This is a genomic window from Agrobacterium albertimagni AOL15, from assembly GCF_000300855.1.
GTDB classification, from domain to species: domain Bacteria; phylum Pseudomonadota; class Alphaproteobacteria; order Rhizobiales; family Rhizobiaceae; genus Allorhizobium; species Allorhizobium albertimagni.
Genome location: NZ_ALJF01000004.1, coordinates 56432 through 165558 on the forward strand (window position 1 = coordinate 56432; position 109127 = coordinate 165558).

General features: G+C 62.3%; 122 protein-coding genes and 1 tRNA gene (1 of these 123 cut by a window edge). 67 read left to right on the forward strand and 56 right to left on the reverse strand.

The genetic code is table 11. From position 1 onward, the window contains the following. Nucleotides 1–46 precede the first annotated feature (46 nt). Together QWE_RS04990 and QWE_RS04995 are read left to right on the forward strand one after the other, a co-directional pair. Nucleotides 47–949 carry a DMT family transporter gene (locus tag QWE_RS04990; protein ID WP_006724999.1) on the forward strand — a complete coding sequence of 301 codons (903 nt, stop codon included), beginning with the start codon at nucleotides 47–49 and terminating at the stop codon, nucleotides 947–949. A 1-nt stretch (nucleotide 950) separates the two neighbouring features. Beyond that, entirely contained in the window at nucleotides 951–1253 is a 303-nt protein-coding gene (locus tag QWE_RS04995) for an NIPSNAP family protein (RefSeq protein WP_006725000.1), read from the forward strand. 3 nt (nucleotides 1254–1256) lie between these two features. On the opposite strand, the gene QWE_RS05000 is transcribed toward QWE_RS04995, so the two are convergent. Continuing rightward, the gene (locus QWE_RS05000; protein WP_006725001.1) at nucleotides 1257–1889 is read right to left on the reverse strand and encodes a LysE family translocator; all 633 of its coding nucleotides are present in this window, start codon (nucleotides 1887–1889) and stop codon (nucleotides 1257–1259) included. A 269-nt stretch (nucleotides 1890–2158) separates the two neighbouring features. Between QWE_RS05000 and QWE_RS05005 the strand changes: the two genes are divergently transcribed. The 3 genes from QWE_RS05005 (at nucleotide 2159) to QWE_RS05015 (ending at nucleotide 5076) form a co-directional block, all read left to right on the forward strand. Further along, nucleotides 2159–2776 (forward strand): LysE family translocator, encoded by a 618-nt coding sequence (locus QWE_RS05005; protein WP_006725002.1) that lies wholly within the window; start codon nucleotides 2159–2161, stop codon nucleotides 2774–2776. 175 nt (nucleotides 2777–2951) lie between these two features. Then, nucleotides 2952–3920 (forward strand): cysteine synthase A, encoded by a 969-nt coding sequence (gene cysK / locus QWE_RS05010; RefSeq protein WP_006725003.1) that lies wholly within the window; start codon nucleotides 2952–2954, stop codon nucleotides 3918–3920. Between the two features lie 112 nt (nucleotides 3921–4032). Continuing rightward, complete coding sequence (locus tag QWE_RS05015; protein ID WP_006725004.1) at nucleotides 4033–5076, forward strand: HWE histidine kinase domain-containing protein; 1044 nt, start codon at nucleotides 4033–4035, stop codon at nucleotides 5074–5076. Between the two features lie 58 nt (nucleotides 5077–5134). On the opposite strand, the gene QWE_RS05020 is transcribed toward QWE_RS05015, so the two are convergent. The 8 genes from QWE_RS05020 to rsmI all read right to left on the reverse strand — a co-directional run bounded on the left by QWE_RS05020 (nucleotide 5135) and on the right by rsmI (nucleotide 13553). Beyond that, complete coding sequence (locus QWE_RS05020) at nucleotides 5135–6664, reverse strand: YifB family Mg chelatase-like AAA ATPase (RefSeq protein ID WP_006725005.1); 1530 nt, start codon at nucleotides 6662–6664, stop codon at nucleotides 5135–5137. A gap of 193 nt (nucleotides 6665–6857) precedes the next feature. After that, complete coding sequence (gshB, locus tag QWE_RS05025) at nucleotides 6858–7805, reverse strand: glutathione synthase (RefSeq protein ID WP_006725006.1); 948 nt, start codon at nucleotides 7803–7805, stop codon at nucleotides 6858–6860. Nucleotides 7806–7907: 102 nt separating this feature from the next. Next, complete coding sequence (locus tag QWE_RS05030; RefSeq protein ID WP_006725007.1) at nucleotides 7908–9020, reverse strand: sn-glycerol-3-phosphate import ATP-binding protein UgpC; 1113 nt, start codon at nucleotides 9018–9020, stop codon at nucleotides 7908–7910. Nucleotides 9021–9035: 15 nt separating this feature from the next. Further along, the gene (ugpE, locus tag QWE_RS05035; RefSeq protein WP_006725008.1) at nucleotides 9036–9878 is read right to left on the reverse strand and encodes a sn-glycerol-3-phosphate ABC transporter permease UgpE; all 843 of its coding nucleotides are present in this window, start codon (nucleotides 9876–9878) and stop codon (nucleotides 9036–9038) included. A 10-nt stretch (nucleotides 9879–9888) separates the two neighbouring features. Continuing rightward, nucleotides 9889–10770 carry an ABC transporter permease subunit gene (locus QWE_RS05040; protein WP_006725009.1) on the reverse strand — a complete coding sequence of 294 codons (882 nt, stop codon included), beginning with the start codon at nucleotides 10768–10770 and terminating at the stop codon, nucleotides 9889–9891. Between the two features lie 66 nt (nucleotides 10771–10836). Then, on the reverse strand, nucleotides 10837–12135 hold the full coding sequence (locus tag QWE_RS05045; RefSeq protein ID WP_006725010.1) for an extracellular solute-binding protein: 1299 nt from the start codon (nucleotides 12133–12135) through the stop codon (nucleotides 10837–10839). A 135-nt stretch (nucleotides 12136–12270) separates the two neighbouring features. Beyond that, on the reverse strand, nucleotides 12271–12639 hold the full coding sequence (locus tag QWE_RS05050) for a YraN family protein (protein WP_006725011.1): 369 nt from the start codon (nucleotides 12637–12639) through the stop codon (nucleotides 12271–12273). Beyond that, on the reverse strand, nucleotides 12636–13553 hold the full coding sequence (gene rsmI, locus QWE_RS05055; RefSeq protein ID WP_006725012.1) for a 16S rRNA (cytidine(1402)-2'-O)-methyltransferase: 918 nt from the start codon (nucleotides 13551–13553) through the stop codon (nucleotides 12636–12638). Before rsmI ends, QWE_RS05050 begins: the two co-directional genes overlap by 4 nt. Before the next feature lie 225 nt (nucleotides 13554–13778). Here rsmI and dnaN point away from each other — a divergent pair, with 225 nt between their 5' ends. From dnaN to QWE_RS25450, 6 genes are all read left to right on the forward strand, one after another. After that, nucleotides 13779–14897 (forward strand): DNA polymerase III subunit beta, encoded by a 1119-nt coding sequence (gene dnaN / locus QWE_RS05060; RefSeq protein WP_006725013.1) that lies wholly within the window; start codon nucleotides 13779–13781, stop codon nucleotides 14895–14897. A gap of 126 nt (nucleotides 14898–15023) precedes the next feature. After that, entirely contained in the window at nucleotides 15024–15617 is a 594-nt protein-coding gene (gene pmtA, locus QWE_RS05065; RefSeq protein WP_006725014.1) for a phospholipid N-methyltransferase PmtA, read from the forward strand. Nucleotides 15618–15733: 116 nt separating this feature from the next. Continuing rightward, nucleotides 15734–16438, forward strand: a complete 705-nt coding sequence (gene pyrF, locus QWE_RS05070; protein WP_006725015.1) for an orotidine-5'-phosphate decarboxylase — start codon at nucleotides 15734–15736, stop codon at nucleotides 16436–16438. A 24-nt stretch (nucleotides 16439–16462) separates the two neighbouring features. Next, entirely contained in the window at nucleotides 16463–16750 is a 288-nt protein-coding gene (locus tag QWE_RS05075) for a DUF1330 domain-containing protein (protein WP_006725016.1), read from the forward strand. 132 nt (nucleotides 16751–16882) lie between these two features. Continuing rightward, nucleotides 16883–17863, forward strand: a complete 981-nt coding sequence (locus QWE_RS05080; RefSeq protein ID WP_006725017.1) for a complex I NDUFA9 subunit family protein — start codon at nucleotides 16883–16885, stop codon at nucleotides 17861–17863. Between the two features lie 202 nt (nucleotides 17864–18065). Continuing rightward, on the forward strand, nucleotides 18066–18224 hold the full coding sequence (locus QWE_RS25450) for a hypothetical protein (protein ID WP_006725018.1): 159 nt from the start codon (nucleotides 18066–18068) through the stop codon (nucleotides 18222–18224). Nucleotides 18225–18287: 63 nt separating this feature from the next. On the opposite strand, the gene QWE_RS05090 is transcribed toward QWE_RS25450, so the two are convergent. Then, nucleotides 18288–19094, reverse strand: coding sequence for an undecaprenyl-diphosphate phosphatase (locus tag QWE_RS05090; protein ID WP_006725019.1), 807 nt, complete (start codon nucleotides 19092–19094; stop codon nucleotides 18288–18290). Between the two features lie 142 nt (nucleotides 19095–19236). On the opposite strand from QWE_RS05090, the gene QWE_RS05095 reads away from it, so the two are divergent. From QWE_RS05095 to guaA, 15 genes are all read left to right on the forward strand, one after another. After that, entirely contained in the window at nucleotides 19237–19929 is a 693-nt protein-coding gene (locus tag QWE_RS05095) for a glutathione S-transferase family protein (RefSeq protein ID WP_006725020.1), read from the forward strand. Nucleotides 19930–19940: 11 nt separating this feature from the next. Next, nucleotides 19941–21095: a tRNA epoxyqueuosine(34) reductase QueG gene (gene queG / locus QWE_RS05100; RefSeq protein WP_006725021.1), complete on the forward strand. Its 1155-nt coding sequence runs from the start codon at nucleotides 19941–19943 to the stop codon at nucleotides 21093–21095. Between the two features lie 3 nt (nucleotides 21096–21098). After that, entirely contained in the window at nucleotides 21099–21980 is an 882-nt protein-coding gene (locus tag QWE_RS05105) for an SDR family oxidoreductase (RefSeq protein WP_006725022.1), read from the forward strand. Next, nucleotides 21981–22220 (forward strand): hypothetical protein, encoded by a 240-nt coding sequence (locus QWE_RS25210; RefSeq protein WP_157790672.1) that lies wholly within the window; start codon nucleotides 21981–21983, stop codon nucleotides 22218–22220. It begins immediately after the preceding gene. A gap of 129 nt (nucleotides 22221–22349) precedes the next feature. Then, nucleotides 22350–22712, forward strand: a complete 363-nt coding sequence (locus QWE_RS05110; protein WP_006725023.1) for a septal ring lytic transglycosylase RlpA family protein — start codon at nucleotides 22350–22352, stop codon at nucleotides 22710–22712. A gap of 103 nt (nucleotides 22713–22815) precedes the next feature. Then, nucleotides 22816–24108 (forward strand): RsmB/NOP family class I SAM-dependent RNA methyltransferase, encoded by a 1293-nt coding sequence (locus QWE_RS05115; RefSeq protein ID WP_006725024.1) that lies wholly within the window; start codon nucleotides 22816–22818, stop codon nucleotides 24106–24108. A 125-nt stretch (nucleotides 24109–24233) separates the two neighbouring features. Next, on the forward strand, nucleotides 24234–25514 hold the full coding sequence (locus QWE_RS05120) for an imelysin family protein (protein WP_006725025.1): 1281 nt from the start codon (nucleotides 24234–24236) through the stop codon (nucleotides 25512–25514). A gap of 46 nt (nucleotides 25515–25560) precedes the next feature. Next, nucleotides 25561–27087, forward strand: coding sequence for a di-heme oxidoreductase family protein (locus QWE_RS05125; protein WP_006725026.1), 1527 nt, complete (start codon nucleotides 25561–25563; stop codon nucleotides 27085–27087). Next, nucleotides 27087–28193 (forward strand): imelysin family protein, encoded by a 1107-nt coding sequence (locus tag QWE_RS05130; protein WP_006725027.1) that lies wholly within the window; start codon nucleotides 27087–27089, stop codon nucleotides 28191–28193. Before QWE_RS05125 ends, QWE_RS05130 begins: the two co-directional genes overlap by 1 nt. A 1-nt stretch (nucleotide 28194) precedes the next feature. After that, entirely contained in the window at nucleotides 28195–29271 is a 1077-nt protein-coding gene (locus QWE_RS05135; protein WP_040299560.1) for a DUF1513 domain-containing protein, read from the forward strand. A gap of 39 nt (nucleotides 29272–29310) precedes the next feature. Then, complete coding sequence (locus QWE_RS05140; RefSeq protein WP_040299616.1) at nucleotides 29311–29763, forward strand: TspO/MBR family protein; 453 nt, start codon at nucleotides 29311–29313, stop codon at nucleotides 29761–29763. Between the two features lie 67 nt (nucleotides 29764–29830). Then, nucleotides 29831–30280 carry a PaaI family thioesterase gene (locus QWE_RS05145; protein ID WP_006725030.1) on the forward strand — a complete coding sequence of 150 codons (450 nt, stop codon included), beginning with the start codon at nucleotides 29831–29833 and terminating at the stop codon, nucleotides 30278–30280. After that, nucleotides 30277–30915 carry a 5'-methylthioadenosine/S-adenosylhomocysteine nucleosidase gene (locus QWE_RS05150; RefSeq protein ID WP_006725031.1) on the forward strand — a complete coding sequence of 213 codons (639 nt, stop codon included), beginning with the start codon at nucleotides 30277–30279 and terminating at the stop codon, nucleotides 30913–30915. The genes QWE_RS05145 and QWE_RS05150 overlap by 4 nt, the downstream gene beginning before the upstream one ends. A 150-nt stretch (nucleotides 30916–31065) precedes the next feature. Beyond that, the gene (locus QWE_RS05155) at nucleotides 31066–31449 is read left to right on the forward strand and encodes a hypothetical protein (RefSeq protein ID WP_157790673.1); all 384 of its coding nucleotides are present in this window, start codon (nucleotides 31066–31068) and stop codon (nucleotides 31447–31449) included. A gap of 108 nt (nucleotides 31450–31557) precedes the next feature. Further along, the gene (guaA, locus tag QWE_RS05160) at nucleotides 31558–33120 is read left to right on the forward strand and encodes a glutamine-hydrolyzing GMP synthase (RefSeq protein WP_006725033.1); all 1563 of its coding nucleotides are present in this window, start codon (nucleotides 31558–31560) and stop codon (nucleotides 33118–33120) included. A 70-nt stretch (nucleotides 33121–33190) separates the two neighbouring features. On the opposite strand, the gene QWE_RS05165 is transcribed toward guaA, so the two are convergent. Then, nucleotides 33191–33751: a methylated-DNA--[protein]-cysteine S-methyltransferase gene (locus QWE_RS05165; RefSeq protein WP_006725034.1), complete on the reverse strand. Its 561-nt coding sequence runs from the start codon at nucleotides 33749–33751 to the stop codon at nucleotides 33191–33193. Nucleotides 33752–33907: 156 nt separating this feature from the next. On the opposite strand from QWE_RS05165, the gene QWE_RS05170 reads away from it, so the two are divergent. From QWE_RS05170 to QWE_RS05180, 3 genes are all read left to right on the forward strand, one after another. Beyond that, nucleotides 33908–34258, forward strand: coding sequence for an ArsC family reductase (locus QWE_RS05170; protein ID WP_006725035.1), 351 nt, complete (start codon nucleotides 33908–33910; stop codon nucleotides 34256–34258). A 4-nt stretch (nucleotides 34259–34262) separates the two neighbouring features. After that, nucleotides 34263–34736 (forward strand): Cys-tRNA(Pro) deacylase, encoded by a 474-nt coding sequence (gene ybaK, locus QWE_RS05175; RefSeq protein WP_006725036.1) that lies wholly within the window; start codon nucleotides 34263–34265, stop codon nucleotides 34734–34736. Nucleotides 34737–34808: 72 nt separating this feature from the next. Next, nucleotides 34809–36059, forward strand: coding sequence for an aminopeptidase (locus tag QWE_RS05180; RefSeq protein WP_006725037.1), 1251 nt, complete (start codon nucleotides 34809–34811; stop codon nucleotides 36057–36059). A gap of 10 nt (nucleotides 36060–36069) precedes the next feature. Here QWE_RS05180 and QWE_RS05185 read toward each other — a convergent pair whose 3' ends face one another. From QWE_RS05185 to QWE_RS05220, 8 genes are all read right to left on the reverse strand, one after another. Then, on the reverse strand, nucleotides 36070–37188 hold the full coding sequence (locus tag QWE_RS05185) for an endonuclease/exonuclease/phosphatase family protein (RefSeq protein WP_006725038.1): 1119 nt from the start codon (nucleotides 37186–37188) through the stop codon (nucleotides 36070–36072). Nucleotides 37189–37299: 111 nt separating this feature from the next. Continuing rightward, the gene (locus tag QWE_RS05190; RefSeq protein WP_157790674.1) at nucleotides 37300–37650 is read right to left on the reverse strand and encodes a hypothetical protein; all 351 of its coding nucleotides are present in this window, start codon (nucleotides 37648–37650) and stop codon (nucleotides 37300–37302) included. A 197-nt stretch (nucleotides 37651–37847) separates the two neighbouring features. Further along, nucleotides 37848–38228 (reverse strand): DUF6481 family protein, encoded by a 381-nt coding sequence (locus QWE_RS05195; protein ID WP_006725040.1) that lies wholly within the window; start codon nucleotides 38226–38228, stop codon nucleotides 37848–37850. Between the two features lie 27 nt (nucleotides 38229–38255). Beyond that, a complete protein-coding gene (locus QWE_RS05200) occupies nucleotides 38256–38477 on the reverse strand; it encodes a hypothetical protein (RefSeq protein WP_006725041.1) in 222 nt (73 codons plus the stop codon). A gap of 134 nt (nucleotides 38478–38611) precedes the next feature. Then, entirely contained in the window at nucleotides 38612–38821 is a 210-nt protein-coding gene (locus QWE_RS05205) for a cold-shock protein (protein WP_006725042.1), read from the reverse strand. 240 nt (nucleotides 38822–39061) lie between these two features. Further along, nucleotides 39062–39664: an NAD(P)H-dependent oxidoreductase gene (locus QWE_RS05210; protein WP_006725043.1), complete on the reverse strand. Its 603-nt coding sequence runs from the start codon at nucleotides 39662–39664 to the stop codon at nucleotides 39062–39064. Next, a complete protein-coding gene (gene xseA, locus QWE_RS05215; protein WP_006725044.1) occupies nucleotides 39664–41274 on the reverse strand; it encodes an exodeoxyribonuclease VII large subunit in 1611 nt (536 codons plus the stop codon). Before xseA ends, QWE_RS05210 begins: the two co-directional genes overlap by 1 nt. Nucleotides 41275–41340: 66 nt before the next feature. Next, nucleotides 41341–43173, reverse strand: a complete 1833-nt coding sequence (locus QWE_RS05220) for a hypothetical protein (protein WP_006725045.1) — start codon at nucleotides 43171–43173, stop codon at nucleotides 41341–41343. A gap of 171 nt (nucleotides 43174–43344) precedes the next feature. Between QWE_RS05220 and QWE_RS05225 the strand changes: the two genes are divergently transcribed. Both QWE_RS05225 and QWE_RS05230 read left to right on the forward strand, forming a co-directional pair. Next, nucleotides 43345–44379, forward strand: coding sequence for a glycosyltransferase (locus tag QWE_RS05225; protein WP_006725046.1), 1035 nt, complete (start codon nucleotides 43345–43347; stop codon nucleotides 44377–44379). Beyond that, complete coding sequence (locus QWE_RS05230) at nucleotides 44376–44750, forward strand: GtrA family protein (RefSeq protein WP_006725047.1); 375 nt, start codon at nucleotides 44376–44378, stop codon at nucleotides 44748–44750. Before QWE_RS05225 ends, QWE_RS05230 begins: the two co-directional genes overlap by 4 nt. Nucleotides 44751–44765: 15 nt before the next feature. Here QWE_RS05230 and QWE_RS05235 read toward each other — a convergent pair whose 3' ends face one another. Continuing rightward, nucleotides 44766–45752: a Gfo/Idh/MocA family protein gene (locus QWE_RS05235; RefSeq protein WP_006725048.1), complete on the reverse strand. Its 987-nt coding sequence runs from the start codon at nucleotides 45750–45752 to the stop codon at nucleotides 44766–44768. Nucleotides 45753–45945: 193 nt separating this feature from the next. Between QWE_RS05235 and QWE_RS05240 the strand changes: the two genes are divergently transcribed. From QWE_RS05240 to QWE_RS05255, 4 genes are all read left to right on the forward strand, one after another. Continuing rightward, nucleotides 45946–46506, forward strand: a complete 561-nt coding sequence (locus tag QWE_RS05240; protein WP_006725049.1) for a cysteine hydrolase family protein — start codon at nucleotides 45946–45948, stop codon at nucleotides 46504–46506. An 11-nt stretch (nucleotides 46507–46517) separates the two neighbouring features. Next, nucleotides 46518–47486, forward strand: coding sequence for a GlxA family transcriptional regulator (locus QWE_RS05245; RefSeq protein WP_006725050.1), 969 nt, complete (start codon nucleotides 46518–46520; stop codon nucleotides 47484–47486). A 164-nt stretch (nucleotides 47487–47650) separates the two neighbouring features. Further along, nucleotides 47651–48601 (forward strand): aldo/keto reductase, encoded by a 951-nt coding sequence (locus QWE_RS05250; RefSeq protein ID WP_006725051.1) that lies wholly within the window; start codon nucleotides 47651–47653, stop codon nucleotides 48599–48601. A 2-nt stretch (nucleotides 48602–48603) separates the two neighbouring features. Further along, nucleotides 48604–49599, forward strand: a complete 996-nt coding sequence (locus tag QWE_RS05255) for an aldo/keto reductase (RefSeq protein ID WP_006725052.1) — start codon at nucleotides 48604–48606, stop codon at nucleotides 49597–49599. A 64-nt stretch (nucleotides 49600–49663) separates the two neighbouring features. Here the strand turns inward: QWE_RS05255 and QWE_RS05260 are convergent, their stop codons facing one another. Beyond that, nucleotides 49664–50524 carry a DMT family transporter gene (locus tag QWE_RS05260; RefSeq protein ID WP_006725053.1) on the reverse strand — a complete coding sequence of 287 codons (861 nt, stop codon included), beginning with the start codon at nucleotides 50522–50524 and terminating at the stop codon, nucleotides 49664–49666. A 161-nt stretch (nucleotides 50525–50685) separates the two neighbouring features. Here QWE_RS05260 and QWE_RS05265 point away from each other — a divergent pair, with 161 nt between their 5' ends. The 4 genes from QWE_RS05265 (at nucleotide 50686) to QWE_RS05280 (ending at nucleotide 54979) form a co-directional block, all read left to right on the forward strand. Next, on the forward strand, nucleotides 50686–52089 hold the full coding sequence (locus tag QWE_RS05265; RefSeq protein ID WP_006725054.1) for an aminotransferase-like domain-containing protein: 1404 nt from the start codon (nucleotides 50686–50688) through the stop codon (nucleotides 52087–52089). A gap of 69 nt (nucleotides 52090–52158) precedes the next feature. Next, nucleotides 52159–53178, forward strand: coding sequence for an ABC transporter substrate-binding protein (locus QWE_RS05270; RefSeq protein ID WP_006725055.1), 1020 nt, complete (start codon nucleotides 52159–52161; stop codon nucleotides 53176–53178). A gap of 23 nt (nucleotides 53179–53201) precedes the next feature. Then, nucleotides 53202–54212: a FecCD family ABC transporter permease gene (locus QWE_RS05275; RefSeq protein ID WP_040299563.1), complete on the forward strand. Its 1011-nt coding sequence runs from the start codon at nucleotides 53202–53204 to the stop codon at nucleotides 54210–54212. Continuing rightward, nucleotides 54209–54979, forward strand: a complete 771-nt coding sequence (locus QWE_RS05280; protein ID WP_006725057.1) for an ABC transporter ATP-binding protein — start codon at nucleotides 54209–54211, stop codon at nucleotides 54977–54979. Before QWE_RS05275 ends, QWE_RS05280 begins: the two co-directional genes overlap by 4 nt. Nucleotides 54980–55005: 26 nt before the next feature. On the opposite strand, the gene QWE_RS05285 is transcribed toward QWE_RS05280, so the two are convergent. Then, entirely contained in the window at nucleotides 55006–55869 is an 864-nt protein-coding gene (locus QWE_RS05285; RefSeq protein ID WP_006725058.1) for a helix-turn-helix domain-containing protein, read from the reverse strand. A gap of 160 nt (nucleotides 55870–56029) precedes the next feature. Here QWE_RS05285 and QWE_RS05290 point away from each other — a divergent pair, with 160 nt between their 5' ends. The 3 genes from QWE_RS05290 (at nucleotide 56030) to QWE_RS25455 (ending at nucleotide 58428) form a co-directional block, all read left to right on the forward strand. After that, on the forward strand, nucleotides 56030–56944 hold the full coding sequence (locus QWE_RS05290) for a DMT family transporter (RefSeq protein ID WP_006725059.1): 915 nt from the start codon (nucleotides 56030–56032) through the stop codon (nucleotides 56942–56944). 140 nt (nucleotides 56945–57084) lie between these two features. Further along, nucleotides 57085–58107 carry a ribosome small subunit-dependent GTPase A gene (gene rsgA, locus QWE_RS05295; RefSeq protein WP_006725060.1) on the forward strand — a complete coding sequence of 341 codons (1023 nt, stop codon included), beginning with the start codon at nucleotides 57085–57087 and terminating at the stop codon, nucleotides 58105–58107. 153 nt (nucleotides 58108–58260) lie between these two features. Beyond that, complete coding sequence (locus tag QWE_RS25455) at nucleotides 58261–58428, forward strand: hypothetical protein (RefSeq protein WP_006725061.1); 168 nt, start codon at nucleotides 58261–58263, stop codon at nucleotides 58426–58428. 140 nt (nucleotides 58429–58568) lie between these two features. Here QWE_RS25455 and pheT read toward each other — a convergent pair whose 3' ends face one another. From pheT to infC, 11 genes are all read right to left on the reverse strand, one after another. After that, nucleotides 58569–60992, reverse strand: coding sequence for a phenylalanine--tRNA ligase subunit beta (gene pheT, locus QWE_RS05300; protein WP_006725062.1), 2424 nt, complete (start codon nucleotides 60990–60992; stop codon nucleotides 58569–58571). Continuing rightward, nucleotides 60989–61279 carry a DUF2442 domain-containing protein gene (locus QWE_RS05305; RefSeq protein ID WP_006725063.1) on the reverse strand — a complete coding sequence of 97 codons (291 nt, stop codon included), beginning with the start codon at nucleotides 61277–61279 and terminating at the stop codon, nucleotides 60989–60991. The genes pheT and QWE_RS05305 overlap by 4 nt, the downstream gene beginning before the upstream one ends. An 84-nt stretch (nucleotides 61280–61363) precedes the next feature. Further along, nucleotides 61364–62449, reverse strand: a complete 1086-nt coding sequence (gene pheS, locus QWE_RS05310) for a phenylalanine--tRNA ligase subunit alpha (RefSeq protein WP_006725064.1) — start codon at nucleotides 62447–62449, stop codon at nucleotides 61364–61366. Beyond that, on the reverse strand, nucleotides 62442–63314 hold the full coding sequence (locus tag QWE_RS05315) for a BUD32 family EKC/KEOPS complex subunit (protein WP_006725065.1): 873 nt from the start codon (nucleotides 63312–63314) through the stop codon (nucleotides 62442–62444). The genes pheS and QWE_RS05315 overlap by 8 nt, the downstream gene beginning before the upstream one ends. Nucleotides 63315–63412: 98 nt before the next feature. Beyond that, nucleotides 63413–63817, reverse strand: a complete 405-nt coding sequence (gene rplT, locus QWE_RS05320) for a 50S ribosomal protein L20 (RefSeq protein ID WP_006725066.1) — start codon at nucleotides 63815–63817, stop codon at nucleotides 63413–63415. A gap of 37 nt (nucleotides 63818–63854) precedes the next feature. Continuing rightward, a complete protein-coding gene (rpmI, locus tag QWE_RS05325; RefSeq protein ID WP_006725067.1) occupies nucleotides 63855–64058 on the reverse strand; it encodes a 50S ribosomal protein L35 in 204 nt (67 codons plus the stop codon). A 154-nt stretch (nucleotides 64059–64212) separates the two neighbouring features. Further along, entirely contained in the window at nucleotides 64213–65535 is a 1323-nt protein-coding gene (locus QWE_RS05330; protein ID WP_006725068.1) for a sensor histidine kinase, read from the reverse strand. Then, nucleotides 65532–66197 (reverse strand): response regulator transcription factor, encoded by a 666-nt coding sequence (locus tag QWE_RS05335; RefSeq protein ID WP_006725069.1) that lies wholly within the window; start codon nucleotides 66195–66197, stop codon nucleotides 65532–65534. Before QWE_RS05335 ends, QWE_RS05330 begins: the two co-directional genes overlap by 4 nt. 3 nt (nucleotides 66198–66200) lie before the next feature. Next, nucleotides 66201–66719: a PepSY domain-containing protein gene (locus tag QWE_RS25560; protein ID WP_006725070.1), complete on the reverse strand. Its 519-nt coding sequence runs from the start codon at nucleotides 66717–66719 to the stop codon at nucleotides 66201–66203. A gap of 147 nt (nucleotides 66720–66866) precedes the next feature. After that, entirely contained in the window at nucleotides 66867–67430 is a 564-nt protein-coding gene (locus tag QWE_RS05345; RefSeq protein WP_157790675.1) for a hypothetical protein, read from the reverse strand. Between the two features lie 176 nt (nucleotides 67431–67606). Further along, the gene (infC, locus tag QWE_RS05350) at nucleotides 67607–68143 is read right to left on the reverse strand and encodes a translation initiation factor IF-3 (protein WP_040299623.1); all 537 of its coding nucleotides are present in this window, start codon (nucleotides 68141–68143) and stop codon (nucleotides 67607–67609) included. Nucleotides 68144–68320: 177 nt separating this feature from the next. Here infC and QWE_RS05355 point away from each other — a divergent pair, with 177 nt between their 5' ends. Together QWE_RS05355 and QWE_RS05360 are read left to right on the forward strand one after the other, a co-directional pair. Beyond that, nucleotides 68321–69115, forward strand: coding sequence for an alpha/beta hydrolase (locus QWE_RS05355; protein ID WP_006725073.1), 795 nt, complete (start codon nucleotides 68321–68323; stop codon nucleotides 69113–69115). A gap of 175 nt (nucleotides 69116–69290) precedes the next feature. Next, the gene (locus tag QWE_RS05360) at nucleotides 69291–69908 is read left to right on the forward strand and encodes a transglutaminase-like cysteine peptidase (RefSeq protein WP_040299624.1); all 618 of its coding nucleotides are present in this window, start codon (nucleotides 69291–69293) and stop codon (nucleotides 69906–69908) included. Between the two features lie 6 nt (nucleotides 69909–69914). Here the strand turns inward: QWE_RS05360 and QWE_RS05365 are convergent, their stop codons facing one another. Further along, on the reverse strand, nucleotides 69915–71096 hold the full coding sequence (locus QWE_RS05365; protein ID WP_006725075.1) for an MFS transporter: 1182 nt from the start codon (nucleotides 71094–71096) through the stop codon (nucleotides 69915–69917). An 83-nt stretch (nucleotides 71097–71179) separates the two neighbouring features. Continuing rightward, the gene (gene mbfA / locus QWE_RS05370) at nucleotides 71180–72163 is read right to left on the reverse strand and encodes an iron exporter MbfA (RefSeq protein WP_006725076.1); all 984 of its coding nucleotides are present in this window, start codon (nucleotides 72161–72163) and stop codon (nucleotides 71180–71182) included. Nucleotides 72164–72292: 129 nt separating this feature from the next. Here mbfA and QWE_RS05375 point away from each other — a divergent pair, with 129 nt between their 5' ends. The 3 genes from QWE_RS05375 (at nucleotide 72293) to QWE_RS05385 (ending at nucleotide 75836) form a co-directional block, all read left to right on the forward strand. Further along, nucleotides 72293–72763: a group III truncated hemoglobin gene (locus QWE_RS05375; protein ID WP_006725077.1), complete on the forward strand. Its 471-nt coding sequence runs from the start codon at nucleotides 72293–72295 to the stop codon at nucleotides 72761–72763. Between the two features lie 157 nt (nucleotides 72764–72920). Further along, nucleotides 72921–74018 (forward strand): TRAP transporter substrate-binding protein, encoded by a 1098-nt coding sequence (locus QWE_RS05380; protein ID WP_006725078.1) that lies wholly within the window; start codon nucleotides 72921–72923, stop codon nucleotides 74016–74018. Nucleotides 74019–74093: 75 nt separating this feature from the next. After that, entirely contained in the window at nucleotides 74094–75836 is a 1743-nt protein-coding gene (locus tag QWE_RS05385) for an alpha/beta hydrolase (protein ID WP_006725079.1), read from the forward strand. A 7-nt stretch (nucleotides 75837–75843) separates the two neighbouring features. Here the strand turns inward: QWE_RS05385 and QWE_RS05390 are convergent, their stop codons facing one another. The 4 genes from QWE_RS05390 to QWE_RS05405 all read right to left on the reverse strand — a co-directional run bounded on the left by QWE_RS05390 (nucleotide 75844) and on the right by QWE_RS05405 (nucleotide 78638). Beyond that, on the reverse strand, nucleotides 75844–76872 hold the full coding sequence (locus tag QWE_RS05390) for a histone deacetylase family protein (protein ID WP_006725080.1): 1029 nt from the start codon (nucleotides 76870–76872) through the stop codon (nucleotides 75844–75846). Nucleotides 76873–77010: 138 nt separating this feature from the next. Next, nucleotides 77011–77352 (reverse strand): hypothetical protein, encoded by a 342-nt coding sequence (locus QWE_RS05395; RefSeq protein ID WP_006725081.1) that lies wholly within the window; start codon nucleotides 77350–77352, stop codon nucleotides 77011–77013. A gap of 148 nt (nucleotides 77353–77500) precedes the next feature. Continuing rightward, complete coding sequence (locus QWE_RS05400; protein ID WP_006725082.1) at nucleotides 77501–78031, reverse strand: GNAT family N-acetyltransferase; 531 nt, start codon at nucleotides 78029–78031, stop codon at nucleotides 77501–77503. 34 nt (nucleotides 78032–78065) lie between these two features. After that, a complete protein-coding gene (locus QWE_RS05405) occupies nucleotides 78066–78638 on the reverse strand; it encodes a helix-turn-helix domain-containing protein (protein ID WP_006725083.1) in 573 nt (190 codons plus the stop codon). A 123-nt stretch (nucleotides 78639–78761) separates the two neighbouring features. Here QWE_RS05405 and QWE_RS05410 point away from each other — a divergent pair, with 123 nt between their 5' ends. The 4 genes from QWE_RS05410 to QWE_RS05425 all read left to right on the forward strand — a co-directional run bounded on the left by QWE_RS05410 (nucleotide 78762) and on the right by QWE_RS05425 (nucleotide 82462). Then, on the forward strand, nucleotides 78762–79328 hold the full coding sequence (locus tag QWE_RS05410; RefSeq protein WP_006725084.1) for an XRE family transcriptional regulator: 567 nt from the start codon (nucleotides 78762–78764) through the stop codon (nucleotides 79326–79328). Between the two features lie 82 nt (nucleotides 79329–79410). Next, nucleotides 79411–80613 carry a glycine C-acetyltransferase gene (locus tag QWE_RS05415; protein WP_006725085.1) on the forward strand — a complete coding sequence of 401 codons (1203 nt, stop codon included), beginning with the start codon at nucleotides 79411–79413 and terminating at the stop codon, nucleotides 80611–80613. 2 nt (nucleotides 80614–80615) lie between these two features. Continuing rightward, on the forward strand, nucleotides 80616–81641 hold the full coding sequence (gene tdh, locus QWE_RS05420; protein ID WP_006725086.1) for an L-threonine 3-dehydrogenase: 1026 nt from the start codon (nucleotides 80616–80618) through the stop codon (nucleotides 81639–81641). A 92-nt stretch (nucleotides 81642–81733) separates the two neighbouring features. Next, nucleotides 81734–82462: an MOSC domain-containing protein gene (locus QWE_RS05425; RefSeq protein ID WP_006725087.1), complete on the forward strand. Its 729-nt coding sequence runs from the start codon at nucleotides 81734–81736 to the stop codon at nucleotides 82460–82462. Here the strand turns inward: QWE_RS05425 and QWE_RS05430 are convergent. Further along, nucleotides 82447–84138, reverse strand: coding sequence for an FAD/NAD(P)-binding protein (locus QWE_RS05430; RefSeq protein WP_006725088.1), 1692 nt, complete (start codon nucleotides 84136–84138; stop codon nucleotides 82447–82449). The genes QWE_RS05425 and QWE_RS05430 overlap by 16 nt on opposite strands. Before the next feature lie 163 nt (nucleotides 84139–84301). On the opposite strand from QWE_RS05430, the gene QWE_RS05435 reads away from it, so the two are divergent. After that, a complete protein-coding gene (locus QWE_RS05435) occupies nucleotides 84302–84535 on the forward strand; it encodes a DUF2171 domain-containing protein (protein WP_006725089.1) in 234 nt (77 codons plus the stop codon). Nucleotides 84536–84619: 84 nt separating this feature from the next. Then, entirely contained in the window at nucleotides 84620–85300 is a 681-nt protein-coding gene (locus QWE_RS05440; RefSeq protein ID WP_006725090.1) for a hypothetical protein, read from the forward strand. 76 nt (nucleotides 85301–85376) lie between these two features. Here QWE_RS05440 and QWE_RS24625 read toward each other — a convergent pair whose 3' ends face one another. The 4 genes from QWE_RS24625 to QWE_RS05460 form a co-directional block, all read right to left on the reverse strand. Continuing rightward, a complete protein-coding gene (locus QWE_RS24625) occupies nucleotides 85377–85757 on the reverse strand; it encodes a hypothetical protein (protein ID WP_083872840.1) in 381 nt (126 codons plus the stop codon). A gap of 182 nt (nucleotides 85758–85939) precedes the next feature. Next, a complete protein-coding gene (locus QWE_RS05450) occupies nucleotides 85940–86656 on the reverse strand; it encodes a DUF6065 family protein (RefSeq protein ID WP_006725092.1) in 717 nt (238 codons plus the stop codon). Between the two features lie 79 nt (nucleotides 86657–86735). Further along, the gene (locus tag QWE_RS05455) at nucleotides 86736–87542 is read right to left on the reverse strand and encodes an anti-sigma factor family protein (RefSeq protein ID WP_006725093.1); all 807 of its coding nucleotides are present in this window, start codon (nucleotides 87540–87542) and stop codon (nucleotides 86736–86738) included. 16 nt (nucleotides 87543–87558) lie between these two features. Then, nucleotides 87559–88083, reverse strand: a complete 525-nt coding sequence (locus tag QWE_RS05460; RefSeq protein WP_006725094.1) for an RNA polymerase sigma factor — start codon at nucleotides 88081–88083, stop codon at nucleotides 87559–87561. Between the two features lie 110 nt (nucleotides 88084–88193). Here QWE_RS05460 and QWE_RS05465 point away from each other — a divergent pair, with 110 nt between their 5' ends. Continuing rightward, nucleotides 88194–89651: a S8 family serine peptidase gene (locus QWE_RS05465; RefSeq protein WP_006725095.1), complete on the forward strand. Its 1458-nt coding sequence runs from the start codon at nucleotides 88194–88196 to the stop codon at nucleotides 89649–89651. 19 nt (nucleotides 89652–89670) lie between these two features. Here the strand turns inward: QWE_RS05465 and QWE_RS05470 are convergent, their stop codons facing one another. After that, nucleotides 89671–90072 (reverse strand): ketosteroid isomerase-related protein, encoded by a 402-nt coding sequence (locus tag QWE_RS05470; RefSeq protein ID WP_006725096.1) that lies wholly within the window; start codon nucleotides 90070–90072, stop codon nucleotides 89671–89673. Between the two features lie 81 nt (nucleotides 90073–90153). Between QWE_RS05470 and QWE_RS05475 the strand changes: the two genes are divergently transcribed. The 10 genes from QWE_RS05475 to QWE_RS26015 all read left to right on the forward strand — a co-directional run bounded on the left by QWE_RS05475 (nucleotide 90154) and on the right by QWE_RS26015 (nucleotide 96483). After that, nucleotides 90154–90747 (forward strand): GNAT family N-acetyltransferase, encoded by a 594-nt coding sequence (locus tag QWE_RS05475; RefSeq protein ID WP_006725097.1) that lies wholly within the window; start codon nucleotides 90154–90156, stop codon nucleotides 90745–90747. Further along, on the forward strand, nucleotides 90744–91619 hold the full coding sequence (locus QWE_RS05480) for a carbon-nitrogen hydrolase family protein (RefSeq protein WP_006725098.1): 876 nt from the start codon (nucleotides 90744–90746) through the stop codon (nucleotides 91617–91619). The genes QWE_RS05475 and QWE_RS05480 overlap by 4 nt, the downstream gene beginning before the upstream one ends. 74 nt (nucleotides 91620–91693) lie before the next feature. Further along, nucleotides 91694–91963, forward strand: a complete 270-nt coding sequence (locus tag QWE_RS05485; protein WP_006725099.1) for a CopG family ribbon-helix-helix protein — start codon at nucleotides 91694–91696, stop codon at nucleotides 91961–91963. After that, complete coding sequence (locus QWE_RS05490) at nucleotides 91960–92274, forward strand: type II toxin-antitoxin system RelE/ParE family toxin (protein WP_006725100.1); 315 nt, start codon at nucleotides 91960–91962, stop codon at nucleotides 92272–92274. The genes QWE_RS05485 and QWE_RS05490 overlap by 4 nt, the downstream gene beginning before the upstream one ends. A 123-nt stretch (nucleotides 92275–92397) precedes the next feature. Further along, on the forward strand, nucleotides 92398–94218 hold the full coding sequence (lepA, locus tag QWE_RS05495) for a translation elongation factor 4 (RefSeq protein WP_006725101.1): 1821 nt from the start codon (nucleotides 92398–92400) through the stop codon (nucleotides 94216–94218). A 711-nt stretch (nucleotides 94219–94929) separates the two neighbouring features. Continuing rightward, on the forward strand, nucleotides 94930–95127 hold the full coding sequence (locus tag QWE_RS05500; protein ID WP_237369955.1) for a hypothetical protein: 198 nt from the start codon (nucleotides 94930–94932) through the stop codon (nucleotides 95125–95127). Nucleotides 95128–95189: 62 nt separating this feature from the next. Next, nucleotides 95190–95414, forward strand: a complete 225-nt coding sequence (locus QWE_RS05505) for a DUF2188 domain-containing protein (RefSeq protein ID WP_006725103.1) — start codon at nucleotides 95190–95192, stop codon at nucleotides 95412–95414. Nucleotides 95415–95504: 90 nt separating this feature from the next. Beyond that, the gene (locus QWE_RS05510; protein WP_006725104.1) at nucleotides 95505–95735 is read left to right on the forward strand and encodes a type II toxin-antitoxin system CcdA family antitoxin; all 231 of its coding nucleotides are present in this window, start codon (nucleotides 95505–95507) and stop codon (nucleotides 95733–95735) included. Nucleotides 95736–95737: 2 nt separating this feature from the next. Beyond that, entirely contained in the window at nucleotides 95738–96037 is a 300-nt protein-coding gene (locus tag QWE_RS05515; protein ID WP_006725105.1) for a CcdB family protein, read from the forward strand. Between the two features lie 80 nt (nucleotides 96038–96117). Beyond that, on the forward strand, nucleotides 96118–96483 hold the full coding sequence (locus QWE_RS26015; RefSeq protein ID WP_006725106.1) for a YegP family protein: 366 nt from the start codon (nucleotides 96118–96120) through the stop codon (nucleotides 96481–96483). 1375 nt (nucleotides 96484–97858) lie between these two features. Here the strand turns inward: QWE_RS26015 and QWE_RS05525 are convergent. The 5 genes from QWE_RS05525 to QWE_RS05545 form a co-directional block, all read right to left on the reverse strand. Continuing rightward, entirely contained in the window at nucleotides 97859–99496 is a 1638-nt protein-coding gene (locus tag QWE_RS05525) for a CRTAC1 family protein (protein ID WP_006725107.1), read from the reverse strand. Beyond that, nucleotides 99493–100806 (reverse strand): vanadium-dependent haloperoxidase, encoded by a 1314-nt coding sequence (locus tag QWE_RS05530; protein WP_100220849.1) that lies wholly within the window; start codon nucleotides 100804–100806, stop codon nucleotides 99493–99495. The genes QWE_RS05525 and QWE_RS05530 overlap by 4 nt, the downstream gene beginning before the upstream one ends. A 98-nt stretch (nucleotides 100807–100904) precedes the next feature. After that, nucleotides 100905–101498, reverse strand: coding sequence for a LysE family translocator (locus QWE_RS05535; protein ID WP_006725109.1), 594 nt, complete (start codon nucleotides 101496–101498; stop codon nucleotides 100905–100907). A 110-nt stretch (nucleotides 101499–101608) separates the two neighbouring features. Continuing rightward, nucleotides 101609–102313 (reverse strand): type 1 glutamine amidotransferase, encoded by a 705-nt coding sequence (locus tag QWE_RS05540; RefSeq protein ID WP_006725110.1) that lies wholly within the window; start codon nucleotides 102311–102313, stop codon nucleotides 101609–101611. A gap of 98 nt (nucleotides 102314–102411) precedes the next feature. Further along, the gene (locus QWE_RS05545; RefSeq protein WP_006725111.1) at nucleotides 102412–102852 is read right to left on the reverse strand and encodes a DoxX family protein; all 441 of its coding nucleotides are present in this window, start codon (nucleotides 102850–102852) and stop codon (nucleotides 102412–102414) included. Nucleotides 102853–102976: 124 nt separating this feature from the next. Between QWE_RS05545 and QWE_RS05550 the strand changes: the two genes are divergently transcribed. Further along, entirely contained in the window at nucleotides 102977–103279 is a 303-nt protein-coding gene (locus QWE_RS05550; protein WP_006725112.1) for an Rdx family protein, read from the forward strand. A gap of 46 nt (nucleotides 103280–103325) precedes the next feature. On the opposite strand, the gene QWE_RS05555 is transcribed toward QWE_RS05550, so the two are convergent. Further along, nucleotides 103326–103790 (reverse strand): BA14K family protein, encoded by a 465-nt coding sequence (locus QWE_RS05555; RefSeq protein WP_006725113.1) that lies wholly within the window; start codon nucleotides 103788–103790, stop codon nucleotides 103326–103328. Nucleotides 103791–104043: 253 nt separating this feature from the next. Between QWE_RS05555 and QWE_RS05560 the strand changes: the two genes are divergently transcribed. Continuing rightward, nucleotides 104044–104130: transfer RNA gene (locus QWE_RS05560), tRNA-Leu, on the forward strand. A 171-nt stretch (nucleotides 104131–104301) separates the two neighbouring features. Next, nucleotides 104302–104523 (forward strand): hypothetical protein, encoded by a 222-nt coding sequence (locus tag QWE_RS05565; RefSeq protein WP_006725114.1) that lies wholly within the window; start codon nucleotides 104302–104304, stop codon nucleotides 104521–104523. Nucleotides 104524–104577: 54 nt separating this feature from the next. Here the strand turns inward: QWE_RS05565 and QWE_RS05570 are convergent, their stop codons facing one another. From QWE_RS05570 to QWE_RS05590, 5 genes are all read right to left on the reverse strand, one after another. After that, nucleotides 104578–105804 (reverse strand): TadE/TadG family type IV pilus assembly protein, encoded by a 1227-nt coding sequence (locus tag QWE_RS05570; RefSeq protein ID WP_006725115.1) that lies wholly within the window; start codon nucleotides 105802–105804, stop codon nucleotides 104578–104580. 193 nt (nucleotides 105805–105997) lie between these two features. Next, on the reverse strand, nucleotides 105998–106381 hold the full coding sequence (locus tag QWE_RS05575) for a hypothetical protein (RefSeq protein WP_006725116.1): 384 nt from the start codon (nucleotides 106379–106381) through the stop codon (nucleotides 105998–106000). A 71-nt stretch (nucleotides 106382–106452) separates the two neighbouring features. Further along, a complete protein-coding gene (locus QWE_RS05580) occupies nucleotides 106453–107307 on the reverse strand; it encodes a C40 family peptidase (RefSeq protein ID WP_006725117.1) in 855 nt (284 codons plus the stop codon). A gap of 14 nt (nucleotides 107308–107321) precedes the next feature. Further along, nucleotides 107322–107669, reverse strand: a complete 348-nt coding sequence (locus tag QWE_RS05585) for a MarR family transcriptional regulator (RefSeq protein ID WP_006725118.1) — start codon at nucleotides 107667–107669, stop codon at nucleotides 107322–107324. Between the two features lie 91 nt (nucleotides 107670–107760). Further along, nucleotides 107761–109127 carry the 3' portion of a leucyl aminopeptidase family protein gene (locus QWE_RS05590; protein ID WP_006725119.1) on the reverse strand. 25 nt of this gene lie beyond the right edge of the window, so only the last 1367 of its 1392 coding nucleotides appear in the window; the start codon falls outside the window, past its right edge — the gene reads right to left on this strand; it ends in the stop codon at nucleotides 107761–107763.

The following is a 109127-nucleotide window of genomic DNA, read 5'->3' on the forward strand; positions in this document are numbered from 1 at the left end:
ATCCCGTTGTCGCAGGCATAGAGTGCGGAAAACTCGGAGATCGACGATGAACCCTGTCACCAAGCGCGGAATTTTCGACATGACCCTCGCCATGGTGATGTCCGGCACGATCGGCTGGTTCGTGCTGCAATCCGGCCAAAGCCCCTATAACGTCGTCTTCTTCCGCTGCCTGATCGGCGCTCCGATTCTCGCCTTGCTCTGCTTTCACCTGAAGGCCTTTTCCGGGTCTAGCCTGGATGCGAAACGGGTGATGATCGCGGCCGGTGGCGGTGTGGCGCTGGTGATGAACTGGCTGCTGCTGTTTTCGGCCTATCCGCTGGCGTCGATCTCGGTGACCACGATCGTCTATAATTTTCAGCCCTTCATGCTCGTCGGTCTCGGAGCGCTCTTCCTCGGGGAGCGCGTGGGCGCTGCCAAACTCGGCTGGATGGGCCTGGCCTTTGCCGGAATGCTGGCGATGACATTGAGCGGAACATCTCTCAGCGCTCATGCGGGCCAGGGATATCTCACAGGCATCCTGCTCGCGCTTGGGGCAGCCTTCTGCTATGCGGTGGCTGCGTTTGTCACCCGGCGGCTGCGCGGCACGTCACCCTATGTCATCGCCCTCATCCAGGTCCTGACCGGTATCGTCATCCTCGCGCCCCTTGCCGATTTCAACGCTCTGCCGAGCTCCCCGCAAAGCTGGGCCATGGTGGCGACCATCGGCGTGGTGCACACCGGGGTGATGTATGCCTTTCTCTATTCGGCGATCCAGAAGCTCCCGGTCGTGCTGACGGGCACCTTGTCCTTCCTCTACCCTGTCGTCGCCATCCTGGTGGATATTCTAGCCTATGGCCATGTGCTGATGCCCGGACAGGCGCTGGGCGGCGCGGCGATCCTTCTTGCCGCCGTGGGCACGACCCTCAACATCACTCCACGACATCTTCTGCCCGGAACCCGAAGGGCCTGACATGATTACCTGCAGCCTGCGTTATGAGATCGATCCCTACAAGCTCAAGGAGTTCGAGCATTATGCGGCCCTCTGGATCCCGCTGGTCAACAGGCTCGGCGGCACCCATCACGGCTATTTCCTGCCGCATGAAGGGGCCAACGACATCGCGCTCGCGCTGTTCAGCTTTCCGTCGCTCGCAGCCTACGAGGCCTACCGCGAAGCGATCGCGGCAGATGCCGAGTGCCAGGCAGCATTCGCTTATGCCGAGGAGACCCGTTGCATCCTGCGCTATGAGCGTAGCTTCATGCGGCCGATGTTCTGATCGTCAACGCTGCGCTTCCGTCACCATTCGGACCGCCAGGCCGGCCAGCACCGTGCCCATCAGCCAGCGCTGGACGACAAGCCACACTGGACGGCCAGCGAGGAAATGGGCGATCGAGCCAGCAGAGAGCGCGATCAAGCCATTGACCGTGACGCTGATGGCAATTTGCATGAAGCCGAGCACAAGCAACTGCAGCAGTACGCTGCCACCCGCGGGGTCGACGAACTGCGGCAGGAGCGAGAGATAGAGGACGGCAATCTTTGGATTGAGCAGGCTGGTGACGAAGCCCACCAGACAGAGCTTGCGATTGCTGTCTTGGGGCAGATCGCGCACCTGAAAGGGCGACCGCCCGCCGGGCCTCACGGCTTGCCATGCCAGCCAGGCGAGATAGACCGCGCCCGCGACTTTCAGCAGATCATAGGCAAAGGGTATGGCGAAGAGCAGGACCGTGATCCCAAAAGCCGTCAGCAAGACGTAGACGAGGAAACCGAGGGCGACGCCGCCGAGCGAGACGATGCCGGCCATCGGCCCCTGACAGATCGAGCGGGAGACGAGATAGATCATGTTCGGCCCCGGTGTCAGCACCATGCCGAGACAGATCAGGGCGAAGGCAAGCAGCAGGGTGGTGCTGGGCAAAGAGGTGTTCTCCGGGACTTCGACCATGTCTATCCATGTCCTTGAGCCACCGCAAACGACATCGTGTCATCGAGACAAGTCCGTATGATGCAGGTGATCGCGGCGATGGCGGCTGTCGGGGGTCAGACCACGCCAACGACCTTGCGCACTGCATCCGGTGTCAGATTTTGCGCGTCGTGCATCGCCCTCAATCTTTGCGATGCGGCTGATCCAGGTGCTTTCCCATTCCTCGTAAATTCAATAGAAGGAATTGTGGGCGGAGGACCTCCATGACAATGACGACAATCATCGCTTATTGCGGCGCGCTGTTCATCGCGGCCGCCATTCCGGGACCGGGTATGACCGCGATCGTGGCGCGGGCGCTGGGCTCCGGCTTCCGGCCGACCTTCTTCATGGGGCTCGGCCTCATCCTCGGCGATCTCGTCTATCTGACTGCCGTCATCCTCGGGCTTTCGGTGCTGGCGAAAACCTTCGTGACGCCCTTCCTGGTTCTGAAATTCCTCGGTGCCGCCTACCTCGTCTATGTCGCCTGGAAGCTCTGGACATCAGGGCTCCTGCCGCAAGACATCAAGGCGGAGCGCGCCATGCGCCCGTCCATGTCCTTCCTCTCCGGTCTTCTGGTGACGCTCGGCAATCCGAAGACCATGCTGTTCTACGTCGCTCTTGTCCCGACGCTGATCCCGCTCGAGGCGATCGGACTTGCCGATTACATCCTGCTCGTGGGCCTGACCTTCGTCGTGCTGATGGCGGTGCTTCTGCCCTATATCCTGCTTGCGGCTCAGGCGCGCGGACTCTTGAAGCGGCCGGAGGCGCTGAAAGTCTTGAACCGCAGCGCTGCCGGCATCCTCGCCGGCACGGCCGCCTATATCGCCGCGCGGGCGGCCTGATTGGCACGCGGCATGAAACAAACAGGCCGCAGGCGCTTTTCTAATGCGAAGGCGAATGCGACCGGCCCACGGAGCAGATTTTTCCACGGATCAAGCCCGCTGCGGCATGGCTATGCTGGCAAGGACGGGTCGGCAGGCGTAAGCTCGCGCCAACCAAATCACCAGGGAGAAACCCATGACTGAGCAGAAGAAACCCGGCCGCGGACGCGTCTATGGCTCGATCACCGAAACGATCGGCGATACCCCGATCGTGCGCCTCGACAAGATGGCCAAGGAGAAGGGCGTGAAGGCGCATCTGCTCGCCAAGCTCGAATTCTTCAACCCGATCGCCTCGGTCAAGGATCGTATCGGCGTGGCCATGATCGAGAGCCTCGAAGCCCAGGGCAAAATCGTGCCCGGCAAGACCGTTCTCATCGAGCCGACATCCGGGAATACCGGCATTGCGCTTGCCTTTGCGGCGGCGGCCAAGGGTTATCGCCTGATCCTCACCATGCCGGAGACCATGTCGATCGAACGCCGCAAGATGTTGGCCCTGCTCGGCGCCGAGCTCGTGCTGACCGAGGGCGCAAAGGGCATGAAGGGTGCCATCGCCAAGGCGCAGGAACTGGCCGAGACGACGCCGGATGCAATCATTCCGCAGCAGTTCGAGAACTCCGCCAATCCGGAAATTCACCGCAAGACGACAGCCGAGGAAATCTGGAACGACACCGACGGCCAGGTCGATATATTTGTCTCCGGCATCGGCACGGGCGGCACCATCACCGGCACCGGCCAGGTGCTCAAGAGCCGCAAGCCCGAGATCAAGGTCGTCGCCGTCGAGCCGGCCGACAGCCCGGTTCTCTCCGGTGGCAATCCCGGCCCGCACAAGATCCAGGGAATCGGCGCGGGCTTTGCGCCTGCCATTCTCGACACCCATGTCTATGACGAGGTCGTCACCGTCACCAACGACGAAGCCTTCGAAAATGCGCGACTCGTTGCCCGCCTCGAAGGCGTGCCGGTCGGCATCTCCTCGGGGGCGGCGCTGTCGGCGGCGATCAAGCTTGGCCAGCGTGAAGAAAATGCCGGCAAGACGATCGTCGTCATCATTCCGTCCTTTGCCGAGCGCTATCTGTCAACGGCGCTCTTTGCCGGTCTCGGCGAATAAGTTTCGAAGGGGCGCCGCGCAACAGCCGGCGCCCCTCACCCCTCGATTGCAGCCGTCCACTTCCCCGGCTAGAGTATCACCCACAGGTCGACTGCAGTCCTCAAGGGGCCCCATGCGCGCATTACTTCATCGCCTGCCTGCGTTTGCCTCCGTTCAAGAGCGACTGTCGACGAGCGGCCTGGTCGCGACCTATGTCGCAAGCCTCATCGTTTTTGCCATAGCACTGGCGATCCGCGCCTGGTTCGATCCCGTGCTGCCGGCTGGTTTCCCTTTTCTCACCTTCTTTCCGGCCGTCATCATCTGCGGATTTGTCTTCGGCGTCCGTCAGGGCCTGATGGTCGCCGCACTCTCCGGTCTCGCAGCCTGGTACTTCTTCATTAGCCCTGGCCGCTTCGACTTCTCGCTCGGCACGCTGCTCGCCATGGGGCTCTACCTCTTTGTCGTCGCCACCGATCTGACGCTGATCTACATGATGAAACAGGCCTATCGCCAGGAGATCAGCACCCGCGAGGAGGTTCAGCGACTGGCCGAACAGCAGGAGGTCATGGCCCAGGAACTGGACCATCGCCTGAAGAACATCTTCGCCACCATCAATGCGATCATCAGCCTCTCTCTCAAGAATGCCTCCAGCGCCGATGAGCTGGCAGCCCGGCTGCGCGATCGGCTGACGGCACTCGGCCGCTCCAACCTGCTGCTGCGCGGCCTTCGCGAGGGCGAGGACGCGTCGCTGCAAAGCGTCATCTTCCAGGCGCTCGAACCCTTTGCCATCGTCGGCACCCCGCGCTTCATGGCGCATGGTCCACGCGTCCCGGTCGGTGGTCAGACCGTCGTCGTGCTCAGCCTGATCTTGCACGAGCTCGGTACCAATGCCGCAAAATACGGCGCTCTCAGCGTCGGCCATGGCCAAGTCTCCCTGACCTGGGACATCGAGACGGCCCAGGATGGAACCGAGCAACTCGTCATGCGCTGGAGCGAAAGCGGCGGTCCGCCACCGCTTGCGCCACAGCCGGGATCGGGTGGCTTCGGCTCGACCCTGATGAAGCGCGTGATCGCTGGCGTGCGCGGCCAGACAGAGATCACCTATCCGGAGACCGGAGCCGAGGTGCGCCTCACGCTTCCGGTCGACATGCTTCGCCCGGCGGCGTTGCCAGGCTAATTCTCGCCTTCTCCTATCCCGACCCGTGCTTTCGACCCCTCCTCCTCAAGATCGCCGGTCACGCCGCCGCTGCCAGCCGTTCGGAGGCGATGCGGTAAGAGATCGCCTCGGCCAGATGGATACGCCCGAGGGTTTCCACCCCATCGAGATCGGCAAGCGTCCGCGCCACCTTCAGCACCCGGTGATAGCCGCGCGCCGAAAACCGGAATTTCTCTGCCGCATCGCGTAAGAGCTGCAGCCCGGATGCATCCGGTTCCGCCAGGGTCTCGATCAGCGCCGTCGAGCAACGGGCATTAGTGCTGAAGGGCAAACCGAGACGTTCGAAACGATCCCGCTGACGGGCGCGGGCCGAGGCCACGCGTTTGGCCACCTCCGCACTGCTTTCAGCCGCGCGAGGCCGGATGAGATCCGTGGCCGAGACGGCGGGCACATCGATGCGGATGTCGATACGGTCCATCAGGGGTCCCGAAATGCGGCCCTGATATTCGGTCTGGCAGCGGATGCCACGCGCACAGACATGCCCGGGCTCGCCCGCCATGCCACAACGGCAGGGGTTCATGGCTGCCACCAGCTGAAAGTCGGAGGGGTAGGAGACCCGGTGGTTGGCGCGGGCGATGATACATTCGCCGGTTTCGAGCGGCTGGCGGAGTGCATCGAGCACGGGCGGCGCGAATTCCGGCAGTTCGTCGAGGAAGAGAATGCCATGATGGGCAAGCGACGCCTCGCCGGGTTTGGCCTTCAACCCGCCGCCGACGAGAGCTGCCATGGTGGCCGAGTGATGCGGCGTGCGGAAGGGCCGGCGATCGGAGAGCTTGCCGCCGGATAGCTGCCCCGCGATCGAATGGATCATCGAGACTTCGAGCAGTTCTGCCGCAGAGAGCGGCGGCAGGATCGACGGCAGGCGGGCAGCCAGCATCGACTTGCCTGAGCCGGGCGGGCCGACGAAAAGCAGATTGTGTCCGCCGGCGGCTGCGACCTCCAGCGCCCGCTTGGCGCTTTCCTGACCCTTGATGTCGGCGAGATCCGGCAGGTTGGCAGCAGGCACCCGGATCGAAGGTTCCGGCCGGGAAAGCACCTGCGTGCCCCTGAAGTGATTGGCAAGCGCGATCAGGCTGCGCGGGGCGAGGATGTCAATCTCGCTGCCGGCCCAGGCGGCCTCGGCGCCGCTGTCGGCCGGGCAGATCAGGCCCTTGTCCATGGCGTTGGCGCTGATCGCAGCCGGCAAAGCCCCTGCGATCGATGCGATCGTGCCGTCGAGATTGAGTTCGCCGATCACAAGAAAGCCCTGCAGCGCATCGCCCGGGATGGCGCCGAGGGCCGCCATCAGGCCGAGGGCAATTGGCAAATCGAAGTGCGATCCTTCCTTGGGCAGATCCGCTGGCGCGAGATTGACCGTCACCCGCTTGGCAGGAAGCGCCAGACCCGAGGCATGCAGCGCCGCCTGGACCCGTTCGCGGCTCTCGGCCACGGCCTTGTCCGGCAGACCGACGATCTGCATGCCCGTCTTGCCGGGCGCCACCATAACCTGAACCTCGACGGGCACGCCTTCTATGCCCTGGAATGCAACCGTACTGACACGCGCTACCATTGCCCGCCCTCGCCGATCGATCTGAAGCCATCACCGCAACTTCATATTGCGTGTGGCGACGGGAACAATCTCGCATAAGAAGCAATCGAGCGCAAGAACATTTGCGGAACATCTGCACCTGCAGATAGGCGCAGGGTTGCATCCGGTTGAACGACCGGAACGGCAACCGAACTTCCGAAAAGGATTCAGCGGGTTAGGCGCGCTTGCGTTCGATCGCATCCCAGAGGAGGGCTGCGATATCCGCACCGCCGAACTTCTTCACCTCACGAAGTCCGGTGGGCGACGTCACGTTGATTTCGGTCATGTAGTCGCCGATCACGTCGATGCCGACGAGCAGAAAGCCGCGCTCGCGGAGAGCAAGACCGATGCGGGCGCAGATTTCCCGCTCGCGCGCGGTAAGCTCGGTCGGTTCCGGTCTGCCGCCGGCATGCATGTTGGAGCGCGCATCGTGTTCGGCAGGAACGCGGTTGATCGCGCCGACAGGCTCGCCATCGACGAGGATGATACGCTTGTCGCCCTTGCGCACGGCCGGCAGGTAGCCTTGCGCGATGAAGGGTTCGCGAAACATCTGGCCGAACATTTCCATCAGCGAGGAGAAGTTGCGGTCGTCGCGGGTCGAGTGGAAGACGCCCGCGCCGCCATTGCCGTAAAGCGGCTTCAGAATGATGTCGCCCTGCTCCTCCCGGAACCGGGCGATCTCGGCGGGATCCTTGGTGATGAGCGTTGGCGGCATCAGGTCGGCGAATTCGGTAACGAAGATCTTCTCCGGCGAATTGCGCACCCAGGCCGGATCGTTGACGACAAGCGTCTTCGGATGGATGCGCTCGAGCAGATGCGTCGAAGTGATGTAGGCCATGTCGAAAGGCGGATCCTGACGCAGGAGGATGACATCCATGGTCGAAAGGTCGACGCGCTCCGGCGCGCCGAGGGTGTAGTGGTCACCCTTGACGTCGCGCAGCTCCATGGGCTCGACGGTTGCGAAGACCTTGCCGTCGCGCATGGAAAGCCGGTCGGGCGTGTAGTGGAAGAGCTTGTAGCCGCGGTTCTGCGCCTCGATGCTCATGGCGAAGGTGCTATCACCCGCGATGTTGATCGTGGATACGTGATCCATTTGGACGGCGACGTTTCTGATATTGGCCATGAGCTATCCCCTGCGATTGCCCAGCAGATTTAGGCGGCGCGCCGCGCGAAGGCAACGCCGCCGACCTTGAATTTTGCTGAAGCGACGGTGAAGCCCGGACGCTCAGGCGAAGACCCGCTCGGTCTCCTGCGCGACAGGCTGCTCGTCTTCAACTGTACGGCCCGCATCCAGCCGGCGCCCGGTATCGGCGGAGAAGACATGCAGCTTGGACGGGGAGATGCGCAGCGAAAGACGTTCGCTCAACTCGACATGCGAGGCGACGACTGCAGTGAGCGGCTGGCCCTCGACCAGACCATGCACCAGACGCTGGGCACCGAGTTCCTCGACATAGTCGATGGTGAGTGAAAACTGGGCATCGTCATCATGGGTCAGAACGAGATCCTCGGCGCGCATTCCGAGACTGACCGGACCGTCCGACCAGGCGCCGTCGATCGGGAGCGCGGCATCCGCGAAGAACAGCTGTCCGCCTTCGACGCGGGCATCCACGAGGTTCATGGCCGGGGAGCCGATAAAGCTCGCGACGAAGGTGGAGGCAGGACGGTTGTAGACCTCGAGCGGCGTGCCGATCTGTTCGATGCGGCCACCGTTCAGGACCACCAAGCGGTCGGCAAGCGTCATCGCTTCCAGCTGGTCATGGGTGACGTAGATCGCGGTCGTCTTCAGCCGCTTCTGCAGCTTGCGGATCTCGCCGCGCATCGTCACGCGCAGCTTGGCGTCGAGGTTGGAGAGCGGCTCGTCGAAGAGGAAGACGGCGGGCTTGCGGACGATCGCGCGGCCCATGGCAACGCGCTGCCGCTGGCCGCCTGAAAGCGCGCGGGGCTTGCGGTCGAGGTATTTCTCGATCTCCAGCATTTTCGCGGCTTCCGCGACGCGCTCGGCAATTTCCGTTTTCGGTGTGCCCCGGTTCTTCAGGCCGTAAGCGAGATTGTCGTAGACGGTCATGTGCGGATAGAGCGCATAGTTCTGGAAGACCATGGCGATGTCGCGATCGGCCGGCTCGACTTCGTTGACGACACGGTCGCCGATCGAGATCGTGCCTTGGGAGATCTCCTCCAGCCCTGCCACCATGCGCAGCAGCGTGGACTTGCCGCAGCCGGAGGGACCGACGAGCACGATGAACTCACCGTCCTCGATCTGGATGTCGACGGTGTCGACGGCCTTGGCGCCGCCCTTGTCGTAGATCTTGCAGACCTCGTTGATATCGATGGAAGCCATAGGGCGCTCCTCTCTTTACTTGTCGGTTTCGGTGAGGCCCTTGATGAACCAGCTCTGGAACACCACCACCACAATGACGGGTGGCAGCAGTGCGAGCACGGCCATGGCAAAGGCTTCGTTGTAATCGGGGATCTGCGATCCGACCCAGACCTGCAGGATCTGCTTGATGCCGCGCATCAGGGTGTAAAAGCGCTCGTCGGTGGTCATGAGCATGGGCCAGAGATACTGGTTCCAGCCATAGACGAACATGATGATGAAGACGGCGGCGATCATGGTGCGCGACAGCGGCACCAGCACGTCGATGAAGAATTTGAATGGACCGGCGCCGTCGATGCGTGCTGCCTCCAGAAGTTCGTCCGGCACCGACTTGAAGAACTGCCGGAAGAAGAAGGTGCCGGTCGCGGATGCGAGGAGCGGCAGGATCAGGCCTTGATAGCTGTTCAGGAGCGAGAGGTCGCTCATTACCTTGTAGGTCGGCATGATGCGCACTTCGAGCGGCAGGAGCAGCGTGGTGAAGATCAACCAGAAGGCCAGGGTCGCAAAACGAAAGCGGAAATAGACGATGGCATAGGCCGCGAGCATCGAGAGCACGATCTTGCCGATAGCGAACCCGAGCCCCAGGACCAGCGAGTTCATCGCCATGGTCAGCCCCGTCACCTGGCCGGTGAAGCCGCCGGACTTGAAGAGCACCTTGTCATATGTCTCGGTGAAATCATCGCCGATCGACAGCATCAGGCCATTGGTGTGGATTTCGGCTGCCGAATGGGTCGAGGTGGTGAAGGCGACGACCAGCGGCCCGAGCATGAAAATTACGCCGGCCATCAGGATCAGGTGATCGAAGAATTTGGTGCGGTACATGGCGCTCTCCTCAACCGTAGTGGACGCGGCGTTCGATGAAGCGGAACTGGATCATGGTCAGCACGAGGACGACCAGCATCAGGATGACCGACTGGGCCGAAGACGAGCCGAGATCGTTGCCGCGGAAGCCGTCGAGATAGACCTTGTAGACCAGCGTAATCGGGTTGTTCGCCGCCTTGTCCTTCACGATGACGTCGATGACGCCGAAGGTGTCGAAGAGCGAATAGGTCATGTTGATGACCAGGAGGAAGAAGGCGGTTGGGGTGAGCAGCGGCAGGATCACTGTCCAGAAGCGGCGCGTGCCGGACTTGCAGTCGATGGCGGCTGCCTCACGGATGGAGGCCGGAATGCCCTGGAGGCCAGAGAGAAAGAAGATGAAATTATAGGGGATCTGATTCCAGACGGCGACGACCACCATGGCAAAGGCCGTGTCGAAGTAATTGAGGCCGACCTTCATCTCCCAGCCGAACAAGGCGGCGAATTTCACGAAGGGGCCGATATGCTGGTCGAAGATCATCATGCCGATCAGGCCGGCGACCGGCGGGGCGATGGCATAGACGATGATAAGCAGCGTTTTGTAGGCCGACTTGCCGCGGATCACCGCATCGGCCTTCAGAGCGAGCAGCATGCCGATCGAAAGCGCGAGGAAAGTGACGATCAGGCTGTAGCCGATCGTGAAGCGGGCAATCCGCTGATATTCCGAGGAGTTAAGCGCATCGGTATAGTTGGCGGCACCGACGAAGCTCGAACCGAAACCGAAGGGATCCTCGATATAGAAGGACGAGGTTATCGCCTGCATCGAGGGCCAGTAGAAGAAAATCGAAATGATCGCGAACTGCGGCAGCAGGAACAGATACGGCAGGTATCGCGAGTTGAACTGGACGCGCTTCATGGAGCCCTCTCAATGCAAGTCCCGGGAGCTTGTCGCCCCCGGGTCCCAATCAAGTTTCAGAAATGATCAGCCAGCCGTCTTGGCGAAGCGGGCGAGAAGCTCGTCGGCTTCCTTCTTGATCGTTTCCATGGCGTCCTTGGCCGTCGTCTCACCCGCGAAGAGGCGGTTGTATTCGCGCTCCATCACGGCGCGGATCTGCGGGTAGAAGCCAAGGCGATAGCCCTTGTTCCACTCGGCGGTCGGCAGCTGCAGCTGCTGGATGCCGACTTCGGCGGCCGGCTTTTCGTTGTAGTAGCCTTCCGACTTCGACAGCTCGTAAGCGGCGTTGGTGATGGCGACGTAGCCGGTGGCCTGGTGATAGAATTTCTGGACTTCGGTCGAGGTCAGGAAGTTGAAGAACGAGGCCGAGCACTTGTTTTCTTCAGCCGACTTGCCAGCCATCGCGAAGAGGGCAGCGCCACCGATGAAGGAGTGGACGCCAGCGCCTTCAATCGAGTTCCAGTAAGGCAGGAAGGTTGCCGAGAAGGGCATGGTCGCGGTCTTCTGCAGGCCGCCAAAGGAGCCCGAAGAACCGATCCAGAGAGCGGCCTTGCCTTCTTCGAAGACCTTCTGGTTGTCGTTCCAGGCAGCGCCGTAGTAGCCGAACAGGCCCTGATCGTACCAGGCCTTCAGCTTGTCATACATCATGACGTGGTTTTCGTCGGTGACGTTGATCGTCGTGTCGACGATGCTGTCATAGCCGTTGTTGTTCGAAGCGAACTGGATGTTGTTGCGCGAGAAGAAGTTCTCGGTGAACTGCCAGGTGAGCTGCGACTGGACGAGCGGGATGAAGCCGGCCTCTTTCAGCTTCGGCGCGATGGCTTCGAACTCTTCCCAGGTCTTCGGGGCTTCGACGCCGGCCTTCTGCAGGGCTTCGTCGTTGATGTACATGATCGGCGCCGAAGAGTTGAACGGCATGCCGACGAACTTGCCTTCGCTATCGGCGTAGAAATAGCGGACACCTTCGATGAAGGCTTCGCGGTTGAATTCGAAACCGTTGTCCTTCAGGAGGTCTTCGGCTGCGATGGTCGCGCCCTTGGCGTTGATGATCGTGGCGGCACCGGCATCGAAGACCTGCAGGATGTTCGGCTGCTCGCCCGAACGGAAGGCGGCGATGCCGGCTGACAGGGCTTCTTCATACGAGCCCTTGGAGACGGGCGTCAGAGCGCATTCGCTCTGGGCTTCGTTGAACTTCTGGGCGATCTCGTTGATCACTTCGCCGTTGCGGCCGCCCATGCCGTGCCACCAGGTGATGTTGGTCGCGGCAAGCGTCGTCGATGCAGTCATGGTCAGGGCCAGAGCGGCCAGGGAAATCTTCTTGATCATGGGATAGATCCTCTCCACCGGTTGTTGCGGTGAGGGCTCCATTAGGGCCGCTCCATGACAGCGACTTGAAAGTTTTGTGTCAGAGCTGTCACAAAACGAAGGTTTCATTACTTGCGGTTCGAAAGTGAAACGAAGCTAAAATGCGCCCTCGAAATGGACCGGCCAGCGCCATGGCCGCACGACGATGATATCATGCCGAAGTGACAGCCGTGTTGCATCGGATTGCCTGCGAAGCCAATGATCTGCGGCATTGGCAATGCGTCGCTCGGCCGCGTAGCTGACCGCATCGACGCCTGAACGCAGATCTTTTCGCGCTTTCACTTCGACGAAAATGACGAGATCACCGCGACGGGCGATAATGTCCACTTCGCCGGCTTTCGTCTTGTAGCGGAGCGCCACGATCCGGTAGCCTTTCAGAAGCAGAGCGAGTGCCGCGCGGTATTCCGACCAGCGGCCCAGCCTTTCGGCGCGGATACGTTTTCGATCCGCGCCTCTGGGCTTCATGCGGCCCCCTTGAGTTCCAGCAGGCGCTGGTAGAGCTCCTTGCGCGGCAGGCCGGTCAGCTTTGCGGCCTCGGTCGCGGCCTTGGCTGTCGGCATGGTGGTCGATAGCTCGGCGAGCAGGATATCGACATCGGCTGCATCGGGCGCAGCGTCGGGAGCGGGTGGGCCGATGACGAGCACGATCTCGCCCTTGACCGTCTTGTCGGCATAGTCGCTGGCGAGATCGCCCAGGGGACCTCGGCGGAATTCCTCGAAGGTTTTGGTCAATTCGCGGCAGACGGAGGCCGGCCGATCCTTGCCCAGTTCATCGGCCGCCGCGACAAGCGTATCCGCGATCCGGTGCGGGGACTCGAAGAAGATCAGCGTCGCGGGCACCTTGGCGAGTTCGCGAAGTCGGTCCCGCTTCGCCTTGTCTTTAGTAGGCAGGAAACCGGCAAACAGGAAAGCGTCGTTCGGCAGGCCGGAGCCCACGAGAGCAGCGAGCGGTGCGGAAGCGCCTGGGATCGGCACCACACGGTGGCCAGCTTCGATCGCCCGCTGGCCGAGGCGATAACCTGGGTCGGAGACGAGCGGTGTTCCGGCATCCGAGACGAGGGCGACGGACTTGCCGGCTTCGAGGGCGGTCAGCAGTCGGGCACCTGCCTCTTCTGCATTGTATTCGTGATAGGCGTAAGGCCGGTTCTCGATCCCGTAACGGTCGAGCAGGACGCGGGTAACCCTTGTATCCTCGCAGGCGAGCACATCGGCACCGGCAAGCGTTTCCAGCGCGCGGATGGTAATATCGCCGAGATTGCCGATCGGGGTTGCGACCAGATAAAGCGCGGGCTCCAGCGGCCGCGCCGCAATCGGCGTGTCGTTGAGGCGATAGCGCTTGGAAGTCTGCGCAGTGGCGGCATTCTTGTCTTCTGTTGTCATGCGGCCTTTATCCTCCAGCCCCATGCTCGCGGCAAGGGTGCCCGGCCCATAAACCATTCCGATAACCTTGGCGTGGGACGAACGTGGAAAACCTTGGAGCCTCTTGCTTTTCCCGCTGATTTACTGCCATTTTGCCCGTCCACATCGTCCGGCCCGGGGACTGCCCGGCCCCTATTTTCCGATCCGGAACTCCGGAAGACGACACGTCGAAAGCGGTAGCATCCCATGCGTATAACTCTTGAACGGTCCAATCTCCTCAAGTCCCTCAATCACGTGCATCGCGTGGTCGAGCGTCGCAACACGATCCCGATCCTGTCGAATGTGCTGCTGAAGGCCGAAGGCGCCGAACTGGACATGAAGGCGACGGACCTCGACCTTGAGATCACCGAAGGCACGCCGGCCATGGTCGAGCAGGCGGGTGCCACAACCGTTCCTGCGCATCTGCTCTATGAAATCGTGCGCAAGCTGCCCGACGGTTCCGAGGTTCTGCTCGCCACGAACCCGGATGGCGGCACGATGACGGTCGCTTCCGGCCGCTCGAAGTTCTCGCTGCAGTGCCTGCCGCAGTCGGACTTCCCGGACCTCACCGCCGGCACCTTCACCCATTCCTTCAAGATGAAGGCATCCGATTTCAAGATGCTGATCGATCGCACCCAGTTTGCGATCTCGACAGAAGAGACCCGCTACTACCTGAACGGAATTTTCCTGCACACGATCGAGGCGGGCGGTGCTTTGAAGCTGCGCGCCGTTGCCACCGACGGCCATCGTCTCGCCCGCGCCGATGTCGATGCCCCCTCGGGCTCGGAAGGCATGCCCGGCATCATCATTCCGCGCAAGACGGTCGGAGAGCTGCAGAAGCTCATCGATAATCCGGATCTCACCATCGGCATCGAGATCTCGGATTCCAAGATCCGCCTCTCCATTGGCTCGGTCGTTCTGACCTCCAAGCTCATCGACGGCACCTTCCCGGACTATCAGCGCGTTATCCCGCAGGCGAACGACAAGGAAATGCGGGTTGATTGCCAGACCTTTGCCCGCGCCGTCGACCGCGTCTCAACGATTTCGTCTGAGCGTGGCCGCGCCGTGAAGCTGGCGCTCGCCGACGGCCAGTTGATGCTGACCGTCAACAACCCGGATTCGGGAAGTGCGACGGAAGAAGTCGCCGTGGGCTATGAAAGCGACGCAATGGAGATCGGCTTCAACGCCAAATATCTCCTCGACATCACCGCCCAGCTTTCCGGCGACGATGCGATCTTCCTGCTTGCCGATGCCGGCTCTCCGACACTCATTCGCGACACCGCCGGCGCCGACGCCCTCTATGTCCTGATGCCGATGCGCGTGTAACGCGCGCCGGGCTCAGACAGGAATTTTGCCCACTTGCGTCATTCTTTCTTGCGTTTGCGACAACTTGGCCCAAAATTGTCGCATTCGGCTCGCAGCAATCGAGCAGCAACAAGAAGAGGGACGATCATGGCCATCCGATTGAAGGAACGGTTCGAGAAGAAATTCGACGAGGAAATCCGGTTCTTCAAGGGCATGATGCAGGGTCCAAAGCTCGTCGGCGCGATCGTGCCGACGTCGTCCGTGACCGCAAAGCGCATGGCGAGTGTCATCGAGCCGAAGTCCGGCTTGCCTGTGCTCGAGCTTGGCCCCGGCACCGGGGTCATCACCAAGCAGATCCTGGCGCGCGGCGTTCCGGCCGACAAGATCGTTTCCGTCGAATATTCCGAGGATTTCTACCGCCGACTCGTCGAGGATTATGCGGGCGTCAACTTCATCCATGGCGATGCCTTCGACCTCAAGAACATCCTCGGCGACCTCGCCGACAGAACCTTCGACTGCGTGATATCAGCCGTACCGATGCTGAGCTTCCCGATGGAAGCGCGCATCCAGCTGCTCGAGGATCTGCTGTCCCGCATCCCGGAAGGGCGCCCCGTGGTGCAGATTACCTACGGCCCGGTGTCGCCGATCATCGCCAAGCCCGATCGCTACCACATCCAGCATTTCGACTTCGTCGTGCGCAACATCCCGCCGGCCCAGCTCTGGATCTACCGCAAGGCCTGAGCGCCCACTTTTGCGGAGAACGGGGGATCGTCGATCCCCCTGCCCTTGTCATGCTTGCGATTTGACGCGCGGCATGCGAGTGGACGGGTCATGGAGATCTGGCAGGAGTCTTTGTCTTGAGCGCACGTCACCGTCTCATCGTCGGACTGGATGTTCCGACCGTCCAGGAAGCCGAGCGGGTCGTTTCCACGCTCGGCGACAGCATCTCCTTCTACAAGATCGGTTATCAGCTGGCCTTTGCCGGTGGATTGGAATTTGCGCGCGATCTGGCGAGAGAGGGCAAGCAGGTCTTCCTCGACATGAAGCTGCTGGACATCGACAACACGGTGGCGTCTGCGGTCGAGAACATTGCGCGCATGGGCATGACCATGCTGACGCTGCATGCTTATCCCAAGGCCATGGCGGCTGCCGTCAAGGCGGCTGAGGGCTCTGGCCTCTGCCTGCTCGGCGTCACCGTGCTGACGTCCATGGACGAACAGGACCTGACCGATGCCGGCTACGAATATGATCCGCATACGCTCGTGCTGAAACGGGCCGAACAGGCGCGCATCGCCGGCATGGGCGGGATCGTCTGCTCGGCGGAAGAGGCGTCGGCCGTGCGCGGAATCGTCGGGCCGAAACTGGCGATCGTCACCCCCGGCATCCGCCCGGCAGGCGCCGACAAGGGTGACCAGAAGCGCGTGATGACACCGTCGGACGCTATTGCGGCCGGATCGAGCCACCTCGTCGTCGCCCGCCCGATCGTCAAGGCCGAGGATCCAAAGGCGGCAGCGCTTGCGATCCTCGCCGAGATGGACGAGGCGATGGCCAAGCAGGCATAATCAAAGACAAATCGGGAGGACGTCATGGCCAAGGGATACTGGATCGCACGCGTCGATATCCGCGATGCGGAGCGCTACAAGGATTATGTCGCCGCCGCAAAGCCGGCCTTCGAGAAATATGGCGCGACCTTTCTCGCCCGTGGCGGCGCTCATACTCAGCTCGAAGGCCAGGCCCGGTCCCGCAATGTGGTGATCGAGTTCCCCTCGCATCAGGCCGCCGTCGATTGCTACAACTCGCCGGAATACCAGATCGCCGCGAAGATCCGCCAGGAAGTGGCCGATGCGGAGATGGTGGTCGTCGAGGGCGTTTGATCGCCCGCTCCCCCTGAGGCCGAATGTCCCGCGGAAGAGGCCTTGACGGGCCTTTCCCCCGCCAGACGATTCGGTTAAGAGAGGCCAGATCGCGCATATCGTGTGCGCCCAGATAGTTCAGGGGAGCCGTCCATGACCTTGTCCAACCTTCCGCCGCTCGTCACCGTCTTCGGGGGCTCGGGTTTCGTCGGACGGCATGTCGTCAGGGCACTCGCCAAGCGCGGCTACCGTATCCGTGTTGCCGTTCGCCGCCCTGATCTCGCAGGCTTCCTGCAACCGCTCGGCAATGTCGGCCAGATCTCCTTCGTCCAGGCCAATCTGCGCTATCGCTCGTCAGTCGATGCCGCCGTTCAGGGCGCCGACCATGTCGTCAACTGCGTCGGTATCCTGTTCGAAAGCGGCCGCAACGGCTTCGACGCGGTCCAGGATTTTGGTGCCCGCGCTGTGGCCGAAGCCGCCCGTTCGGTCGGCGCGACGCTGACGCATGTTTCGGCGATCGGCGCAGATGCGAAGTCCGACTCCGTCTATGCCGCGACCAAGGGCCGTGCGGAAGCCGCCGTCCAGTCGATCCTGCCCGACGCGATCATCCTGCGTCCGTCGATCGTCTTCGGCCCGGAAGACGGCTTCTTCAACAAGTTTGCAGCCATGGCCCGCATCGCTCCTGCCCTGCCGCTCGTCGGTGGTGGCAAGACCAAGTTCCAGCCTGTCTATGTCGGTGACGTCGCCGAAGTCGTGGCGCGTGCCGTCGACGGCTCGATCGCCCGCGGCAAGATCTACGAACTCGGTGGCCGCGATGTTGCGAGCTTCAAGCAGTGTCTTGAGATGATGCTGGAAATCGTCGGCCGCAAGCGTGCGCTGGTGACCCTGCCTTTCGGCATCGCCTCGCTGATCGGCAGCATCGCCTCTGCCGTGCCGCTGATCACGCCGCCGCTCACCAGCGACCAGGTCAAGCTTTTGAAGAAGGACAATGTCGTTTCGGCCGCCGCGAAGGCCGAAGGGCGCACGCTGGAAGGCCTCGGCATCCAGCCTGTGACCATGGCCGCAATCCTGCCGACCTATCTCGTGCAGTACCGCGTGCATGGCCAGTACACAGGGACCGGTAAGGCGGCCTGAGGCCGCCCGAACTCTCGCTTTCACGCCTTCAACCTGGAACGCAGTTGCACAAAAGACGCAGCCGCATGAAGACCTGCGTTAACCGCGGATAAAGCAAGTTCGCCTATTGATGGCAATCGTGGCAATGCGTAAAGACTGGCCCCAGCGGCCGGGCGGCAACGATTGCCGGCCCTTCATTTCAGTCAGTCTCAAGAGGCATTCCATGGGCAAGTCCATCGCACTGTTCTTCGCAAGTGCGGCACTGGTTATCATCGCTGGTTCCTTTGTCGCGCCGACCACGGTCGCCGCTCGCAAGGACAATTGCTCGCCCGCCTATGGCATCGACCCCTGCTCGACGGCGTCCATTCCGTCGGCCAACTGATTTCTGCAAATGAAAAGGCTGCCCCTCGGGACAGCCTTTTTTCTTGTCTCGGCTCGGCCGGCTTCAGCCGACCAGCAGCAGCCCGAGGATACCGAGCGTGCCGATGGCGATCCGCCACCAGGCGAAGGGCGCATAGCCCCGCTTCGAGATGAAATTCAAAAGCCCCCGCACGACAAACAGCGCCGAGACGAAGGCTGCCACGAAGCCGATCGCGATGATCATTGTGTCATCAACGGTCAGCGCGTTGCGGTTCTTGTAGAGATCCAGCGTGAAGGCGCCGAGCATGGTCGGCATGGCGAGGAAGAAGGAAAATTCTGCCGCCGAACGCTTGTCGGCGCCGAGCAGCAGAGCGCCGACGATCGTTGCGCCCGAGCGCGACGTGCCGGGAATCATCGCCAGGCACTGGCAAAAGCCGATCTTCAAGGCGAGTGACAGCGGATATTCGGTGACGTCGTGGTACTTCGGCTTGAGCGGCAGCCGGTCGATCCACAGCAGCACGAAGCCGCCGAGGATCAGCACCACGCAGATCAGCATAGGCGTCTCGAAGAGAACCGTCTTGATGAAGTCATGGGCAACAACACCAATGACGGCAGCGGGCAGAAAGCCCAGAAGGACAGCGCCGACAAAGCGACGGCTTTCGGCACTCGTTGGCAGCGAGAGCGCGATCCCCAAGAGCTTGGCGAAATAGACGCTGAGGATCGCGAGGATCGCCCCCAGTTGGATCAACACTGCAAAGGTGTTGCCAGGCGATTCGAAGCCGAGGAAATGGCCCGCAAGTAGGACATGGGCGGTGGAGGATACCGGCACGAACTCGGTCAGGCCCTCGATGAGGCCGAGGACGAGCGCGCTGATAATCGATTGATCTTCCATGAGGTCTCCTTCAGGGGGGAAGGCAAAGTGATTTGCTTGTATTGCCGGGGCCGAAACCCTATAGCTTGGAAGCCGCGCTGATGACCAGCCGCTTCGACAGCCTGCGTTGCGGCCACTGAAAAATCCGAGAATCCGAGTCCCGATGCCGACCCTGTACCATCACACGATGTCCACCGCGTCCCGTTTCATTCGACTGGTATTGTCCGAATACGGCTTCCAGACGGATCTGGTGGAGGAACAGACCTGGGAGAAGCGCAAGGAATTCCTCGCCTTCAATCCCGCAGGCACGCTGCCCGTCTATGTCGATGACAATATGCGGGCACTCTGCGGTCCGACCATCATTTCCGAGTTCATTGACGAGACGCATGGCGTGTTGAAGCGCGACCGGCGACTCTTCGCCGAAGACCCGTTCCAGCGCGCGGAAATTCGCCGGCTGACGGAATGGTTCCTGCAGAAGATGGAGCAGGATGTCACGAAGCCGCTGGTGCGCGAGCGCGTGCACAAGCTGATCATTCCGAACGGGCTCGGCGGCGGCGCACCCGATTCCAAGGTCCTGCGCACAGCGCGTTCCAACATCCGCCATCACATGAAGTATCTGACCTGGCTCTCCGGCTCACGCCAGTGGATCGCCGGTGAGCGCTTGAGCTATGCGGATCTTTCTGCCGCTGCTGCCGTCTCCGTGCTCGACTACCTCGGCGAGATCGACTGGAACGAGTTCCCGGTCGCCAAGGAATGGTATCAGCGCATCAAGTCGCGACCGTCCTTCCGCCCGCTCTTGACCGAACGCGTGCGCGGCATCACGCCGGTGTCGCACTACGCCGACCTCGACTTCTGACGGTTGCTGTCATGGACGAGCCGCAGATCGATCCGAAGATCCGGAAGCGGCGGGCAGATCTTACGCAGTTTCTGCGCCACGAGGCCTATGCCCAAGGCTTCGATCTCTGTCGCATCACGCTGCCGAACGCCATTCCCGAAGCACCGGCCCGGCTTGCGAGCTTTCTTGAAGCCGGCCGGCACGGCACCATGAACTGGATGGAGGAAACTAAGGAGCGCCGCGCTGATCCACGTGTGCTCTGGTCCGAGGTGCGCTCCATCGTCATGTTCGGCATGAATTATGGCCCGAACGAGGATCCGCGCCTGCTGCAGGCGCAGCCGGAGAAGGCGGCGATTTCCGTCTATGCTCGCAACCGCGATTATCATGACGTCATCAAGGGGCGCCTCAAGGAAGTGGCGACGCGCTTTGCCGCGCATGCGGGCGAAGACGTGAAGGTCTTCGTCGATACCGCGCCTGTCATGGAAAAGCCGCTCGCGGCGTCAGCCGGTCTCGGCTGGCAGGGCAAACACACCAATCTTGTCAGCCGCGACTTCGGCTCCTGGCTCTTTCTCGGCAGCCTGTTCACCACGGCGGAGCTTGAGATCGACGCCCCCGAGCGCGACCATTGCGGCTCCTGCCGCTCCTGTCTCGACGCCTGTCCGACAGACGCCTTTCCGGCACCCTACCAGATCGATGCGCGGCGCTGCATCTCTTACCTCACAATCGAGCACAAGGGCCCGATCGACCGGGCGCTGCGCCCCGCTTTCGGCAACCGCATCTATGGCTGCGACGACTGTCTCGCGGCCTGTCCGTGGAACAAGTTTGCCGCAGCCGCCCGCGAGATGAAGCTTGTCGCCCGCGAGGACCTGAAGGCGCCCGAGATCGCCTTCTTCCTGACGCTGGACGACCCGAGCTTTCGCACCTATTTCAGCGGCTCGCCGGTCAAGCGCATCGGGCGGGACCGTTTCGTGCGCAACGTGCTGATTGCGGCCGGCAATTCCGGCTCACTTGATCTCGCGCCGGCCTGTGAAAGGCTGCTGACGGACGGCTCTTCTGATGTGCGAGGCATGGCGGCCTGGGCGCTGTCCCGCCTTTTGCCGGCAGATCGCTTCGCCTCTCTGAAGAGAGCGCATTTGACGACGGAAACGGACGAGCATGTCCGACAGGAATGGATGACGGAGAACTGACGCATGCGCTTGATGATTTTCGGAGCCGGCTATTCGGGCAAGGCCATCGGTCAGTTGCTCGCCGATCAGGGCGCCTCGGTCGCCGGCACGACGCGCAGTGCCGAAAAAAGAAAGGCGCTCGAAGAGGCCGGCATCCGACATTTCGTCTTTGACGGCACGAGCCTCTCACCAGAACTCACCGCCGAGCTTTCCGAGACCACGCATCTCGTCCAGTCGATTGCGCCCGGCAGCGAGGGCGACCCACTGATCCGGCTCTGCGGCCAGGCTGGCATCAAGGCTGTCATGCCGAAGCTCGAATGGATCGCCTATCTTTCGACCGTCGGAGTCTATGGTGATCACCACGGCGCCTGGGTCAACGAGGAGACGGAATTGAAACCGGTTTCGGTGCGCTCGGTCGAACGCGTGGAGGCCGAGCAGGCCTGGCAGGTGGTCGCGGCCCGGGACAACCTGCCGCTCGCGATCCTGCGGCTCTCCGGCATCTATGGTCCTGGCCGCAACACGTTCATGAACCTCACCAACGGAACGGCCCGCCGCCTCGTGAAAAAGGACCAGGTGTTCAACCGCATCCGCGTCGAGGACATCGCCGCAGCCACGGCCTTTCTGGCCGCTCCGAAAACGGGCGGGATCTTCAACGTTACCGACGACATGCCCTCCCCGCCGCAGGACGTGGTGACCGAGGCGGCCAGGTTGATGGACATGGAAGCGCCGCCTGAGCAGGCCTTTGAGACGGCAGAGCTGACGCCGATGGCGCGCTCCTTTTATGGCGAAAACAAGCGCGTCTCGAATGCCAAGATCAAGCATCTGGGTTTCAACTTCCAGTACCCGAATTACATGATGTCACTGGCCGATCTACTTGCCTCCAGCACATGGAACCGGAGGGCCTGAATGGGCGTTTATCGGGTCAAACTTTGCGCCCGACAGCCTGAAACCGCCGGGATTTCCGGGCATCCGCCCCCTTCGCACCACATTTCGGGCAGCAAATATGGCGGACGAGCAAAATTTTTCTTCCACGATTCCGTGAACGGCACTTCAGGCATCGGCCTGAGTTTTTCATTCCAGAAAGACTCTTGGAATCAAACGATTTTTCCGCAGAATTCATATTTTGGTAAGATTAAGATTCTGTGATCGATTATCACGAATATTAATCGCTGTAACTTTTCGTGATTGAATCAAGGCACGTTTTTGCCATTTTTCACCCTGCTTAGGCGTCGGCACGCAACAAATTGCTCGTGTCAACGACTAGGGACGTACATCTTGATCATCAACCGCCGCTCTGCTTTCGCCGCTGCAACTATTGCTGCACTCTTTGCTTTCGCACCCCAGAGTGCAAATGCAAAGTCGTCCTGCGGTGGCGCCTCCTGGTACGCGCTGACATCGAAGACGGCTTCCGGCGAGCGCATGAACCCGACGAGACTGACGGCGGCCCACAAAACCCTGCCCTTCGGCACGAAGGTGAAGGTCACCAATGCACGAAGCGGCAAGAGCGTCGTCGTCCGTATCAACGATCGCGGCCCCTTCATCCGCGGCCGTGTGCTCGACCTTTCCAAGGCCGCGGCCCAGAACATCGGCATGATCCGCTCGGGCCATGCCAAGGTCTGCTACGAGATCATCAGCTAAGACATCCAAGTTCGGGAGCGGCGATTGGTCCGTCGGGTTTTAGGCGCTTGCTCTTGCCCCTGATCGCCGTTACCACGCTCTCTTCTTTCAGAGGAGAATGACCATGCGCCTGGGCGGCCGTCTTGCCGGTGCGATCGAAGTTTTGAGCGATATCGAAACCCGTCGCCGTCCCGTTGCCGATGCCCTCAAGGATTGGGGCCTTTCGCATCGTTTCGCCGGTTCCGGCGATCGGGCGGCCATCGGCAACATCGTTTATGATGCCCTGCGCATGAAGCTTTCCCATGCTTGGCTGATGGATGACGACAGCGCACACGCGCTCGGCTGGGCCGTTCTGTTGCGTCAGTGGGGCATGAGCCTCGAGACACTGCAGGCGGAACTCGAAGGCGATAATTTTGCGCCCGCGGCCCTCTCCGAAAGCCAGATCCATGCCTTTACCAGCCGCGATCATTCCGATGCTCCCCTCCATGTCCAGGGTGACATTCCCGACTGGGTGCAGCCCTCGTTCGAAGAAGCCTTCGGCGACGACTGGCTGGCCGAAGCGAAGGCGCTCGCCACCCGTCCGACTCTCGATTTGCGCGTCAACACGCTGAAGGCCAACCGGGACAAGGTGCTGAAGGCGCTCGATCGCTCCGGCGCCAAGGCCTCGCCGATCGCGCGTTTCGGTATGCGCGTTCCGGCTGGCGAAGGCCCCTCGCGCCTGCCGAACGTTACGGCAGAACTCAGCTTCCAGAAGGGCTGGTTCGAGGTTCAGGACGAGGGTTCACAGATCGTCGCCGATCTCGTGACACCGCGCGAAGGCGATCAGGTTCTCGATTTCTGCGCAGGCGGTGGCGGCAAGACGCTCGCCATGGCGGCGGCCATGAACAACAAGGGCCAGGTGCATGCCTATGACGCCGACCGCAAGCGGCTGGCGCCGATCATCGAGCGGCTGAAGCGTGCCGGTACCCATAACGTCCAGGTCCATGACAGCACCAAGGGGCTGGCGAGCCTGAAAGAGCGCTGCGACCAGGTGCTGGTCGACGCACCCTGCACCGGTACTGGCACCTGGCGGCGCCGCCCCGACACCAAGTGGCGCCTGACCGACCGGAACCTGCAGGAACGCATGACGCAGCAGCAGGAAGCCCTCACCGAGGCCTCGACCTTCGTCAAGCCGAATGGCTCCCTGCTCTATGTCACCTGTTCGGTGCTGCCGGAAGAAAATGACCGTCAGGTCCAGGCCTTCTGCGAGGCCAATCCGAGCTTCGAGATCGTCTCGGTCCTGGAAGACTGGACGCGCCTTTTCGGCGGCTCGGCTCCAAAGCCGCGGTCAACGGATGGCAAGACAGTGACGCTCAGCCCCGCCAGCATGGACACAGACGGCTTCTTTTTCTGCCGGATGCGCCGTCGCCCGACGTGATTTGACCATCGTCAATTCCAGCGAGCGCTTCGTATACTCGACTGTTTGACACCAGTTTCTTTTTGCGCGAAGACATGGCCGTCCGATTGTATCGAGGCGCCCAGTCGGCGCCGAAGGGAGACACCATGATCCGGAAATCCGTCATCGGCGCGTCTGTCGCGCTGCTCGTCACAACGGCTGCGATCTTTACCGGCCCTGCGATCGCAGCACCTGCGCCAAAGGACGTGCTGACGCACTATGCAGAGCTTGCCCATGCGAAGTTCGATGACGCGCTCTCGACCGCCAAGGCGCTCGATGCGGCCATTGATGCGCTGATCGCAAAGCCAAGCGAAGAGACGCTGAAGGCTGCCCGCGAAGCCTGGATCGCCGCCCGCGTCCCCTATCAGCAGACAGAAGTCTATCGCTTCGGCAACCCGATCGTCGATGATTGGGAAGGCAAGGTGAATGCCTGGCCGCTGGACGAAGGCCTGATCGACTATGTCGATGCTGCTTACGGCACCGAAAGCGACGGCAATTCGCTCTATGTGGCCAATGTGATTGCCAATCCGAAGATCAAGATCAACGGCGAAGAGGTCGACGCCTCCGAGATCACGCCGGAATTCCTCGCCGAAACCCTGCATGAAGCCGGCGAAGTCGAAGCCAATGTCGCGACCGGCTATCATGCCATCGAATTCCTGCTTTGGGGCCAGGATCTGAACGGCACGGGGCCCGGCGCCGGCAACCGGCCCTATACCGACTATGACACCGCCAATTGCACCAATGGCAATTGCGACCGTCGCGCCGCCTATCTGAAGGCTGCCTCGACGCTGCTGGTGCAGGACCTCGAAGAGATGGTCGTGGCCTGGGCGCCTGAAGGCGAAGCGACGAAGGCCGTCCTCGCCGACGAGCAGAAGGGCATTTCCGCGATCCTGACCGGCATGGGTTCGCTGTCCTATGGCGAACTTGCCGGCGAGCGCATGAAGCTCGGCGTGCTCTTGCATGATCCGGAAGAGGAGCATGATTGCTTCTCCGACAATACGCATGCCTCGCACCTCAACGATGCCATCGGCATCGCGTCTGCCTATACCGGCGAATACACGCGCGTCGACGGCACGAAGATGACTGGCCCATCGCTGTCGGAACTGGTTGCCGCCAAGGATCAGGCGCTGGATACGGAAATGAAGGGCAAGCTCGACACGACACTTGCCGCCATGAACACGATGGCCGAGCGCGCCAAGACTACGGAAGCCTATGACCAGATGATCGGCGAAGGCAATGCCGAGGGCAATGCCACCGTGCAGGCCGCCATCGACGGCCTTGTTGATCAGACCCAGACCATCCAGCGCGTCATTGCGTCGCTGGACCTCGGCACGATCGAGCTTGAAGGTTCCGACAGCCTTGATAGTCCTGAGGCCGTCTTCCAGTAAGCAGCAAAGGCGGGTCGTCCGGATCACGGACGACCCGATCCGTCCCATGACAAGAATCCGGGCCATTTCAGCCGGTCTCGGCGCATTCCTGATCACTAGCCTGGCCGCGTCCGTCCTCCTAGCCGGAGAAGCGGCAGAACGGTCGGATCTCACTCCCAAGGACAAGGCGCGGGTTGCCAGCGTCACGCGACCGACCGAGGATTTCAGCAAGGCCGAAGGCTTTGAGCTGATGCAGGGTGGTGCCGGCACATCTCCGCGCGGCGTGAGTGCGGATTCGTTTTCCGATTTCTCCGCCAATATAACCTTTGCCGAAGAAGAAGAGTTCAAGCTCGGCAATGCGCTCTTCCGCAAGCTCTGGGTCTCCTCCCCCTCTTCCACCCAGGCCTCCGATGGATTGGGCCCTCTGTTCAACGCACGGGCCTGCCAGAGCTGTCACCTGAAGGATGGTCGCGGCCATCCGCCGGAGGGTGATCGCGATCATACCTCGATGTTCTTCCGGCTGGCGCGCCCTGCCGCCACGACGGAAGAACAGGCGAAGCTCGATCGGCTGGACGCCGCCTCGCTGCCCGACCCTGTCTATGGCGGCCAGCTGCAGGATCAGGCGATCCCGGGTATGGCTGCTGAAGGCCGCATGGCCATCACCTATGTCGAGCAAACCGTGAACCTGTCCGGCGGCGAGACGGTGACGCTGCGCCGCCCCAGCTATTCCGTCAGCGACCTCAACTACGGCCCGCTCGATCCGACCACGACACTCTCCCCGCGCATTGCCAATCCGATGATCGGGCTCGGCCTGATCGAAGCGATCCCTGAGGAAGACATCCGGGCACTCGCCGATCCCGATGACCTGGATGGAGACGGCATTTCCGGCAAGGCGCAACGAGCCCGCGACCACCGGACCGGCGAGATCAAGCTTGGCCGTTTCGGCTGGAAGGCACAGAACGCCTCGGTGCGCGACCAGAGTTCCAGCGCATTCGCCGGCGACATCGGTATTTCAACGCCTGACGATATCAGGCATTTCGGCGATTGCACCGAGAAGCAGACCGCCTGCTTCGAGGCAGCCACCGGCGTCCAACCCAGACTGGGCGATACTGAAGCCCCCGATCCGGTCCTCGAACTCGTGACCTTCTATGCGAAGAACCTCGCCGTTCCGAAGCGGCGTGACGTGGACGATGCCCAAGTGCTGCGCGGCAAGGAGATCTTCTACGCCAGCGACTGCATCGCCTGCCATCGGCCGAAATTCGTCACCAGCCGCAAGGCTGAGAACAAGGCACAGGCCTTTCAGCTGATCTGGCCCTATTCCGATTTCCTGCTGCACGACATGGGCGAAGGACTTGCCGACGGTCAGGCCGTAGGCGATGCCACCGGGCGGGAGTGGCGCACGCCACCGCTCTGGGGTATCGGTCTGACGCAGGTGGTCAGTGGCCACAGCTTCTTCCTGCATGACGGGCGGGCGCGAAACCTGACCGAGGCCATTCTCTGGCACGGCGGGGAGGCAGAAGCGGCCCGCAAAGCCTTTGCCGCCGCCAATCCCGAGGACCGCAAGGCCCTGATCACGTTTCTGGAGTCTCTCTGATGCGATTTCTCACACACCTTGCGCTTCTCTCCGCGGTTCTCCTGCCCTTGCCCGTCCTGGCGCAGGAAACGGCTCCGACCGTCGGCACTCTTGACGTCGTCAAGGTACCGAGCGTGATGGCGCGCGCGGTCGACGACTTCATCCGGCCCGGTTATCGGCGCTTCACCGAACAGGCCACTGCCATGCAGGGAGCAATGCAGACGCTGTGCGGCGCTCCGTCAGCAGAGACACTCGACGGCGCACACAACGCCTTCGGCAATCTCGTCGAGGCCTGGTCGCGCATAGAGATCGTCCGCGTCGGCCCTGTTCTCGACGACAACCGCTTCGAGCGCATCCTGTTTTTTCCCGATCGAAAAGGCACCGGGCTGAAGCAAGTTCAAGCAGCGCTCGCCAAACCCGATACGACCGTGACCTCGGTCGAGACGCTGAAGGGCAAGAGCGTCGCCATGCAGGGGCTTGGCGCGCTCGAATTCGTGCTGTTCGGCACCGACTCGGAGACGCTCGCGACGAACGAAGGCAGCTACCGCTGCCAGTATGGCACCGCGATCGCGGCCAATCTCGAACGGCTGGGCTCTGAACTGACAGCTGCTTGGGATGCGCCTGACGGTGTGGCCGCTGCCTGGAAGACGCCCGGCCCCAACAATCCGCTCTACCGCGACGAAGCAGAAGCCGCCAAGGAACTGCTCGGCGTGCTCGTGCATGCCGCCGACACGATCCGCGACCAGCGCATCGAACAATTCTACAAGGGCGACCCGAAGAAGGCCCTGCCGCGTCAGGCGATCTACTGGCGCTCCGGCAATACCTTCCGCTCGATCACCGCCAATATCGAGGGTCTGCGTGACCTGCTCGACACCTCGGGCATGGTGGAGCTTCTGGCCGAGGGCAATCGCTCGGTCGTCTCCTCTACGGATTTCGTCGCGCGCTCCCTTTCGCGCGTGTCGGCGGACATCAAGCCGGATGTCGCCGCCGTCTTCGAGGATCCGGCGCAGATCGCCAAGCTCGACTTCCTGCTGCTCAACAGCCGCGACCTGATCCTCAGGCTCAACAACGATCTCGGTGGCGGCATCGGCCTTGCCGCCGGCTTTTCGTTTTCCGACGGCGACTGAGATGATCGCAACGCCGCTCATCGATCGCCGTGTCTTTCTGCGTTCCGCAGGCCTCGCTTTCGTCGCAGGGCTTGCCCCCCGTTCGGCCTTTGCGGTTGAGCGTACGGATGCGGTCTATGCCAGCGGGTTGAAACGTCCAGATGGTACCTTCGCAATCGGCCTCGTCAGTGAACAAGGGACGCTGATCGATGAGATCGCGCTGCCGGGCCGTATCCACGGGCTCTGTCACAGCGCTGCAAACGGGCTTTCGGTCGCCTTCGCCCGCCGGCCCGGCACCTTTGCCGTGGTCTTCGACGCCAAGAGGCGTGTGGAGCCGCGCATCGTGACAGCGGCCGAAGGTCGCCATTACTTTGGTCACGGCGCCTTCTCGCCCGATGGCCGGCTCTTTTATGCGAGCGAAAACGACTTCGACACCAATGCCGGCGTCATCGGCATCTATGACTGCAGGCCCGGCTTCGAGCGCGTGGGCGAGGTTCCGGCCCATGGTATCGGCACGCATGACATCACCGTCACGGCAGATGGTCTCCTGGTCATCGCCAATGGCGGGATCGAGACCCATCCGGATTTCGGCCGGACCAAGCTCAACCTCGACCATATGGAGCCTTCGCTGGTTCTGGCCGATGCCAAGACAGGCGCGCTGATCGAGAAACATGTGCTGCCGCCGGATCTCAAGCAGCTTTCCACGCGTCACCTCGATGTAGCACTAGATGGTCGGATCTGGTTCGCCTGCCAATATGAGGGGCCGCGCACCGATCGGCCGCCGCTGGTCGGGCATTTTACCGAGGGGGCGCCGATTTCCTTCGTCGAACTGCCCGACAATACGACCGACCGGCTCGGCAATTATGTCGGTGCCATCGCGGTCAACCGTACGCAGGGGCTCGTCGGCATCGCGTCACCGAAGAACGGGCTCTGGGCCATTCTGGACGGCAGGGATGGCCGGCTGATTTCCGAAACGGCCCTTGCCGATGCGGCAGGCATTGCCCCCTCGCCGTCCAGCTTTGCCGTCTCCTCCTATCGCGGCGACTTTCTCGACCGAAAGAACCCAGTCGCCTGGGACCAGCATATCATCCGGCTTTAAAGACTGGCCGAAGTGCAAGGATTGCCCTAGATGCCTGGCATGTCCAAGATCCTGAGCTACATCCTCTTTATCGGTCTCGTCGTTGGCGCGGGGCTTCTCGCCGGCCTCACCAATGCGCCTGGCGACTGGTACCAGTCGCTCGAAAAGCCGTTCTTCAACCCGCCCGCCTGGCTCTTCGGCCCGGTCTGGACGACGCTTTACGTGCTGATCGGCGTGGCGGGTGCGCGGATCTGGCAGCGCGCGCCGAAATCGGCGGCCATGCAGCTCTGGTTCGCCCAGATGGCCTTCAACCTGATGTGGTCGCCCGCCTTCTTCGGTCTGCAGAACCCGGAACTGGGACTTCTCGTCATCGTGGGCATGCTGGTGACGATCATCGCCTTCATGATCAAGGCGAGGCCCATCGACCGGATCTCGACCCTGCTCTTCGTGCCCTACCTCGCCTGGGTCACCTTCGCCGGCATTCTCAATCTCAGCCTCGCCTGGCTGAACTGAATTTGCCGGTCGCCGGGTTGCCTGCCCGGAACGACCGTGCCAATTTCGCCGCCGAAGGGGACAAGGCATGGTGGACTACGATCAGGAGGCCGTGGAAACACGGATTCGGCAGAGTTTCGCGCGGCAGGGAGCCATGGAAACGCTTGGGGCTTCGCTGTCGAGCGTTAGCCCCGGCGTCGTTGAGATTGAACTCAACTATGACCGCAAGCTGACCCAGCAGCATGGTTTCCTGCATGCCGGCGTGATCTCAGCCGCCCTCGATACCGCCTGCAGCTATGCGGCCTATACGGTGACCACGCCCGAAGTCTCACTGCTCACCATCGAATTCAAGGTCAATCTGATGTCTCCGGGACGCGGCGAGCGCTTTCTGTTTCGCGGCGAAATCACCAAGCCCGGCTCCAACATCATCGTTGCAGACGGACGCGGCTATGCTCTGACAGACGGTCCGGCCAAGCTGATCGCCTCGATGACCAGCACGATGATGGTGATCCGCGGTCGCGAGGGCATTTCCGGATGACCTATGAGATGAAGCCGATCGCTGGCAAAAGCGTGCTCTTCGTCATGGCGGCGGATGCCGAATATGGCGTCTTCCTGCGCACCCGCATCTCGCCGCTAATGACCGGCGTCGGTCCGGTCGAAGCCGCCGTGGCGCTGACCAGGGAATTGGCTCGCCTGTCGAGCCACGACGACCTGCCGGATCTCGTTGTTTCGCTCGGCTCGGCCGGATCGGCCACGCTCGAACAGGCGGAAATCTACCAGGTCTCGGCCGTGTCCTACCGCGACATGGATGCCTCTGCCTTCGGTTTCGAGAAGGGCAAGACGCCATTTCTCGACCTGCCGGTTTCCGTCGAACTGCCGTTGCGCATTCCGGGCATTCCAACGGCGACGCTGTCGACCGGGGCGAATGTCGTCTCAGGCATAGCCTACCAATCAATCGATGCGCAGATGGTCGACATGGAGACCTTCGCCATCTTGCGCGCCTGCCAGAGCTTCAACATTCCACTGATCGGGTTACGCGGCATTTCGGATGGCCGCGACGACGTCAACCACATCGATGACTGGACGCAGTATCTGCATGTCATCGACAAGAAGCTGGCGCTGGCGGTCGACAGCCTGCAGACAGCGCTTGAAGACGGCGTCTTCTGGTTTTAAGCCGCACCGCTATACGTTCAGTTCTTTCAGCACTTTCTGGGACAGCCTTTAATGCGGACATTTGTCGCCTCACTGACCAGCATTGCACTCCTGGTATTTGGCGGATGCGCATCGAGGGCTGACAATAGACTGCCGCCCGAGATCCAAGAAATGCTGAAACAGCATGAGAGGTCTCGCGCACAAGACACTCAACGGCTGCCAAGCTCCGGAGAACGCGAAGTTATCGGCCCCGATGGAAAGACCTACTTCGTCAGTCAGACGGCCATGCAAAGCGGCGTTGCGGAGTATGGGCCGAATCTGACAATCGTCATCAACAAGCCGGACGACGCGTCCGAACTGTCGATGGAGGCTAAGGTGGCGTTTATCGACAAGCTCCTTACAGAGGCATGTGCGGAGGTTCAGGGGCGTCCGACAACCGAAAACATCATCACGGACGTCAGTCATAAATCGGGTGTCGACGTCCAGAGATATGAATGGCAAGGCAAACAACGGGTTTCGTGGAAGAAGCTCGTCTATTGCCGGCCAACACGGTGATCAGCCCGCCGGAGCAACCTCCCCTCTGCTGAGAGGCTGCACAAAAATTCGAGATTCTCTGGGCGATCTGCCATTGAAACAGGGCGCCTTTTTCTTTAAAGGCTCGCCATGACCCAGACAGCACATCCCGACAGTGTTCTCATCGTCGATTTCGGCAGCCAGGTAACGCAGCTGATCGCACGCCGCGTTCGTGAATCCGGCGTCTATTGCGAAATCGTCCCCTTCCAGTCCGCCGAAGAAGGATTCAACCGCCTGAAGCCCAAGGCGATCATCCTGTCGGGAAGCCCCGCTTCCACGCTCGATGAGGGAAGCCCGCGCGCGCCGCAGGTGCTGTTTGACAGCGGTCTTCCGATTTTCGGCATCTGCTATGGCCAGCAGACCATGTGCGCCCAGCTCGGCGGCAAGGTCGAAGGCGGCCATCACCGCGAATTCGGTCGCGCCTTCCTCGAGGTCGAACAAGACTGCGACCTCTTCAACGGTCTCTGGTCGGTCGGCTCCCGCCACCAGGTCTGGATGTCACATGGCGACCGCGTCACCGCGATCCCGCCGGGCTTCAAGGTGCTCGCCACCTCGTCCAACGCGCCCTTTGCCTTTATCGCCGACGAGGCGCGCAAGTATTACGCCGTGCAGTTCCATCCTGAGGTCGTGCATACGCCCGATGGCGCGAAGCTCATCCAGAACTTCGTGCAGAACATTGCCGGCATCAAGGGCGACTGGACCATGCATGCCTATCGCCAGAAGGCGGTGGAGCAGATCCGGGCCCAGGTCGGCGACAAGCGCGTCATCTGCGCGCTCTCGGGCGGCGTCGACTCGTCGGTTGCAGCACTGCTGATCCACGAGGCCGTCGGCGATCAGCTGACCTGCATCCTCGTCGACCACGGGTTGATGCGCAAGAACGAGGCAGCTGACGTCGTTGCCATGTTCAAGGAACACTACAACCTGCACCTCATCCATGTCGACGCCGTCGACAAGTTCGTCGGCGAGCTGGAAGGTGTTTCCGACCCGGAAACCAAGCGCAAGATCATCGGTCGCCTGTTCATCGAGACCTTCGAGGAAGAAGCCAAGAAGCTCGGCGGCGCAGATTTCCTGGGGCAAGGCACGCTCTATCCCGACGTCATCGAAAGCGTCTCGTTTACCGGCGGTCCGTCGGTAACGATCAAGAGCCACCACAATGTCGGCGGCCTGCCCGAGCGCATGAAGATGCAGCTCGTCGAGCCCTTGCGCGAACTCTTCAAGGACGAAGTGCGCGTGCTCGGCAAGGAGCTCGGCCTCCCCGATAGCTTCATCGGCCGCCACCCCTTCCCGGGTCCGGGCCTTGCCATCCGCTGCCCCGGCGGCGTGACGCGCGAAAAGCTCGACATCCTGCGCGAAGCCGATGCCATCTATCTCGACGAGATCCGCAAGGCCGGCCTCTATGACGCGATCTGGCAGGCCTTTGCCGTGCTCCTCCCGGTCCAGACCGTCGGCGTCATGGGCGACGGCCGCACTTACGAGTTCGTCTGCGCGCTCCGCGCCGTGACCTCGGTTGACGGCATGACCGCCGACTTCTACCACTACGACATGGAATTCCTCGGACGGGCTGCCACCCGCATCATCAACGAGGTGCGCGGCATCAATCGCGTCGTCTACGACGTGACGTCGAAGCCGCCTGGCACGATCGAGTGGGAATAAGGCGATTGCCTCAAAACTCATTGAAGACTGGAACGGAGGGTCAACGCCCTCCGTTTTTTTGTGCCGCCTTTCAGAAGCCGAAAGACTGCTGAGCGGGTGACGCTTCGACCGAAGGCAGTCCTTCAAGCTCCAGCATGCGCTGTTTGGACAGCGTGCCGCCCGGCGCGGAAAAGCCCCCGAGCTTGCCGCCGGCGGCGAGCACACGGTGGCAGGGGATGATCAGCGGGATGGGGTTCTTCGCCATGGCCTGGCCGATGGTCCAGGCACCGGCCGGCCCGAGCTCCAGTTCGCCGGCAAGCCTGCCATAGGTCGTGGCCTTGCCCCAGCCCAGGCGGCGCGTGGCATCGTAAATCCGCCGATAGAGATCCGTCTGGCCCGACAGGTCGAGAAGCAGGTCGGAGAAGTCGACGACGTCTCCGACGAAATACGTCTTCACGCGCTCGATCACGCGTCCAATCTCGCCCATTGGCTCCGCCTCGACACCCGTCGGGTGACGCCGGAGCATGGCGCGTCGAGGGTCCTCCGCGCTTTCTGCCGGCAGACAGAAACCGGAAATTCCGAACTCGCCCCAGGCTATCGAGCAGAAGCCCCTGGCGGTTTCGAAGGTGGTGTAACGAGGCACGGTCGACATGGCACGCGTCCTGTTGGATGCCTTACTGAAAGTATGCTCAGGATGGCGGCCGGAGAGAGAAGGATCAACCCGTTTCCTGCGGTTTCGCCAATCAGCCTGCGGCTTGCCATGGGCGCTTGCCTGTTGCTATCCGTCGATCATAACAGGAGACATGGCATGCCCACCACCATCTACGGCATCAAGAACTGCGACACGATGAAGAAGGCGCGCACCTGGCTCGAGACCCAAGGCGTGGCGCATGACTTCCATGACTACAAGGCCAAGGGCATCGACGCCGCAACCCTCGACGGCTGGATCGGCAAGGTCGGCTGGGAGGTGCTGTTCAACAAGGCCGGCACGACCTTCAAGAAGCTCGATGACGCACAGAAAAAGGACCTCGATGCTGCAAAGGCCAAGGCGCTGATGCTGGAGCAGCCGTCGATGATCAAGCGGCCGGTGCTCGATGTGGGCGGCGCGCTCGTGGTTGGCTTCAAGCCGGAGGTCTATCAGCAGACCTTCAAGAGCTGACACCATGGCGAAGACCACCCGCGCCACGCAGTTTCTCGACAAGGCCGGGGTGGCCTATACCACCGCGACCTATGACTACGACCCGCACGCCGAGCGCATCGGGCTGCAGGCGGCAGAGGCGATCGGCGAGCATCCCTCGCGGGTGTTGAAGACGCTGATGGCGGAACTCGACGGCAAGCCGGTCTGTGTCGTCGTTCCCTCCGACAAGGAAGTGTCGATGAAGAAGCTGGCCAGCGCCTTCGGGGGCAAATCGGCTGCGATGATGAAGCCCGCCAGTGCCGAAAAGCTCACCGTTTTCGTCGTCGGCGGGATCAGCCCCTTCGGGCAGAAGAAGCAAGTGCCGACGGCAATCGAGATATCAGCCATGGACGAGGCGCTGGTCTACATGAATGGCGGGCAGCGCGGCCTGCAGGTGCGGCTTTCACCGCAGGATGCGCTCAGGGCGCTCGGCGCGATCGCGGCGCCGCTGGTGGCCTGACCTTTGCCCATGGTCTGGACTTCGCCATCTTTCCCCTTAAGTCTGGCGTGACAATCAAAACAGGAATGCCCGATGACCCTCCCCGATTTCTCCCCCTCCATTGATCCTGTAAAGCTCGACAAACTCGCCGAGGTGGCGATCAAGGTCGGGCTGCAGCTGCAGAAGGGTCAGGACCTGGTGCTGACCGCGCCGCTCGTCGCCGTGCCGCTGGTGCGGCTGATCACGGCGCATGCCTATAAGGCGGGCGCCTCGACGGTTACGACCTTCTACTCGGACGAGGAGACGACGCTCGCCCGTTATCGTCACGGTCATGACGAAAGCTTCGACCGGGCGCCGAACTGGCTCTTTGACGGCATGGCCAAGGCTTACGAGAACGGCGCCGCGCGCCTTGCGATCGCTGGCGACAATCCGTTGCTGCTGTCGCAGGAAGACCCGACCAAGGTGGGGCGCGCCAACAAGGCGACCTCGATCGCCTACAAGCCGGCGCTGGAGCATATCTCCAATTTCGACATCAACTGGAACATCTGCTCCTATCCGAACCCATCCTGGGCGAAGCTCGTTTTCCCTGACATGCCGATCGAAGAGGCCGTGCGCAAGCTGGCGGATGCCATCTTTGCCGCGTCGCGCGTCGATCGCGATGATCCAATCGCGGCCTGGGCCGAGCACAATGCGGAACTGAGGAAGCGGTCGACCTGGTTGAACGGCGAGCGCTTTGCTGCCCTCCACTTCACCGGTCCGGGCACCGACCTAAAGGTCGGCCTCGCAGACGGCCACGAATGGCATGGCGGCGCTTCGACGGCGAAGAATGGCGTCACCTGCAATCCCAACATCCCGACGGAGGAAGTCTTCACCACGCCACATGCGCTGAAAGTGGAGGGCCATGTCTCCTCGACCAAGCCGCTTTCCCACCAGGGCACGCTGATCGACGACATCCAGGTGCGCTTCGAAGGCGGACGCATCGTCGAGGCCAAGGCATCGAAGGGCGAGGCCGTGCTCAACAAGGTGCTCGACACCGACGAAGGCGCGCGGCGTCTCGGCGAAGTGGCACTCGTGCCGCATTCCTCGCCGATCTCGGCCTCCGGCGTGCTGTTCTACAACACGCTGTTTGACGAGAATGCTTCCTGCCATATCGCGCTTGGCCAGTGCTATTCGAAGTGCTTCTTGGATGGCGCCTCGCTCAGCCAGGATCAGATCAAGGCGCAGGGCGGCAATTCCTCGCTGATCCACATCGACTGGATGATCGGCTCGGACAAGGTCGACATCGACGGCATCCGCGCAGATGGATCGAAGATACCCGTCATGCGCAAGGGTGAGTGGGCTTGAGTCCTTTGCCTCAGATGTCGAGATCGACCCAGAGTGCCGCGTGATCGGAGGCCGCATCCTGCGGCCTCTTCAGCTCCTCATAGGTGTCCCAGCGCTTCGGCCTCGATCCCGGCCACATGCCGGTGCGGATCACTCCGCCCTTTTCCACCTTGTCGATGAGGTTCGGCGAGAGCAGCAGATAGTCGATCTTGTTGCCCGGATTGCAGAGGCCATAGGTGCCCTTGTAGCCACCATCGTCGAAAGCCGGATGAGTGAAGGCATCGGTCATGCCGCCATGCTTGAGGAGCGGACTCAAGGGATCGCTGTCAGGCGTATCGTTGAGGTCGCCGATGACGGCGATATGATCCCAGCCCTCGGCGAGCCGCTCTTTGACGATTTCGGCAACGCGCGTCGCCTGGGCCTTGCGGCGCCGGTCGGACTCGGCCTTGCCGCCAAAACCCTTGCTCTTGAAGTGGTTGACCATCACCAGCAGCCTGTTGCCGGCCGGGGTCGTTAGTTCGAATTCCGGGCAGTCGCGGGAAAAGGTGATGCGGTCGCTGCCATCGGATAGCCGGTCGTCGACATGGCTGCGCATCCGGCCGATCGGGAATTGAGGGCAGGACATCAGACCGACATCGATGCCGCGCTCGTCATTGCCGTCGATCAGCATCACGTGGCGAAACGGCGTGCCTCCGACAGAGGCGAGAATCTCGTCGCTGAAGGCCTTAAGCACGGGGCGGCTTTCCGCTTCGACCACGCCCAGCACGTCCGCCTTCAGGTCGCGGATCACACGCGCGGTGTTGAGCATGGCGTGTTCGTTGATCGGTTCGTCGCGCAGTTCGAGCGAGCCGACCCAATCGGCGCGACCAGACGCTGTGATCTCGACGCCGCCCGTGCTCGGCCGTTTCAGCAGGCCGCCGCGATTCCGGCGCAAAATGACAAAGGGTCCAGTGTCGCTCTTTTCCATTCCGAGCTCGACAATCAGATCCGCCATCTTCCTGCGGTCAGCCGGCGTGTAGGTGACCTCGCCGAGCAAGGCGTTCAAAGCGGCGAATTTCTCGAGAACGGGGCGGCCGTCCTCCCAGGTCTCCAGGTTCATCGCCTTGGCGCGATCAAACAGGTTCTCGACGTTATAGACTGCAAGGCGCATAACTCCCTCCCAGGCTCTCGATCTGGGACGGAGTCATATCAGACATTTGTGATGCGCGCATGTCGCGAGATCTCGGAGATTTCCCGCGAGAGACGCGCCGTCAAATGCCACTCAGCGATAATAGACGATCTTGCCGCCATTGAAGGCGGTCTCGACCCACAAGACGTTATGCACGGCAATGCCGCGGACCTGGAGCGCTGCAGTCAGGCTCGGGTCTTCCGTCACGGCTGCCTGGGCGAGCCGCAGGCTGTTGCCGGTGGGGTAGGTGACCTGCATCGGATAGGTATGACGGTCGACACCGCCGCGATCGACGCGGATCGCGGTGACATTGCCGTTATACTGCTTGCCGAAGAGGATTTCGCGAGGGGTCCAGCCGCCTGCCTCGACATAGGTCGCGGCGCTGGCCGGAAAGGCGGCGAAGGTTGCCGCAGAAAGGGCTGCGGCGACGACGAATTTCTTCATGGTGATCATTCTCCTTTTCGCCAGATGCTTGGGAGCACATCCGGCTTCGTCCGGACATGTGGCGATCGGAAGAATGGTTTTCCAGTATAATCACATCAGCTTGACCGGTTGCGCGCAACCGATCGTGGTGACGGAGTGTTCACCGCCGCCCGATCCGGGCCGCAACAAAGCAGCCCGACGACGGAGTGTGACTGCAATCAGCCCTGGCGGGCCTTGCGGGCAGCGTAGCGACGGTCGCGCTCGGCCTTGCGGGCGGCTTCGTCTTCGACAACGCGGCTGATGCGCGATGCTTCGGCCTCTTCACGGGCGTCCTTCTCGGCATTTGCCGCAGCGATAGCCGCTTCTTCGCGCTCGCGTGCCTCTTGCTCGGCCCGGATCTTTTCCTCGGCCTTCAGGCGGTCGCGTTCGGCATGGCGCTTGACGCGCTCTTCGGCGCGGGCAGCGCGTTCAGCCATCCGGGCTTCACGCTCGGGGTCGGCTGCCGCATGGGCGGCCTTGTAAGCCTGGAGCAGCGCTGCCTTGGCGTCCGTTGCGGTGGTGCGGCGCTCGGCGAGGCCATGGTCTCTCGTAAATTTCATTGGGGCTCCGATCTCTTGGAACTGGGGTCAGGTACGGGCGCGCTTGGCGACCAGAGCCGCCGTTGCGCTTTCGCGCGCTTCGCGTTCGCGGGTCAGACGGGCTTCGCGCAGGCGCACCGTCTTCTCGTCACGGGCGGAGGTGATCGCGTCCTGCTCGTCGAGCGCGCGGCCACGGGCCAGAAACTGCGACTGCGTCTTCGCAAAGGCGATCTCGGCGGTCTGGCGCGACTTGGTGAGTTGCTCGGTCATGTCATCTCCTTTCAGGAGGCTTGCCCATGTCGGGCAATAAAAAAAGGCCAGGCGAACCGCCTGACCTTCCGTGGGATCGTGCCTTCGACAGTGCCAGTACATCCGTGGTCAAAGGAAAGCGGATCCCGGATCTATCAGGCTGCCTGCAGGTTGCAGGCCGACATCTTGCCCGACTTGTTGTCGCGCTCCATGTCGTAAGCCAGCTTCTGGCCTTCAACGATTTCGCGCATGCCCGACCGTTCAACGGCGGAGATGTGAACGAAAGCGTCCGGGCCGCCGTTGTCAGGCTGAATGAAGCCGAAGCCCTTGGTGGAATTAAACCATTTTACTGTGCCAGTGGTCATGATGAACCCTTTCATAGCGCATAGAGTGCCCCAGCGCGGATGCGCTGCGGAGGTAACGATTTTTGAAAGAAGGTTCGACAGGGCGCAAATGATGCGCGGTAACCAAAGCTCAGCAAGCAAATATCGATGACCAATAGATAGACGCCTTCCTAATGAATGTCAACCATCGGTTTTCATTCCGGCTCAAATCTCAATCAAAAGTGTAATTTACGCGAATGCAACCGCATCCCGTTTTCTGCATCAAATGCTCGCGAAAGCGGCCCTGAGTTTCGCCAAGAAGCCTTTGCGCTTCTCTTCCGTCGCGCGGTCCATGTCGTGCAGCGCCAGCATGCGAAAATCGACGGACTTGGCGCAGAAGGCGGCCACACCGCGCTTCAGGATGCGTTTGACAGGATTGCCCATGTAGAGATGCACGACCCACCACGGAGAACCGGTCGAGGTCACGACCCAGAAGCTCTTGATATGGGTCATCAGCGGCACGATGCGTCCGCCGGCCTTATCGTGCTCGAAGGCAACGCCCGGCACGAAGATGCGGTCGATGAAGCCCTTCATGATCGCCGGCAGATTGAACCACCAATGCGGAAAGACGAGCACCAGCCCGTCGGCTGCCTTCAGCCGCTCGACAATGCCTGAGACGTCTTGAGGTGATTGATAGCCCGGCTCCATATAGGCCGCGCGCTCGGCAGCCGTCAGGCGCGGGTCGAAATCCTCGGCATAGAGGTCGAGCAGGTCGACCTGATGGCCCTTCGCTTCCAGCGTTTCAACCAGGGCCCGTGCGGCGGACGCGGCAAAGCTCTCCGGCAGGGGATGGGCGAGCACGACGAGGAAGCGTCGGGCGACCATCAGAAGAGGCTGCCCTGCCCGGCGGGCGGCTCGCTCTTGCGTGCCGGTCTGGAGACGGCGGCTGCCCGGGTCGGCTGCGGGGCCGACGGTTCCGGGGGGGATACACCCTCGCCAGCAACGGCATCCACGCGTCCATCGGCGAATTCGATCGCGATCGCCTGGCCATGCGACAGTCCCTCGGCGCGCGAAACCGGGCGATCATTCTCGTCGCGGATCACGGCATAACCGCGCGCCAGCACGTTCTTGTAGGAGAGCGACTGCAGAACACGATCCTGCGACACCAATGACTGTCGGGCACGGCGGAGGTCATTCATCACGGCACTGTCGGACCGACGGCCGAGGCTTTCCAGCCTGTCTTTGGAGCGCTCCGTCATCGCCTTCAGCCGCGCTGGCACGGCCGTCAACGTTGCATCGAAGCGGCCGAGGCGCGATTTGTTGCGTTCGATCAACCGCTCGATGACCCGTTCGGCGCGCACGACATTTTCCGACAGCTTCTGCTTACGCTCCATCAGCCGGCGTGCCAGCATATCAGGCGAGAGCTTGGCTGCGGCGCGTTCGAAGCTGCGGCGCTTGTTCATGGTGTTGAGTTCGAGGCTGCGGCCGAGACCGGAAGCGGCCTCGTCGAAGCGTCGGCGCGGCAGAGCCAGCAGTTGGTCGAGCGAAGGCAGTGCCCGTACCAGGCTCCGCAGGTTCTGGCGACGATTATCCATCTGCCTGACCATGGCGCCGGAGAGACGGGCAGACAGTGTGGCCACCTGCGCCTCGAGATCGGCCTTCACGGGCACGGCCATTTCCGCCGCACCCGTTGGGGTAGGTGCGCGGACGTCTGCCGCATAGTCGATCAGCGTCCAGTCGGTCTCATGGCCGACGGCCGAAATCAGCGGAATGCTGCTCGCAGCCGCCGCTCGGACCACGGCCTCGTCATTGAAACTCCAGAGATCCTCGAGACTGCCGCCGCCGCGCGCGACGATCAGGACGTCCGGTCGCGGCATAAGCCCGCCGGGCTGCAGCGCGTTGAAGCCGTGGATGGCGTTCGCCACCTCGTCGCCTGAGCCTTCGCCCTGAACCTTGACCGGCCAGACCAGAACATGCACGGGGAAGCGGTCGGAGATGCGGTGCAGGATGTCACGGATGACGGCACCGGTCGGCGAAGTGACGACGCCGATCACCTTGGGCAGGAAGGGCAACAGCTGCTTGCGCGCTGGGTCGAACAGGCCTTCCGCCGTAAAGCGCCGCTTACGCTCCTCGATCAGCGCCATCAGCGCGCCGGCACCGGCCGGCTCCATCTGCTCGATGACGATCTGGTATTTCGACGAACCCGGGAAAGTCGTGACCTTGCCGGTCGCGATCACTTCCATGCCCTCTTCCGGGCGATACTTCAGCTTGGAAAAGGAGCCCTTCCAGATCACCGCATCGATACGGGCCTTGTCGTCCTTCAGGCTGAAATAGGCATGGCCCGAGGAATGCGGCCCGCGATAACCGGAGATTTCGCCGCGCACACGAACATGATCGAAGGAGGTTTCGATGGTGCGCTTGATCGAGCCCGAAAGCTCCGAAACGGAAAATTCGGTGAGGTTCGTCGGCGAATCGTTGTCGAAGAAATTGCTCATGCCCCTTCCCTAGCGGAAAACGGGGCCAAGATCAGCCCAAAGGACCCGTCATCAAGCGCTTTCCGTTCAGGGTAGGTCCACCCGGAAAATTTGCATCCCGGAGGCGCCTTCGACTGGCACTGGCCTGAGATAGGCGGGCACCTCCCCCTTCATCATGCCGGCATAGAGCCCGTCGACTTTGGTCGAGGCGATAGTCTGTGTGGGCGTAAGGTCGGGGCAGAAGACGAGGATCGTCGCGCCGGCGCCGCGCAGAAAGGCGGCTGCCTCCGCCGGCTCGGCCAGCCCCACATGCAGTTCCGTCAGCATGCCACCCTGATTGCGGTGATAGGGGCCGGAGAGGACGCGATGCCGCGTGAATCGCAGGATTTCCGGGCCCATATCAACCGCCGCCACAACAACGCCGTCGGGCAGACCGTTCAGCGCCGCGAAGCCTGCCGGCGCGTCGCAAGCCGGTGTGCTGGCGGCCATGGAGGCCGGCGTCTGGGCAAGCCCCTTCATCCGGTTGGTCACCCCGGCCGTTCCCTCGACGAAGAGCACACCGAAGAGCGCCCAGGCGCTCGGCACGGACAGGAAGGCGGCGAGCGCAAACAGCAGGCCGGTGCCAAGTTGCTCCGGCTCTTCGCGCGCCCTCTGCCTCAGCTCACCGATCAAAAGCGCCAGCGGCGGGATGGCGAGCAGATTGGCAAAGATCGCCCCGCGCACCTGGATCAACGCAATGACGAAAGAGACTACGATGAGACCGAGCATGATCGCGTGACGGCGAACCCGATCACCATTGACGATGCGAAACAGGCAGACGCCAATCGCGAAGAAACCGACGGCGTAGAAGCCCCCGAAGGCGGCAGGGTCCTTGGCGAGCTGATCGAGGAAGGACTGGGCCTCGATGACGCCGGAAAGCCAGAGCGTATGCAGCAACGGATCGAGTTCGTTCAAGGGATTCTGCAGGCATTGCGGCGCGATGGTGACGGCCCCTGCCAGCACCACGGCGCCGGTCACGCCGATCGCCGCAATCCGCAAGCGCCGATCGCCCATGCCCGGAAGCTGCGTGGCAACGAAGAGGGACGCCGCGCCGATGCCGACGACCGCATAGAAACCGACAGAGAGGCTGTCGCAGGTCACCACCGCATACTGAACCGGCGGCACGGTGGCGAAGAACATGGCAGACAGGCTGACCAGAAGCGTCAGGGAGAAGGCGCGCGCCGCCTTCGCATAAACCTCACCCTCGAGTGCCCAGAGGATGCCGACGGCGGCACAGACGGTTGCCACCAGAGGCGTGGTCTCAGCGCCGATGGCAATCGCGAGTGCAGCAGCCAGGCCGCCGAGCGCATGACCGGCGGGCCCACGCGCCGGATCTACCAGCCCGGCCGCCATGGTCGCGACCAGGACCAGCTGGACATTGTGGTGATCGATCGAGCCCGGCAGGAAGCGGTTTCCGGTAACGACGAAGACCGCCGTCAGCATCAGCGCCAGATGCATGGTGACATCATCGCCCATGCGGCGGGCGGCGACGGCAACCGCCGCCATTAGCGGCAGAATGAGAAAGAAAGGCCAGACGATCAGCGCCAGTGCTTCGGCCTGCTCCATCGGCACCAGCTGGGCGAACAGGCGGATCAGCAGCGCAATCGGCAGATCGATCAGGCGGGACCAATGCATCAGCGTGCCGCCGTCAAGTCCCAGCCGATACTGCGTCAGGTCGAACCAGGACTGCCCGGCAAGCAGGTCACGCACCTGTACAAGCCGCAGGACATCGTCGTTGTCGGCTCCCACATAGTCCCGGGCGGCCGGCAGGTTGAGCGCAGCCAGCACCGCCATTGTCGCGATGCCGTATACCAGCGTCCAGAGAACGAGCCTGCGCGGGGTGCGGGAACTTGACGCGCCAGGCAGGGTGATGTCGGCCATGCTTCGTCAAACCTCCGGGTCCGCCTGGGGCGTTTCCTCCAGAGAAACAACCGGCAGACCGTATTTCAAACACTGCTATGGCCTGAAACCTAGCCTTAACCTTCTCAAGAAATAGTAAAACCAATGGTGGCCGCAGGCTGCCCGAACCCCAGCGCTTCAGAGCAGGTCCCGATGAGCCACACGGCCGCCTCTTCCCTCGACATCGCCGTTCTCCTGCCCTGTTACAACGAGGCGGCGACGATCGGCCAAGTGGTGAGCGATTTCCGTGCGGCCCTGCCCGAGGCGAAGATCTATGTCTATGACAACAACTCGACCGATGGCACGGCGCTGAAGGCGATGCTCGCGGGCGCGACCGTCGTGCGCGAACGCCGCCAGGGCAAGGGTCATGTAGTGCGCCGCATGTTCTGCGACATCGATGCCGACATCTACATCATGGCCGATGGCGACGGGACCTATGGCCCTGCCGATGCCGAGGAGCTGATCCGCACGCTGATCACCGAACGTGTCGACATGGTAGTCGGCACCCGACGCGGGGTGCAGGACGATGCCGGCCGCCAGGGCCACGCCTTCGGCAACCGCCTGTTCAACCAGCTTTATCGCGTGTTGTTCGGCAACGACTTCACCGACATCCTCTCCGGCTACCGCGCCTTTTCGCGCCGCTACGTGAAGAGCTTTCCGGCCGTTTCCGCCGGCTTCGAAATCGAGACGGAAATGTCCGTGCACGCCTCGCGGCTGAAGCTTCCGGTCTGCGAGATCGAACTCGATTACGGCCGCCGTCCGGAAGGCTCGCATTCGAAGCTCTCGACCTTCAAGGATGGCTTCAAGATCCTCTGGATGTTCGCCATGCTGATGAAGGAAACGCGGCCCTTCGCCTTTTTCGGCCTGATCGCGGCTGGACTGATGGGCGTCAGCCTCGCCGCCATGGCGCCTGTTCTCTACGAGTTCTTCACCACCGGCCTCGTCTCGCGCATGCCGACCTGGATCGGCGCCACAGCGCTGATGATGATGTCCTTCCTGTCGTTCACGGCAGCGCTCATCCTCGATTCCCTTGCGCGTTCGCGGGCCGAGCAGCTGAGGATCCATTATCTGACGCTGCCGGCACTTGCCCCTTCGACTTCCGCCAAGGAGCCGGCAACGGAAGTCGGGAAACCGCGGCGTGAACGGTCGTCGAAGGTTTCGACAAAGGACGCATCGCGGGCGGCATGAGAAAGTTTCTGCGCTTCGCCATTGTCGGCGCCACCGGCTTCCTTGTGGATGCCGGTGTGCTCTGGCTGTTCCTGAGCTTCACGCCGATCGGCCCGTTTGCTGCGCGGATCGTGGCGATTGCCGTTGCAATGACCACGACCTGGCTTCTGAACCGGCACTTCACCTTCGGCGCATCGAAGCGCTCTGTTGTCAGCGAAGGCTTTCGCTACGGCTTCATCGGCGTGGTGACGTCGCTGATCAATTACGGCGTCTACGCCCTGCTCCTGATCGGCGCACCGCTGCTCAGCCCCTATGCCGCGCTGGTTTTTGCTTCCATCGCGGCCATGCTGTTCAGCTTCTTTGGTTACTCGCGCTACGTCTTCAAGCGCTGACGGGTAAGCGGTTGATTACACCGCTTCCCAACCGTCCTTCTCGGCGGCGCGGTAGATCGCGTCGATCAGCTTCTGGTTTGCCTTGGAGCTCTCCAGCGTGACGACCTCCCCCTTGGTGCCAGCCACGGCGCGGGCAAAGGCCTCTGCCTCCAGCTTGTACTGACGGCTGTCGGGGAAGCGGAAGATCTGCGAGACGTTGTGACCGCGATTGGTGAGCTCGACTTCCTCGGCGCCCCAGCGATCGGCGTTAAAGGGCGACTTCACTTCGATGAAGCCGTCCGTGCCGTGGAAGACCATCAGCTGGCGGTTGGCCATCTGGGTCGAGACATAGAAATTCAGCTCGAAATCGGCAAAATCCGCCTTCACGCTCGCATAGATGTCCGTGCCGAAGTCCGGATCGCGCTCGATGGTCGACTGGACGCGGACCGGCTCCTTGCCGGTGACGAAGCGGGTGGTGATCGTTGGATAAACGCCGATATCCGGAAGCGCGCCGCCACCAAGCTCGGGGATATTGCGCATGTTGCCGGGGTCGCGGTTGAAATAGGTGAACGAGCCCTGGACCATCTTCAGCGTGCCAATGGCGCCTTCAGCCAGCAGTTCGCGGACCTTCAGCCAGACCGGCGCGTAGGTCACCATATAGGCTTCCGTGATCAGCACCTTGTTGCGCTCGCGGGCCGCGATGATCTCATCGATCTCTTCAGCCTTTAGCGCGATCGGCTTTTCGCAGAGCACATGCTTGCCGGCGTCGGCGGCCTTGATCGCCCACTCGACATGCTGGGAGGTCGGCAGCGGTATGTAGACGGCATTAATGACGTCGGAGGCCAGCATTTCCTCATACGAGCCAAAGGCATGCGGCACCGAGAAGCGATCGGCCATCTCGCGCGCCCGGCTGAGATCGCGGCTGGCGATTGCCGTCACCACGGCATTTTCGGCATCCTGGATGGCCGGCACGACAAGCTCGCGACCGATCTTGGCCGTCGACAGAATTCCAAAACGCAGCATCTTTATTCCTCCTCGAAAATGTCGCGGCGGACATTAGGCGAAGCACAGGCGGGGCGCAACGGGTTGTCAGACAATCTGCCCGCGCGGACAGAAAGGCGAATGGCCGAATATGTCCCATCTTCGTCCGGGCCGCGCATGGTGTCCTGAATGCCGGGACATATGCTAGATGTCATCGCAACGACAGGAGACGAATATGTCCGCTCATGACACTGCCCTCATCGTGGTCGACGTCCAGGAAAGCTTTCGCCATGCGCCCTATTGGGACGCATCGGAACTCCCCGCTTACCTTTCCAGGCAGCAGGCGCTGATCGACGGAGCCAAGGCCGCCGGCATGCCGACCGTGCAGATCTTCCACGTCGATACGGACGCGGCCTTCCGGCTGGAAAGCGGCTTCATCCGGGCACTCGACGAGATCTGCATCGACCCCGACGTAACCTTCCACAAGGGCGTGCATTCCGCACTTGTGGACACCGGTCTCGAAGCCTGGCTGCGCGAAAAGGGCATCTCCCGCGTGATCGTCTCGGGCATCCGCACCGAGCAGTGCTGCGAGACCACGACACGCCATGCATCCGATCTCGGCTTCGCGGTCGACTTCGTCACCGAGGCGACGCTGACCTTCCCGATGACGCATGCATCCGGCCGGGTCTTTACCGCCGACGATATCCGCATTCGGACGGAGCTAGTGCTCGCCAACCGCTTCGCCCGGATCGTGACCGTCGAGCAGGCGCTTGCGCCGCTGTTGACCGCCGCCTGAGACCACCCACGATGGACGTGATCCCGGTCTTCATCCTCGTTCCGCCCGACACGCTGCTGATCGACATCGCCGGTCCGCTGGAGGTGCTGCGCTACGCGAACCAGGAACAGGACCGGGTCCGTTTCGACTATCGCTACATTTCTGCCCAATCGCGGCAGCAGACCTCGATCGCGCTCATGATTGACGGTCTCGAACCCCTGCCTGAGACGCTGCCTGAGAATGCGATCCTTGTCATTTCCGGCAGCCTTACCGTCGGCGCGGAAGAGATCGCCCGCGAGGCCGAACTGAAGATACTGACGCGCTGGCTCGCCCGCACGGTCAGGCCAGACACGCGGCTCGTCACCATCTGCTCCGGCGCGCTGCTTGCTGCGGCCGCCGGGCTGATGGAGGGCTATCAGTGCACCACGCACGCAGATTGCCTCGACGAACTCCGGGCACTTGCCCCAACGGCGAGTGTTCTGGAGAACCGGCTTTATGTCGAAGATGGCAACCGCTTTTCGAGTGCGGGCATCTCGACCGGCATCGACCTCATGCTGCATGTCGTCAGCCGCTTCGCCTCGCCGCAGTCAGCACTCGCCGCTGCCCGCAAGATGGTCATCTATCTCCGGCGCAGCGGCCAGGACCCTCAGCTCTCGCCCTGGCTTTCGGGCCGCAACCATATTCATCCGGCCATCCACCGGGCCCAGGATGCGATCATGGCGGATCCAGCGCGCGACTGGTCGCTGCCGGGGCTCGCCGAGATCGCGCATTTGAGCGAACGGCATCTGTCCCGCCTCTTCCGCGAACATGTCGGTCAGTCAGTCGTCGATTACGTCAACCTGATGCGGGTGACGCTCGCCCAGGAGCTGCTCCAGCAATCGAGGCTCGACATGGAAAACCTCGCTTTGCGCGCCGGATTTGCCTCCTCGCGCCACATGCGCCGGGTCTTTTCCCAGCATCACGGCCTGTCGCCCAGCGCCTTTCGGAAGACTGGGAACTGAAAGCGGCAGCAACACTGGAAAGCCGCAATACAAGGCCCATATCGAGGTCGGGACTGGACTATCGATAGTCCAGCTTCAGAACCCATCAAAGATTTTCAATGGTGCCTTCGACTGACGCTTGATAGCGTCGACCCTTGATCCCCCATCTCTTCCCGAGGCTTTCCATGCAGAAACGTGCTCTCGGCCGCACCGGCCTTTCGATCGCTCCCGTCGTGCTCGGCGGCAATGTTTTCGGCTGGACGGCCGACGAGAAGACGTCGTTTGCCATTCTCGACCGCTTCTTCGAGGCCGGCTTCAACACGATCGATACTGCCGACATGTATTCGCTCTGGGTCGACGGCAATGTCGGCGGGGAAAGCGAGACGATCATCGGCAAATGGCTGAAGCGCGGTGGTGTGCAGCGCGAGGATGCCGTCATCGTTACCAAGGTCGGCGCCGATCTCGGCGGCAAGAAGCGGGGTCTCAGCGCCCGCCGCATCGCGGAGGCCGTCGAGGATTCGCTGCGCCGCTTGCAGACCGACTATATCGATCTCTATTTGGCCCATTGGCCGGATGCCGAAACGGACGATGAGGAAAGCCTCGCCGCCTTCGGCAAGCTCAAGGATGAAGGCAAGGTGCGGGCAATCGGCTGCTCCAATCTCGATGCCGAACAGCTGCAGGCGACCTTCGATGCGGCAGCCAAGGCCGGCGTGGGGCGCTATGACGTCATCCAGCCGGAATACAATCTCTATACTCGCTCGAAATTCGAGGGTGAACTCGCAGAGCTCTGCCAGCGCGAGGAGATCGGCGTGATCACCTATTACGCGCTGGCCTCGGGCTTCCTCACCGGCAAATATCGCAGCGCTGCCGATACCGAAGGCAAGGCACGCGGCGAGGACATGGAGCCCTATCTCAACACGCGCGGCTTCGATATACTGGGCGCTCTCGACCAGGTGGCGGCTGAAACCGGCACCAGTCCGGCAACCGTCGCGATCGCCTGGATCGCCGCACAGCCCGGCGTGACCGCGCCGATCGCGTCCGCCACCAGCCTGCGCCAGCTCGAGAGCCTGATCGCGGCCGGCAAACTGGAGCTGACGACCGCGCAGATGAAGCAACTCAACCAGGCCGGAGCATGATCATGAAGACCCGCACCCTCGGCACGCTCACCACCTCGACCATTGGCCTCGGCTGCATGGGCATGAGCCATGGCTATGGCACCAATATCGACGAGGCGACGGCGCAGAAGCTGTTCGACCACGCGGTGGAACGCGGCGTGACCTTCTTCGACACGGCAGAGGTCTATGGTCCCTTCACCAATGAGGAACTGGTCGGAAAAGGCCTGAAGCGGCATCGCGAGCACGTGGTGATCGCCACCAAGTTCGGCTTCACCGTCGGCGACGAGGCGAAGGCCGCGCGTCCGTCTGGCGTTGACAGCCGGCCGGAGCATGTTCGGGCCGTCGCCGAGGCCTCGCTGAAGCGGCTCGGTGTCGAGGTCATCGACCTCTTCTACCAGCATCGCGTCGACCCCGATGTCGCGATCGAGGAAACGGTCGGCGCCATGGCCGAGCTCGTGAAGGAGGGCAAGGTCAAGGCTCTTGGCCTGTCCGAAGCGAGTGCGGCGACGCTCCGGCGAGCGCACGCCGTGCATCCGATCTCCGCCATCCAGAGCGAATATTCGCTCTGGACCCGCGACCCGGAAACCAATGGCGTGCTCGACACCTGCCGCGAACTCGGCATCGGCTTCGTGCCGTTTTCGCCGCTCGGTCGCGGCATGCTGACGGGTGCTTTGAAGGATCTCTCCAAGCTCGGCGAAAACGACTTCCGCCGTGGTCTGCCACGCTTCGACCAGGAGAATTTCGATGCCAACCTAGCGCTGGTTACCGCGCTCGAAACCATGGCGGCGGACAAGGGCGTGAAGCCCGGCCAGTTGGCGCTCGCCTGGGTACTCGCCCAGGGCGATTTCATCGTGCCGATCCCGGGCACGACCAAGATCGCCAATCTCGACAGCAACATCGATGCGACCGGGATCACGCTCTCGGCCGAAGACCTCGCCACGCTTTCGGCCGTGGTGTCGCCCGACAAGGTCTCCGGCGCACGCTATGGCGAGGCCATGGCCAAGATGGCAGGACGCTAAGTCGGCTGGTTTTTACGCAGTCCGGACGCAAAACCGCTGACGCACTTTTGCTGGACATGCTCCCTCAAGCAAAGCGCCGGCTACCCGCCACGCAGAGCACCACGAGTAGGGCTGTGGCCAGCATGGGAAGGCTCACCTTCTCATGCAGCAGCCCTGCGGCAAGCACGAAACCGAGAAAGGGTTGCAGCAGCTGCAGTTGCCCGACCGAAGCGATGCCGCCCAGCGCCAGACCGCGATACCAGAAGATGAAGCCGATCATCATGCTGAACAGCGAGACGTAAGCGAGCGCCACCCAGCCGGATGTCGACACCGCGCCGAGATCCATCGGGATGGTCCAGAGCGCGAGCGGCAGCATCACCGGCAGCGACAGGACCAGCGACCAACTGATCACCTGCCAGCCTCCGAGGCGGCGCGATAGGCGTGCACCTTCGGCATAACCCAGGCCGCAAGCGATCACCGCCGCGATCATCAGCCCAGCACCCGAAATGGCCATATCCGCTGTGGTCGCCATCGCAAAACCGGCGACCAAAGCCGCCCCAGTCACGGAAAAGATCCAGAACACTGCCGAGGGACGCTCGCCGGCCCGCAACACGCCGAACAGCGCCGTGCAAAGCGGCAGCAGACCGATGAAGACGATCGACTGGGCGGATGTGATGCTCTGCAGCGCCAGCGCCGTCAGCAGCGGAAAACCGACAACAACGCCGAGGGCTATGATCCCTAGCGACAGCAGATCGCTGCGCAGGGGGCGCCTTTCCCTGAGTGCGATAAGAAGCACAGCGCCCAGCCCAGCCGCGATCACGGCGCGGGCCGAGGTCAGGAACAGCGGGGCGAAATCGGCCAAGCCCACGCGCGTTGCCGGCAGTGAGCCACTGAAAATCAGCACACCGATGAAACCGCTAACCCAGGCCTTCCAGGACGTCGTCATTTTCGTCTCCTAATTATCGTCCCTCCGTTTCGCGCGAAGCCTCTGGTCTTTACAGAGACGGAGCGATACAATCTGGCCAAACTGTATTGATGACAAAGGCCATACAGATGAACGAGCGCGTTCAACCACCCGAGATGCCGGCCTCAAGGACGGCGCAGGTCATGGCCGACATTCGCAGCCGCATCGGTTCGGGCCAACTGGTACCCAACGACCGACTGCCCTCGATCCGCCGGCTGGCTGCGGAGCTTTCGGTATCGCCCTCCACCGTCGTCGAGGCCTATGACCGGCTCTCCGCCGAAGGGTTGATCCGCCCGCGCCCGGGCTCCGGCTTCTTCGTCACCGAGGCTGGCCGCACGCCCGCACCCCTCGTCCGCCTCGAGCCGCCAAGGCCGCCGGAGGTCGACCCCTTCTGGGTGGCGCGTCAGGCGCTCGATGCCGATCCCGGCACATCGAAGCCCGGCTGCGGCTGGCTGCCGCCGGACTGGATGCCGACCGCGCTTTTGCATGCCGGCCTGCGCAACGTTCTGCGCCAGGCGACCAGTCTCACCACCGATTACAGCCCCTCGCGGGGCAGTGCAGCGCTCAGACGCTTTGTCGAAACCCGGCTGCGTCAGCAGTCGATTCCGCTTTCCGAAGATCAAGTTCTGCTCACAGGCTCTGCCACTCAGGCGCTCGATCTCGTCTGCCGGCTGCTTTTGCGCCCCGGCGACCGGGTGATCGTCGACGATCCCTGCTACTTCAATTTCCAGACGCTGCTCCGCGCCCATCAGGCCATCGTCATCCCCGTGCCCTATACGGAAAATGGCCCCGACATCGCTGCCTTCGAGGCCGCCGTCGCGCGGGAGGCACCGCGGCTTTATCTGACCAATTCCGGCCTGCACAATCCGACCGGGGCAACGCTCTCGCCGCAGGTTGCCTTCCAGTTGCTCGGCATTGTCTCGCGTTCGGACATGCTGGTAGTCGAAGACGACATCTTCACTGATTTCGAGCCTGAGCCGGCGATCACGCTTGCGACGCTCGATGGGCTTTCCCGCGTCATCCGGATCGGCAGCTTTTCGAAAACCATCTCGGCTTCGCTGCGCGCCGGCTTCATCGCCGCAGATCCAGAGCGCATCCAGCTGTTGACCGACCTGCAGGTCGCGATCCAGTTCGGCGGTCCAAGCCAGGTCGCGACCGAGGCGATCCACGGCGTGCTTTCGAGCGGCGGCTATCGCAAGCACCTCGAGCAGCTGCATCGCCGCCTCGACACGGAACGACGCGCGGTGGGGATCCGGCTCGGGGATCTTGGTATCCATCCCTTGCTCATGCCCCGTGGCGGTCCGTATCTCTGGTGCCGGATGCCTGAAGGGGTCAGTTCCACGGCGCTTGCGCAGGCCGCCCTGCCGCAGGGCGTGGTGCTGGCGCCAGGCAATGTCTTCAGCCCCTCGCTGTCATCGGACGATTTCATGCGCTTCAACGTCGCGCATATGGGCGATGCTCGCCCTTTCCGGGTGCTGGAACGGGCATTGAAGACGGTAGCGCAACCGGCAAATCCGGCTGTTGACGCGGGTAGCGCGTTAACATGACTTTTTCTATCTTGTTTGCAAATGCGTTTGGGAGTAGGTGGCTGCCATCGTGTTTCGCAGGATCCTCCCATGACCAAATTCTCTTCCGTACTGCTTGCTGCCGGCGTCGCTGCCCTCGGCTTTCTGGCGACGTCCGCCTCGGCGGCAACGCAATATCCGCTGACGATCAAGAACTGCGGCGTCGATGTCACCTTCGCCAAGGCGCCGGAACGGGCGATCGGTCTTGGCCAGAACAGCGCGGAAATCATGCTGCTGCTCGGCCTCGAAGACAAGATGGCGGGCACGGCCTTCTGGCCCAGCAAGGTGCTACCGGAACTGGCCGAGGCCAATGCCAAGGTAAAGCTGCTCACCGTGGAGTTCCCGACCTTCGAAGCCATTCTCTCTGAGAACCCCGACTTCGTTGCCGCTGCCCTGCCGAGCCTGATTGGCCCGGACAGCAAGGTCGCCAAGCGCGAAGACTTCACCAAACTCGAGATCCCGACCTATCTTTCGCCGAGCACCTGCCTGGAGAAAAAGGACGATACCGATCTCTACGGCGCCCGTGACAAGCTCTGGAGCATGGACAGCCTCTATCAGGAGATCGACGAACTCTCGCAGATCTTCGACGTTGCCGATCGCGGCCAGGCGTTGATCGCGGACTTCAAGGCCCGCGAGGCAGCTCTTCGCGCCTCCGTGCCGGCCTCGGACGAGAAGCTTTCCTATGTCTTCTGGTTTTCCAGCCAGTCGCCGTCTGCCGATGCCTATCTCGGCGGCAAGAACGGTGCATCCGGCTATATCGCCGACGTACTCGGCGGCGTGAACGCAATCGACACGGAAGCCGAATGGCCGGCGCTCGGCTGGGAGAGCATCATCGCTTCCAACCCCTCCGTCATCGTCGTTGCGAGCCTCGACCGCAATCGCTGGGAACTCGACAAGCCGGAAGCCAAGATTGCCTTCTTGACCTCTGATCCGGCGACCAGCCAGATGCCGGCCGTCAAGAACAATGCCATCGTCGTCATGGACGGCCAGGCCATGAACCCGACGATCCGCACCATCTACGGCGCCGAACAGGTTGCCGAGCAGCTGAAGGCACGCGGTCTGATCAGGTGAGACAGTCGGCGGGTACAGCGCAGGTGTTTCGCGTTTCAGCGCTGATCGCGCTGGCGCTGACTGCCGTCGTCTTCGTGGTGGCTTTGAGTGTCGGGATCGGTGACCTGCCGATCCCGATCACCACCACCTTCCTTGCGATCTCCAACAAGCTCGGCTGGACGACAGCCGAGCTCAATCGCATTCATGAGGCCGTGATCTGGGATTACCGGCTGAGCCGCGCGCTCGTCGCTGCCTTCTGCGGTTCGGGGCTGGCGATCTCGGGCGCAATCATGCAGTCGCTGCTGCGCAACCCGCTGGCCGAGCCCTATGTGCTCGGCATTTCGGCGGGTGCATCCACGGGGGCGGTCGGCATTGTCATCCTCGGCTTCGGCTCAGGTGCTGTCTCCCTCTCGGCCGGCGCTTTCGCCGGCGCTTTCGCCGCCTTCCTCTTCGTCGCGCTCCTCTCCAACGGCACGCGTGGCGGGGCCGACCGCACGATACTCGCTGGCGTCGCCGCCTCCCAGCTTTTCAACGCCGCAACCTCCTATGTCGTGACGACTGCCGGCAATGCCCAGCAGGCGCGCGACGTGATGTTCTGGCTGCTCGGCAGTTTCGGCGGCGTGCGCTGGCCGGAATTCATGCTGGTCTCTGTGGTCGTCGGGCTCGGGCTGATCGCCTGCCTCGCCTATTCCCGCATCCTCGACGCCTTCGCATTCGGCGACGAGGCCGCCGCCGCACTCGGCGTGAATGTCGGCCGCGCCCGGCTCGCGCTCTTCTGTCTGACCGCACTTCTGACGGCGACTATCGTCAGCATGGTCGGCTCGATCGGTTTCATCGGCCTCGTCATCCCGCATGCCGCCCGCTTCCTGGTCGGACCGCTGCATATCCGCCTGCTTCCGGCCTGCGCGATCGGCGGGGCCATCTTCATGGTGCTCGCCGACATCGCCTCGCGCGTCCTGGTGCCGCAGCAGGTACTGCCAATCGGCGTCGTGACCGCGCTCGTCGGCGTGCCGGTCTTCTCGATCATCCTCTATCGTTTTCAGCGCCCGACATGAGCATCACGGCCGACACCATCACCTGGAAGATCGGGTCGAAGATCATTCTCGACCAGGTGAGCTTTGCCACGCGCCCCGGCGAGATGCTCGGCCTGCTCGGCCCCAATGGCTCCGGCAAGACATCGCTGCTGCGGCTGCTGGCAGGATTGAAGCGTCCTCACACGGGCGCCATCAGCCTCGACGGCCAGGACATCCAGTCGATCTCCCGCAAGACCATGGCGCAGCGCGTCGCCTTCGTGGAGCAACATGCGACGACCAATGCCAATCTGAAGGTCGTGGATGTCGTCAAGCTCGGTCGCTTTCCGCATCGTTCGATGTTCTCCGCTTGGACTGCCGAAGACCAGACAGCCGTCGAGCAGGCGCTGAAGCGGGCCGGCATGGTGGCAAAGCGGGACCATAGCTGGCAAAGCCTCTCCGGCGGCGAGCGGCAGCGGGCGCATATCGCCCGGGCGCTGGCGCAAGCCCCCAAGGAAATCATCCTCGACGAACCGACCAACCATCTCGACGTGCAGCACCAGATCGCGCTTCTGTCGCTGATCTCGGATCTGCCGCTCACCAGTGTGATCGCCCTGCACGACCTCAATCACGCGGCCATGTTCTGCGATCGGCTCCTGGTGCTGAAGGAGGGCCGCATCGTCGCCTGCGGCACGCCGGAAGAGGTGCTCACGAAACAGCTGCTGCGCGATGTCTTCTCGATCGACGCCCATGTCGAGCCATCGGCGCATCATGGCCGGCCGCTGATCCAGTTTACGCGGACGATCCGCTAGGCCGAGGCGACCGCAGAGCGCCTCGCTCAGCCGCTGACCGCCCGGCGATAGGCCGACGGCGTCGTGCCGGTGACTGCCTTGAACATCCGCGTCAGATGGCTCTGGCTGCTGAAACCGCAGGCGGTTGCGATCTGGGCGATCGGCTCGGCGCCGTCAAGCATGCGCCGGGCGCGGTCGATGCGGCGGTTGAGGATGAAGTCATGCGGGGAGACGCCGCAGCTTGCGCGAAACATCCGCTGCAGATGGAATTCGCTCAAGCCCCCGACCTTCGCCAGATCCTTGAGCGTAATCGTCTGGTCGAGGCTCGTCTCGATATGGTCGACCAGACGCCGCCGCAGGACGGGCGCCAGGCCGCCGCGCAGTACCGGACGTCGCTCGCCGCCATAGCGCGGATCGGCAAAGAGCTGCTCGACCGCCGCAACGATTGCCTGTTCGGCGAGCAGCCGGTTGCCGTCCTGCGTGGCAGTGGCCAGATGCACCAGCGCTTCTGCCAGTTTAGGTGCCTCGTCGAAGGTCGCTTCCGGCAGAAGCATCAGCCGGGCATCGCGGTCGAAGGTCTCGGAAAAGAGTCGGCGCAGCTCGTCGTCGGCGACGTAGAGATGCACGAATTCGAAGTTGTCGGTGATCTCCCATTCCGACGAGGCCCCCTGCGGCATGATGCAAAGCGCGCCCGGCCAGCCGGCGATGCTGCCGGCATCGATGCGCCGCGTGCCGTCGCCGCCGCGCAGATAGCAACTGAAGGTGTGGCCGTCGGTCCGCTCGTAGCGCATGCGGTCATGGCTGTTGCGCCAGATCGCCGCTCCCCTTCCCTCGCCGAGGTCAAGCTTCTCCCCACGCTCGGCACGGGACGAGGCGGACAGGGAGCCGAAAACGGTGGCAGTGTGCAGCATGGAGTACCTTCAAGAGATCGCCTCGCATTCTAGCGCGGTTTGTGCGCTGCGCCATCGGCAATCGAGCGGCCGGCCCTTGCAGCAGAAGTTCACCGCAAGATCGTGCAAGAACGTGGGGCATCTCGGGCGTTACGTGCCTTTTGAAAGCGAGGCGCATCCCATGACCAATCTTCTTCTCTTCTCGTCCACCGTGCTGATCTGGGGCACGACCTGGATTGCGATCGCGCTGCAGATCGGGCCGGTGCCCGTGCTGGTCTCTGTATTCTATCGCTTCGCGCTTGCGGCCCTCGTGCTTGTCGGCGTGCTGGCCCTCACAGGTCGCCTGAAGGTGCCGACGCTGAAGCAGCAGCCCTTCATCCTTGTCCAGGCGCTGTCGCTCTTCTGCTGCAACTTCCTCTGCTTCTACCACGCGGCAAGCTATGTGCCCTCGGGGCTGATCTCCGTCGTCTTCTCGCTCGCCACCGTCTACAACGCCGTCAATGCCCGGATCTTCTTCGGTGATGTGATCAAGCCACGCACGCTGGTCGCAGCCGGTCTCGGCGCCACCGGGCTTGCGCTGCTCTTCGGGCCTGAGATCTACATCGCCGTCAATCCGGACAGCTGGAAAGGCATCGGGCTTTCGGCGCTCGGCACGCTGTTCTTCTCCTTCGGCAATATGGCCTCCCGCCGCAACAGCGCTGAAGGCATCGCGCCTGTTACCGCCAATGCCTGGGGCATGAGCTATGGCGCGATCGCACTTCTTCTCCTGATCGGCTTGACCGGCACGCCGATCGTGCTGCCGCCGAACCAGACCTATCTCGCCGCCCTCGTCTATCTCTCCGTCATCGGCTCGGTCGTCGGCTTTACCACCTATCTGATGCTGGTCTCGCGCATCGGGTCGCAGAAGGCCGCCTATGCCACCGTGCTCTTTCCCGTCGTCGCGCTGACGCTGTCGAGCCTTTACGAGGACTATCACTTCACGCCGCTCGCCATGGTGGGTCTGGCGCTGACGCTTGCCGGCAATGCAGTGATGTTCGCTCGGCTGCCACGCAGACAGCCTGTCATCGCCATCGAGCCGGTGGAACTCAAGGCTTGACCTCATATCCGGCACCTGCGACGGATGACGCGGACGATTTCCCGCGTCAGCAGCGACTTTCTGCGCTATGAGAAGCGTCAATCTCTGATCTCAACGCTGAAAGTGCCCATGGCTCCACGTCCTGCCCCGGGGTTTCGCCCTTGACCGCCCTCAACGACACCGCCTCGCTCGCGCGGCTCGGCTTCAACGCTTTCTTCGCTAAGCAGGTGACGGCTGACGAGGCCGACCTCCTGGTGCGCCGCATCTCCTCGGTGCATCGCGACCGTCTGGAGGCGATCGACAGCACCGGAGCCGTGGAGATCGAGCTTCCACCCAACAGCAATACGGCCGATTTTGCCGTGGGCGACTGGGTTCTTGCCGCCCCCTATACCGGTCTGCTCGTGCGCCGCCTGGATCGCCAGACCGTGCTGCAGCGACGGACCGAAGGCGCCTTCGGCCAGCAGCTCGCCGCCGCCAATGTCGACACGCTGTTCATCGTCACCTCCTGCAATGCCGATTTCAACGCCGCCCGGCTGGAACGCTATCTGGTGATGGCCAATGAGGCGGGCACACGGCCTGTCATCGTTCTGACCAAGGCCGACACCGTGGACAATGCCTCCGTCTATGCGGACGAGGCCAAGGGCCTTCAGCGCGATCTGCCCGTGGTCATCGTCAATGCCCGATCGCCTGAAGCCATCGATCCCCTGATGCCTTGGTGCGGTCCCGGCCAGACGGTGGCGCTCGTCGGATCCTCCGGCGTCGGCAAGTCGACGCTGGTCAACACGCTCGCCGGCCACAACGGAGAGACTGCGCAGAAGACCGGCGCGATCCGCGAGCATGACGCCAAGGGGCGGCACACGACGACCGCACGTTCCCTGCACGCGATCGCAAGCGGCGGCTGGGTGATCGACACGCCCGGTATCCGCACGCTCTATGTCAGCGACATCACCGACGGCATCGACACGCTGTTTGCCGAGATCACCGAGCTTGCGCCGCATTGCAAGTTCCGCGATTGCAGCCATTCGCATGAAAAAGGCTGCGCCGTGCAGGCGGCGATCAAGGAGGGCACGCTCGATGCCGAGAGGCTCGAACGCTGGCGCCAGCTTCAGGCGGAGAACCGCGACCGCACCCCCGTTTATTCGGGACCAAAGGGGAACAAGACCCTGCGCAAGAAGAAGTATTGAGCTTTCGGTCGCTTATCCCTACATAGGGGGTACAGACGACGCTCTTCGCACGCGTCGCGTCCGCTCGCCATCGGCGCGCTTTTATTCCCCGTTTACCCGCGACATCTAAGGCTTCGGCATCCTGCCGGGGCATTTCCAGAATTGGAGACCAGCATGGCAGACGACAACACCAGCACTGCTCCCGCAGCCGCCAAGGGCTATGAGCCCATCCCCTTTGCCAAGAAGCATCGCATCTCGGTCGAAGACGCCAAGGCGATCCTGGCAAAGCACGGCAGCGACCGCAAGTCCGCCGACAAGGAAGGCCGTCGCGTCAGCCTTTGAGGTTTGACGGCGAAGCCCGACCTTCCTGATGGTCCATGACCATCGGATTCAAATCAATAAGCCCTTTCCCTGACATGCAGGGAAAGGGCTTTTTTCTTTGTCTCATCGCAAGCGGACCAAGTCCGACAGCCATCACACGATCAGGCGCGTAGCGTTCCGCCCGTCGACTTCTCGACATTGCCGACGATCTTCTTCGTCAGCGCATCGAAATCCTCGTCGGTCAGCGTCTTGTCTGCCGGCTGGATCAGCACTTCGATCGCCACCGACTTCTTGCCCTCACCGACGGATGCGCCTTCGAAGATGTCGAAGACGTTGACACCCGAGATCAGCTTGCGATCGGCGCTGGTCGCCGCCTTGATGATCGCGCCCGCCTCGATCGCCTTTTCGACGACGAAGGCGAAGTCGCGCTTCACCATCTGGAAGGGCGAAAGCTCGAGCGCCGGCTTGGTGCGGGTCGCCTTCTTTTTCGGCTCCGGCAGGGCGTCGAGATAGATCTCGAAGCCGCAGAGCGTGCCGGAAATGTCGAGCGCTTCCAGCGTCTTCGGGTGGAATTCACCGAAGGTGCCGAGGATGACCTTGGGGCCAGCCTTGATCGTGCCGGAACGGCCCGGGTGGTACCATTCGGGGCCACCCTGCTCGATCTGCACATTGCCCACCGGAATACCGCAGGCTTCGAGCACGGCGAGCGCATCGGCCTTGGCGTCGAAGACGTCGACCGGCTTGCCGCCGCCCTTGGCCCCATTCGACCACATGCGGCCAGCCCCGGCGATCGAGGCCGTGCCACGGCGCACGCCACCGGCGACGCGACGCTGGGTGTCGGGCGTGTCGCCCTCATAGGTGCCGGAGACTTCGAAGATCGCCACATCGCCAAAGCCGCGGTCGGCATTGCGCTGGGCAGCCGTCAGCAGGCCCGGCAGCAGCGAAGGCCGCATATCGGACATGTCAGCCGCAATCGGGTTGACCAGTTTCAGCGACGGCTGGCCGCCGCCGAAGAGAGCGGCGTGTTCGGCCGGAATGAAGGACCAGGTGACGGCTTCCAGCATGCCGCGCGAGGCGAGTGCCCGGCGCGCCGTGCGGGTACGGATCTGCAGCGTGGTCAGGATCTTGGCATTGACCGAACCGGTCGGCGGCAGCGGTTCCGGCTTGATGTTGTCGACGCCGTGTACGCGCATGACTTCTTCGACGAGATCCGCCTTGCCATCGACATCAGGACGCCAGGACGGTACCGAGACCTTGGCGTATGTCTCGTCGCCCGACAGGATCTCGAAGCCGAGGGCTGTCAGGATCTGGCGCGATTCCTCGTTGGAAACGGTGAGACCGGTGAGGCGCTTCACTTCCGCATAGGGGAAGTCGACGACCTTCTTCTCAAGGCCCTTGTAGCCGACGACCCTCTTCTCAGCCGCGACACCGCCGCACATCTCAAGCACCAGCTCCGTGGTGCGCTCAAGGCCGGGAACCATATATTCCGGATCGACGCCACGCTCGAAGCGGTAGCGCGCATCGGTGATGATGCCATGGGCGCGGCCGGTCTTGGCGATGTTAATCGGATCCCACAGGGCGGATTCGATCAGCACGTTGACGGTGTTCTCGTCGCAGCCAGAATGCTCGCCGCCCATGATACCGCCGATGGATTCCGGACCGTTGTCGTCAGCAATGACGACGTTGTTCGGGTTCAGCTTGTAGGTGCGGGTGTCGAGCGCGAGGATCTCCTCGCCTTCCTTCGCACGACGGACAACCAGCGCGCCCTTGACCTTGTCGGCATCGAAGACATGCATCGGACGACCCTGATCGAAGGTCATGTAATTGGTGACGTCAACCAGCGCCGAGATCGGACGCAGGCCGATCGACAGCAGACGCTGCTGCATCCATTTCGGGCTCGGGCCGTTCTTCACGCCACGCACCAGACGATAGGCGAAACCGGGGCAGAGATGGTCTTCGAGCTCGAGTTTGACCTCAACCGGGGTTTCACCCTCGACCTTGAAGGCGGGCGCCTTCGGGGCCTTGAGCGTGCCAAGGCCGGAGGCGGCAAGATCGCGGGCGATGCCGAAGACGGAGGTGCAGTCCGGGCGGTTCGGCGTCAGGTTGATTTCGATGACCGGGTCGTCGAGACCGGCGTAAGATGCGAAAGATGTGCCGACAGGCGCATCCTCGGGCAGGTCGATAATGCCGTTGTGGTCGTCGGAAATGTTGAGCTCCTTTTCGGAGCACATCATGCCATGGCTTTCGACACCGCGGATCTTGCCGACGGAGAGCGTCACGTCGATGCCCGGTACATACGTGCCTGGACGCGCGAGAGCACCAATCATGCCGGCGCGGGCGTTCGGCGCGCCGCAAACGATCTGCACAGGCTTGCCGTCCCCGGCATCGACCGCCAGAACCTTCAGGCGATCGGCCTCGGGGTGCTTTTCCGCCGTCAGGATCTTGGCAATGACGAAGGGCTTGTAGGCCGCCTTGTCATCAACATCCTCGACCTCGAGGCCGATGGCCGTCAGCCGCTCGCAGATGTCCTCGAGCGAGGCCTCGGTTTCCAGGTGATCCTTCAGCCAGGAGAGTGTAAATTTCATTGTCTCGTTCCCATCTGCATCTTGCCCAAAGCGTCCAGCGGTCGCACGCCTGACGCCTGCTTGCCGAGGAGCATGCTGACCACCGTCACATCGAGATCGATGTCGGGCCAGTGGATGCTCGACGGCATGAATTCCACGTTGTTCCGCTCCACTGGCATCGCCTCCTGAAGGGGCGGATACCACCAGACCGGAACACTGACGATACGACCGTCCGTCAGTTCCACATGCAAGAGGTCGTCATCGCAAAGCAGATCGACCGGTCGCATGTTGTCGAGATGTTCAATCACGTCGCATTGCCTTCATTCACAAGGATGGGGCAGCCTCCACCTGCCCCGCCCATCTGGCCGTCTCAGCAGCCAGTCATTCGCAGATCAGCTGCTCAGACCGCCAAACAGCGTCGGTACATCCAGCGGGCGGAAGCCGTAATGGCTCATCCACCTGACATCAGCGTTGAAGAAGTCGCGCAGATCCGGCATGCCGTATTTCAGCATGGCGATGCGGTCGAGGCCCATGCCCCAGGCGAAGCCCTGATACTCGTCCGGATCAAGACCGCCCGCGCGCAGCACATTCGGATGGACCATGCCGCAGCCAAGGATTTCCATCCAGTCCTTGCCCTCGCCGAACTTGACGATCGGGCCCGAGGAACGGTCACACTGGATGTCGACCTCGAAGCTCGGCTCCGTGAAGGGGAAGAAGGACGGGCGGAAGCGCATGGTGACGCTGTCGACCTCGAAGAAAGCCTTGCAGAATTCTTCCAGGATCCAGCGCATGTGGCCAACATTCGCCGTCTTGTCGATCACGAGGCCTTCGACCTGGTGGAACATCGGCGAATGGGTGGCATCCGAGTCCTGGCGATAGGTCTTGCCCGGGATGACGATGCGGATCGGCGGCTTCTGGGCTTCCATGGTACGCACCTGCACCGGCGAGGTATGCGTGCGCAGCACCTTACGCTCACCGTTTTCATCCGGCTGCAGGAAGAACGTGTCGTGCATCTCGCGGGCCGGGTGACCCTCGGGGAAGTTCAGCGCCGTGAAGTTATAGTAGTCCGTCTCGATATCGGGACCTTCGGCGATCGAGAAGCCCATGTCGGCGAAGATCGCGGTGATCTCGTCGATGATCTGGCTGATCGGGTGGATACGACCGCGTTCGGCGGGCGAGGAACGGACGGGCAGCGATACATCCAGCGTCTCTGCCTTCAGGCGGGCATTGATCGCCGCATCCTTCAGCGCCGTCTTGCGGGTTCCGATCTCCTCGCCAATCTCGTTCTTCAGGGCATTGATCGCCGCACCGCGCGTCTGGCGCTCTTCGGGGCTCATCGTGCCTAGCGTCTTCAGGAGCTCCGAAACGGAACCCTTCTTCCCGAGCGCAGAAACGCGCACCGCCTCGATCGCCTGCTCGTCGCCGGCTGCGGCGATCTCGGCAAGCAGCTGTGCCTTCAAAACGTCTAGTTCAACCATCTTGTCCTGCCTTGGCGGTGTTCGGGCTCTCCGCCCTGTCGAGCGGGGCCTGCATCAGAAATTCCGTAGCCATGATGAAGCGTCGCAGATCACTACCCATGTGCACGCGGCCGATCAACCGTGCGAGCGGCAAAATTCGACTGGCGACTGAGGCCAAAGTCCGCAATTCCCGGCGGGTTGCCACCGGAGCATGGCGAAGCCAGGCGTCGAGTGCGGCCGGGCAGGTCTTGTCGGGGGACGCGGCAAAGGATGTGACGACGAGAAAATAGAGGAGTACGTCCCGGGCCTGCGCCGTTTCCAGCGGCATGACGGAAGCTGGATCCTCCTCGAAGTCCATGAACCCGACGGCGCCGTCTGCCAGGAAAAAGTCGCGAACATGCGGTCTGCCGTGACTGAGCCCCGCGGCATGCACGCGACCGAGCGCCTCGGCGCCCTTGACCAGAAAGGCGTCATGGGCACCAGCGTCGGCGCGCACCCGTCGCATGTGTTCGGCAATCGTCGGTCCTGCATCGGCCATGACCATGGCCGTGGCCGAGGCATAGACAAGCCGAGGCACCGGAAATCCGGCCTTGCCGAAGGCGCGCAATCGCTCGATTTCGCGGGCCTGCATGGCCTCGGGCGCCAATTGCGGCGAGGGCCGGAGAAACGGCAGGCGGAACAGTGCGGCAGCCAGCCCCTGCAGGGCAACGAACACCGGCATGACCTTGCTGCCCTGGCGTTTTATCCAGAGGCGGCGACGCGGCAGATCGAGGCGCTGTACCCGACCGTCGCTTTCGACGAGCGCCCGCACGATTTCCGCAATTTCATCGTCATGGAGATCCCGTTCACCCATTGGCGCACCGGATCTCTCTGCCAGAGAGGCCATATGCATTCCTCGCCGCTGTTACGGCAAAACGAAAACCCGCGCCGGACGTCCAGCGCGGGTTTCCCAATCCAAAGTCAAAGAAGTCTGGGAAGCGCTGGTTACTTGACCGCGCTTTCAAACTCGTTGGCGGTGCCTGCGTCCTTGAGGTAGGCAAGCGCCTTCTTGGAAGCTTCGACGAGCTTCGCGAAAGCAGCCGGCTCATGGATGGCGAGGTCGGAGAGGACCTTGCGGTCGACTTCGATGCCAGCCTTGTTCAGACCGTCGATGAAGCGGCCGTAGGTCAGGCCGAATTCGCGGACAGCGGCGTTGATACGCTGGATCCACAGAGCGCGGAAGTTGCGCTTGTTGTTCTTGCGGTCGCGGTAAGCAAACTGCTTCGAACGATCGACGGCAGCCTTTGCTGCGCGGATCGTGTTCTTGCGGCGGCCGTAGAAGCCCTTGGCCTGCTTGAATACCTTGTTATGCTTGGCGCGGGAAGTTACGCCACGTTTTACGCGTGCCATGTCATGATCTCCTTAATTGTCCAACAGCGAGCGGGTCTCAGAGACCGTTCGGCAGGTAGTTCTTGATGACCTTCTTGCCGTCAGGTTCAGCCAGAACCATCGTGCCGCGGGCATTACGAATGAACTTGTTGGAACGCTTGATCATGCCGTGGCGCTTGCCAGCAGCAGCGGCGAGAACCTTGCCGGACGCCGTGATCTTGAACCGCTTTTTCGCGGACGATTTCGTCTTCATCTTGGGCATTTTGCTACTCCATTGTTCTTGTATCGAAACAGGCTGACGAATGCCCGTTTTCAAGCATAAAGAACGGCCACGGCATGCCCTGCCGGACCGTTCGGACGCGCGCTTATAACCGCAGACCCGAAAAAGCGCAACGGGTGGCAGGCGGAATCTTCCGTTAATGGCCAGCCGGCAAAAGCAAGCTCACCCTGAGGCCGCCTGTTGCGCCCCGGGAAACGGCGATCGCGCCGCCATAGGCGGTGAGAATATCGGAGGTGATCGCCAGCCCGAGCCCGGTACCTTCGCCTTCGACCAGATGAACACCACGGGCAGTAATCTCCGGAAGCGCCGCCTCGGCGACACCCGGACCGTCATCTTCAACATCGAGCCGAATGTATTTGCCGTCACGCTCGGCGGCTACGACGATCTCTGTTCTGGCAAAGTGCGTGGCGTTGTCGAGCACATTGCCGAGCGCTTCTGCGAGGTCGGCCGGATCCATGTCGACGGTCAACTGATCGTCGAGAGCGAGCTTCCAGGTGACATCGCGCGCCGTGGTGACGGGCGCCAGAACCGAGATGAGCTTGCCGGTGAGCGAGGCGAGACCCGTTTGCGCCATCTGCTCGACGCCAAGTCGGGCCGATTGCAGCTGCCGGTCGGAGCGCTGCCGGATCAGATCGACCTGCTGGCGGATCATGCTACGCTCTCGATCTGGCAAATTGTCTGCGAGCTGCAGGAGAACCGTCAGCGGCGTCTTGAGGCCATGGGCAAGGTCGCTCGCCCTTGCACGAGCGCGCTCAACGGCCGTTTCCCTCTCCTTCAGGAGACCATTGAGCTCCGTGACCAGCGGACGAAGTTCGGTGGGCCCGGCATCGGGCAATTGGTCGGTCCGTCCGGAACGAACCAGGGAGAGCCCCTTTTGCAGTCTCGACAGGGGTGCAAGACCAATGCCGATCTGCAGGAAGGCTGCGGCGAGCAGGACCGCCGCCGTTAGCACCAGCATGATCGTCATGGCACCGTGAAACTCCGAAATGGCATCGTCGATCACCTTGCGGTCGAAGCCGGCAAGCAGGGTCAGCGGACGGCTGCCCTCCGGTGTTTCAAGCTCCACCTTGCGCAACTGGACCAGAAGTGGCTCGCCATCCGGCCCCTCCCCCTGCCGGAAACCATAGGCGCCATCCACCAAGGTCTCGGGCAGCAGCTCGACATCCCAGAGCGAACGCGAGCGGAAGACCAGACCGTTTCCACCGATCACTTCCCAGTAGAGGCCGCTACCCGGCAGTTCGAAGCGGGGATCGCTCGGTGCGTCCGTCATGCGCGCAATGCCGCCGGAAAACTCGACACCGGCTGCCAGCTGATCGATGATCGCCGACATATCGGCGCGATAACGGTCGGCCACGTAGTTGGTGAAGATCCGGCCCAGGCCGGAGGCGACGAGAAGCAGAACGAAGGCAATCGCAAGAACGGCGCCGATGAACAGACGCAGGCGCAGCGACTGTCTCATGCCTCTTCGCCGGAGAGCGTGTAGCCGAACCCGCGGCGGGTGGCGATGGCAGAGGGATGGGTCTTGCGACGGATACGCGCAATCATCGCCTCGACGGCATTCTTGGCCTGCTCGTCGTCTCGGCCCTGAACCTGACGGGCGATCTCGATCGGATCGAATACCTTGTGCGGCTCGGCAATGAGCATGGAGAGCAGCCGATACTCGAGCGGGGTAAGCTCGATCGGCCGGCTCTCGAAGGTCACGCGACGCGAGGTGTCGTCGAGGACGAAACCTCCGGCCGATGCGGTCGTCTTTGCGCGGCCATGGGCCCTTCTGAGCAAAGCCTTCAGACGAGCGATGAGCTCCTCGCTGCGGAATGGCTTGGGCAGATAGTCGTCAGCGCCCGCCTCGAAGCCGTCGACCCGTTCCATCCAGGAGCCGCGTGCGGTCAGGACCAAGATCGGAACCTCGACACCGCCGGCGCGCCAGCGCTTCAGGATGGACAGGCCATCCATGCCAGGCAGGCCCAGGTCGAGGATGATCGCCTGATAGTCGCCCGTTTCGCCCTCGGCCCAGACATCGGGCCCATTGTTGAAATGTTCGATGATGAAGCCCTCCGCCTCCAGCTTCGAACGTGTGTGGTCCGCAATGGTCTGGTCGTCCTCCGCGAGCAGAATGCGCATGTGTCACCATCCAAAGATATTGAGTTTGCGGCCGGTCGCCGCCTCGAACATGAGCGTTCTGACATTGGGGCCGCTCTGCACCTTCAGCGTATAGAAGGGCTTGCGTGCCCGCATGTTGAGGTCGACGGCGATCACCCGTCCACCGCCCTGCTCGTCGACCCGCTTCAGAATTTCCCGCAGCGGCAGGATTTCTCCGCGCTTGACGGCTTCGCGCGCCTCCTTCTGGTCGCGGTTGCGCCTGGAGCTGCCGGACCGGTCGTCGTCATCGTCCCTGTCGTCATCGTCAGAGCCGCGTCCCGAGCCGCTGCGGTCCTGCTTGTCGTCATCGTCGTCGTCTTTGCCGCTGTCATCATCGTCATCGTCGTCGGAACCGGATCCGCCGCTCCGACCGCTGCTGCCACTTCCGCCGCCGCTATCGCTGTCGCCATCATCGCCTCCATCCTTGGCCCAAACGATTGAGGTCGGAAGGGCGGATGCCAGACCGAGGCTCAGAAGGGCAAGAATGAAAAGACGACGATCCATACGGGCTCTGTCAGGGTTTTCCGGAGAGTAGCGCGGGCCAGGACTTGCGCCAACAGGAGAAAAGCTATCCCCGCCCGGTGGGGGCCGGGCGGGGCGAAACGGTGAGAGGGTGCCCGCGGCGGCTCGGGCTTCACCGTTTCGAAGGGATCAGATGGCGGGAACCACGGTGACGCTGGACAGCGTGCCGCGCGGGGCACGAAGCTTGATTTCCGTGTTGCCATGCTCCTCTTCAACCTCGAAGCGCAGACGCTGGCCATTCTGGTCGACCGGGATCATGGAGCCGCTGAGCAGACCCTGCAGCTGGGTGTTGTTGACGATCAGGCGGATTTCGTCGCGATCGCGGTTGCCACTTCTGCGGCTGCCATCGTCGGCGCTGTCATCATAGCCATCATCGTCATCGCCGCTGCGGTTGCGATCGCGGTCTCGGTCCCGATCACGGTCGCGGCCCGAGCTGTCATCGTCGTCATCGGAGCTGTCGCGACCACTATCGTCTCTGCCGCTACCACCGCGACCGCTTTCGTCGCTACCGCCGCCGCCACTGCCACCGCTGTCGTCGCTGCCGCCATCGTCATCGCCGCCGCGGGCCTCGGCCTGACTGACGACGAAGGATGCAAGTGGTGAAGGCGCGAACGAGGCGAACGCGGGGATCAGGGTGAGTGCGGCCAGTGCCGTGGTCGAGACCAGCAAGGTCCGGCGCAGAAATCGGGTCATCTTGAATTCCTCCAGGTTCGCAATCGCTTTCGATGGAGGGATCATGCATCAACGCCCCTGACAGGGCGGCCGCTGTGGCGATCAGCGTTCTGTCAGACAAGAGATCGGCAAAAAACCACGCATGAAAAAAGCCGCCCCGTAAGGCGGCTTCATCCGGTCCTGCCATGCGGCAGCAATCAACGCGGCGAGAGCACCATCATCATCTGGCGGCCTTCGAGCTTCGGCTCGGCTTCCACCTTGGCGATCGTCGCGGTGTCTTCCTTGACCTGAAGCAGGAGCTTCATGCCGAGTTCCTGGTGGGCCATTTCGCGGCCACGGAACTTCAGGGTCACCTTGACCTTGTCGCCCTCTTCGAAGAAGCGGTTCATTGCCTTCATCTTCACCTCATAGTCATGGGTGTCGATGTTCGGGCGCATCTTGATTTCTTTGACCTCGACGATCTTCTGCTTCTTGCGCGCTTCGGCCGCCTTCTTCTGGTTGGCGTATTTCAGCTTGCCCAGGTCGAGGATCTTGCAGACCGGAGGCTCGGCATTCGGCGAAATCTCGACCAGATCCAGTCCGGCCTCTTCAGCCATGCGCAACGCCTGATCCGTCGCGATGACTCCGAGGTTCTCGCCCTCTTCGTTGATCAGCTGGACTTTCGGAATGCGGATTTCACGGTTGGAGCGCGGCCCGTCCTTTACGGGGGCATCGGTCTTGAACGGTCTGCGAATGGTCGTATTCTCCTCAAAACATTTCGGAATGTCGCAGCGTAAACCCGCGCGCATCCGCGTCAAAGGGCTATGTGATATCTGCGACGGCAGTGTCAATAGCATGCTTGCGAAAGAAAATCACCTGTTGTCGCGCACTTCCTGGATGTGTTTTACAGCATTCGACAAAAGGAGCACGCGATGACCGACACAGCCAACATCCTCAGACAGACGGCATTGACCGTCGGCTCCGGTGACGCAGCCCGCGACATCGCGGTCATCACCCGCATGGGAACCGGACCGGACCGGCCGGCCCTGGTCTGGCTCGGTGGCTATCGCTCCGACATGGCCGGCACCAAGGCGATCGAAATGGACGCTCTCGCCCGTGACCAGGGGCTCACCGCCATCCGCTTCGACTATTCCGGCCACGGGGTGTCCGGCGGCGATTTCCGCAAGGGCACCATTTCGCGCTGGACCGAGGAAGCGCTTGCCGTTCTTGCCGCGTCGGGGGCAAAGAGGCTCGTGCTGATCGGCTCGTCCATGGGCGGATGGATCGCGCTTCGCGTCATCCAGGAGGCACGGTGCCTCGGCCTGTCCTTCTCGGTCGACGGCCTCGTGCTGATCGCGCCGGCACCCGACTTCACCTCGGAACTCATCGAACCCGGCCTTAACGCGGCCGAGCGGCAATCGCTGGCCGAGCGTGGCTACTTCGAAGAACCATCCGAGTACAGTCCGGAGCCCAACATCTTCACCCGCGCTCTGATGGAAGACGGGGCTAAGAACCGGGTGCTGACCGGGCTTATCGAGACCGGCTGCCCTGTCCATATCCTGCAGGGCATGAAGGACCCGGATGTGCCATATCAGCACGCCCTGAAACTCATGGAATTCCTGCCGCTGGACGATGTGGTCCTCACACTGATTCGCGACGGAGATCACCGGCTTTCGCGCCCCGAAGACATTACGAAGATGAAAAACGCTATACTCTCGATGATCTGAGTATTTTGGTCTTTCTATATATCCTCAATTCTTGGGAACAGTTTCTCGCTTTGCGGGTTCCAACTGTCGCATTTTAACCATACCGGATGAATTGCGCGGGAGGGAACCTCCCGTGCCGTTGACTCACGTCCTGTCGCAATCTTAACGTTTTGTTAAGGATACAGGGGACGTGTTCATGACGAACGGCTCGCGCGCCTTCAAGGCGCTCATCATTGCAGTTGCGGTGCTCGCACCTGCCCATGCGGGTCTTTCGGCACCGCAGTCATTGCGATCGATGATCACAGGCGCCGTGACATCCCAGCCCATCGGCCACTACGAATTCTGCAAGGCTCTGCCGGACGAATGCAGCATCCGCTCCCGTCCTTCGGTTCCGCCGAAGGTCACCGAGCACGGCTGGAACGTCATCCGGGACATCAATGCCAGCGTCAATCACGCCATCATCCCGATGACCGATGCGGAAATCTATGGTCGCGAGGAAGTCTGGGCCTATCCGGTCGATCTCGGCGACTGCGAAGATTTCGTCCTGCTGAAGCGCAAGAAGCTGATGGAAGCCGGCTTCAATGCGGCCGATCTCCTGATCACCGTTGTGCGCAAGCCGGATGGCGAAGGTCATGCGGTTCTCACGGTCCGCACCCAGTCGGGCGACTTCGTGCTCGACAATCTCAACGACGACGTCAAGCTCTGGACAGACACGCGCTATGCCTTCCTCAAGCGCCAGTCCTCGACCGACACCGGCCGCTGGGTCACCATCGAGAACGGCACCTCCGACGTTCTGGTCGGCGCACTGCAGTAAACCAGGTCAGTTTCGTCTCTCGCGCGTCAGTGCGAGGGTGGCGATCACGGTCAGGCAGGCCATGCCGGCCAGTGCCGCCAAAGCTGCGCTGGTGCTCACCGTCTCGTTCAGCCAGATCACGGAGACAGGCGCAAGCGCCGAGGCGATGATACGGGCGGACGCCAGCGTGCCCATGGTCTTTCCATAGCCTGCCGCGCCAAAGTAGTGCAGCGGCAGCACGCCGCGGACGATCGAGGTCAGCCCCTGACCTGCCCCGTAGAAGATCGCAAAGGCGATGGCGAAACCCGCCATCGGCTGGATCAGTGAGCCAGCGAGGATCGCAAGGCTCAGCGCCATGGCCGATGCGGCGATGATTGCGGTCAGCGGCGGCGAGAAGAGGTTTCGCCTGACATATTCGATCAGCCGGGCAGCCACCTGACTCGGACCGATCAGACTGCCGGCAAGCGTTGCCATTGCCGTGGCATAGCCGAGATCGCGCATCAGGACGAGAAGCGTCGACCCCACCGCCGACATGACGAAACCTCCGGCGGCAAAGGCCGTTGCCATGAGGATCATCCGGCGTTTGCGCTCGCCGTCGAGAACGGGCTCACCGGTCGATTGCGTCTCGCGAACGGTTGCCTCCGGCTCGATCTTCCGTGCCCTCGGCAAGGCCAGATGGATCGGCAGCGCGATCAGGAGGTTCATCGCGGCCATCACCAGGTAGATGTCGCGCCAGGTCATGACGGTAAGCAGCCATTGCAGGAGCGGCCAGAAGACGGTGGAGGCAAAGCCCGCGATCAGCGTCACCAGCGTAATATGGGCGCGCGCCTCGCGGCCATGGCGCTGGGCGAGTGCTGCAAAGCCCGCATCATATTGAACCGCAAGCGCGATGAACTCGGCGACCAGCGTGATCGCTGCAAACTGCCAGGCATTCTCCATGACCGAAAACAGCGCGAGCGAAATTGCTGCTGCGACGGAGCCGAGACAGAGGATCAGCCGTGCGCCGTACCGATCAACCAGGCGCCCGAGCACGGGCGCTGCCACCGCGCCCGCCAGGAGCCCGAAGGAGAAGACACCGAACACGAAGCTCTGGCCCCAGCCGAACTCGCGCGCGATCTCGGGCGCCAGAACGGAGAAGGAATAGTAAAGCGTTCCGTAACCGATGGTCATGGTGACGCCCAGGCCGATGGTCGCGGGAGAGGCTTTCATGGATGCGCCGTTAATGCGATTCGATGATGGCCAGATGACAGCCTCCCCTCGCGGCCCGTCAAGGCGTCATCGCCGCATATCGGTCACCCGTGCCCGATCAGGACACCGGCGGCGAGCACCAGCGAGCCGCCGAGTACCACCTGCATCGCCGCGCGCCAGAAGGGCGTCTCCATGTAGCGGTTCTGAATGAAGGCGATCGCCCAGAGCTCGAAAAAGACGATGACGATGGCGGTGATCGTCGCGGTCCAGAAATGCGGGATGAGATAGGGCAATGCGTGGCCGAGACCGCCGACCGTCGTCATGATGCCGGAAGCGAGACCGCGCTTGAGCGGCGAGCCGCGGCCCGAGAGCTTGCCGTCGTCATGGGCGGCCTCTGTGAAGCCCATCGAGATGCCCGCGCCGACCGAAGCGGAGAGACCGATGAGGAAAGTCGACCACGTGTCGCCGGTCGCAAAGGCCGCCGCAAAGATCGGCGCCAGCGTCGAAACCGAGCCGTCCATCAGGCCCGCCAGTCCCGGCTGGACATAGGTCAGAATGAACTGCCGCTTTTTCGTTTCGTCTTCCGTCTCGCGCGCATCTTCCGGCAGATGCCGGTCGCCGAGCATGGTCGCGATCTCTTCATGCCCCTGTTCGGCCATGGCGAGATCGCCGAGCAGCTTGCGGATGCCGGCGTCGGAGGTGTGCTGGGCAGCCTCATGATAGAAGCGATAGGCCCCCTCCTCCATCTGCATGGCCTCCTCGCGGATCTGCTCGAGCGAAAGGTTCTTGCGCAACCAATCGGGCTTGCGATCGTAGAAGCCGCGCACATGTTCGCGCCGGATCAGCGGGATGCGCTCGCCGAAACGGTCGCGGTGCATCTCGATCAGCATGTTGCGGTGGGTGTGCTCCACCTCGGCCATGTCCTCGAAGACCTTGGACGATTGCGGAAACTGGCCGCGCAACTGGTCGGCATAGGCCAGGTAGATGCGGGCGTCGTCTTCCTCGGAGGAAATGGCCAGCGCCAGAATTTCCTGCTCGGAGAGTGTGTCGAAGGCGCGCTTGCCGCCCTTCTGAAAAAGACTGAACATGACGATTGTCACCTAGATTAGAACTATTCTAAACTTAGGCCATCAAACAGCTTGTATCAAGATGCCGCATGGACCATTTGCATGTCAGGATGCATCAGGTGTCCGAAGCCCAAGAACGAGACGAAACCGATGACAATGGAACTGACCGGGCGCGCCGCCCACCGCGCTGAAATCACGGCCCGCGCCCAGGCCGAGATGGCGGCGATGGGCGTCGATGCGGCCTTCATCGACCTCTTGGTTGAGACCTTCTACGGGCATATCCGCCAGCATCCGGAACTCGGCCCTGTCTTCGACGGGCGGCTCGCCGGACGCTGGCCGGACCACATGGTCAAGATGAAGGCCTTCTGGAGTTCCGTCGCCTTCAAGACAGGCGCCTATGGCGGCAAGCCGGTGATGGCCCACCAGAACGTCGACGGCATGGCGGAACACCTTTTCCTGCAATGGCTGCAGCTCTTTTCCGCCACCCTCGTCGAAATGGGTGCCTCGGAACAGGCCCATGGCTGGTTCATGGCGAGCGCCGAGCGGATCGCCAAGAGCCTGGTGCTGTCACTCTTCTACAATCCGGCCTTAGATGATCCGCGGATGCGCAGCCAGTCCTGACAGTTCCTTGCGCGGAACATCGTTTGCGCGAAACAATAGGAAAATTTGGTCGGGTTGCCCGACAATTTCCTGAGCTTTTGACCTTGCACTCCCGGTCATGCCCGACTAGACCCACCGCGGGAGCTGGAGGAGTGCGTATCATCAGAGGCAAGAGATCATGAACCGCCGTCAATTTTTCAAGCAGGCCAGTGTCGCCGGCATCGGTGCCGCCGCGCTTGCCGCACCCGCGATCGCCCAGGAAAATCCGAAGATCACCTGGCGCCTCGCCTCGTCGTTCCCGAAGAGCCTCGACATCATCTTCGGGGCCGCCACCGACATCGCTGAAAGCGTCTCGAAGGCCACCGACGGGCAGTTCGAAATCCAGGTCTTCGCTGCTGGCGAAATCGTGCCGCCGCTGCAGGTGGCTGACGCCGTGACCGCCGATACCGTCGAGATGGGCCATACCTGCTGCTACTACTATATCGGTAAGGATCCGGCTTTCGCACTTGGCACGGCGATCCCCTTCGGTCTCAATGCCCGCATGACCAATTCGTGGTTCACCGCCGGCGGCGGCAACGAGTTGCTCAACGAGTTCCTCGCCAGCCACAAGATCTATGCGCTGCCGGCCGGCAATACCGGCGCCCAGATGGGCGGCTGGTACCGCAAGGAAATCAAGACGATCGACGACCTCAAGGGTCTGAAGATGCGCATCGCGGGTCTTGCCGGCGAGATCATGGCCAAGGTCGGCGTCACGCCGCAGCAGATTGCCGGCTCGGATGTCTATCCGGCACTGGAAAAGGGCACGATCGACGCCACCGAATTCGTCGGCCCCTATGATGACCTGAAGCTCGGCTTCTACAAGGTCGCGCCTTACTACTACTACCCGGCCTGGTGGGAAGGCGGCCCGACCGTGCATGCCTTCTTCAACCTCGACAAGTTCAATGGCCTGCCGGAAAACTACAAGCGCATCCTGACGGACGCCTGCGCTGCCGCCAATTCGCGCATGCTCGCCCGTTACGACGCCTCGAATGCAGCAGCCCTCCGCGAACTCGTCGCTGGCGGTGCGCAGCTTCGCGCCTTCTCGTCGGATATTCTCGACACCTGCCACAAGGCAGCGAAGGAAACCTATGCGGATCTCTCGGGCAAGAACGAGTGGTTCAAGAAGCTCTTCGACAGCCAGCAGGCGTTCAAGCAGGACGCCTATCTCTGGGCTCAGATCGCCGAATACAGCTTCGATACCTACCAGATGATCCAGCAGCGCCAGGGCACGCTCTGATCGAGGCATCATCGCTCGACAACGACAAACCCGGCCCCAAGTCGGGTTTGTTTGCTTTTGAGGCAGGGTCGCGTCATGCCCTTCAAATGGCAGGACAAGTCGACTAAGCTCCTGGACAGAACGGAACGGGAGCCGCAGCGGCGCTTACGGCTCGAAACAGGAGAGAATGCACTGTCGGTCATCGTCAAGGTCTTGATCGGCAAGCTTTCGCTGCCGGGCGTGGTTCTCGCGATCGCCTTCTTCTGTGCATCGCTCACACCCAGCCTGATGCCACGCGAGGCCGTGGTGCAGGGGTCCCTCTCCGGCCTTGCTGCCGCCGTCGGCTATTTATTCGGCGTTCTCCTGAGTTCTCTTTGGCGGTTTTTCGAGTTGCCGGAACTCAGCCTGCGCCGGGACAAGGCGCTATTCTGGATATCCGCGTTTGGTGTGTCTGCAATGGCCGTGGCGCTCTGGCGCTCCGCGGTCTGGCAGGAATCGGCCCGCGCGCTCTGGCAGATGGAGCCGCTCGACGCTTCGTATCTCGAAGCCGTGCTGGTGGCCGCCGCCCTGTTCTTCGGCCTGCTCTGGATCGGCCGCCTGTTCATGATGCTGTTCAGGAGGCTGGCTGCTCGTATGGCCACCATCTTCCCGGCACGCTTTGCCACCGCCATCGGCTTCGTCATCGCCGCCTTCATCTTCTGGTCAATCGGCGAAAACGTCGTTCTGCGCGGGGCGCTCCGGCTCGCCGATTCCTCCTTCCAGCAACTGGACGACCTGATGGAGGACGAATTCGCCGCGCCGACCTCCTCGGCAAAAACCGGCGGCCCAGATTCGCGTCTCGCCTGGCATGGTCTGGGCCGTCAGGGTCGTCACTATATCGCCTCCGGCCCGACGCGCGAAGATATCGAGCGTTTCTGGGGAGAGCCGGCGCTGGAGCCGATCCGCGTCTATGCTGGCCTCAACAATGGCGAAACCATCGAGACGCGCGTGGCACTGGCGCTCGAGGAACTGATCCGGCAGGGCGGTTTCGAGCGTTCGACCCTGGTGATTAAGGCTCCCACCGGGACCGGCTGGATCGATCCTGCGGCGGCAGACACGCTCGACTTTCTGCTGCGCGGCGATGTTGCAAGCGTTGCCCTGCAATATTCCTATCTGACCAGTTGGCTCTCGCTGCTGGTCGAGCCGGAATATGGCTCGGAGTCGGCAAAGGCGCTGTTTCGCGCCGTCTATCGTCACTGGAAGCAGTTGCCGCCCGATGAACGCCCTCGGCTGGTGCTCTATGGCCTCAGTCTCGGAGCCCTCAATTCGCAGAGTTCCGTCGATCTTCTCGAAATCGTCGCCGACCCCTTCTATGGCGCATTGTGGGTCGGGCCGCCATTCCAGAGCCGGATGTGGAGCGAACTCACCGCGGCTCGGGAGGCGAACTCGCCTGCCTGGCTGCCCCGCTACGGGGACGGCTCGATCGTGCGCTTCACCAACCAGCAGGCCGATCTCAATTCATCCTATGCCTCATGGGGGCCACTGCGGATCGTCTACCTGCAATATGCCAGCGACCCCGTGATCTTCTTCGAGACCCGTTCGGCTTACCGCGCGCCCGCCTGGCTTTCGGGCACAAGGGGTCCGGATGTCTCTCCAGAGCTTACCTGGTATCCCGTACTCACCATGCTGCAACTCCTGTTCGACATGATGATCGCGACGACGAGCCCGGTCGGCTACGGACATGTCTATGCGCCGCAGCATCATATCGATCCCTGGATCGCGGTGACCGGAATTGAAATCGATCCGGCCGACGTGGCACGGTTGAAGCGCCACTTCACCGAAGTTGCGAAGACCTATTGAGGCGCCTTCAGCCTTCCAGCCCTTTGAGCACATTGGCGACGTTGATGCCGATTTCCGGCACGCCGTAGCCGCCTTCCATCAAGGTCAGAACCGGCAAGCCGCTGGCTGCGATCATCTCGCCCATGCGGATATAGTCCGGGCTCTTCAGCTTGAAGAAGCTGATCGGGTCCTTCTCAAACGTGTCGACGCCGAGCGAGAGCACGATGGCTTCCGCGCCGTAAGACTTGATCTTTTTCAGACTGTCTTGCAGCGCTGCGGACCAGATTTCGAAGGGCGTGCCAGAGGGCATCGGGTAATTGGCGTTCAGGCCCTCGCCGTCGCCCTCACCGGTTTCGTCGGCATAACCGAGGAAAAAGGGGAAGGCGTCTTCCGGTTCGCCATGCAGCGAGGCGAAGAAGATGTCACCGCGGCGATAGGTGATGTCCTGGGTGCCGTTGCCATGATGGAAGTCGACGTCGAGGATAGCGACTTTCTTTGCGCCATGGTCGATCAACCGCTGGGCGGCGACGGCGGCATTGTTGATGAAGCAATAGCCGCCGAAGAGATCGATGCCGGCATGATGGCCGGGCGGACGGCAGAGCGAGAAGGCGAAGCGGTTGCCCTCGTTCAGCCAGTCGGCGCCCGACAAGGCCACGTCCATCGACGCAATGGCTGCCTCATAGGTGCCCTTGGAAATCGAGGTCTCGGCAGAGTTGGTGTAGTAGCCGACGGCGCCGTCGACGTTCTTCGGCACGCGGCCTGTCTGGCTGCGGCGGCAGGGGAAGGAAGTTGCGATCGCCTCACCCTCGAAGCCATGCGCCTGCCAGCGGTCCCAGCAGGTGCGCAGGAATTCGAGATAGCCGGCGTCATGCACCTTGAGCGCGGTTTCCAGTCCGTGTTCGGCCGGGGCGCGGACATCGGTGAAGCCGGCCTCCTTAACGCCCGCAAGCACCCATTCCGCGCGGAACGGCCCCTCGAAGGGTTTCACCAGCAGACCGCCATGCAGCTCGGTCTTGGCGTCTCGCAGCTTGTGCTTTTCGGAATAGAATACGCGCATGTCTGTTGTCTTCCCTCTGGTCGTTTTGAGAGAAAACTAGCCTCGTCACAGCCTCAGCCACAAGTGCAAAGGGGGCGATTTTCCTGGTCAACCGACCAAAAAAATCACCCCCGCCCCTCGGCCCCCGCCGAACGGAACTTATTCCGTCAGATTGATCTGCTCGGTCTCGCCACCGGTGCAGGTGTAGCAGCAGTTTTCGCAATTCTCGGCATTCTCAGGACCGACGCCCCAATAGCTCTGCTTGTCGCCCGAAATCCAGGCGCCGTAGCAGATCGTCTCGCCTTCTTCACAAGACAGGGGGATCTCTTTGGTCTCGCCGTCATCGAGATAAAAGACCTGACCGTCGCCCGGCCAGATATGGTCGCGATCCTGGCTGTAGAGTTCGACCTCGACGGCGTTCGGATGATCGTTGCGCATGACAAAAGTCACGTCTGCCGCCAGTGCCGGTGCGGCCACGGCGACAGCCAGCGCCAAACCCATCCATCTCAAAGTTGCTTTTGCAACCATTTGAAGTCCATCCCCCCGGAAACTTGGAACGGACGGACGATAAGCAGATGCGTCGATCGCTGAAAAGGGCGAAGATCAGACGTTTTTTGGGCTCAATCTCAAGAACTTGGCAGAGATGCCCTCAGGCCACAGTTTTCCAGAAGATCACCGTGTCGCAGTAGCGACCATCCGGAAACAGCGCGTAATTCGGAATGATGCCGGAACGCTGCCAGCCGAGCTTTTCATAAAGCGCCTCGGCGAGTTCTCCGGCCGCCGTATCAAGCACCAGAAGCGTGCGCCCCGCCTGCGCCGCCCCCTGTTCAGCGGCCGCCATCAGCGCCTTCGACAAGCCGAGACCCCGGGCGTCGCGATGCACCAAAAGCTTCATCAGATCGCCGCGATGCGGCTGGTTCGGTTTCGAGGCAAAGCCGACCTGCACCGTGCCGACCAGACGATCGCCGAGAAAGGCGCCGTAAAGGAGGACCTCTCCGCGCCCGACTGCCTCTGCGACGCCGCGCCAGAAGGCTTCACCATCCTTAGGTGTAAAGGGCGACATGAAGCCCAGGGAGGCCCCATCCTCCACACAATCGGACAGGGCTTCGCAAAGGTCTGGCAAGGCTGCGAGCGCATCGGCTTTTGAGAGCAGGCGGATATCAGTCTGGGCGGCGGGCATGGGGTCAGGTCCTGTCGTCGGGATTGGGAGATGGTCAGGGGCCGAGGGAAATCACCACGGCATAGCGGGCGGGTTGATCGGTCGGGTTTCGATAGCCGTGCACATCACCGACATTCATGAAGAGGCAGTCGCCGGCTTCGAGCCGGTGCACTGTGTCACCGACGGTCAATTCGATCACGCCATCGAAGACCCAGACATGCTGGGCTTGGCTGCGCCCGCTCGGGCGGCCGGGAAAGCGCACTTCGGCACCGGCCGGAAACTCGACCTCGACGATATCGGTCCCGCTGCCGGTCCCTTGGGCCGAGACGGCGCGGCGCAGATAGCCGCTTTCCGGATCGCGCCAGACCGGCTGATCGTCCCGCCGGGCAAGCGGCGACGGCTCGGTTTCAGCGCTGGCAAAAAAGACAGAGAGCGAAACCCCGAGCGCCGAGCAGAGCCGAGCCAGAAGCGCTGCCGTCGGGCTTGCCTCGGAGCGTTCGATCCGCGAGATCATCGCCCGGCTGACGCCTGAGAGGTCCGCCAACTGGTCGAGTGTCAGCCCCCGCTCGACGCGCAGGCGCTTCAGCCTTTCGGCGACATGTTTCTCGAATTGATCCTCTGATTCCATTATCTGAGAATTTCACGCGCAGATATTGGAGTCAAGCTTTCCTGCGCACCCTCTTCCGTTGCGGCTGCCGGTCGGCGTAAAAGAGGCGGTCGGCACCCGCTGACGTGACCGCAGGACATTCTGATGCAGCAGCACACTCCCGAGATCGGCCCGGCCATCAAGCGCGAGCGCAAGGCGCGTAAGCTAACTCTTGAACAGCTCGGCACGCTCTCCGGTGTCTCCAAGTCGATGCTGAGCCAGATAGAGCGCGGCGAGGCCAATCCGACCTTCGCGGTACTCTGGAGCCTCACCCAGGCGATGGAGATTGAACTCTCGGATCTGATCGGTAACGGCACCTCCGTCGCCGGGCGCGAGGAGATCGAGGTGACCTCGGTCATGCACACACCCGTCATCCGCAGCGCCGACGGTTCCTGCCGGTTGAAGATCCTGAGCTCACCCCGCCTTGCCGGCCAGACGGAATGGTACGACCTCGAAATGGATCCGGGCGGCGCCCTTGTGAGCCAGCCGCATTCGATCGGTGCTTTCGAACATTTCACCGCCTTTACCGATGGTTTCGAGATTTCCAGCGGCGGCAGCAAGACGGTCATAAGGACCGGCGAAACCGCCCGTTACCGCGCCGATGTTCCGCATGCGATCCGCAATTGCGGAACGGATATCGGCAAAGGCCTGCTGGTCGTGCTACACAGATAGGCGAAAAGGAAATTCCAAAATATCGATTGCGGCAGGGCAAAATTCCGATATGCTGGAATTATTCAGCATCGAGGGATTTCCCATGCAGACCGGCTTTCTCGACCACATCACCGAAACCCTTCAGGGCATCGAAGCCGACGGGCTTCTGAAGCGCGAGCGCGAAATCGTCAGCTCGCAATCGGGCCGCATCCAGGTGCGCGATGCGAGGGGCACGCGCGAGATGATCAATCTCTGTGCCAACAATTATCTCGGCCTTGCCAATCATCCCGAGATCGAAAAGGCCGCCAAGGCCGCGATCGACAGCCACGGTTTCGGAATGGCCTCGGTGCGCTTCATCTGCGGCGCGCAGGACATTCACCGCGAACTGGAGCAGGCGATTGCCCGCTATCTCGATAAGGACGATGCGATCCTGTTTGCCGCCTGTTTCGACGCCAATGGCGGGATCTTCGAGACGCTGCTCGGTCCCGAAGACGCGATCATTTCCGACAGCCTCAACCACGCCTCGATCATCGACGGCGTGCGGCTCTCCAAGGCGAAGCGCTATCGCTATGCCAATTCGGACATGGACGGGCTGGAAGACGAGCTGAAGAAGGCGGTTGCCGACGGCACGCGTTTCCGGCTTGTAGCCACTGATGGCGTCTTCTCGATGGACGGCTATGTCGCCAAGCTGCCGGAGATCTGCGCGCTCGCCGAGAAATACGGCGCGATGGTGATGATCGACGAGTGCCATGCCACCGGCCATCTCGGCGACAAAGGCAAGGGCACCCCGACGCTGACCGGTGTCGGCACCCGCGTCGACATCATCACCGGTACCTTTGGCAAGACTTTGGGCGGCGCCATGGGCGGCTTCATCGCCGGCCCGAAGGCGGCCATCGACCTGCTTCGCCAGCGGGCACGGCCCTATCTCTTCTCCAACAGCCTCGCCCCCGCTGTCGCTGCTGGCTCGTTGAAGGCAATCGAGATTGCTGAAAGCGCCGACGATCTGCGCGAAAGGCTCGCCGGCCATACCAGACGCTTCCGCCAGGGCCTGACCGAGGCCGGCTTCGAGTTGCTTCCTGGCGAGACGCCGATCATCCCGGTCATGACCCATGACGCTGTGCTGGCGCAGAAGCTTGCCGCCGAGCTCGATGCGCGCGGCGTCTATGTCGCTGGCTTCTTTTTCCCCGTCGTGCCCAAGGGCCAGGCCCGCATCCGCACCCAGATGTCGGCAGCGCTTTCCGAGGCCGATATCGACACCGCCATCGCCGCATTCATCGATGCCGGCAAGACCATCGGGATGATCTGACCATGAAGGCGCTCTCCAAGCAGAAATCAGAAGTCGGCATCTGGATGATCGACGCAGCCGTCCCCGAGATCGGGCCCGACGACGTGCTGGTGAAGATCAACAAAACAGGCATTTGCGGCACCGACGTGCACATCTACAAATGGGACGAGTGGGCGCAGAAGACGATCCCCGTGCCGATGATCACAGGCCATGAATATGCCGGCGAGATCGTCGCCGTCGGTGCCAATGTGCGCAATCTCCAGATTGGCCAGCGCGTTTCCGGCGAGGGCCATCTCGTCGGCATGAACAGCCGCGCTTCACGCGCCGGCAAATATCATCTCGACCCCGAGACAAAGGGCATTGGCGTCAATGTGCAGGGTACCTTTGCCGAGTTCGCCAAGATCCCGGCCTTCAACATCATCCCGCTGCCGGACACGATCGACGACGAGATCGGCGCGATCCTCGATCCGCTCGGCAATGCCGTGCACACCGCACTCGCCTTCGATCTCGTCGGCGAGGACGTCATCATCACCGGCGCTGGCCCGATCGGCATCATGGGTGCGGCGATTGCCCGCCATGTCGGCGCACGCCACGTCGTGATCACCGACGTCAATCCGGAGCGGCTGGCGCTTGCGGCAGAAGTCGCCGACGTGCATCCGGTCAACGTCGCGAACGAAGACCTGCGCGACGTGATGTCAAAGCTGAAGATGAAGGAAGGCTTCGATGTCGGGCTCGAAATGAGCGGCTCGCCGGCGGCCCTCGACCAGATGATCGACCATCTGGTGATGGGCGGTCGCATCGCGCTTCTCGGCGTGCCGGCCCGGCCCTTCCATTTCGACCTCTCCAAGGTCGTCTTCCGCATGGTGACGCTCAAAGGCATCTATGGCCGCGAGATGTTCGACACCTGGCACAAGATGCTCGCCATGCTCGAAAGCGGCCTCGATATCCGCAAGGTCATCACGCACCGGATGAAGGTGGACGACTATGCGGAAGCCTTCGAACTCGCCAGCGCCGGCAAGGCGAGCAAGATCGTGCTCGACTGGACCTGAGCCTGAGAGCGCAGAAAGACGCCCACCGGCAAATAGGTGGGAACATAGAGCGGCTTTTCGACGTATGGTGATGGTCTGAAACGGGAGTCGTCATGCGGAAAATCGGTCGAGTGCGGGAAGTCTGGCGCTATCCGGTGAGTTCTCTTGGCGGGGAGCCGCTCGCCTCGATCACCGTCTCGGCTGAAGGCATTGAGGGTGACCGGCGCTTTGCGCTGTTCGATCCGGAAACGGGCCTTGCCGCCGCCCCTGAGAAGGAAACGCGTTGGCGTCCCGCCCTCTTCATCACAGCCTCACAACCGGCAACCGGATTGCCTGTCCTGCGCTTCGCCGACGGCGCCGAGCATGCACTCGATGACGGCGAATTGCCGGACCGGCTGGCAGAGCATTTCGGTTTCCCGGTCGCGATCGGGCTCGTCGGCACCGGTGATTACCGCTTCCCCGTGGTCTCCAACCGCTACAAGCCGGCCCAACTTCACCTTGTGACCACGGCTTCGGTCAGCGCGCTCGCTGCGATCACAGGCCTTGCGCCGATCGATGCGAGGCGTTTTCGCCCTTCGGTGCTCATCGAAACGGAAGACGAAGCGGGCTTCATGGAAAACGACTGGGTGGGTCATACCGTCAGGATCGGCGAAGCGGAGATCCATGTGACGGAAGCCTCGCGCCGCTGCGGCATGACGCTGGTCGCCCAGCCGGGCCTTGCCGAAGAGCCTGATGTCCTGCGCGGCATCATGCGCCACAACAAACGCAATCTCGGCGTCTATGCTACGCCCAACGAAGGCGTGACAATCAGCGTCGGCGACGAAGTTTATGCCGAGATCTGAAAAACGGGTGCCTCGGCTTCCGCGATATCCGCAAGGATCGCCCTGCCGACCGTCTCGCCGATATCCCGCGCGCTGGTGATGCCCTGCACGAAGGGCTCCTTGTGCAGCAGGAAGGCCACCGCTGCGCAATAGAGCCTTGCCGTTGACATCAGGCCAAGGCGCGGGCGGTAGAATTCATCGACGTCGATGCCACCGGTGCGCACGACATCCGGATCCCGGTCGGGCGAGCGGATCGCCGTAGACTTCGGCGTGGCCGACTTGCGAACGCCGCCCTGCGCCACCAGCGTCGGAAAAGGCAGATCGGTCGCCGACAGCGTCTCCTGGCCGGTCGCATCGACAAAGGCGCCGAAGCTATGCGTGGTTCCGCCGACCACAATCTCGGCACCGCGCTCCAGGCCGTCCTCGGCGGTGCGGATTTCGTAATCCTCGCCGAGTTTCAGGATCGACAGCTTGCCCGCACGGGCAAGCGCCAGAAGCCGGCGGATCGACATCAGCGGCACCGTTGCATAGTCGTCGATGAAGATGCCCTTGAAGTGGCGGTGGAAGCGCTTCAGGTCGTTTTCATCGATATGCGGAATGACCCGGGCGACAATCTCGTGGGTGATCAGGATCGCATAGCGCCACGGCACGGTGTAGCGCTTCTGCCGGTTCTCTTCGGCCTCCGCCAGATTTTTAGCTGCCCAGACGAAAGGATCGCTTTCGTTGCGATCGGCATAATAGGCGGCAGCGAAGGTCTCGACCGTGAGCTGCGACAGACCGATCCGGGCGGCATAGTCGGGGTCGCGCGCGACGATTTCACCGCGAAAGAGCTCGAAGACCTCGTCGAGCAGATCGTGCCGGCCCGTGGCAATCAGCGCATCGATCGCTTCTTCGGTGCAGACGAGGGGCGTGACATACGGAAGCGGGCAGTAGAAATCGGCCTCCGGCAGGATGCCCTTGCGCGACATCAGCGTGGCCTTAAACCCATCCGTTCCTTCGGCCGGCTGATATTGCAGGTCGCCCGCCGCATCGGCGTAGAACATGCCGTGGGCTGTGGCGACCGTCATCAGCGCGTCGATGCCGCTCAGCGACGTGCCGAGAATGCCCACCGCCTCATTGCGGATCGACGTCAGAACCGTCGCCGGCCAGGGCGAAACGAAATAGCCGGGCCGAATTTCCGTGCTGTCGGGCCAGTTGTGGCCTGTCGCCATGACGACATGGTCGTAGGCCGCGTCATTCTGCCCGTCGGCATGGCTGACGCGAAGGCGAATGGCATCGGCCTGGATCTCGATATCGATCACCTTGTGGCGGGCGAGCACGATGATCTCGTGGCCGCGCTCAAGGGCCACCGCTCGCATCCGCTCGAACTGCGCCTGCATGTAGTCGCCGAGTACGAGACGCGGATAGAACTCCCGCTCGTCGATCGCCTCGCGCCGGATGCCGTGGCGCATCAGCGTCTCGTCGTCCTGTCGCCGCAGCCACTCGACCAGGGTCTCCGCAAACGCCGGAAACTCGATGCTCGGGATATTGGAGAGCATGGCGGGGTCGTTCATGTCGGGATGGTAGGGCGTGCCCTTTCCCGGCTCGCCTTCCGCTTCGTAAAGCGTGATGGACAAGGGAACGGTGGAACCGATCAGTTGTTTGAACGTGTAGAGGCCGGTGGGACCGGTGCCGATGATCGCAATTCTCGGAAACATATATGGACTCGCTGTCGGCGAGGGATCTCGCGCGGGTGTCTGTCAATGCATCTGAGGCATGGATGTTCCCCTGCCTGCCTGATGTCTTGTGTGGCGAGCGGCCGGAACAAATGCCACCCGTCGCGTCTTTCTTTGGCACCCCAACCCGAGAGGAGCATGACCAATGATTTCTGCAGATCAGATCCGCGAACACATGGAAGTTCTCGCCCAGGACGGCGCCCATGTCGGCACCGTCGACCACATGGACGGCGAAAGCCGCATCAAGCTGACCAAGAACGATTCCCCTGATGGCCAGCACCACTACATTCCGCTCGACTGGGTCGACCACGTCGATCAGCACGTTCATCTCTCGAAAAATGCCGATGACGTGCGCAAGGACTGGTCCTCGATGAATTGAGGCCTATACTGGCAGGAGGCAGGGGTCGCGTGGTGACACGCGGCCCCTAACTTATGAAACGACCCCGATGGAGGAAAGAGCGCCATGTTGCTGACACTCTCCCTGCCCCCGCGTTCGGGCCTGGCCAGAGCTCGCTGCACGAGCGACATCCTGAAGCGCTCAGCCGCATTGTGTCTTCTCGGCTTGATCACATTGCAGACATCCACCGTAGCCCGCGCCGACACCAGCGAACAGCATATGGATGGCAGCGGGCAAGAAGCCATCTTCGGCTTCGGCGGCGCGATGACGCGCGAAGACATGCTCAAAAGTGCGGCCCTCATCCCTGTCGACTATGAAAAGAATTACATCATCGGCGGTGGCTACCAGCTGTTTCCCTACGAGATCGGCGGAATCAGGCTGGGCGTCGAGGCCGGCATCGCGGCCCGCTTTGGCGAAGGTTTCACCGGCGAGGTCTGGGGCGGTGGCGTTGTGCGCTATGACCAGATCCGCCTCGGCGACGGCCTCTTTCTCTCGCCTGCATTCACGGCCGGTCTGAGCTTCGTCAATAAAGCACATCCGGGCCGCGAGGCTGATGAAGAGCGCGAGGACCAGGGCAATGCCCGCGCGCTCTTTTACCTCGGGCCGGAGGTCAATCTGTCCTTTAGCGAGACCTCGAATACGGAATTCTTCTGGCGTCTGCACCATCGCTCAGGCGCCTGGCGGACACTCGGCAACATGAAGGGTGCGACGAACGCCAATGTCGTCGGCGTGCGCTACAAGTTCTGAGCCCATTGCTTTAATTCAGCGACGGCCAAAGGCCGCGGCAGTGCCGCGGCCTCTTTCGTTCAATCCGGCGCGAGGATCAATCGTCGTCGTCGGACGAATTGGACGAGCTGTTCGACGAAGAGTTCGAGGAACTGTTTGACGAGCTGTTGGACGAACTGTTTGAAGAGGAATTCGAGCTGGAATTGTTCGACGAATTCGACGACGAGTTGGAGCTGCTGTTCGACGACGAGTTCGAATTGCTGTTGGAATTCGAATTGCTCGACGAGTTCGAGTTGCTGTTGCTGTTCGAGCTCCAGCCACGGCGATCGTCGCCGCGGCTTCCAGAGCGCGCATAGGAGCGGCCCTCCCCGGTCGCCCGGTCGAGGAAGCGGGTCAGCGGATCGTCAGCGAGCGCCGGTGCCGGCGCAGTGGTGCCGATGGCGAGCACAGAGCTCAGGATGGCAATGAATTTCTTCATGGTCAGTCTCCTTGGTTTCTTTCACGGCAGCACGTCGGCTGCAGGGGAGAAACGGATAACGCTCGAACTTATTCCCAAAAAATTCATTTATTTTCAGATAGTTAATTCACATGATCGAACAAACGGAGACACCACCCGAAACGCTGTTCCGGGTGGTTGAAAGCAGGATGATGCGGGAAAAGTCAGCGCTGGGCGCGGGCGAATTTCCGGTACCAGCCTTCCGAGGCGATCGTCTTTCGAAAGATCGTCTTGCGCGCCGTCTGCTCTTCTATCGTTTCGCTGCGAATATCCCCGTCGAGATCGGAAGTCTCCCGCCGGAAGGGAATGACCTGGACGATCGGGGTCCCGCGTTCGAGCACGTGCAGGCCATCCGGGCCGGTGGCGAAAAAGGGGAAGTGGATCTCCGACTGATAGGTGTCGGTATCGACGATACCCGCCACGACCTCGAAGAGACCGTTCGGGCGATTGAGCGGGGATACGAAGAGGCAGCTCCAGCCGGGTGGCGTGCGGATGGTCCAGTAATTGTGAAACTTGCAGGGCGGCAGCGGATCGCGGGGATTGCCTGCCACCTGATGGGTGGCATGGTTGCTGACGAGGGTGCGGTCGAAATCCCAGCCGCAATTTACCGTGCGCCCGCCGTCGGCGATCTCCATGCGCACGGTTGCCGGCAGGCCGATCACCCAGCCGGTCATCATTGCGTCGAGGAAGGGCATGCAGCGCTTGACCGTCAAGCCGCTGTCGGTCGGTGAAACCTTCTCCTCCGTCACCGGCGGCAGCTTGCGGAACCACTCGGGCAGCACCGACTTCGCCCGGACCGGCGGCGTGATCACGCTCTCGTCCTCGGGGCGGCAGGTGAAGGTTATGCGGGGCGTGGGGCGTTTCAGCAGCGAGAGCTTCATCGACTTTCTCCAGATCCTTGTCTGTGCTGGAGAACGGATGGGCTGGAGACTTATTCCCGGCTGTATCGTTTTTTTCGCATCAACGGGTCCGAAGGGCCTCGATGTCGGCGATTTCTTCCTCCGGCGACAACGGCGCGCCGGCGCCAATCCCAGAGAGGAAGGCATCGAGTGTGTCCGTCGTCGAGGCGGGTACATAGCCTTCCGCCACCGGGTTGGTGAGGGCAAACCGTGTCTGCCAGCCAGCCGGTCCATGGCAGGCCACCGCCATGGTCACGGCGTTCGCCGCCTTGCGTTCATATTCGCGGCAAAGATGCCCTTCGGCATCGCGAAAGCTCGCAATCATATGCAGGCTTTCGCCGGTCGCGGGCACGTCCCGATCGGCGCCCGAGGGAAGCGTTTCCAGCGCCTCGTTCAGCGCCAGGTTTGCACCATCAGGCGCGACCCCGGTGGATTGGCCGAGCAGGAAGCCACCGAGGCCGACGACGATCCCGACAAAGGAGGCGGCAAGCGCCATGCCCCAAGGCGACGAGATCGCCGATCCCGTGGACCGAGCCGCAGACGGTGACGATGCGCGCGGCCTGAGCGGCACGACCGTCTCGATCGTGTGCGGCTCGGCGGCTTTTGACGAGGTTTGCGGCGTGGCTTGCGCCTGGCGGGCTGTCGCGATGGCAGCCGTGAGCGAGGCCTCGAGCGCTGCCGGAACCGGCACATCGATCAGCGGCTTCATCGTCGCCGCAAGTTCATGTCTTGTGTCCATGAATACAGCGAGGCGCTCGGCAAGCTCATCGTCTTCGGCGAGAGCCTTCTCGATCTCTTCCTGCTCTGCGGGAGCGAGCTCGCCATCGGCAAAGGCCATCAGCATTTCGTCGGATATCGCGCGTGTCATGGAGTGTCCGCCTTTCTCATGGCGAAGAACGTCTGGCTTCGGGATTTATTCCCGTCAATTCGGAAAGTGCCTTTCGGCCACGGGCGAGCCGGCTCATCACCGTGCCCACGGGGATCTCCAGCAGGTCGGCCGCATCGCGGTAGCTCAGTTCCTCGATGCAGACCAGGACCAGGACTTCGCGCTGTTCGGGCGGCAGGCCTTGCAGGGCGGTCTCGACCCTTTCGAGCGCCAACCGCGCCTCGCTCTGCGCTTCGCCCGAGGCCACGGAGAGATCATGCATCTCGTCGATATCGACGGCGGGGCCGGCCGTCTTCTGGCGGCGCAACTGGTCGAGCCAGAGATTGCGCAGGATCCGAAAAACCCAGGCGTCGAAGCGTGTCTCAGGGTCGAAGCTCGCGGCTGCCGCCAGCGCGCGCTCGCAGGTCTGCTGCACCAGATCGTCGGCCACATCGCGCGCACGGCAGAGCGAAATCGCAAAACGTCTGAGATTGGGCAGGAAGGAAACGAGGCGCTCTCCGACGATATCGACAGGCTGAACCATAAAAACTTTCCGTCTCTCCGGAATAAACCGCCGCCTCGCGCGTATATCCTGTCATCACATCCGTCCGGCAGGGCTTGAAGAGCCCGGCATCGGCTAGGGAGAGATGGAACATGGATCGCATCTTGGCAAGGTTGCTCGGCGGATTGCTGAGCCTCGCTCTAATTCTTCCACCACCGGTCAACCTGCCTTTCGCCCCGTCGCTGCCGCTCATCAGCTTCGCCCATGCCGATGACGACGATGACGGCGGCGGGGATGACGATGATGATGATGATGGCGGGGGTGGGCGCAGCGACCGTGGCGGCTCCGGTGGATCGGGCGATCGGACGCCATCCCGTCAATCCGGCTTCACCCTCTTCCCATTCCTGCAATCGCCCCGCCAGGCGCCGGTCCGCCGCGCAGCGCCTGCCGCCATTCCCGACCGCGTTCCGAACGAGATCATCGCCGCGGGCCTCCCGGAAGCGGCCATCACCCAGCTGACCACCGAAGGTTATAGAGTTGCCGAGCGTCAGAGCCTCGCACTGCTGGCGCCCGAACCGGTTGGCGAGCCCGCGAACCAGCCAGCCACCGAGATTGTCCGTCTGGTCGTGCCACGCGGCACCGGGCTCGAGGCGGCCCGCGCGCGGGTCACAGCACTCGCACCCGTGGCAGAGGTCGACTTCAACCACTACTACCGCCCCGAACAGACCGAAACCGCGCCCGATTGTGGCGGGCAGAGTTGCGCGCTGGTGCGCGAGATCATCGGCTGGCCTCTCGATCCTGCAGGGCTCGTGCAGCGTTGCGGCAGCCTGCCGAAGATCGGCCTGATCGACACCGCCATCAATCCCGCTCATCCCTCGCTCGACAAGGCGAGGCTCGAGGTCATCCGCATCTCCGACGATGCCCTGCCGCAATCCGGGCGCCAGCACGGTACGGCGGTTGCTGCCCTTCTCGTCGGTGCCACCGGCAGCCGGGCACCCGGTCTCCTTCCGTCATCCGACCTGATCGCCGTCGATGCCTTCCGCCGGCTCGGCGGTTCGGCCGATGTTGCATCGACCTTCGATCTCGTCCGCGCACTCGATGCGCTTTCGAGCCGCAATGTGCGAGTGATCAATCTCAGCCTCGCCGGTCCGGACAATGTGCTGCTAAAGAAGACCGTGGAGGCCATGATCGCTCGCGGCGCAATCCTCGTCGCGGCCGTCGGCAATGCCGGTCCACGGGCGAAGCCGCTTTATCCCTCCGGCTATGAGGGCGTCATCGCCGTCACCGCCGTCGACCGGAGCCGCAATCCCTATCGGCGCGCCAATCGGGGGGAGCATGTCGATATCGCAGCCCCTGGCGTTAATGTCTGGACGGCCGCCTCGATCAGCGGCGCTCGGCCGAAGAGCGGCACGTCCTTTGCCGCTCCCTTCGTCAGTGCCGCGGCCGCGGTCCTGCTCGCCGAACGACCGGACCTCACGCCGGCCCAGATGGCCGAGGCCCTGTCGCTGTTGGCGCAGGATATCGGTGCTCCCGGCAGAGACCAGGTTTTCGGCTGGGGCCTGCTCGATGCCCGTCGTCTCTGCACCGCCGAAGCCTCGGCGGCGCCCTGAGGGAAATGTCCCGGTGACGTCAGCCGCCGACCTGGGCGATCCAGTCGGGCAGGCTGTAATAGTTGGAAATGCGGGCGACCTTGCCGTCGCGGATCTCGAAGAAGGCGCCGGCCGGCAGGCGGTAGGTCTGGCCATCGGCTTCCGGCAGGCCCTCGTCGGTTGCAAGATAGGTGCCGTTGACGATGAATTCGGCCGCACCCCGCGTGCCGTCCTCGTTGACCATCACCACCATGTCGGTCAGCTCTTCCTTGTAGCAGCGGTTCATGTGGTCCATGAATTTGGCGAAGGCGTCCTTCCCCATCTGACGGGCGCCCTGGTTGATGTCGTGCGCGACGTCATCGGTCAGGAGTGCCAGAAAACGATCCATGTCGCCGGCATTGAAGGCGTCGTAATAGGCGCGGATGGTATCAGCGGCGGTCATCGGTCACTCCTCGTCGTGGAATTGCTTTCTCGGGTGGTCGCAGATGGGTATAACCACTCCGCAACGGACTGAAAACACTCTATGGCCATCACCATCCAATCCTTTTCCGGCAGCGACGCGACGCCCTTCTTCGGCGACCTTGCACGGCTGAGAACCACCGTCTTCCGCGCCTTTCCCTATCTCTACGAGGGAAATCCTGTGTACGAACAGACCTATCTGTCGACCTATGCGAAGTCCGAAGGCTCGGTCTTCGTGCTCGCGATCGATGGCGACCAGGTGGTCGGCGTTGCCACGGGAACGCCGATGGCCGGTGAGACGGAAGAGGTGAAGCGCCCCTTCTTCGAGGCCGGGCTCAATACACAAGAGTTCTTCTATTTCGGCGAAAGCGTGCTCCTGTCCGAATATCGTGGCCAGGGCATCGGCGTGCAATTCTTCGAGGGCCGCGAGCAGCAGGCCAGAAAGCTCGGCCTGCGCTACGCCACTTTCTGCGCCGTCGAGCGCCCCGCCGATCATCCGCGCCGCCCGGCCGATTACGTGCCGTTCGACGCCTTTTGGGCCAAGCGCGGCTATACCCATCACCCCGAGCTTCGCACGACATTCACCTGGCGCGACCTTGACGAGAGCGTCGAAAGCCCGAAGCCGCTTTCCTTCTGGATCCGGGACCTCAAAGCATGACAGCCCTCACCCTTGCCGCCTGCCAGTACAAGATCGATCTCATCGAGCGCTGGGAGGAATATGTCCTCCACCTGACGGGCCTGGTGCATCAGGCCGTCGAGCGCGGCGCGAAACTCGTGCTGCTGCCGGAATATGCCGGCCTGGTGCTCGCGGGCCAGCTCGACACAGCCACCCGCTCCGACCTTCACGGCTCGATCGCCGGCATCCAGCCGCTGATCCCGGCCTGGGTCGAGCTTTGTGAAGAGCTCGCCCGCACCCATTCGATCGTCTTTCAGCCCGGCTCCGCCCCCGTCCTCGACCCCGACGGCCAATACCGCAACCGCGCCTTCCTCTTCGGACCCGATGGCCTTGTTGGCCACCAGGACAAGATCATCATGACACGCTTCGAGCGCGAGCAATGGGGCATCGCTGCCGGACGCGACGGCCTCACTGCCTTCGACACACCGCTCGGCAAACTCGGTATCCTGATCTGCTACGACAACGAATTCCCGATGCTGGCCCATAGCCTTGCCGAAAAGGATGTCGACCTGATCCTTGCACCCTCCTGCACCGACACGCTGGCCGGCGCTTACCGCGTGCGCATCGGCGCCCAGGCCCGGGCGCTGGAAAACCAGATCGCCGTCCTCTCGTCACCCACCGCAGGGACCGCCCCGTGGTCCCCGGCGCTCGACGAAAACCGCGGCCGCGCCGCCCTTTACGTGCCCTCCGACTACGGCATGCCACCCAATGGCATCTATGCCGAAAGCAAGAGCGACGCGGTCGAGGAAAGCCACTGGCTGATCACCGAGATCGACCTCGACACGGTCCGGCGTCTGCGCACGGAAGGCCAGGTCGCCACCCGCCGCGACTGGCCGGAACAGTTCGGGGTGTAAGGCTTCTCCGCAATCGTTCTGGTGAATGGTTGGTGGCCACGCTATCATGCGGAGGCAAACAGCGGAGCCGAACCATGCCTTCCCGAACGACAATCACGATTGAAATTCGACAGGATGTGAAGGACCAGCTGGATGCGCTCGCATCGGGCGTCGAGCAAAGCAGCCAGTATCTCGCCGAAGAAGCAGTGACCGCCTTTGTCGAACAGGAGATTGCCCTGCGGCAGTCCATCGAAAAAGGCCTCGCAGAAGGTCGAACCGGTGATGTGATCCCTCATGCCGAGGCGATCGCCGAGATGCGTGCGATGATCGCCGCCGTGCGACGCGACCGGACAGCGCAGGAATGAAGCGCCCGGTCGTCTGGGCGGCCGATGCCACGCGTGATGCGCTCAATATTCTTAGCCATATCGCAGAAGACGATCCCGATGTCGCCGAGCGTATCGTCGACCTGATAAAGGCTGCAGGCACTTCGCTCGGCGAGATACCAACCGGACGACCAGGGCCGGTCTCAGGCACATTCGAGAAATCACTCGCGCCCCTGCCTTGGATCCTCTGCTACGCCGTCGATGACGTGCCGGACGAGCAGCGTATCCTGATCCTCCGGGTCATTCACACCGCCCGCAGCTGGCCGAAGGATGCCTGGCCTGAGCAGACCTGAGCGATCGCCGCTCGCATTTGGCCCAAAGTCCGCCTCCCTGCGACGTCAAAACCGCCGTGATCGCCTGCAAAACCCGATCTTTCCGCTTTGCGATGCAAGGGCTCACTGCTATATGCGCGAGCCATGAGCACCGATCGCACCCCTCTCGACCATATCCGCAACTTCTCCATCGTCGCCCATATCGACCATGGAAAATCGACCCTGGCCGACCGCCTGATCCAGTCGACGGGCGGCCTCGCTGACCGCGAGATGTCGGAACAGGTTCTCGACAACATGGAGATCGAGAAGGAACGCGGCATCACCATCAAGGCCCAGACGGTGCGGTTGCACTACAAGGCCAATAATGGCGAGACCTATGTGCTGAACCTGATCGACACGCCCGGACACGTCGACTTCGCCTATGAAGTCTCGCGTTCGCTGTCGGCCTGTGAAGGCTCGCTGCTCGTGGTCGACGCCTCTCAAGGGGTGGAAGCCCAGACGCTGGCCAACGTCTACCAGGCGATCGACAACAATCACGAACTGGTCACCGTCCTCAACAAGGTGGACCTCCCGGCTGCCGAGCCCGAGCGCATCAAGGAACAGATCGAGGAAGTCATCGGGATCGATGCCTCCGAGGCCGTCCTCATCTCGGCCAAGACCGGCCTCGGCATTCCCGACGTTCTCGAAGCCATCGTCCACAAGCTGCCGGCGCCGAAGAGCGAAGGCGGCGAAAAGGCGCCGCTCAAGGCCCTGCTGGTCGACAGCTGGTACGACACCTATCTCGGCGTCATGGTTCTCGTCCGCGTGCTCGATGGCGTGCTCACCAAGGGCCAGACCATCCGCATGATGGGCACGGACGCCAAATACGTGGTCGAGCGCGTCGGCGTTCTCACCCCGAAGATGGTGGCAGTGGATAGCCTCGGTCCCGGCGAAATCGGCTTCTTCACCGGCTCGATCAAGGAAGTGGCCGACACCCGCGTCGGCGATACCATCACCGAAGATAAGCGCCCGACCGCCAACATGCTGCCGGGCTTCAAGCCGGCCCAGCCGGTCGTGTTCTGCGGTCTCTTCCCCGTCGATGCCGCAGACTTCGAAGACCTGCGCGCTGCCATGGGCAAGCTGCGCCTCAACGACGCCTCCTTCTCCTTCGAAATGGAATCCTCTGCCGCCCTCGGCTTCGGCTTCCGCTGCGGCTTCCTCGGCCTGCTGCATCTCGAAATCATCCAGGAACGCCTCGAGCGCGAGTTCGACCTCGACCTGATCGCAACCGCCCCGTCCGTCGTCTACAAGCTGTTCATGACCGACGGCACGGAGCGCGAGCTGCACAATCCGGCCGACATGCCCGACGTGGTCAAGATCGCGGAAATCCACGAGCCGTGGATCAAGGCGACGATTTTGACCCCCGATGACTATCTCGGCGGCATCCTGAAGCTCTGCCAGGACCGGCGCGGCATCCAGACCGAACTCACCTATGTCGGCAAGCGCGCGATGATCACCTATGAGCTGCCGCTCAACGAAGTGGTCTTCGATTTCTACGACCGCCTGAAGTCGATCTCGAAGGGTTATGCTTCCTTCGACTACCATCTCGACGGCCATCGCGAGGGCAACCTCGTGAAGATGTCGATCCTCGTCAACGGCGAGCCGGTCGATGCGCTCTCTATGATGGTCCACCGCATGGCAGCCGAAAAGCGCGGCCGCGACATGTGCGAAAAGCTCAAGGACCTGATCCCGAAGCACATGTTCAAGATCCCGATCCAGGCCGCCATCGGCGGCAACGTGATCGCCCGCGAAACCATCTCGGCACTCCGCAAGGACGTGACCGCGAAGTGCTACGGCGGCGACGCTTCGCGTAAGCGCAAGCTGCTCGACAAGCAGAAGGCCGGCAAGAAGCGCATGCGCCAGTTCGGCAAGGTCGAAATTCCGCAGGAAGCGTTTATTGCCGCGTTGAAGATGAGCGACGAGTGAGGGGGCAAAAGCCCCTTCTTTGATCTGCAAGTATATTTTGATTTATAGCGATCTCTCTGACCGGCAATCAGAGAAATTAACTCATTGTGTTCAAATACTTGGCACTTTTGCCCGTTGCCCACAATCTGACACCACAACATATAGCGTTAACATTTCCTTCACAGACCACCCCTTGACGGAATCAGTCGGGACGATGTTAATGAACCCTGTTGCGGCGGCGACTGGACCGGGCATAACGAGGTCGGGTTTCATCAAACATTTTTAGCAGCTTTCTTGCATGTGGAACGGCGTTCTGACGACGCTCTACGCGATGGGATATTTGTGCAATTTTGACCACCGAACAGGGGTTCTGGGGCTAGCTGCAATATTCTGTTGTTACTATATTTAGTGTTTGCAGCCACTTTCGCCGCTATGTAATTCTCGTTCAGATCACGAGGAATTGGCCAGCGTGACAGTAATTCGGAGACGATGATGTTTAGAAGAAAAATAGCCAGCCGCACCAACGAGCACCGTCGCGGCTGGCATTAATAAGAAGGGCCACACAACAGATAGGGGTGCAACCCGACCTGCAATGTGACCCGTGGTGTCAGCGGACAAGCCCAATCCGTTGGACGGATGTACTGAGAGTGCCGATATCTGAACCGTTACATTTTCAGACTCGCATCTCTCGGTCTCCGTTTCAAGAGGGCATCCTCAATGGAGATCATTATCATGAATGATAATGCCAAGCCGAGCCCTGCGCTCACCTTCGATGACGCCGTCCAGATCTGGCTCTGCCACTGGACCGGCGAGTTTCAGAACCGGATTGCGGCGCGTCTCGACGTCAATCCGGGCCGCGTGAACGAAGTTCTCAAGGAACGGAAGTTCATCGGCAGCCGCGAAGCGGCCCTTCAGAAACGCTCAGCATGACGAAGTGAGGTCGCTGCGAAAGCAGCGGCCTTCCTCCTCACGATCGAACAAGGATTCTGAAAATGACAAAACGCAATCAACACGTCGTCCCCCATGCCAATGGCTGGGCCGTCAAGGGTGCCGGCTCCAGCCGCGCCACCAAGGTTGTCGAAACCCAGCGCGAAGCGATCGGCATTGCCCGTGGCATCGCGCAGAACCAGCAGTCGGAAATGCTGATCCATGGAGAAAACGGTCGCATCCGCGAACGCAATTCCTATGGCAATGATCCGTATCCGCCGAAGGGGTGACACCTCCGCCGGGGGCGGTTCGCCGCCCTCGGCACCTGCTTTCTCATATGCGAATTTCGCGCTATAATGGCGCTTCCTCGGAGTTGCGCTATGTCGATCGAAGCCCGCAAAGCCCATGACCTGACCGTCAGTAAAGCCCTTGTTGCCGAAGCTGAAGCCCTTAGCCTCGACATCACCGGTGCTGCCGAAAAGGGCATCGCGCTTGCCATCAAGGCAGAGAAGGAACGGCGGTGGAAGATCGAAAACGCCGAGGCCCTCCAGGCATCCAACGACTATGTCGCCAAGCATGGCCTTCCACTCGCGAAATACCGGATGTTCTGACCATGACCCGCTTCCACGTTCACCGCATCGGGAACGACGGAAGCCTGGCCCTCGACGTGCAATCCAATCTACTCGATGCCCTGACGACCCGCGTGGTCGTGCCACTCGCACCGGTCGGTGACGTTGCGACCCCTGTTTCGCGCCTGAATGCGCGCCTTGCCATCGATGGCGAGACCTTTGCGATGCTCACCCAGTTCATCACGACGGTCCCCGTCTCGGCCGTCGGCCCCTCGATCGCCGATCTCTCCGCCCGCGCCGACGAGATCACCGCCGCCACGGATTTCCTTTTCCAGGGCTTCTGAGCCCTGCTTGCCCGCCTGCCACAGTCGCGCTAGCATTCGAATGCAATCATAAGCCGATGGGCAAAGCAGGGGAGACAGGCATGCACAAGTTCAAGATCCTGAAGACCGAAAAGGGCGAGTTCCGCGTCCAGTTCGTCTACAATGCCGAGATCATGGTCTGGTCGGAAAACTACGCCTCGAAGGCAAGCGCGAAGAACTGCGTCGAGTCGCTGAAGAAAAACGCGCCGGCAGCCCCTGTCGTCGACCTCACCAAGGAGGAGACCGGCAGCGGCTATCGCTTCGAGATCGACGAAGCCAAGAACGGCGAAACCTTCGTCCGCTTCCGCGCCGCCAATGGCGAGATCATGGTGCGCTCGGAAACCTACAAGTCGAAGTCGAGCGCCAAGAACTGCATCGAGTCGATCCAGAAGCGGGTGGCGGAGGCTGCGGTCGAAGAGGTGGAGTGAGCGCTTGCGGCTCCCCTCCCCCATGCGGGGGAGGACGGAAAATCGAAGGCTTAGGCCAGCGCAAGCGGCCTAAACTTCAGATTTTCCTGGAGAGGGGCACAGTGCCGTTGGCACTGACATCACCGAGCCCCTCTCTTGCGATTTCAGATGTTTAGCCGTGGCTTGCGCCACGACTAATTCATCGAAATCGCTTTCTCCCCCGCAAGGGGGAGATGGCCCCCGCGCAAGCCGCCAAAACCCCCTCAATTCCCGCAGTGCGAGGGGGATGAGTTTGAGAAAATCCCGAGCAAAATCAAACCCCGACATGTTTTTTCATCCCCGCCCATTTCCACCCCCTTACCCTAGTCCCCGTCCCGCCCTCGGATACACCTGACGATGCGATGTCAGACGAGGCGGGGCCGGCGCCGGGGCTAAGTGCTGTCGCAGGCACAAATCCCCGGCCCGCTGCAACGGTCTCCCTCCGGACGAGGGGCTGGTAACGAAGGTGACGGGGTCGGATGCCCAGGTCACCGGATACCCCGATCGGAAGGACGTGCCTTAGAGGCACACAGACAAGGCGCCCACGCCGTCGCGAACATACCAGACGGCGGGGCGAAACAAACGGCGGGGATGCGGGCCAAGTCGCGAATGATCAAAGCCCCATCCCCCGGGCGAGGGTCCCGGTCGGATTGGTGCACCATCCGGCGGGAACCTCCCAGGCCACCGGCCAGGCTGAAGCGTCATCTCACGGTGATGCCAAAGCCGGACCCGCGCCCGGTCATTCCTCGGGAGAAATCCCGAGGACCGTCGCCGCCTTGCCAGAGAGACGCATGCAGCGGGAATAGACGCCGAACGAGGCGCCGGAAGGAGCCACATAAACTACTTAGACAGGTTGCTTCTGGCGCCTCGTCCGAGACAATCATGAACCCACCCGGAGGGAGCAATCCTGACCGGTGGCGAAGCTTGGGGTTTTTGACATTGATAGATCACCCCTCATCCTGAGGTGCCTGGCCTGCCCGACCTCGAAGGGCGAGGCCACCTAGGGATGCTTCGAGGCCCTCGCCTTGCAACGGCACCTCAGCATGAGGGAGCCGAAGCGCCTGCGGGGTCCCATCTCCCCCTTTGCGGGGGAGAACGGAAAATCGAAGGCTTAGGCGAGCGCAAGCCGTCTAAACTTCAGATTTTCCAAGAGAGGGGCAAAGTTCCATGGGCGCAGGCCTCACCAAGCCCCCCTCTGGCGAAATCTGAGGTTTGGCCCTGATCGGGCCAATTCCTCTCACAGCCTTCGCGGGCGTCGCGCTCAGGCCTCCGTTCGCTGAAATCGATTCACTGGATCGATTTCTGGCCTTCGGCCACCGCTCCGAAGTCTCCCCCGCAAGGGGGGAGATGGGTGCCCTCACAACCCCTCACCCGGCTTCCACGCTCTCGGCGCCACACCGCGCTCGACCACATAAAACCTGTCCGCCGCCACCTTCTGCCAATCCCCAATATCGCCATCCGGCCAAAGCACGCGGATCTCGGTTTCACCCAGTTCCCCCAAGCCGACATGATGCCAACCGGTCTTGCCGCCCGCATGGCCACCGCCGATCGTTACCTCGCGACGCTGGATGACGTCCCCGGTCTTCACCTCGATCCAGGCGCCGACCGCATCGCGGTTCGAGCCGCCCTGCCGGAGCGCAACCTGCAGGAAGCGGCCCGGCGTTTCCGTCATGTTGCGCCAGATCTCCACGGGCGCGCCCTGGTTGACGACGAGGAGATCGACCAAGCCATCGAGATTGAAATCGACAAGCGCGCCACCCCGTCCCTTGGCCATGGAGGCGATGCCAGCCTTGTCGCCCAATTCGCTGAACTTGCCGTCCTTGCCCTGAACGAGCAGGTTGTTGGGATCTTTCTCGGCGAAATCGGGCATCTCCGCGACATTGCCCTTGGCAACGAAAAGATCGGTGCGGCCGTCATTGTTGACGTCCTCGAAATCCGTGTGCCAGGCGGTCGAGGGGCGGATTTCGCCCCCGACATAGGGCCGGTGCGCTGTGGCCCCCTTGGCAAACGCAACGTCGTTGTAGGAGGGCTTCGGCTTGCCATCGACGGGGATTTCGGCCAGTTTCTGCAGCTTGTTGTCAGCCATGCTGGTGAGGAAATATTCCGGGTAACCGTCGAAATCGAGGTCGTGGCCGGCAATGCCCATGCCCCAGATGCGCAGATATTTCCACCCTTCCTCCTGGGTATACAGCCGCGGCGCCTCACCCGGCTCGACATGCCACATCTGCTCCTGGCCGCCCTTGTAATATTCGCGGTCGTTGGAGACGCGTAGCGACGGCGTGCCGGAACGGTTCCAGTCGGTGAAGAGGATCGACAGCGGGCAAAAGGACGGATTGAGCGCGAGCGGCGGGGCGAAGCGGCGCTCGGTCGCGGAGACGGGGCGGTGCAGCCAGTTGTCGGTGCAGGAACCCCAGGGCTCGAAGTCCTCGAAACGGTCGATGTAATTGCCGATAGCGAGCGTCGGCCAGATGTTGCCGCGCTCCCAGGTGGCGGAGAAAGCTGTAGACCAGGCATCACCACCATCGAATCCCCAGGCTTCATTGGCGCGCTCGAATCGGCATTCGCCCAGGCCTCGCATGACGACATTTTCGCCGGAGCGCAGGAGGACGACGTCCTGCTGCCCGTCACCGTCGATATCGAGCGGATAGGCGCCGATCACCTTGTCGAGTTCGAGGCCTGACGGTTTTTCCTCGAATTTCATCGGGCCGCCCGGCGTACTGCGGTTGAGGTAGAATTTCGCCTTGTCCTCGCCGCCGGAAAGCACAAGGTCGGGAAATCCGTCGGCATTGCAGTCGAAACTGCCGGCGCCGCCGCCGACCATGAATTCCCAGTCGCCGCGATAGGTGCTGGTGATGCCGCTGGAGGCGGTTTCGTCGGTGAAGCGGGGTACGAGAGGGCCGCCATTGGCAAGCGCTGTGCCGGCTTGCAGCGCGGCCAACAGGACGGCCGCAAGAGCGGTTCGGCAATGGTGCGAGGCGATGGCTTCGGCCGTCATCCGCGCGTCCTCAGGGCAACCGCCTTTTCGCCGATGCAGCGGCCCTGGTCGAGGCCGCGATCGATCGCGGCGCGGAAATGAATGCCGCCATAGAGGCGGGAGACACCGGCTTCTTCTGCCGCACCCCAGAAGCTCTTGAAGCTCCGGTTGGGCAGCTTGTCCTTTTCATGCGTGTTGTCGGTGAAGGCGAAGTTCTCGCCGAAGAAGGCCGTCAGCACGGTGGCTGCCGCACCCGACTGGGTGGAATGGCCGCTCGGATATTCCGGGAAGGGCGGCGTGATCAGGATCGGCTCCCATTTGGGGTCGATGACACGCTTGATATAGGTGACCGGGCGCAGGAGATCGTATTCGAACTTGGAATGCCAGCAGCCGATGAAGGCGTCGGCGAGCGTGATACCAAGGCGGGCGAGAAGGTCGGCATGTTCGGCGGCACTGGCTTTGCGCTCGTCGAGCACCTTCAGGCCGATGACGATCCAGTGGCCGGGCGGGGTCGGCGAGAGCATCGGGTCATCCGACCAGAAGCGGGCGATGGCGCGCTGTTCGGGCGACAGGTTCTTGACGGTCTCATAGACTTCAAAGGCTTCCTGATAGAAATCCGAGCCCTTTACCTCGCTATAGGCAGGCGGTGCTGGCAGGGGGCAACCATTGCCCGTCTGCATCGCGAAGGGACGGTTCTCGCCCCATTTGGGCAGGAGAGGCAGTTGCTGCTGGTTGATCAGGCTGGTCGGCACCCAGCTGTCCTTGTTGTCCCCCAGCGTGAATTCCAGGGGAAAGCCCATGTTCTCGACCTTGGCGCCGCCGTCCTCCAGGGACCAGGCGAGGATATGCGCCGTAATGCTTTCTCCATAGGCCTGGCTGCGGGCGACAAGATCGGGGGCAAGACCGGTGGACACTTCGGACGAGAGCTTTTCGGTCATGCGCTTCAACGCGCGCTGACCGGTCGGACCGGTATTGCCGAAGAATTCGCGCGCGGCGGATGACAGGGCGGCCTGCATGACGACGGCCTCGTCATAGGCGATTCCGGCCTGGCGCGGCGGCACGGGGTCAAGGCCGTTCACCTGACCGGCAAGCGAGGTCATGGTGGTGTCGCCCGAAGCGAGCGCCTCATAGGCGGTCACCCCGAGATAGGCGAAGGCGCGGCTCGCGACCGGCGGCGAATAGCTCGGCGTGTGGCGGACGAGTTCGAGGATGAGGCGATACCAGTCGCGCATCACCTTGTCGGCGCCCACTGGAGATGCCTGGACCGGCTGGACCGCAAGCGCCAGAATGATGAAGCAGAGCGCCATCAAACGCTTCCCCACTGCCTTCATGTCCCCCTCCCACAGGTTTCTGAAGCGATCTCAATCGATTGAATATGGATTAAGCACGGGGGCGAATGGCTCGCAAGAGGGCGGAGGATGTCGGGGGATCAAATCCAGCCGATGGCGCGGCCAGCAAGACTCAAGGCAAAGGCCACGAGGCAGCTTGCGGCGACACGCCCGAAGAGCAAGGGGTTGGTGGTGGCCAGCCGCCGGAGGATGGCGGCGCCGGCGCTCAGCCAGCAGGCGGCGACGATGACGACGAGCAGCGAAAAGACGGCGAGATAGGGGAGCGGCTGGAGCAATTCATCCAGCGAACCCCTGCCGGCTGCGGGAATGAGGGCGAGCCCGATGATCAAGGCCTTGGGGTTGAGCACCGTGGTGGCGTAGACGGCAGCCACCGTCGTTCCACCCTGCGCATTGGCCGAGGGCGGACGCATCCAGAGCCGGGCGGCGAGCAGCAAGACCCAGAGGGTCGAGGCGAGCTTGATGCCAAGGGCTGCAGCCGGCTGATCAATGAGCAGTGGCGCGGCCAAGAAGACAAGCGGAACGATGGCCGTGAGATAGCCGGCGCATTCGGCACCGATCAGCGGCAGCGAGGCCTTGATGCCGCGCGTGGCGCCTGAAACGGCAAGTAGGGTATTCGTCGGCCCCGGTGTCAGCAGAAGGAGCAGGACGGCAAAGGCAAAGGCGGACAGGGACAAGGCAGAACTCCGATCAGTGAAGTCGGAGATAGCAGGTCGGAAGTTCCGGCGGCTTGATGTCGGTCAAACCCGGGCACGACGCACGGATGCGCGTGAGACGGGGGACCCGTTCATGACGGTCGGATCTGCCGGACCCAGGCATGGGCGAGCGCCAGCCCGGCTTGATCGGAGAGCTGCCCGTCGGTCGGTTCGATCTCAGGATGGCGGTCGAGCCAGCCCGGCTCCTTGCGCTCGATGACCTCTGGGAAATGCGTCATCCAATTGCGCACGACGTCTCGATTGGCCTCGAAATGGAACTGGAAACCATAGGCCGCGCGGCCGATACGGAAGGCCTGGTGACGAGCGGCTTCGTTTTCCGCCAGATGGGCAGCGCCTTCTGGCAAGGTGAAGGTGTCGTCGTGCCATTGGAAGGACAGGAAACGGTCGGGGAGGACCGACAGCACCGGATCGGCTTTGCCGGCCTCGGTGCGGCCAATGCTGCGCCAGCCGAATTCGGGGGCGGCACCGATCAGATTGTCGCCACCATAGGCGCGGGCGAGCAACTGGCTGCCGAGACAGATGCCGAGCACGGCCTTGTCGCTGTCGCCGAAGCGGCGCATCAGGCTTACGAGTTCCGGGAGATAGGGATGCTTCTCGTCGTCGCGGGCATTCTGCTCACCACCGAACACCACCAGAGCGTCGAAGGCATCGAGGTCCGGCAGTGGTTCGCGGGCATAGGCTCGGATGGTGGCGGTTTTCGCGCCCGCCTCTGATAGCGCAATGCCGACCTGACCGACTTCGGTGACGCGGGTGTTTTCGACGATGGCAACGCGCATGGGGAATCGGATCTCGTGGGTGGTTGCCCTCAGAGAAAGCATGCGGATGCGAATGTCGCAAGACGGAAGGGCGCCGCAAGCAGCGCCCTTCCGGGACCTCAGAAGGTTTTCTTCAGACGGGCGTCGACAGAGTGGCGGTTGCCGCCACGGATGACGAAATAGAACGTCATCGCCGCCCAAAGCAGCGATTTTTCAGCCCCGGAGAAGCCCTGATCCAGCTGGATCCAATGGAAATAGACCGTAACCAGCAGGACGATCGTTGCGGCAAAGGCTGCCGGGCGGGTGAGGAGACCGATTGCGAGCAGGATGCCGCCGAAGAATTCGGTGATCGCCAGAAGCGGCGACCAGAAGACGCCGGGATAGAAGCCGAGGCCCTCGACCATCTGGACGGCGCCGAAGGGATCGACGATCTTCCCGGCGCCATGGATGACCAGGAAGCCACCGGCCACCAGACGCAGCAGGGTTTCGACCCCTTCGTGACCGGAGCGATAGACGGGGGCAAGGGCAGGAACAAAAAGACGGTTCGGTTCAATGGACATGAACAAACTCCAAAAAAGACAATAACCTGCGCGTCATGGCCGAAGCTTGGCTGCGTGGCAATTGGACGCACGCAGAAAAGTTGATTAGTTGGGTTAACTTATCCGTGAAGTGAGGAATAAGCCGATGGAAAAACCCCGGATTTCGATCACCTACTGCACCCAATGCAACTGGCTTCTACGGTCAGGCTGGATGGCGCAGGAACTGCTGCACACCTTTGCTGACGATCTGGGCGAAGTGGCACTTATCCCGGGCACCGGCGGGATTTTCGAGATCAAGCTGAACGACGCGCTGATCTGGGAACGCAAGCGTGATGGCGGCTTTCCAGGCCCGAAGGAGCTGAAGCAGAAGGTGCGGGATGCCATCGATCCCGAGCGTGATCTCGGCCATGTCGATCGTGTGAGCCGCAACGAAGGGCTCGACAGCTGAGATCGGCGAAGGCGGTCGAACGACCGCCTTCAAAAATTGCTTGCTCTCAATAGAAGGGCGATTGGCAGACCTTGTAGTAGCCGCTCGAGGAGAGGAACTGGTTGGTGCGCGGATTATAGGACCGATAGCGGTTCAGGCACCAGTCGACATGCCGCTCCCAGCCGCGGCCCGGCGGGCGGTAACCCGGATCGGCATAAACCGGCGGACGCGGTCGCGGACGGTAGCCGGGTTCGACATAGACAGGCGGACGTGGGCGCGGGCGATAGACCGGCGGTTCGTCATAGACGGATGGCGGATAGTATTCCGGTGGCAGAGGGCGTGGACGGCGCGGCGGCGGGCGGTCCCAGGTCTCGTAGCAACCGGAGAAGTCGCAGACGAGATCGATCTTTTCGACATCAGAGCTCTGTTGCGAAACCGATGGCATCGGCTTGGTCATCGCAGCCTCCGCCACGGAGGTGAAAAGCTGGAGACCGGCGAGCGCCACGGCCACAAAAGCGGATCGAATCGTCATGTAGTCATCCCGTCGTTCATCCCGGCGGCGGGCGAACCGCCTTGCCGACCGCGAGATAGAGCATTTCGATCACGGCTTTTTCACGACGGCGTTACTCCCCGGTGGACGGCGCAGAAAGCCTGTGTCCCAACGCATCTGCGGATCCGCTTCCGGCATTTTCCGACAATCAGGCAAACGCCTTCATCGCCCCGACATGAAAACTTCAAAAAGCCGGTTGACAGGTCGGAGCAGTCCCTTTACACGGCTCCTCGTCGCCCAGATGGCGGAATTGGTAGACGCGCCAGCTTCAGGTGCTGGTACTCGAAAGGGTGTGGAGGTTCGAGTCCTCTTCTGGGCACCAAATTCCGATTTGAGATCAGCAGTTTATGCGATCCTCAAACACTTTAAAAAGCCCGGCTTGCCGGGCTTTTTTCTTGTCTGAAAATTGAGTTGCCGGTGCCGTCGCACTGTCGTTTTCAGTGCGATTTTTCACGCATTCCCGAGCACCCCAAGACCGCCACAGGGACAGACCATGGACGAGACCGTCGCCATCGAAAGCCGCAGCGAATTCGCCCTTTGGGCGATCGAACGTGCCAAGGAAATTGTGGCCCAAGAGGGCACGGCGCTGGCGCTTGCGGCGCGCGATATGGACGAGGAAGGGTTGCGCGAGGCCGGCCACAAGCTCGGCGGCGCGATCAGCGAAGCGCTGATCGAAGTGTTCGACGGTTTGCTCGGTCAGGACGATCAGGGTTGAGAAAAAGGGCGCCCAACGGACGCCCTTCCTCGATCTGAATTCCTTCGACCAGCATCAGCGCAGAATGCGAGGATTGGCGAGACCGCTCGTCGGCGTCGAACCGCCACCCGACAGGGGCTCGATCTTCCAGTTGGCCGAATTCATGATGATGGTATTCACCACCAGTGTGATGTTGTTCGTCTGGTTCGTGGTCGAATTGTAGGTCACGTCACGATTGGGCAGGTGGATGATCCCCTTGAGGATCTCGCCCTTGCTGCCGTTGAAGACATATTGCTGCGGGTTGCGGTTGTTGCTGGCGTCGCTGGTCTTCTCGAACATCAGGATGTCCTTGTAGGGTCCGGATGTCGGCGCTGTCGCCGTGAAGGTCAGACCGCCATTGGCGCGGATCTCGCTGTTGACGTCGGGGAAATAGAACGTAACCCCTTCCGCCTTCACCGTTGCGCCGGAATTTATGATCATCCGGCCGGAAATGATGTGCAGACCCGGTTTGAACGTGACGGTCGGCGAGCCGTTGAACGTGGTTCCGCAGTGCTTGCCCGGCTGCAGCGTGATGGACTGACCGTCCATCGTGCCCGAGGTGGTGCAGTTTGCAGGGACCTTAGGCTCAGGCATCTTGCCGGCGAAGGGATCCGCTTCCGCCGCGCATTTCGTCTGAAGATTGCTGAGCGTTCCACCGTTCTTGATGTAGTTCGTGCCCTTGACGCAGAATTTCGCCGTATCGATCGTTGCCCCGGCATTCATGATGAAGGCGGGATTGCTGGTCGAATGGACGTGGACCTCGCATTTCGTCGATTTGACATTGGCACCGGAGTTGATGAGCACGGCCTGGCTCTTGTTGCCGAGAGCATAGATGCAGCCATTGCCGCCAGCCGCCTCTTCCGCCCCGGCAGCGACGGTGGTGTTGACGCCAAGCGTGAAGCTGCTCAGGCCGACAATACCGAGAAATCTGTTGTCGACATCCTGCTCGTAGCCGCCGGTCAGCGAACCGTCGGCATTGACCGTCAGCGTGAAGCCGGCGCTTTCATTCAATTCGTCCTGCTCGGCGTTGAGACCGAGAAAGTTACGGGCTTCGAGCTCCTGGGCGCTTTTCCCACTCTTGCGGGCAGCGGCGAGCATGGCGGCGTCGAGCTGAGCCTGCATCTCGATACGCGTGTTGTAGGCCGAAGCGACATCCAGGGCACCACCTGCGGACACGAGGACGATCGGTGCGAGCAATGCGGAAATGAGACCGAAGTTGCCCGACCGATCCTGCCAACAGTGTCTGATCTTCTCCAGAAGCATGATGTGTCCTCATTGTTTGAAACGACAATGGATCCGAACCACGCGGGATGGACGGATGCCGTCTATTGAGGACAACCTAAGAACGAAATACTACTTTCGCGTTTTAATCTTACGTAAAATCTTGCAAAACCCGATCAACGTCAGTTGATCGCGTAACTTGCTGCCTCGAACGACTGAAGCGATGCCGCCGAGATCAGTCGATAACCCTCGGATTGACGCCGGGATACCACATGCGGCCGGACCGCGGCGGCTCGGTGCCTTCATAGACAATGCCGTTTTTTTCGCAGCGGTAGACCGTATAGGGCAGGCTGTCGCGCAGATCACGGCGACCGAAGTGTTGGCGGTTGGGGACAACCGTCCGCGTTTCACAGCTGACGTTTTCACCGAACTGGTTGACAGGATCCTCCGGCTTCACGCCCGGCAGGTCCTTGAAACTCTCCTGGCCGGCCTTGCCCCAGGTGATGCCTTCGGCTGCGGAGGCGGGCACCGCGAGCGCTGCGAAGGCGGCCAGCGACGCAATCACAAGACCGAGGCCGGTCTTTGCGAGGACATTGTTTTTGCGGTTGGCCGGCAGCATGGGCAATCTTCTCGTCAGCTCTAATGGTGCCGATATAAGCGCTCGCCACGGCTGCACCAAGACCGGGATCATCACGTTTCGGCGACGGGGCGGCGGTAGCTGGTCGGAGTGCCATAAAGCCAGCCGATGCGTTCGATGGCGGCCTCAAGCGTCTCGCGGGCCACGGACATGGTGTTGCCGTTGGCGTGAATCATGGTCGTTTCGTCTTCCATGATCGCCACATGCCCCTTCCAGAAGACAAGATCGCCGCGCCTGAGCTCGGCACGCTCCACGGGCACGCCGAGGCCCGATGCCTGCATGTCGCTATCGCGCGGGGCTTCCTGCCCGGCCATGCGCATGGCCAGCTGCACAAGGCCCGAGCAATCAATACCGAAGCCGGATTTGCCACCCCAGAGATAGGGGGTCTCAAGGAATAGTCCGGCGACAGTGACGTAATCCGGCACGGGCGGGTCCGAGATCGGGCTTAGGTGGGGGGCGACGAGCGCATCTCCATCTGAAAGCAGCAGGTAGCGCGTGCCACGGGTTTCCGCCTCGCCCGATATCGTTAGCCGGCTTCCCATCGACAATGCCATGCGCGTGGGGAAGCGCAAGTCGGGGCCCGAATAGACGAAGGTGCGCGGCACGGTGACGACATGGGTAGTCGCAGCGACCGGGCCGAGCGTTTCTTCCGGCAGGTAGCCGACATAACCATCGTCCACCGCCTGCACCCAGGCCCAGCCATTCTTGCGCTCGAAAACCTGGACCTCTTCACCCATCAGGAGTTCGGTATCGATACCGACATTCAGATCCGGTTTTGGGCGAAGTGCCACCACCGGCAGGGTGACCATGGCAGGTTCCGGCGTGACGAAACATTCGGCCTCGACTTGGCCCTTCAGGGCGATGTCGGCGAGATCAGAACGGAAGGCGTTGAGGCGCCGGTCGAGCATGATTTCAGTCTCCGTCAGCCGAGCGTGCGGCCCCGGGCGATGATGTTATCGCCGAATTTTTCGAGAAAGAGCGCACCGCCGACGGTGCGCTTGACGATGACGCTGCGGCGGTCGAGCTCGTCTCTGATGCGATCAACGAGGCCCATCTCTCCCAGCGTGTCGAGGGCGCGGGTGATGACCGGCTTGGTGACATTGAGGGTGGCGGCAAGGCCGCGCACCGTGTGGGGCGGCGGCACAAGATAGATCTCGAGCAGCACAGCGAGCTGGCGCATGGTGAGGTCGGGGCCTTGCCTCTGCACCTGATCGAGCGTCACCTCGTGCCACAGGGTAAGCGCCTGGGTCGCCGTCATGTCGAGGCCCATGGCCCCTCCCCCTTATGATGGTCCGGGGTTTTCGCCCCCGCCATATCATTCCGGCAAAGGAACGATCTGGCAAGGGGTCGGGCGCTCAGGCTCAGTCGGCGCTGGACTGGAGATAGCGGTAGAGTGCGCGGATCGCCTGCGCCTCGCCGCCGACAGGCGAATGAGCGCGTTCCGTCGGCGACCAGCCGAAGATGTCGAAATGTGCCCAGCGGCGGCCCGGCGAGACGAAGCGTTTGAGGAACAGGGCCGCCGTGATCGCACCCGCCATGCCGCCGGAGGGGGCATTGGTCACATCCGCGATCTGGGCCTTCAACATGCGCTCGTAGCCCTTGTAGAGCGGCATGCGCCAGAGCGGATCGTCGACCTCGAGGCTGGCATCGGCGATCTGATCGGCGAGCTCCTCGTCGTCGGTGAAAAAGGGCGGAAGGTCGGGCCCGAGGGCCACGCGTGCGGCCCCCGTCAGCGTCGCCATGTCGATGATCAGATCGGGCTCGTCGGCATCGGCGTAGGTCAGCGCATCGGCGAGGATCAGGCGGCCTTCGGCATCGGTGTTGTCGATCTGGACGGTCAGCCCCTTGCGGCTCTTGTAGACGTCACCAGGGCGGAAGGCATTGCCGGCAATGGCGTTCTCGACGGCGGGGATGACGACGCGCAGATCGACCTTGAGCTTGGCATCCATGATCATCAGCGCCAGGCCGAGAACATTGGCGGCGCCACCCATGTCCTTCTTCATCAGAAGCATGGAGGAGGCCGGCTTGATGTCGAGGCCGCCAGTGTCGAAGCTCACGCCCTTGCCGACGAGAGTGACCTTGCGATGGCCTTTCTTGCCCCAGCGCATCTCGATGACGCGCGGCGCGACGGTGGAGGCGCGGCCGACGGCATGGACGAGCGGAAAGTTCTTCTCGACGAGTTCGTCGCCGGTGATGACGGAGACCTCGGCCTTGTAGTGCTCGGCGAGGCGGCGCACGGCGGTTTCGATATCGGCCGGACTCATGTCGTTGGCCGGGGTGTTGATCAAGTCACGGGCGAGATAGACGCCCGCCAACTGGCGCTTGATGTCGGCGGCATCGGCATCCTGCGGGATCAGGAGGCGCGGTTCGGTGACCCGCTCGGAACGATAGCGGTCGAAGCTGTAGGCGCCGAGGCCGTAGCCGAGCAACAGGCGGTTTGCGGTGAGCGGGGCAGTTTCGATGTGCCATTCGCCGGCCGGCAGCGCACGGGCGAGCTTGCCGGTCAGATAGGGGTTTTCGGACGGGTTGGAGCCGAGCCCGAACAGCGCGCCACCGACATGCCCGTCCTCGGTTGGGATGAGCAGCACCGAACCGGCCTCGGCCTTGAAGCCCGCCTTCTTCGCCCAATCGAGGGCGAGTGGTTCCAGCGTGCCGGTCTCGACATGGGCCGGGGTGACGGCGAAGACCGGGAGCGTCTTGCCGCCCTTGGTGCTGAACGGGGACGGTC

Excerpts from the sequence above, each read along its gene's own strand:
- QWE_RS05280 (WP_006725057.1), top strand. The coding sequence starts at position 54,209 with ATGAGCATCACGGCCGACACCATCACCTGGAAGATCGGGTCGAAGATC.
- QWE_RS05480 (WP_006725098.1), top strand. The coding sequence starts at position 90,744 with ATGACAGCCCTCACCCTTGCCGCCTGCCAGTACAAGATCGATCTCATC.
- QWE_RS05135 (WP_040299560.1), top strand. The coding sequence starts at position 28,195 with ATGATCGCAACGCCGCTCATCGATCGCCGTGTCTTTCTGCGTTCCGCA.
- QWE_RS05585 (WP_006725118.1), bottom strand. The coding sequence starts at position 107,669 with ATGGGCCTCGACATGACGGCGACCCAGGCGCTTACCCTGTGGCACGAG.
- QWE_RS05140 (WP_040299616.1), top strand. The coding sequence starts at position 29,311 with ATGTCCAAGATCCTGAGCTACATCCTCTTTATCGGTCTCGTCGTTGGC.
- pheS (WP_006725064.1), bottom strand. The coding sequence starts at position 62,449 with ATGGTTGAACTAGACGTTTTGAAGGCACAGCTGCTTGCCGAGATCGCC.
- QWE_RS05460 (WP_006725094.1), bottom strand. The coding sequence starts at position 88,083 with ATGGTTCAGCCTGTCGATATCGTCGGAGAGCGCCTCGTTTCCTTCCTG.
- QWE_RS05075 (WP_006725016.1), top strand. The coding sequence starts at position 16,463 with ATGGCCAAGGGATACTGGATCGCACGCGTCGATATCCGCGATGCGGAG.
- QWE_RS05225 (WP_006725046.1), top strand. The coding sequence starts at position 43,345 with ATGAGCCACACGGCCGCCTCTTCCCTCGACATCGCCGTTCTCCTGCCC.
- QWE_RS05395 (WP_006725081.1), bottom strand. The coding sequence starts at position 77,352 with ATGGGTTTGGCGCTGGCTGTCGCCGTGGCCGCACCGGCACTGGCGGCA.
- QWE_RS05530 (WP_100220849.1), bottom strand. The coding sequence starts at position 100,806 with ATGAAGGCAGTGGGGAAGCGTTTGATGGCGCTCTGCTTCATCATTCTG.
- QWE_RS05020 (WP_006725005.1), bottom strand. The coding sequence starts at position 6,664 with ATGGTAGCGCGTGTCAGTACGGTTGCATTCCAGGGCATAGAAGGCGTG.
- QWE_RS05545 (WP_006725111.1), bottom strand. The coding sequence starts at position 102,852 with ATGTCCATTGAACCGAACCGTCTTTTTGTTCCTGCCCTTGCCCCCGTC.
- QWE_RS05385 (WP_006725079.1), top strand. The coding sequence starts at position 74,094 with ATGCCCTTCAAATGGCAGGACAAGTCGACTAAGCTCCTGGACAGAACG.
- QWE_RS05115 (WP_006725024.1), top strand. The coding sequence starts at position 22,816 with ATGCGCCTGGGCGGCCGTCTTGCCGGTGCGATCGAAGTTTTGAGCGAT.
- QWE_RS04990 (WP_006724999.1), top strand. The coding sequence starts at position 47 with ATGAACCCTGTCACCAAGCGCGGAATTTTCGACATGACCCTCGCCATG.
- QWE_RS05490 (WP_006725100.1), top strand. The coding sequence starts at position 91,960 with ATGAAGCGCCCGGTCGTCTGGGCGGCCGATGCCACGCGTGATGCGCTC.
- QWE_RS04995 (WP_006725000.1), top strand. The coding sequence starts at position 951 with ATGATTACCTGCAGCCTGCGTTATGAGATCGATCCCTACAAGCTCAAG.
- ybaK (WP_006725036.1), top strand. The coding sequence starts at position 34,263 with ATGGCGAAGACCACCCGCGCCACGCAGTTTCTCGACAAGGCCGGGGTG.
- QWE_RS05450 (WP_006725092.1), bottom strand. The coding sequence starts at position 86,656 with ATGAAGCTCTCGCTGCTGAAACGCCCCACGCCCCGCATAACCTTCACC.
- QWE_RS05205 (WP_006725042.1), bottom strand. The coding sequence starts at position 38,821 with ATGACCACTGGCACAGTAAAATGGTTTAATTCCACCAAGGGCTTCGGC.
- queG (WP_006725021.1), top strand. The coding sequence starts at position 19,941 with ATGGACGAGCCGCAGATCGATCCGAAGATCCGGAAGCGGCGGGCAGAT.
- QWE_RS05540 (WP_006725110.1), bottom strand. The coding sequence starts at position 102,313 with ATGCGCGTTGCCATCGTCGAAAACACCCGCGTCACCGAAGTCGGTCAG.
- QWE_RS05245 (WP_006725050.1), top strand. The coding sequence starts at position 46,518 with ATGGACGTGATCCCGGTCTTCATCCTCGTTCCGCCCGACACGCTGCTG.
- QWE_RS05435 (WP_006725089.1), top strand. The coding sequence starts at position 84,302 with ATGATTTCTGCAGATCAGATCCGCGAACACATGGAAGTTCTCGCCCAG.
- QWE_RS05405 (WP_006725083.1), bottom strand. The coding sequence starts at position 78,638 with ATGGAATCAGAGGATCAATTCGAGAAACATGTCGCCGAAAGGCTGAAG.
- QWE_RS05365 (WP_006725075.1), bottom strand. The coding sequence starts at position 71,096 with ATGAAAGCCTCTCCCGCGACCATCGGCCTGGGCGTCACCATGACCATC.
- QWE_RS24625 (WP_083872840.1), bottom strand. The coding sequence starts at position 85,757 with ATGAAGAAATTCATTGCCATCCTGAGCTCTGTGCTCGCCATCGGCACC.
- pmtA (WP_006725014.1), top strand. The coding sequence starts at position 15,024 with ATGGCCATCCGATTGAAGGAACGGTTCGAGAAGAAATTCGACGAGGAA.
- QWE_RS05190 (WP_157790674.1), bottom strand. The coding sequence starts at position 37,650 with ATGAAGAAATTCGTCGTCGCCGCAGCCCTTTCTGCGGCAACCTTCGCC.
- QWE_RS05260 (WP_006725053.1), bottom strand. The coding sequence starts at position 50,524 with ATGACGACGTCCTGGAAGGCCTGGGTTAGCGGTTTCATCGGTGTGCTG.
- QWE_RS25455 (WP_006725061.1), top strand. The coding sequence starts at position 58,261 with ATGGCAGACGACAACACCAGCACTGCTCCCGCAGCCGCCAAGGGCTAT.
- QWE_RS05475 (WP_006725097.1), top strand. The coding sequence starts at position 90,154 with ATGGCCATCACCATCCAATCCTTTTCCGGCAGCGACGCGACGCCCTTC.
- QWE_RS05265 (WP_006725054.1), top strand. The coding sequence starts at position 50,686 with ATGGCCGACATTCGCAGCCGCATCGGTTCGGGCCAACTGGTACCCAAC.
- QWE_RS05250 (WP_006725051.1), top strand. The coding sequence starts at position 47,651 with ATGCAGAAACGTGCTCTCGGCCGCACCGGCCTTTCGATCGCTCCCGTC.
- xseA (WP_006725044.1), bottom strand. The coding sequence starts at position 41,274 with ATGAGCAATTTCTTCGACAACGATTCGCCGACGAACCTCACCGAATTT.
- QWE_RS05230 (WP_006725047.1), top strand. The coding sequence starts at position 44,376 with ATGAGAAAGTTTCTGCGCTTCGCCATTGTCGGCGCCACCGGCTTCCTT.
- QWE_RS05360 (WP_040299624.1), top strand. The coding sequence starts at position 69,291 with ATGACGAACGGCTCGCGCGCCTTCAAGGCGCTCATCATTGCAGTTGCG.
- rplT (WP_006725066.1), bottom strand. The coding sequence starts at position 63,817 with ATGGCACGCGTAAAACGTGGCGTAACTTCCCGCGCCAAGCATAACAAG.
- QWE_RS05270 (WP_006725055.1), top strand. The coding sequence starts at position 52,159 with ATGACCAAATTCTCTTCCGTACTGCTTGCTGCCGGCGTCGCTGCCCTC.
- QWE_RS05470 (WP_006725096.1), bottom strand. The coding sequence starts at position 90,072 with ATGACCGCCGCTGATACCATCCGCGCCTATTACGACGCCTTCAATGCC.
- ugpE (WP_006725008.1), bottom strand. The coding sequence starts at position 9,878 with ATGTACCGCACCAAATTCTTCGATCACCTGATCCTGATGGCCGGCGTA.
- QWE_RS05240 (WP_006725049.1), top strand. The coding sequence starts at position 45,946 with ATGTCCGCTCATGACACTGCCCTCATCGTGGTCGACGTCCAGGAAAGC.
- QWE_RS05390 (WP_006725080.1), bottom strand. The coding sequence starts at position 76,872 with ATGCGCGTATTCTATTCCGAAAAGCACAAGCTGCGAGACGCCAAGACC.
- QWE_RS05150 (WP_006725031.1), top strand. The coding sequence starts at position 30,277 with ATGACCTATGAGATGAAGCCGATCGCTGGCAAAAGCGTGCTCTTCGTC.
- QWE_RS05455 (WP_006725093.1), bottom strand. The coding sequence starts at position 87,542 with ATGACACGCGCGATATCCGACGAAATGCTGATGGCCTTTGCCGATGGC.
- QWE_RS25210 (WP_157790672.1), top strand. The coding sequence starts at position 21,981 with ATGGGCGTTTATCGGGTCAAACTTTGCGCCCGACAGCCTGAAACCGCC.
- QWE_RS05165 (WP_006725034.1), bottom strand. The coding sequence starts at position 33,751 with ATGTCGACCGTGCCTCGTTACACCACCTTCGAAACCGCCAGGGGCTTC.
- QWE_RS05345 (WP_157790675.1), bottom strand. The coding sequence starts at position 67,430 with ATGACCCGATTTCTGCGCCGGACCTTGCTGGTCTCGACCACGGCACTG.
- QWE_RS05410 (WP_006725084.1), top strand. The coding sequence starts at position 78,762 with ATGCAGCAGCACACTCCCGAGATCGGCCCGGCCATCAAGCGCGAGCGC.
- QWE_RS05380 (WP_006725078.1), top strand. The coding sequence starts at position 72,921 with ATGAACCGCCGTCAATTTTTCAAGCAGGCCAGTGTCGCCGGCATCGGT.
- QWE_RS05400 (WP_006725082.1), bottom strand. The coding sequence starts at position 78,031 with ATGCCCGCCGCCCAGACTGATATCCGCCTGCTCTCAAAAGCCGATGCG.
- QWE_RS05095 (WP_006725020.1), top strand. The coding sequence starts at position 19,237 with ATGCCGACCCTGTACCATCACACGATGTCCACCGCGTCCCGTTTCATT.
- QWE_RS05170 (WP_006725035.1), top strand. The coding sequence starts at position 33,908 with ATGCCCACCACCATCTACGGCATCAAGAACTGCGACACGATGAAGAAG.
- mbfA (WP_006725076.1), bottom strand. The coding sequence starts at position 72,163 with ATGTTCAGTCTTTTTCAGAAGGGCGGCAAGCGCGCCTTCGACACACTC.
- QWE_RS05425 (WP_006725087.1), top strand. The coding sequence starts at position 81,734 with ATGCGGAAAATCGGTCGAGTGCGGGAAGTCTGGCGCTATCCGGTGAGT.
- QWE_RS05315 (WP_006725065.1), bottom strand. The coding sequence starts at position 63,314 with ATGGCCTCTCTGGCAGAGAGATCCGGTGCGCCAATGGGTGAACGGGAT.
- QWE_RS05335 (WP_006725069.1), bottom strand. The coding sequence starts at position 66,197 with ATGCGCATTCTGCTCGCGGAGGACGACCAGACCATTGCGGACCACACA.
- QWE_RS05105 (WP_006725022.1), top strand. The coding sequence starts at position 21,099 with ATGCGCTTGATGATTTTCGGAGCCGGCTATTCGGGCAAGGCCATCGGT.
- pheT (WP_006725062.1), bottom strand. The coding sequence starts at position 60,992 with ATGAAATTTACACTCTCCTGGCTGAAGGATCACCTGGAAACCGAGGCC.
- QWE_RS05290 (WP_006725059.1), top strand. The coding sequence starts at position 56,030 with ATGACCAATCTTCTTCTCTTCTCGTCCACCGTGCTGATCTGGGGCACG.
- QWE_RS05145 (WP_006725030.1), top strand. The coding sequence starts at position 29,831 with ATGGTGGACTACGATCAGGAGGCCGTGGAAACACGGATTCGGCAGAGT.
- QWE_RS05355 (WP_006725073.1), top strand. The coding sequence starts at position 68,321 with ATGACCGACACAGCCAACATCCTCAGACAGACGGCATTGACCGTCGGC.
- QWE_RS05040 (WP_006725009.1), bottom strand. The coding sequence starts at position 10,770 with ATGAAGCGCGTCCAGTTCAACTCGCGATACCTGCCGTATCTGTTCCTG.
- QWE_RS05550 (WP_006725112.1), top strand. The coding sequence starts at position 102,977 with ATGGAAAAACCCCGGATTTCGATCACCTACTGCACCCAATGCAACTGG.
- QWE_RS05130 (WP_006725027.1), top strand. The coding sequence starts at position 27,087 with ATGCGATTTCTCACACACCTTGCGCTTCTCTCCGCGGTTCTCCTGCCC.
- QWE_RS05050 (WP_006725011.1), bottom strand. The coding sequence starts at position 12,639 with ATGAAGCCCAGAGGCGCGGATCGAAAACGTATCCGCGCCGAAAGGCTG.
- QWE_RS05120 (WP_006725025.1), top strand. The coding sequence starts at position 24,234 with ATGATCCGGAAATCCGTCATCGGCGCGTCTGTCGCGCTGCTCGTCACA.
- QWE_RS05430 (WP_006725088.1), bottom strand. The coding sequence starts at position 84,138 with ATGTTTCCGAGAATTGCGATCATCGGCACCGGTCCCACCGGCCTCTAC.
- QWE_RS05195 (WP_006725040.1), bottom strand. The coding sequence starts at position 38,228 with ATGAAATTTACGAGAGACCATGGCCTCGCCGAGCGCCGCACCACCGCA.
- QWE_RS05180 (WP_006725037.1), top strand. The coding sequence starts at position 34,809 with ATGACCCTCCCCGATTTCTCCCCCTCCATTGATCCTGTAAAGCTCGAC.
- QWE_RS05510 (WP_006725104.1), top strand. The coding sequence starts at position 95,505 with ATGTCGATCGAAGCCCGCAAAGCCCATGACCTGACCGTCAGTAAAGCC.
- QWE_RS05285 (WP_006725058.1), bottom strand. The coding sequence starts at position 55,869 with ATGCTGCACACTGCCACCGTTTTCGGCTCCCTGTCCGCCTCGTCCCGT.
- QWE_RS05440 (WP_006725090.1), top strand. The coding sequence starts at position 84,620 with ATGTTGCTGACACTCTCCCTGCCCCCGCGTTCGGGCCTGGCCAGAGCT.
- QWE_RS05525 (WP_006725107.1), bottom strand. The coding sequence starts at position 99,496 with ATGACGGCCGAAGCCATCGCCTCGCACCATTGCCGAACCGCTCTTGCG.
- QWE_RS05005 (WP_006725002.1), top strand. The coding sequence starts at position 2,159 with ATGACAATGACGACAATCATCGCTTATTGCGGCGCGCTGTTCATCGCG.
- QWE_RS05465 (WP_006725095.1), top strand. The coding sequence starts at position 88,194 with ATGGATCGCATCTTGGCAAGGTTGCTCGGCGGATTGCTGAGCCTCGCT.
- guaA (WP_006725033.1), top strand. The coding sequence starts at position 31,558 with ATGACCCAGACAGCACATCCCGACAGTGTTCTCATCGTCGATTTCGGC.
- QWE_RS05485 (WP_006725099.1), top strand. The coding sequence starts at position 91,694 with ATGCCTTCCCGAACGACAATCACGATTGAAATTCGACAGGATGTGAAG.
- tdh (WP_006725086.1), top strand. The coding sequence starts at position 80,616 with ATGAAGGCGCTCTCCAAGCAGAAATCAGAAGTCGGCATCTGGATGATC.
- QWE_RS05515 (WP_006725105.1), top strand. The coding sequence starts at position 95,738 with ATGACCCGCTTCCACGTTCACCGCATCGGGAACGACGGAAGCCTGGCC.
- QWE_RS05575 (WP_006725116.1), bottom strand. The coding sequence starts at position 106,381 with ATGCTGCCGGCCAACCGCAAAAACAATGTCCTCGCAAAGACCGGCCTC.
- QWE_RS05505 (WP_006725103.1), top strand. The coding sequence starts at position 95,190 with ATGACAAAACGCAATCAACACGTCGTCCCCCATGCCAATGGCTGGGCC.
- QWE_RS05125 (WP_006725026.1), top strand. The coding sequence starts at position 25,561 with ATGACAAGAATCCGGGCCATTTCAGCCGGTCTCGGCGCATTCCTGATC.
- gshB (WP_006725006.1), bottom strand. The coding sequence starts at position 7,805 with ATGGCCAATATCAGAAACGTCGCCGTCCAAATGGATCACGTATCCACG.
- lepA (WP_006725101.1), top strand. The coding sequence starts at position 92,398 with ATGAGCACCGATCGCACCCCTCTCGACCATATCCGCAACTTCTCCATC.
- QWE_RS05330 (WP_006725068.1), bottom strand. The coding sequence starts at position 65,535 with ATGAGACAGTCGCTGCGCCTGCGTCTGTTCATCGGCGCCGTTCTTGCG.
- QWE_RS05555 (WP_006725113.1), bottom strand. The coding sequence starts at position 103,790 with ATGACGATTCGATCCGCTTTTGTGGCCGTGGCGCTCGCCGGTCTCCAG.
- QWE_RS05155 (WP_157790673.1), top strand. The coding sequence starts at position 31,066 with ATGCTGAAACAGCATGAGAGGTCTCGCGCACAAGACACTCAACGGCTG.
- QWE_RS05200 (WP_006725041.1), bottom strand. The coding sequence starts at position 38,477 with ATGACCGAGCAACTCACCAAGTCGCGCCAGACCGCCGAGATCGCCTTT.
- QWE_RS05235 (WP_006725048.1), bottom strand. The coding sequence starts at position 45,752 with ATGCTGCGTTTTGGAATTCTGTCGACGGCCAAGATCGGTCGCGAGCTT.
- QWE_RS05220 (WP_006725045.1), bottom strand. The coding sequence starts at position 43,173 with ATGGCCGACATCACCCTGCCTGGCGCGTCAAGTTCCCGCACCCCGCGC.
- QWE_RS05210 (WP_006725043.1), bottom strand. The coding sequence starts at position 39,664 with ATGGTCGCCCGACGCTTCCTCGTCGTGCTCGCCCATCCCCTGCCGGAG.
- rpmI (WP_006725067.1), bottom strand. The coding sequence starts at position 64,058 with ATGCCCAAGATGAAGACGAAATCGTCCGCGAAAAAGCGGTTCAAGATC.
- QWE_RS05415 (WP_006725085.1), top strand. The coding sequence starts at position 79,411 with ATGCAGACCGGCTTTCTCGACCACATCACCGAAACCCTTCAGGGCATC.
- rsmI (WP_006725012.1), bottom strand. The coding sequence starts at position 13,553 with ATGACAACAGAAGACAAGAATGCCGCCACTGCGCAGACTTCCAAGCGC.
- QWE_RS05185 (WP_006725038.1), bottom strand. The coding sequence starts at position 37,188 with ATGCGCCTTGCAGTCTATAACGTCGAGAACCTGTTTGATCGCGCCAAG.
- QWE_RS25560 (WP_006725070.1), bottom strand. The coding sequence starts at position 66,719 with ATGGATCGTCGTCTTTTCATTCTTGCCCTTCTGAGCCTCGGTCTGGCA.
- QWE_RS26015 (WP_006725106.1), top strand. The coding sequence starts at position 96,118 with ATGCACAAGTTCAAGATCCTGAAGACCGAAAAGGGCGAGTTCCGCGTC.
- QWE_RS05565 (WP_006725114.1), top strand. The coding sequence starts at position 104,302 with ATGGACGAGACCGTCGCCATCGAAAGCCGCAGCGAATTCGCCCTTTGG.
- QWE_RS05015 (WP_006725004.1), top strand. The coding sequence starts at position 4,033 with ATGCGCGCATTACTTCATCGCCTGCCTGCGTTTGCCTCCGTTCAAGAG.
- QWE_RS25450 (WP_006725018.1), top strand. The coding sequence starts at position 18,066 with ATGGGCAAGTCCATCGCACTGTTCTTCGCAAGTGCGGCACTGGTTATC.
- QWE_RS05090 (WP_006725019.1), bottom strand. The coding sequence starts at position 19,094 with ATGGAAGATCAATCGATTATCAGCGCGCTCGTCCTCGGCCTCATCGAG.
- cysK (WP_006725003.1), top strand. The coding sequence starts at position 2,952 with ATGACTGAGCAGAAGAAACCCGGCCGCGGACGCGTCTATGGCTCGATC.
- QWE_RS05030 (WP_006725007.1), bottom strand. The coding sequence starts at position 9,020 with ATGGCTTCCATCGATATCAACGAGGTCTGCAAGATCTACGACAAGGGC.
- QWE_RS05375 (WP_006725077.1), top strand. The coding sequence starts at position 72,293 with ATGACAATGGAACTGACCGGGCGCGCCGCCCACCGCGCTGAAATCACG.
- QWE_RS05255 (WP_006725052.1), top strand. The coding sequence starts at position 48,604 with ATGAAGACCCGCACCCTCGGCACGCTCACCACCTCGACCATTGGCCTC.
- QWE_RS05580 (WP_006725117.1), bottom strand. The coding sequence starts at position 107,307 with ATGCTCGACCGGCGCCTCAACGCCTTCCGTTCTGATCTCGCCGACATC.
- dnaN (WP_006725013.1), top strand. The coding sequence starts at position 13,779 with ATGCGTATAACTCTTGAACGGTCCAATCTCCTCAAGTCCCTCAATCAC.
- QWE_RS05570 (WP_006725115.1), bottom strand. The coding sequence starts at position 105,804 with ATGCTTCTGGAGAAGATCAGACACTGTTGGCAGGATCGGTCGGGCAAC.
- QWE_RS05500 (WP_237369955.1), top strand. The coding sequence starts at position 94,930 with ATGAATGATAATGCCAAGCCGAGCCCTGCGCTCACCTTCGATGACGCC.
- QWE_RS05045 (WP_006725010.1), bottom strand. The coding sequence starts at position 12,135 with ATGATCAAGAAGATTTCCCTGGCCGCTCTGGCCCTGACCATGACTGCA.
- QWE_RS05080 (WP_006725017.1), top strand. The coding sequence starts at position 16,883 with ATGACCTTGTCCAACCTTCCGCCGCTCGTCACCGTCTTCGGGGGCTCG.